This is a genomic window from Methylobacterium sp. WCS2018Hpa-22, assembly GCF_031843785.1.
Taxonomy (GTDB): Bacteria; Pseudomonadota; Alphaproteobacteria; order Rhizobiales; family Beijerinckiaceae; genus Methylobacterium.
Map to the genome: position 1 here is coordinate 56,224 of NZ_JAVTJA010000008.1, position 112,568 is coordinate 168,791.

At 65.6% G+C, this 112,568-nt stretch carries 111 protein-coding genes (2 of these 111 only partly in view); 57 read left to right on the forward strand and 54 right to left on the reverse strand.

Annotated features, from left to right (window positions below; translation table 11 throughout):
* Window positions 1-483, reverse strand: the start of a protein-coding gene (locus RQI43_RS12245) for a CHAD domain-containing protein (RefSeq protein WP_311275327.1). It extends 1,065 nt beyond the left edge of the window; the window shows 483 of its 1,548 coding nt (coding positions 1-483); the start codon lies at window positions 481-483; the stop codon falls past the left edge of the window.
* 209 nt (window positions 484-692) lie between these two features.
* On the opposite strand from RQI43_RS12245, the gene RQI43_RS12250 reads away from it, so the two are divergent.
* The 3 genes from RQI43_RS12250 to RQI43_RS12260 all read left to right on the forward strand — a co-directional run bounded on the left by RQI43_RS12250 (window position 693) and on the right by RQI43_RS12260 (window position 3,045).
* On the forward strand, window positions 693-1,439 hold the full coding sequence (locus tag RQI43_RS12250; protein ID WP_056430183.1) for a TlyA family RNA methyltransferase: 747 nt from the start codon (window positions 693-695) through the stop codon (window positions 1,437-1,439).
* Between the two features lie 11 nt (window positions 1,440-1,450).
* The gene (locus RQI43_RS12255; RefSeq protein ID WP_311275328.1) at window positions 1,451-2,716 is read left to right on the forward strand and encodes an RNA methyltransferase; all 1,266 of its coding nucleotides are present in this window, start codon (window positions 1,451-1,453) and stop codon (window positions 2,714-2,716) included.
* A 173-nt stretch (window positions 2,717-2,889) separates the two neighbouring features.
* Window positions 2,890-3,045 (forward strand): hypothetical protein, encoded by a 156-nt coding sequence (locus RQI43_RS12260; protein WP_311275329.1) that lies wholly within the window; start codon window positions 2,890-2,892, stop codon window positions 3,043-3,045.
* 17 nt (window positions 3,046-3,062) lie between these two features.
* Here RQI43_RS12260 and RQI43_RS12265 read toward each other — a convergent pair whose 3' ends face one another.
* From RQI43_RS12265 to RQI43_RS12290, 6 genes are all read right to left on the reverse strand, one after another.
* Complete coding sequence (locus RQI43_RS12265; protein WP_311275330.1) at window positions 3,063-3,824, reverse strand: SOS response-associated peptidase; 762 nt, start codon at window positions 3,822-3,824, stop codon at window positions 3,063-3,065.
* A gap of 85 nt (window positions 3,825-3,909) precedes the next feature.
* On the reverse strand, window positions 3,910-4,914 hold the full coding sequence (locus tag RQI43_RS12270; protein ID WP_056430177.1) for a magnesium transporter CorA family protein: 1,005 nt from the start codon (window positions 4,912-4,914) through the stop codon (window positions 3,910-3,912).
* 10 nt (window positions 4,915-4,924) lie between these two features.
* Window positions 4,925-5,791: an NAD(P)-dependent oxidoreductase gene (locus RQI43_RS12275; RefSeq protein WP_311275331.1), complete on the reverse strand. Its 867-nt coding sequence runs from the start codon at window positions 5,789-5,791 to the stop codon at window positions 4,925-4,927.
* Between the two features lie 10 nt (window positions 5,792-5,801).
* A complete protein-coding gene (locus RQI43_RS12280) occupies window positions 5,802-6,611 on the reverse strand; it encodes an SDR family NAD(P)-dependent oxidoreductase (RefSeq protein ID WP_311275420.1) in 810 nt (269 codons plus the stop codon).
* A 38-nt stretch (window positions 6,612-6,649) separates the two neighbouring features.
* Entirely contained in the window at window positions 6,650-7,408 is a 759-nt protein-coding gene (locus tag RQI43_RS12285; RefSeq protein WP_311275332.1) for an enoyl-CoA hydratase-related protein, read from the reverse strand.
* Window positions 7,409-7,590: 182 nt separating this feature from the next.
* Entirely contained in the window at window positions 7,591-9,357 is a 1,767-nt protein-coding gene (locus RQI43_RS12290; protein ID WP_311275333.1) for an acyl-CoA dehydrogenase, read from the reverse strand.
* 187 nt (window positions 9,358-9,544) lie between these two features.
* Here RQI43_RS12290 and RQI43_RS12295 point away from each other — a divergent pair, with 187 nt between their 5' ends.
* Entirely contained in the window at window positions 9,545-10,537 is a 993-nt protein-coding gene (locus RQI43_RS12295) for an L-threonylcarbamoyladenylate synthase (RefSeq protein WP_311275334.1), read from the forward strand.
* 192 nt (window positions 10,538-10,729) lie between these two features.
* Here RQI43_RS12295 and wrbA read toward each other — a convergent pair whose 3' ends face one another.
* Window positions 10,730-11,329 carry an NAD(P)H:quinone oxidoreductase gene (gene wrbA / locus RQI43_RS12300; protein ID WP_311275421.1) on the reverse strand — a complete coding sequence of 200 codons (600 nt, stop codon included), beginning with the start codon at window positions 11,327-11,329 and terminating at the stop codon, window positions 10,730-10,732.
* A gap of 144 nt (window positions 11,330-11,473) precedes the next feature.
* On the opposite strand from wrbA, the gene RQI43_RS12305 reads away from it, so the two are divergent.
* A complete protein-coding gene (locus tag RQI43_RS12305) occupies window positions 11,474-12,346 on the forward strand; it encodes a LysR family transcriptional regulator (protein WP_082470395.1) in 873 nt (290 codons plus the stop codon).
* A 1-nt stretch (window position 12,347) separates the two neighbouring features.
* Here the strand turns inward: RQI43_RS12305 and greA are convergent, their stop codons facing one another.
* The 7 genes from greA to RQI43_RS12340 all read right to left on the reverse strand — a co-directional run bounded on the left by greA (window position 12,348) and on the right by RQI43_RS12340 (window position 20,136).
* The gene (gene greA / locus RQI43_RS12310; protein ID WP_056430530.1) at window positions 12,348-12,809 is read right to left on the reverse strand and encodes a transcription elongation factor GreA; all 462 of its coding nucleotides are present in this window, start codon (window positions 12,807-12,809) and stop codon (window positions 12,348-12,350) included.
* Window positions 12,810-12,851: 42 nt separating this feature from the next.
* A complete protein-coding gene (locus RQI43_RS12315; protein ID WP_311275335.1) occupies window positions 12,852-13,838 on the reverse strand; it encodes an MDR family oxidoreductase in 987 nt (328 codons plus the stop codon).
* Between the two features lie 112 nt (window positions 13,839-13,950).
* On the reverse strand, window positions 13,951-14,556 hold the full coding sequence (locus RQI43_RS12320) for a hypothetical protein (RefSeq protein ID WP_056430154.1): 606 nt from the start codon (window positions 14,554-14,556) through the stop codon (window positions 13,951-13,953).
* A 207-nt stretch (window positions 14,557-14,763) separates the two neighbouring features.
* Window positions 14,764-15,789, reverse strand: a complete 1,026-nt coding sequence (locus RQI43_RS12325) for a cell wall hydrolase (protein ID WP_405030606.1) — start codon at window positions 15,787-15,789, stop codon at window positions 14,764-14,766.
* 169 nt (window positions 15,790-15,958) lie between these two features.
* Complete coding sequence (locus tag RQI43_RS12330; protein ID WP_156467845.1) at window positions 15,959-16,216, reverse strand: hypothetical protein; 258 nt, start codon at window positions 16,214-16,216, stop codon at window positions 15,959-15,961.
* Between the two features lie 209 nt (window positions 16,217-16,425).
* On the reverse strand, window positions 16,426-19,104 hold the full coding sequence (ppdK, locus tag RQI43_RS12335; RefSeq protein ID WP_311275336.1) for a pyruvate, phosphate dikinase: 2,679 nt from the start codon (window positions 19,102-19,104) through the stop codon (window positions 16,426-16,428).
* Window positions 19,105-19,458: 354 nt separating this feature from the next.
* Entirely contained in the window at window positions 19,459-20,136 is a 678-nt protein-coding gene (locus tag RQI43_RS12340; RefSeq protein WP_056430145.1) for a L,D-transpeptidase, read from the reverse strand.
* A 638-nt stretch (window positions 20,137-20,774) separates the two neighbouring features.
* Between RQI43_RS12340 and RQI43_RS12345 the strand changes: the two genes are divergently transcribed.
* A complete protein-coding gene (locus RQI43_RS12345; RefSeq protein ID WP_056430142.1) occupies window positions 20,775-21,218 on the forward strand; it encodes a VOC family protein in 444 nt (147 codons plus the stop codon).
* A gap of 10 nt (window positions 21,219-21,228) precedes the next feature.
* Here RQI43_RS12345 and RQI43_RS12350 read toward each other — a convergent pair whose 3' ends face one another.
* Window positions 21,229-21,672, reverse strand: coding sequence for a cyclic nucleotide-binding domain-containing protein (locus RQI43_RS12350; RefSeq protein WP_207410685.1), 444 nt, complete (start codon window positions 21,670-21,672; stop codon window positions 21,229-21,231).
* Window positions 21,673-21,998: 326 nt separating this feature from the next.
* On the opposite strand from RQI43_RS12350, the gene RQI43_RS12355 reads away from it, so the two are divergent.
* Window positions 21,999-22,193 (forward strand): general stress protein, encoded by a 195-nt coding sequence (locus RQI43_RS12355; protein ID WP_082470393.1) that lies wholly within the window; start codon window positions 21,999-22,001, stop codon window positions 22,191-22,193.
* Window positions 22,194-23,157: 964 nt separating this feature from the next.
* Here RQI43_RS12355 and RQI43_RS12360 read toward each other — a convergent pair.
* Window positions 23,158-23,958: a response regulator gene (locus RQI43_RS12360; RefSeq protein ID WP_056430130.1), complete on the reverse strand. Its 801-nt coding sequence runs from the start codon at window positions 23,956-23,958 to the stop codon at window positions 23,158-23,160.
* Between the two features lie 180 nt (window positions 23,959-24,138).
* Here RQI43_RS12360 and RQI43_RS12365 point away from each other — a divergent pair, with 180 nt between their 5' ends.
* Window positions 24,139-24,375: a NepR family anti-sigma factor gene (locus RQI43_RS12365; protein WP_311275337.1), complete on the forward strand. Its 237-nt coding sequence runs from the start codon at window positions 24,139-24,141 to the stop codon at window positions 24,373-24,375.
* Between the two features lie 147 nt (window positions 24,376-24,522).
* Here the strand turns inward: RQI43_RS12365 and RQI43_RS12370 are convergent, their stop codons facing one another.
* The 3 genes from RQI43_RS12370 to RQI43_RS12380 all read right to left on the reverse strand — a co-directional run bounded on the left by RQI43_RS12370 (window position 24,523) and on the right by RQI43_RS12380 (window position 28,134).
* Window positions 24,523-24,699, reverse strand: coding sequence for a DUF1328 domain-containing protein (locus RQI43_RS12370; protein ID WP_003599466.1), 177 nt, complete (start codon window positions 24,697-24,699; stop codon window positions 24,523-24,525).
* A gap of 518 nt (window positions 24,700-25,217) precedes the next feature.
* Window positions 25,218-26,423 carry a carbohydrate porin gene (locus RQI43_RS12375; RefSeq protein WP_311275338.1) on the reverse strand — a complete coding sequence of 402 codons (1,206 nt, stop codon included), beginning with the start codon at window positions 26,421-26,423 and terminating at the stop codon, window positions 25,218-25,220.
* Window positions 26,424-26,787: 364 nt separating this feature from the next.
* Entirely contained in the window at window positions 26,788-28,134 is a 1,347-nt protein-coding gene (locus RQI43_RS12380) for an Nramp family divalent metal transporter (RefSeq protein ID WP_056430127.1), read from the reverse strand.
* 373 nt (window positions 28,135-28,507) lie between these two features.
* On the opposite strand from RQI43_RS12380, the gene RQI43_RS12385 reads away from it, so the two are divergent.
* Window positions 28,508-29,464, forward strand: coding sequence for a DUF2865 domain-containing protein (locus RQI43_RS12385; RefSeq protein WP_056430124.1), 957 nt, complete (start codon window positions 28,508-28,510; stop codon window positions 29,462-29,464).
* 89 nt (window positions 29,465-29,553) lie between these two features.
* A complete protein-coding gene (locus RQI43_RS12390) occupies window positions 29,554-30,489 on the forward strand; it encodes an MBL fold metallo-hydrolase (RefSeq protein WP_056430121.1) in 936 nt (311 codons plus the stop codon).
* 4 nt (window positions 30,490-30,493) lie between these two features.
* Here the strand turns inward: RQI43_RS12390 and RQI43_RS12395 are convergent, their stop codons facing one another.
* The gene (locus tag RQI43_RS12395) at window positions 30,494-31,273 is read right to left on the reverse strand and encodes a DUF1499 domain-containing protein (protein WP_056430118.1); all 780 of its coding nucleotides are present in this window, start codon (window positions 31,271-31,273) and stop codon (window positions 30,494-30,496) included.
* A 157-nt stretch (window positions 31,274-31,430) separates the two neighbouring features.
* On the opposite strand from RQI43_RS12395, the gene RQI43_RS12400 reads away from it, so the two are divergent.
* Complete coding sequence (locus RQI43_RS12400; RefSeq protein WP_311275423.1) at window positions 31,431-31,910, forward strand: MarR family transcriptional regulator; 480 nt, start codon at window positions 31,431-31,433, stop codon at window positions 31,908-31,910.
* A gap of 20 nt (window positions 31,911-31,930) precedes the next feature.
* Here the strand turns inward: RQI43_RS12400 and RQI43_RS12405 are convergent, their stop codons facing one another.
* From RQI43_RS12405 to RQI43_RS12415, 3 genes are all read right to left on the reverse strand, one after another.
* Complete coding sequence (locus RQI43_RS12405; RefSeq protein ID WP_311275339.1) at window positions 31,931-32,128, reverse strand: FAD-dependent oxidoreductase; 198 nt, start codon at window positions 32,126-32,128, stop codon at window positions 31,931-31,933.
* A 70-nt stretch (window positions 32,129-32,198) separates the two neighbouring features.
* Complete coding sequence (locus tag RQI43_RS12410; protein WP_311275340.1) at window positions 32,199-32,972, reverse strand: HAD family hydrolase; 774 nt, start codon at window positions 32,970-32,972, stop codon at window positions 32,199-32,201.
* Window positions 32,969-33,496, reverse strand: a complete 528-nt coding sequence (locus RQI43_RS12415; RefSeq protein WP_311275341.1) for a hypothetical protein — start codon at window positions 33,494-33,496, stop codon at window positions 32,969-32,971. Before RQI43_RS12415 ends, RQI43_RS12410 begins: the two co-directional genes overlap by 4 nt.
* Window positions 33,497-33,633: 137 nt before the next feature.
* Here RQI43_RS12415 and RQI43_RS12420 point away from each other — a divergent pair, with 137 nt between their 5' ends.
* The 3 genes from RQI43_RS12420 (at window position 33,634) to RQI43_RS12430 (ending at window position 36,658) form a co-directional block, all read left to right on the forward strand.
* Window positions 33,634-35,019 carry an aminotransferase gene (locus RQI43_RS12420; RefSeq protein WP_311275342.1) on the forward strand — a complete coding sequence of 462 codons (1,386 nt, stop codon included), beginning with the start codon at window positions 33,634-33,636 and terminating at the stop codon, window positions 35,017-35,019.
* A 321-nt stretch (window positions 35,020-35,340) separates the two neighbouring features.
* Window positions 35,341-35,556 carry a hypothetical protein gene (locus RQI43_RS12425; protein ID WP_311275343.1) on the forward strand — a complete coding sequence of 72 codons (216 nt, stop codon included), beginning with the start codon at window positions 35,341-35,343 and terminating at the stop codon, window positions 35,554-35,556.
* Window positions 35,557-35,716: 160 nt separating this feature from the next.
* Complete coding sequence (locus tag RQI43_RS12430) at window positions 35,717-36,658, forward strand: metallophosphoesterase (protein WP_311275344.1); 942 nt, start codon at window positions 35,717-35,719, stop codon at window positions 36,656-36,658.
* Window positions 36,659-36,681: 23 nt separating this feature from the next.
* Here the strand turns inward: RQI43_RS12430 and RQI43_RS12435 are convergent, their stop codons facing one another.
* Both RQI43_RS12435 and sfsA read right to left on the reverse strand, forming a co-directional pair.
* On the reverse strand, window positions 36,682-36,804 hold the full coding sequence (locus RQI43_RS12435; RefSeq protein ID WP_280136565.1) for a hypothetical protein: 123 nt from the start codon (window positions 36,802-36,804) through the stop codon (window positions 36,682-36,684).
* 88 nt (window positions 36,805-36,892) lie between these two features.
* On the reverse strand, window positions 36,893-37,618 hold the full coding sequence (sfsA, locus tag RQI43_RS12440) for a DNA/RNA nuclease SfsA (protein ID WP_311275345.1): 726 nt from the start codon (window positions 37,616-37,618) through the stop codon (window positions 36,893-36,895).
* A 156-nt stretch (window positions 37,619-37,774) separates the two neighbouring features.
* Between sfsA and RQI43_RS12445 the strand changes: the two genes are divergently transcribed.
* Window positions 37,775-38,530, forward strand: a complete 756-nt coding sequence (locus RQI43_RS12445; protein WP_311275346.1) for a molybdopterin-binding protein — start codon at window positions 37,775-37,777, stop codon at window positions 38,528-38,530.
* Between the two features lie 57 nt (window positions 38,531-38,587).
* Window positions 38,588-39,445 carry a formate/nitrite transporter family protein gene (locus RQI43_RS12450; protein WP_311275347.1) on the forward strand — a complete coding sequence of 286 codons (858 nt, stop codon included), beginning with the start codon at window positions 38,588-38,590 and terminating at the stop codon, window positions 39,443-39,445.
* Window positions 39,446-40,143: 698 nt separating this feature from the next.
* Here the strand turns inward: RQI43_RS12450 and RQI43_RS12455 are convergent.
* From RQI43_RS12455 to RQI43_RS12505, 11 genes are all read right to left on the reverse strand, one after another.
* Window positions 40,144-40,323, reverse strand: coding sequence for a hypothetical protein (locus RQI43_RS12455; RefSeq protein WP_056430086.1), 180 nt, complete (start codon window positions 40,321-40,323; stop codon window positions 40,144-40,146).
* 111 nt (window positions 40,324-40,434) lie between these two features.
* On the reverse strand, window positions 40,435-40,869 hold the full coding sequence (locus RQI43_RS12460; RefSeq protein WP_018042404.1) for a heme-binding protein: 435 nt from the start codon (window positions 40,867-40,869) through the stop codon (window positions 40,435-40,437).
* Window positions 40,870-41,060: 191 nt separating this feature from the next.
* Entirely contained in the window at window positions 41,061-42,035 is a 975-nt protein-coding gene (locus RQI43_RS12465) for a CoA ester lyase (protein ID WP_018042403.1), read from the reverse strand.
* 135 nt (window positions 42,036-42,170) lie between these two features.
* On the reverse strand, window positions 42,171-44,930 hold the full coding sequence (locus RQI43_RS12470) for a phosphoenolpyruvate carboxylase (RefSeq protein WP_056430083.1): 2,760 nt from the start codon (window positions 44,928-44,930) through the stop codon (window positions 42,171-42,173).
* A 227-nt stretch (window positions 44,931-45,157) separates the two neighbouring features.
* Window positions 45,158-46,051 (reverse strand): succinate--CoA ligase subunit alpha, encoded by an 894-nt coding sequence (gene sucD / locus RQI43_RS12475; RefSeq protein ID WP_056430080.1) that lies wholly within the window; start codon window positions 46,049-46,051, stop codon window positions 45,158-45,160.
* Window positions 46,052-46,070: 19 nt separating this feature from the next.
* Window positions 46,071-47,249 (reverse strand): malate--CoA ligase subunit beta, encoded by a 1,179-nt coding sequence (locus RQI43_RS12480; protein ID WP_056430078.1) that lies wholly within the window; start codon window positions 47,247-47,249, stop codon window positions 46,071-46,073.
* 180 nt (window positions 47,250-47,429) lie between these two features.
* Window positions 47,430-48,071 (reverse strand): methenyltetrahydrofolate cyclohydrolase, encoded by a 642-nt coding sequence (gene fchA / locus RQI43_RS12485; protein WP_056430075.1) that lies wholly within the window; start codon window positions 48,069-48,071, stop codon window positions 47,430-47,432.
* A 3-nt stretch (window positions 48,072-48,074) separates the two neighbouring features.
* Window positions 48,075-48,938 carry an NADP-dependent methylenetetrahydromethanopterin/methylenetetrahydrofolate dehydrogenase gene (locus RQI43_RS12490; protein ID WP_056430072.1) on the reverse strand — a complete coding sequence of 288 codons (864 nt, stop codon included), beginning with the start codon at window positions 48,936-48,938 and terminating at the stop codon, window positions 48,075-48,077.
* Window positions 48,939-49,168: 230 nt separating this feature from the next.
* Complete coding sequence (locus RQI43_RS12495) at window positions 49,169-50,113, reverse strand: D-2-hydroxyacid dehydrogenase (protein WP_311275348.1); 945 nt, start codon at window positions 50,111-50,113, stop codon at window positions 49,169-49,171.
* Between the two features lie 108 nt (window positions 50,114-50,221).
* A complete protein-coding gene (locus tag RQI43_RS12500; RefSeq protein WP_056430067.1) occupies window positions 50,222-51,430 on the reverse strand; it encodes an aminotransferase class V-fold PLP-dependent enzyme in 1,209 nt (402 codons plus the stop codon).
* Between the two features lie 109 nt (window positions 51,431-51,539).
* The gene (locus tag RQI43_RS12505) at window positions 51,540-51,713 is read right to left on the reverse strand and encodes a hypothetical protein (protein ID WP_156467843.1); all 174 of its coding nucleotides are present in this window, start codon (window positions 51,711-51,713) and stop codon (window positions 51,540-51,542) included.
* 339 nt (window positions 51,714-52,052) lie between these two features.
* On the opposite strand from RQI43_RS12505, the gene RQI43_RS12510 reads away from it, so the two are divergent.
* From RQI43_RS12510 to RQI43_RS12520, 3 genes are all read left to right on the forward strand, one after another.
* A complete protein-coding gene (locus RQI43_RS12510) occupies window positions 52,053-52,880 on the forward strand; it encodes a UDP-2,3-diacylglucosamine diphosphatase (RefSeq protein ID WP_056430064.1) in 828 nt (275 codons plus the stop codon).
* Window positions 52,877-53,947: a glycosyltransferase family 1 protein gene (locus RQI43_RS12515; RefSeq protein WP_311275349.1), complete on the forward strand. Its 1,071-nt coding sequence runs from the start codon at window positions 52,877-52,879 to the stop codon at window positions 53,945-53,947. Before RQI43_RS12510 ends, RQI43_RS12515 begins: the two co-directional genes overlap by 4 nt.
* 115 nt (window positions 53,948-54,062) lie before the next feature.
* Complete coding sequence (locus RQI43_RS12520) at window positions 54,063-54,689, forward strand: ribonuclease HII (protein ID WP_311275350.1); 627 nt, start codon at window positions 54,063-54,065, stop codon at window positions 54,687-54,689.
* Here RQI43_RS12520 and RQI43_RS12525 read toward each other — a convergent pair.
* Together RQI43_RS12525 and RQI43_RS12530 are read right to left on the reverse strand one after the other, a co-directional pair.
* Window positions 54,676-55,809, reverse strand: a complete 1,134-nt coding sequence (locus tag RQI43_RS12525) for a PA0069 family radical SAM protein (protein WP_405030615.1) — start codon at window positions 55,807-55,809, stop codon at window positions 54,676-54,678. The two genes, RQI43_RS12520 and RQI43_RS12525, sit on opposite strands and share 14 nt — an antisense overlap.
* The gene (locus RQI43_RS12530) at window positions 55,806-56,141 is read right to left on the reverse strand and encodes a VOC family protein (RefSeq protein WP_207410713.1); all 336 of its coding nucleotides are present in this window, start codon (window positions 56,139-56,141) and stop codon (window positions 55,806-55,808) included. The genes RQI43_RS12525 and RQI43_RS12530 overlap by 4 nt, the downstream gene beginning before the upstream one ends.
* A 216-nt stretch (window positions 56,142-56,357) precedes the next feature.
* Between RQI43_RS12530 and RQI43_RS12535 the strand changes: the two genes are divergently transcribed.
* Entirely contained in the window at window positions 56,358-56,879 is a 522-nt protein-coding gene (locus RQI43_RS12535) for a hypothetical protein (protein ID WP_207410715.1), read from the forward strand.
* On the opposite strand, the gene moaB is transcribed toward RQI43_RS12535, so the two are convergent.
* The 3 genes from moaB to RQI43_RS12550 form a co-directional block, all read right to left on the reverse strand.
* Window positions 56,880-57,437: a molybdenum cofactor biosynthesis protein B gene (gene moaB, locus RQI43_RS12540; protein ID WP_056430048.1), complete on the reverse strand. Its 558-nt coding sequence runs from the start codon at window positions 57,435-57,437 to the stop codon at window positions 56,880-56,882.
* A gap of 140 nt (window positions 57,438-57,577) precedes the next feature.
* Window positions 57,578-58,486, reverse strand: a complete 909-nt coding sequence (locus RQI43_RS12545) for a neutral zinc metallopeptidase (protein ID WP_056430046.1) — start codon at window positions 58,484-58,486, stop codon at window positions 57,578-57,580.
* A gap of 130 nt (window positions 58,487-58,616) precedes the next feature.
* The gene (locus RQI43_RS12550; RefSeq protein ID WP_311275352.1) at window positions 58,617-59,531 is read right to left on the reverse strand and encodes a uracil-DNA glycosylase; all 915 of its coding nucleotides are present in this window, start codon (window positions 59,529-59,531) and stop codon (window positions 58,617-58,619) included.
* A gap of 220 nt (window positions 59,532-59,751) precedes the next feature.
* Here RQI43_RS12550 and RQI43_RS12555 point away from each other — a divergent pair, with 220 nt between their 5' ends.
* The 3 genes from RQI43_RS12555 (at window position 59,752) to RQI43_RS12565 (ending at window position 64,353) form a co-directional block, all read left to right on the forward strand.
* Entirely contained in the window at window positions 59,752-61,404 is a 1,653-nt protein-coding gene (locus tag RQI43_RS12555) for an electron transfer flavoprotein-ubiquinone oxidoreductase (protein WP_311275353.1), read from the forward strand.
* A 126-nt stretch (window positions 61,405-61,530) separates the two neighbouring features.
* A complete protein-coding gene (locus RQI43_RS12560) occupies window positions 61,531-63,387 on the forward strand; it encodes a tetratricopeptide repeat protein (RefSeq protein ID WP_311275354.1) in 1,857 nt (618 codons plus the stop codon).
* A 90-nt stretch (window positions 63,388-63,477) separates the two neighbouring features.
* Window positions 63,478-64,353 (forward strand): 4-(cytidine 5'-diphospho)-2-C-methyl-D-erythritol kinase, encoded by an 876-nt coding sequence (locus tag RQI43_RS12565; protein ID WP_311275355.1) that lies wholly within the window; start codon window positions 63,478-63,480, stop codon window positions 64,351-64,353.
* Window positions 64,354-64,409: 56 nt separating this feature from the next.
* Here RQI43_RS12565 and RQI43_RS12570 read toward each other — a convergent pair whose 3' ends face one another.
* On the reverse strand, window positions 64,410-65,432 hold the full coding sequence (locus RQI43_RS12570) for a polyprenyl synthetase family protein (RefSeq protein WP_056430030.1): 1,023 nt from the start codon (window positions 65,430-65,432) through the stop codon (window positions 64,410-64,412).
* 206 nt (window positions 65,433-65,638) lie between these two features.
* Here RQI43_RS12570 and RQI43_RS12575 point away from each other — a divergent pair, with 206 nt between their 5' ends.
* A complete protein-coding gene (locus tag RQI43_RS12575; protein ID WP_207410779.1) occupies window positions 65,639-65,863 on the forward strand; it encodes a DUF2007 domain-containing protein in 225 nt (74 codons plus the stop codon).
* Window positions 65,856-66,626 (forward strand): methyltransferase, encoded by a 771-nt coding sequence (locus RQI43_RS12580; protein WP_311275356.1) that lies wholly within the window; start codon window positions 65,856-65,858, stop codon window positions 66,624-66,626. Before RQI43_RS12575 ends, RQI43_RS12580 begins: the two co-directional genes overlap by 8 nt.
* Before the next feature lie 62 nt (window positions 66,627-66,688).
* Here RQI43_RS12580 and RQI43_RS12585 read toward each other — a convergent pair whose 3' ends face one another.
* Window positions 66,689-67,072, reverse strand: coding sequence for a hypothetical protein (locus tag RQI43_RS12585; RefSeq protein ID WP_311275357.1), 384 nt, complete (start codon window positions 67,070-67,072; stop codon window positions 66,689-66,691).
* 200 nt (window positions 67,073-67,272) lie between these two features.
* Between RQI43_RS12585 and RQI43_RS12590 the strand changes: the two genes are divergently transcribed.
* Window positions 67,273-68,139, forward strand: coding sequence for a S49 family peptidase (locus RQI43_RS12590; RefSeq protein WP_056430016.1), 867 nt, complete (start codon window positions 67,273-67,275; stop codon window positions 68,137-68,139).
* A 4-nt stretch (window positions 68,140-68,143) separates the two neighbouring features.
* On the opposite strand, the gene RQI43_RS12595 is transcribed toward RQI43_RS12590, so the two are convergent.
* A complete protein-coding gene (locus RQI43_RS12595) occupies window positions 68,144-68,398 on the reverse strand; it encodes a hypothetical protein (protein ID WP_056430013.1) in 255 nt (84 codons plus the stop codon).
* Between the two features lie 215 nt (window positions 68,399-68,613).
* Here RQI43_RS12595 and RQI43_RS12600 point away from each other — a divergent pair, with 215 nt between their 5' ends.
* The 3 genes from RQI43_RS12600 (at window position 68,614) to RQI43_RS12610 (ending at window position 72,233) form a co-directional block, all read left to right on the forward strand.
* On the forward strand, window positions 68,614-69,561 hold the full coding sequence (locus RQI43_RS12600) for a glycine--tRNA ligase subunit alpha (RefSeq protein ID WP_056430009.1): 948 nt from the start codon (window positions 68,614-68,616) through the stop codon (window positions 69,559-69,561).
* Between the two features lie 150 nt (window positions 69,562-69,711).
* Window positions 69,712-71,889: a glycine--tRNA ligase subunit beta gene (gene glyS, locus RQI43_RS12605; protein ID WP_311275358.1), complete on the forward strand. Its 2,178-nt coding sequence runs from the start codon at window positions 69,712-69,714 to the stop codon at window positions 71,887-71,889.
* A 104-nt stretch (window positions 71,890-71,993) separates the two neighbouring features.
* Window positions 71,994-72,233, forward strand: coding sequence for a hypothetical protein (locus RQI43_RS12610; protein ID WP_207410726.1), 240 nt, complete (start codon window positions 71,994-71,996; stop codon window positions 72,231-72,233).
* Window positions 72,234-72,275: 42 nt separating this feature from the next.
* Here the strand turns inward: RQI43_RS12610 and RQI43_RS12615 are convergent, their stop codons facing one another.
* Together RQI43_RS12615 and RQI43_RS12620 are read right to left on the reverse strand one after the other, a co-directional pair.
* On the reverse strand, window positions 72,276-72,764 hold the full coding sequence (locus tag RQI43_RS12615; RefSeq protein ID WP_311275359.1) for an N-acetyltransferase: 489 nt from the start codon (window positions 72,762-72,764) through the stop codon (window positions 72,276-72,278).
* On the reverse strand, window positions 72,761-74,329 hold the full coding sequence (locus RQI43_RS12620) for a glucan biosynthesis protein G (protein ID WP_311275360.1): 1,569 nt from the start codon (window positions 74,327-74,329) through the stop codon (window positions 72,761-72,763). Before RQI43_RS12620 ends, RQI43_RS12615 begins: the two co-directional genes overlap by 4 nt.
* Window positions 74,330-75,175: 846 nt before the next feature.
* Here RQI43_RS12620 and RQI43_RS12625 point away from each other — a divergent pair.
* Window positions 75,176-76,342 carry a type III PLP-dependent enzyme gene (locus RQI43_RS12625; protein ID WP_311275361.1) on the forward strand — a complete coding sequence of 389 codons (1,167 nt, stop codon included), beginning with the start codon at window positions 75,176-75,178 and terminating at the stop codon, window positions 76,340-76,342.
* Between the two features lie 139 nt (window positions 76,343-76,481).
* Window positions 76,482-77,027 (forward strand): N-acetyltransferase, encoded by a 546-nt coding sequence (locus RQI43_RS12630; protein WP_311275362.1) that lies wholly within the window; start codon window positions 76,482-76,484, stop codon window positions 77,025-77,027.
* Between the two features lie 3 nt (window positions 77,028-77,030).
* On the opposite strand, the gene RQI43_RS12635 is transcribed toward RQI43_RS12630, so the two are convergent.
* Entirely contained in the window at window positions 77,031-77,354 is a 324-nt protein-coding gene (locus tag RQI43_RS12635; RefSeq protein WP_311275363.1) for a hypothetical protein, read from the reverse strand.
* Window positions 77,355-77,526: 172 nt separating this feature from the next.
* On the opposite strand from RQI43_RS12635, the gene RQI43_RS12640 reads away from it, so the two are divergent.
* The 5 genes from RQI43_RS12640 to RQI43_RS12660 all read left to right on the forward strand — a co-directional run bounded on the left by RQI43_RS12640 (window position 77,527) and on the right by RQI43_RS12660 (window position 82,973).
* Entirely contained in the window at window positions 77,527-78,972 is a 1,446-nt protein-coding gene (locus RQI43_RS12640; protein ID WP_311275364.1) for a saccharopine dehydrogenase NADP-binding domain-containing protein, read from the forward strand.
* 225 nt (window positions 78,973-79,197) lie between these two features.
* Complete coding sequence (locus RQI43_RS12645; RefSeq protein ID WP_311275365.1) at window positions 79,198-79,578, forward strand: Uma2 family endonuclease; 381 nt, start codon at window positions 79,198-79,200, stop codon at window positions 79,576-79,578.
* A 35-nt stretch (window positions 79,579-79,613) separates the two neighbouring features.
* A complete protein-coding gene (locus tag RQI43_RS12650; protein WP_056429987.1) occupies window positions 79,614-79,955 on the forward strand; it encodes a hypothetical protein in 342 nt (113 codons plus the stop codon).
* Between the two features lie 134 nt (window positions 79,956-80,089).
* A complete protein-coding gene (locus RQI43_RS12655) occupies window positions 80,090-80,929 on the forward strand; it encodes a DUF1206 domain-containing protein (protein ID WP_311275424.1) in 840 nt (279 codons plus the stop codon).
* Between the two features lie 76 nt (window positions 80,930-81,005).
* The gene (locus tag RQI43_RS12660) at window positions 81,006-82,973 is read left to right on the forward strand and encodes an SDR family NAD(P)-dependent oxidoreductase (protein WP_311275366.1); all 1,968 of its coding nucleotides are present in this window, start codon (window positions 81,006-81,008) and stop codon (window positions 82,971-82,973) included.
* Here RQI43_RS12660 and RQI43_RS12665 read toward each other — a convergent pair.
* From RQI43_RS12665 to RQI43_RS12675, 3 genes are all read right to left on the reverse strand, one after another.
* On the reverse strand, window positions 82,970-83,899 hold the full coding sequence (locus tag RQI43_RS12665; protein ID WP_311275367.1) for an NAD-dependent epimerase/dehydratase family protein: 930 nt from the start codon (window positions 83,897-83,899) through the stop codon (window positions 82,970-82,972). The two genes, RQI43_RS12660 and RQI43_RS12665, sit on opposite strands and share 4 nt — an antisense overlap.
* On the reverse strand, window positions 83,896-84,906 hold the full coding sequence (locus RQI43_RS12670; protein ID WP_311275368.1) for a glycosyltransferase family 4 protein: 1,011 nt from the start codon (window positions 84,904-84,906) through the stop codon (window positions 83,896-83,898). Before RQI43_RS12670 ends, RQI43_RS12665 begins: the two co-directional genes overlap by 4 nt.
* 154 nt (window positions 84,907-85,060) lie before the next feature.
* Entirely contained in the window at window positions 85,061-87,124 is a 2,064-nt protein-coding gene (locus RQI43_RS12675; RefSeq protein ID WP_311275369.1) for a protein meaA, read from the reverse strand.
* A gap of 394 nt (window positions 87,125-87,518) precedes the next feature.
* On the opposite strand from RQI43_RS12675, the gene ccrA reads away from it, so the two are divergent.
* A complete protein-coding gene (gene ccrA / locus RQI43_RS12680) occupies window positions 87,519-88,799 on the forward strand; it encodes a crotonyl-CoA carboxylase/reductase (protein ID WP_027172596.1) in 1,281 nt (426 codons plus the stop codon).
* 15 nt (window positions 88,800-88,814) lie between these two features.
* Here the strand turns inward: ccrA and RQI43_RS12685 are convergent, their stop codons facing one another.
* Window positions 88,815-88,988 (reverse strand): hypothetical protein, encoded by a 174-nt coding sequence (locus RQI43_RS12685; protein WP_311275370.1) that lies wholly within the window; start codon window positions 88,986-88,988, stop codon window positions 88,815-88,817.
* 192 nt (window positions 88,989-89,180) lie between these two features.
* On the opposite strand from RQI43_RS12685, the gene leuD reads away from it, so the two are divergent.
* The 3 genes from leuD (at window position 89,181) to RQI43_RS12700 (ending at window position 91,808) form a co-directional block, all read left to right on the forward strand.
* A complete protein-coding gene (gene leuD / locus RQI43_RS12690) occupies window positions 89,181-89,783 on the forward strand; it encodes a 3-isopropylmalate dehydratase small subunit (protein ID WP_311275371.1) in 603 nt (200 codons plus the stop codon).
* Between the two features lie 80 nt (window positions 89,784-89,863).
* Complete coding sequence (locus RQI43_RS12695) at window positions 89,864-91,054, forward strand: lytic murein transglycosylase (RefSeq protein WP_311275372.1); 1,191 nt, start codon at window positions 89,864-89,866, stop codon at window positions 91,052-91,054.
* A 499-nt stretch (window positions 91,055-91,553) separates the two neighbouring features.
* Complete coding sequence (locus RQI43_RS12700; RefSeq protein ID WP_311275373.1) at window positions 91,554-91,808, forward strand: hypothetical protein; 255 nt, start codon at window positions 91,554-91,556, stop codon at window positions 91,806-91,808.
* 147 nt (window positions 91,809-91,955) lie between these two features.
* On the opposite strand, the gene rplS is transcribed toward RQI43_RS12700, so the two are convergent.
* A complete protein-coding gene (gene rplS / locus RQI43_RS12705; protein WP_018042354.1) occupies window positions 91,956-92,411 on the reverse strand; it encodes a 50S ribosomal protein L19 in 456 nt (151 codons plus the stop codon).
* A 277-nt stretch (window positions 92,412-92,688) separates the two neighbouring features.
* Here rplS and RQI43_RS12710 point away from each other — a divergent pair, with 277 nt between their 5' ends.
* The 10 genes from RQI43_RS12710 to RQI43_RS12755 all read left to right on the forward strand — a co-directional run bounded on the left by RQI43_RS12710 (window position 92,689) and on the right by RQI43_RS12755 (window position 102,809).
* Window positions 92,689-93,255 (forward strand): NifU family protein, encoded by a 567-nt coding sequence (locus RQI43_RS12710; RefSeq protein ID WP_056429959.1) that lies wholly within the window; start codon window positions 92,689-92,691, stop codon window positions 93,253-93,255.
* A gap of 124 nt (window positions 93,256-93,379) precedes the next feature.
* Window positions 93,380-94,060, forward strand: coding sequence for a tRNA (adenosine(37)-N6)-threonylcarbamoyltransferase complex dimerization subunit type 1 TsaB (gene tsaB, locus RQI43_RS12715; RefSeq protein ID WP_207410780.1), 681 nt, complete (start codon window positions 93,380-93,382; stop codon window positions 94,058-94,060).
* A complete protein-coding gene (locus tag RQI43_RS12720) occupies window positions 94,057-94,578 on the forward strand; it encodes a GNAT family N-acetyltransferase (RefSeq protein ID WP_056429952.1) in 522 nt (173 codons plus the stop codon). The genes tsaB and RQI43_RS12720 overlap by 4 nt, the downstream gene beginning before the upstream one ends.
* A 27-nt stretch (window positions 94,579-94,605) precedes the next feature.
* Complete coding sequence (locus RQI43_RS12725) at window positions 94,606-95,478, forward strand: lysophospholipid acyltransferase family protein (protein WP_311275374.1); 873 nt, start codon at window positions 94,606-94,608, stop codon at window positions 95,476-95,478.
* Window positions 95,479-95,602: 124 nt separating this feature from the next.
* Window positions 95,603-96,943 (forward strand): tRNA (N6-isopentenyl adenosine(37)-C2)-methylthiotransferase MiaB, encoded by a 1,341-nt coding sequence (gene miaB / locus RQI43_RS12730; protein WP_311275375.1) that lies wholly within the window; start codon window positions 95,603-95,605, stop codon window positions 96,941-96,943.
* 112 nt (window positions 96,944-97,055) lie between these two features.
* The gene (locus tag RQI43_RS12735; RefSeq protein ID WP_405030608.1) at window positions 97,056-98,165 is read left to right on the forward strand and encodes a PhoH family protein; all 1,110 of its coding nucleotides are present in this window, start codon (window positions 97,056-97,058) and stop codon (window positions 98,163-98,165) included.
* Window positions 98,165-98,662 carry an rRNA maturation RNase YbeY gene (gene ybeY, locus RQI43_RS12740; protein ID WP_056429944.1) on the forward strand — a complete coding sequence of 166 codons (498 nt, stop codon included), beginning with the start codon at window positions 98,165-98,167 and terminating at the stop codon, window positions 98,660-98,662. The genes RQI43_RS12735 and ybeY overlap by 1 nt, the downstream gene beginning before the upstream one ends.
* Before the next feature lie 36 nt (window positions 98,663-98,698).
* On the forward strand, window positions 98,699-99,823 hold the full coding sequence (locus tag RQI43_RS12745; protein WP_056429940.1) for a hemolysin family protein: 1,125 nt from the start codon (window positions 98,699-98,701) through the stop codon (window positions 99,821-99,823).
* 110 nt (window positions 99,824-99,933) lie between these two features.
* Window positions 99,934-101,625 carry an apolipoprotein N-acyltransferase gene (gene lnt / locus RQI43_RS12750; RefSeq protein WP_311275377.1) on the forward strand — a complete coding sequence of 564 codons (1,692 nt, stop codon included), beginning with the start codon at window positions 99,934-99,936 and terminating at the stop codon, window positions 101,623-101,625.
* Window positions 101,622-102,809, forward strand: coding sequence for an MFS transporter (locus RQI43_RS12755; protein ID WP_311275378.1), 1,188 nt, complete (start codon window positions 101,622-101,624; stop codon window positions 102,807-102,809). Before lnt ends, RQI43_RS12755 begins: the two co-directional genes overlap by 4 nt.
* A 68-nt stretch (window positions 102,810-102,877) precedes the next feature.
* Here the strand turns inward: RQI43_RS12755 and RQI43_RS12760 are convergent, their stop codons facing one another.
* Window positions 102,878-104,467 (reverse strand): catalase, encoded by a 1,590-nt coding sequence (locus RQI43_RS12760; RefSeq protein ID WP_056429937.1) that lies wholly within the window; start codon window positions 104,465-104,467, stop codon window positions 102,878-102,880.
* A gap of 148 nt (window positions 104,468-104,615) precedes the next feature.
* Here RQI43_RS12760 and RQI43_RS12765 point away from each other — a divergent pair, with 148 nt between their 5' ends.
* From RQI43_RS12765 to RQI43_RS12795, 7 genes are all read left to right on the forward strand, one after another.
* Complete coding sequence (locus tag RQI43_RS12765; protein ID WP_056429935.1) at window positions 104,616-105,575, forward strand: LysR substrate-binding domain-containing protein; 960 nt, start codon at window positions 104,616-104,618, stop codon at window positions 105,573-105,575.
* 30 nt (window positions 105,576-105,605) lie between these two features.
* On the forward strand, window positions 105,606-106,655 hold the full coding sequence (locus tag RQI43_RS12770) for an AbrB family transcriptional regulator (RefSeq protein WP_311275379.1): 1,050 nt from the start codon (window positions 105,606-105,608) through the stop codon (window positions 106,653-106,655).
* 4 nt (window positions 106,656-106,659) lie between these two features.
* Complete coding sequence (locus tag RQI43_RS12775; RefSeq protein WP_056429931.1) at window positions 106,660-107,007, forward strand: diacylglycerol kinase; 348 nt, start codon at window positions 106,660-106,662, stop codon at window positions 107,005-107,007.
* 145 nt (window positions 107,008-107,152) lie between these two features.
* Complete coding sequence (gene ilvA / locus RQI43_RS12780) at window positions 107,153-108,715, forward strand: threonine ammonia-lyase, biosynthetic (protein WP_311275380.1); 1,563 nt, start codon at window positions 107,153-107,155, stop codon at window positions 108,713-108,715.
* A gap of 273 nt (window positions 108,716-108,988) precedes the next feature.
* On the forward strand, window positions 108,989-111,139 hold the full coding sequence (locus tag RQI43_RS12785; protein ID WP_311275381.1) for a methyl-accepting chemotaxis protein: 2,151 nt from the start codon (window positions 108,989-108,991) through the stop codon (window positions 111,137-111,139).
* A gap of 86 nt (window positions 111,140-111,225) precedes the next feature.
* Window positions 111,226-112,110, forward strand: coding sequence for a prolipoprotein diacylglyceryl transferase (lgt, locus tag RQI43_RS12790; RefSeq protein WP_311275382.1), 885 nt, complete (start codon window positions 111,226-111,228; stop codon window positions 112,108-112,110).
* A protein-coding gene (locus RQI43_RS12795) for an SAM-dependent methyltransferase (RefSeq protein ID WP_311275383.1) crosses the window boundary here: on the forward strand, window positions 112,107-112,568 show its 5' end (the start). It continues 615 nt past the right edge of the window; 462 of the gene's 1,077 nt are visible here — the first part of the coding sequence; it begins with the start codon at window positions 112,107-112,109; the stop codon falls past the right edge of the window. Before lgt ends, RQI43_RS12795 begins: the two co-directional genes overlap by 4 nt.

Below are 112,568 nucleotides of genomic sequence, written 5' to 3' on the forward strand. Positions count from 1 at the left end.
GAGTTCGAGCTCCCAGATGGGAGCGTCCCCGTCCGGCGTCTCGACCCTGCCTTGGTCGAGGGTCGCCGAGATGCGCGAGGTTCCATGGGCCACGGCGCGGGTGCTGCGCTCGATCACGGTGGTGACGACGGCATTGAGGTCGGGCGAGGACGCGCTGCCGAGCACGTCCGGGACCGGTGTATCGTCGATGAGCGACAGGTCTGGGGTCGGGCCGTCCACGGCCCATTCCCATTCCGACCGGTCGAACAGGCCGGCCGCCGACGAGGCGGCCTTCACCGTCTGGACATGGCGCTCCCCGTGCCGGCGCACCCGCAGGGTTATTCCCTGGCGGTGGAGCGCCCGCTCGGCCGTGTCGTAATAGGTGGCGGAGAGGAATTCCGGGTCGGTCGGCCCCTCGACGGCGAGGAGCGGGTGGCGCGCCAGTTCCAGCAATTCGGCGGCGCCGCCATCCAACTTCAGCTCGATTTCCCTCGGGGTAACCATCGGTCGTCCTGTTCTCTGGTCCGGTGTGACGAGTGCCAACGCCCGAGGACCGGTTGTGGATCATCCCCGTGCTTCCCGGGCCGCGCAAGCGCGCTATGCCGCTGCCGGATGGACAAACGTGAGAAATCCCGTAGCTGAGGCGGGATGGCCCGATGAATCGGGCTTCGGTCCGGCGCGTAGGATCATAGGCACGGGATCGTAAGGGTTCGATGACGGTAGACCGGGTAAGGGCCGATCGGCTCCTGGTCGAGAATGGCCATTTCGAGAGTCGGGCGAAGGCCCAGGCGGCGATTGAGGCGGGTCTCGTCACCGCAGACGACCGTCCCGTCACCCGTGCCTCGGACAGGATCGACCGGCGTGCGCGTATCGTGGCGAGCGCTCCCCATCCCTTCGTCTCGCGCGGCGGGCTGAAGCTGCAGGCTGCGCTGGACGCGTTCGGGTTCGATCCGGCGGACCTTATCTGTCTCGATGTCGGCGCTTCCACGGGAGGATTCACCGATGCGCTGCTGCGGGCCGGCGCCCGGCACGTCTATGCGGTCGATGTCGGCCGGGATCAGCTCCACGCCTCCCTCCGCGGCGATCCGCGCGTGACCAGTCTCGAGGGCCAGGACGTGCGCGGTCTCGATGCGATGACGATTCCGCTTGCGCCGTCCCTCGTGGCGATCGATGTGAGCTTCATCGCCCTTCGCCTTGTCCTGCCCGCAATCGTGCCGCTCATGGCACCGGGCGCGGCATTGGCCGCCTTGATCAAACCTCAATTCGAGGCGGGGCGCGACCGGGTCGGGCGTGGCGGCATCGTGCGCGACGAGGCCGTCCACCAGGCGGTCTGCGAGGAGGTGACGAACCTCGTCGCCGATCTCGGCCTGTCGGTCCTCGGCCTCATCCCCTCCCCCGTCGCCGGTGGCGACGGCAATCGCGAGTTCCTCATCGGGGCACGCTCTCAGGTGCGCCCATGACGGATAGGACCATGACCGAACAATCGAACCTTTCCACCCTCGAGATCGCGCGTCTCGGACAACGCGGGGATGGCATGGCGACGGATGGCACCATCGTGCCCTATGCCCTGCTCGGCGAGCGCGTCTCGGTTCGCCGCGATGGGACGCGGGTCTCGCTCGTCGCAGTCGAGACTCCCTCCCCGGACCGGATCGACCCGTTCTGCGGCTATTTCGGAACCTGCGGCGGTTGCGCGGTCCAGCATCTCGCGCCCGAGCCCTACGCCGCCTGGAAGCGGGGAAACCTCGCGCAGGGCCTGGCTCAGGCCGGGATCGAGGTTCCGTGCGAGCCGACCCGCGATGCGCATGGATCGGGCCGCCGCCGGCTCACCCTCCATGTGCGCGAGATCGACGGCAAGGGCGTCGCCGGGTTGATGGAGGCGCGCAGCCACGCCCTCGTGGCGATCGATCATTGCCCGATCACGGTCGAGCAGCTGCACCGTGCGCCCGCCGTCGCGCGGGCACTGAGTGCTCCCCTCGGTCATGGGCGCAAACCCCTCGACGTCGCCTTCACGGCCACCGAAGCCGGCCTCGATGTCGACTTGCGCGGACATGGCCCGGTGAGTGAAGGCCTGCGCGCCACGCTGGTGCGGCTGGCGGGCGAACTCGACCTCGCGCGCCTGTCCCTTCACGGCGATATCGTGGTGGAGCGTCGCGCGCCCGCGATCACGACCAGCGGGGCCCGCCTCGTGCCTCCGCCGGGAGGATTCCTGCAGGCGACGGAGGCCGGCGAGGCCATGCTCGCCGAACTCGTGGTCGCGGCCCTGGACAAGCGTGTGAAGCGCGTCGTCGATCTGTTCGCCGGGGCCGGCCCGTTCACTCTCGCCATGGCCCGTACACGGGATGTCCATGCTGTAGAGGGTGAGGCCGCGGCGATCGCCAGCCTCGACCGGGCGTTTCGGTCGACACCCGGTCTGCGCCGGATCACGAGCGAAACGCGCGACCTTTTCCGCCGGCCACTTCTCCCTATCGAACTCGAAACCTACGACGCCGTGGTGTTCGATCCGCCGCGCGCCGGAGCACAGGCCCAGGCCAAACGCATCGCGGAGGCGAAAATCCCTCTCGTCATCGGGGTCGCCTGCGACATCGGCTCGTTCGCGCGCGATGCCGCGACCCTGATCGAGGGGGGCTATCGACTCGAACGGGTCGTTCCTGTCGACCAGTTCAAATATTCGAGCCATCTCGAAATGGTGGGCGTGTTCCGGAAGGATGTCGCCAAGCGCAGGCCCTCGCTGAGGTAAGAACCGGTCACCGATGGGCGGTCGGCCACCTCGATCCCAGGGCGCAGTGCGCTGCGGCACATGGCAGGGGGCCGTAAGGTCATGGCAGCCTCGCTCAGAATCCCATGGTCGGCGGGGGCTCTCATCGCCACGTTAGCGGGAGCCAAACCTCACCCCATTCAGGATTCTTCGTCGTGGACGTCTTCACCGCAAAGATGCTGGTTTCCGCAGCCCTCGTCACGGCCATTGCCGGTTTCTCCCTCCTGACCGCTGGTTGGGCCCTGCTCGATGTCTATAGCGACTACCGCAATGGTGCCGAAGAGCGCGCCTCTTCCGCTCCCCGGAACTGAGCATTCTCGGGTCCCGATCAGAACAGGGTTCCTTGAGCATCCTCATCACTCGATCGCGGGCGGTCTTTCGGTGGAATGTTCGCGATTTGGGCCGGTCCGGCACGACCGACCGGGACGGCAAGGTCCGCGCCCTCATTGCGGGCGTCATTGACCCGCGCACTGACCGGATCGAGGGTTAGCCACTCGTCGGGGCATGGCCGACACAGCGCGGCCGCCTCTTCCGGTCCTGTGCCGAGATGGTCGAGCCAGGGCTCGATGGCATCGGGCGACAAGATGGCGGGCATACGGTCATGGACCGCCGCCATGGTGCCGTTGGCGCCCGTGGTGACGATGGCGGCGGTGTCGATCTCGGACCCGTCGGCACCGAGCCAGTTCTCCCACACGCCCGCGAAAGCCATCGGCGCCGCGTCCGCCCGACGGATCATGTAGGGCGTCCGCGTCATGGTCTTGCCGGTTCCCTCCCGGCGCCATTCGTAGAATCCATCGGAGAGGAAGACGCAGCGGCGGTGGCGGATAGCCCCGCGGAACGTCGCTTTCTCCAGCACCGTCTCGACGCGCGCGTTGATGATGAGCGGAAAGCCCTTCGGGTCTTTCAGCCAGCTCGGCAGGAAGCCCCAGCGCACAAGCCGGAAGTGCCGCTCGCCGCGTTCCGCCAGCACGATCGGCACCGGCTGTGTCGGCGCCACGTTGTAGCGCGGCGGGAAGTTCGGCTGCTCGGCATAGCCGTAGAACGCCCGGAAGACGTTCGGATCCTGTTGGATGAGGAAGCGGCCGCACATGTGCTTACCTTCGCCAGCCGTCCAGTGCAGGACGAGCCCGATGAGCGGTGCCGACGCTCCAGGGACGCATGAGATCCATCCTGCCCTACAGCCACTTCTTCCAGCGGAAGAACACATACGGCAGCACGGCAGCAACCACCATCATCACCACGGCCATGGGATAGCCGAAGTTCCAGTCGAGCTCCGGCATCGCCTTGAAGTTCATGCCGTAGATCGAGGCGATCAGCGTCGGCGGCATGAACACCACCGCCATCACCGAAAACAGCTTGATGATGTTGTTCTGCTCGAGATTGACGAGGCCCAGCGTCGCGTCCAGCAGGAACTGGATTTTGGACGAGAGGAAGGTCGCGTGCTCCTCCAGCGACTGCAGATCGCGCAGGGTCGAGCGGACGTCTTCGCGCAACTCGCGCGGCGCCTTGGTGGTGCGGTAGGTCGCCGAAAGCGACAGCAGAATGCGCTCCATGGAGACCAGGCTCTCGCGCTGCTTCGAGATCAGGTCTCCCAGGCGCCCGAGTGCCCGGAGCGTGTCCTGCAGGGCGGTGTTGCGGGCCGATGGGTCCTCTTTCTCCTCGAAGATCTTGCCCGAGAGCCGGTCGATCCGCTCACCCTGGAGCTGAAGCACGTCGGCCGCTCGGTCGATCACGGTCTCGATCAGCCCGGCGAGGATTGTCTCGCCCGACGGAGCGGCGGAGGGCCCGTTGCCGGTCGAGCGGCCGGCCCGTTGTGTGTACATGCGGAAGGCCTGCGGCTCCTCGTAGCGCACCGTGACGAGACGGTTGCCGCGCAGGATGAAGGTGATGCCGGCCAGCCCCGGTTCGTCAGCGTCGCTGACCTTGCTCAGCACGCGCCCCGTCATGTAGCGCGCCCCGTCCTCCACATAGAGGAGTTCGGAGGGCTCGATGTCCTTCATCTCCTCGCGGGTCGGCACCGAGATGCCCATGAAGGCCTCGACCTTGAGGTCTTCCTCCCGCGTCGGGCGGATCATGTCGAGCCAGACGGTCTCGTCGGGAATGGGGTCCTGCAGTTCGAGGGGACGACGATCGAGCAGGATGTGCCCAGGGCCGGCGATCGGCTGATGGATGAAAATCACGCGTTACGTCTCAGGCGAGGGCCCCGGAAGGCGGTGTGTTCGCATCCGGCACGAAGAAGTCCGGCGCAAGGGGTATACCGGGTGTGACGCGGTATTGTGTGAAGTCCGTGACACCTTGCTCGGCGAGGAAGCTGTCGTCGATGAGGAAGCGGCCGGTGACCTCGCGGGAAGGCTTGAGAAACAGCGCATGGGCGGCATCCGCCATGATCTCCGGTTTGCGGCTCGCCTGGATCAGCGCCTCGCCGCCGAGGAGATTCCGTACGGCAGCCGTCGCGATGGTTGTGCGCGGCCAAAGGGCATTCACGGCGATGCCCTGGCGACGCAATTCGCCGGCGAGGCCGAGTACGCAGAGCGACATGCCGAACTTGGCCATCGTGTAGGCGAGATGCGGCGCGAACCATTTCTCCGCCATGTCGAGGGGCGGCGACAGCATCAGGATATGCGGGTTCTCTGCCTTTTCCAGGTGGGGGATCGCGTATTTCGAGACCATGTAGGTGCCGCGGGTGTTGATCTGGTGCATCAGATCGAAGCGCTTCATCTCCGTCTGCGGCGTACGGGTGAGCGAAATCGCGCTCGCATTGTTCACGACGATATCGATCCCCCCGAAGGTTTCCGCCGTCTGGGCGATCGCTGCGGCGACGCTGGCCTCGTCGCGCACGTCGACGAGGAGCGGCAGGGCCCGCCCGCCCGCCGCCTCGATGGCCGCCGCCGCCGTATGGATGGTGCCTTCGAGCTTGGGATGCGGCGTCTCGGTCTTCGCGGCGATGGCGACGTTGGCGCCGTCGCGCGCGGCGCGCAGACCGATGGCGAGGCCGATGCCGCGCGAGGCCCCGGTGATGAACAGGGTCTTTCCCGCCAGGGAGTTCAAATCCGTCATGCCCGTTTCCTCATGGTCCAATTTGAAAGCGCGGCGGCTGCGTGCCGTCTAGATCGGTGAAGCCGTATTCCGCGGCGAGATCGCCCGCATGGAGGATGTGCCCGGTACGGGCATGGACGATGGGATCGGCGGCCAGGGCCGCCAGGGCACGGCCGGCATAGAGCGGGCTTTCGGTTGCCCGGTCGGCATGGCCGTTGTCGCGGGCTCGCTCGGTGCCGACGAAACCCGGCGAGAGCCCGAGCACCGTCACGCGATGGGGTGCGAGGTCCTGGGCGCAGGCATAAGCGAGACGGTTCGTCGTCGCCTTGGCGAGGTCGTAGAACACGTCACCCAGATAGTCGGGCTGCGTATCGAACGAGGCGAACGCGATCAGTCCCCGTTTCGCAGAGACCATGGCGGGGGCGACCGCACGCGCCAGGAGCAAGGCCGGTAATGGGCCGGTTTCGAAGAAGGACGAGAACGGCTCCACGGAGCGTCGCCAGAACGGGGTGCCCCATTCTACTCCATCGGCGTAGCGCTCGCCGTCGAAACCCTCATTGCCGCCCCAGACGCTGGAGACCGCGACATCGATCCGCCCGAAGCGGCGCAGGGCCCATTGGACGAGGCGATCCACATCCCGCTCGCTGGTATGGTCGCAGATGTAATGATGGCCGTGACCGCCTGCGGCATCGACCGCACGGGCCGTATCCTCGATCGTCTCCGGCCTACCCTCGGTGCGAGGCCCCGTCTCGCTCGATCGTGCCGTGACGATCACCGTGGCGCCGGCTTCGCCCAATCCACGCGCAAGGCCCCGCCCGACGCCGCGCGAAGCCCCGGCCACGAGGCAGATCGCGTTGCTCAGGTCGGGCGCATTCCTGCTCACGGTGCTTTCGTTTTCCCGAGGAAGCGCGCGAAGGCTTCCTGCGCCTCGGGCGCTCGCAAGCGTTCTTCGAAGGCCACGGCCTCGGCTTCCAACGCAGCCTCGACGTCGGCTTGGTCACCCCGGATGAGCTTGCGGGTCGCCGCGACCGCCCCCCGTGGCAATCCGGCGAGGCGGGCGGCCTGGGCCATGGCGTGATCCTCCAGAAGGTCGGATGCGACGACATCGTTGACGAGACCCAGCCTCCGAGCCTCGTCGGCATCGAGCGGCTGTGACAATAGGAGGAGTTCGGTGGCCTTCAGGAGCCCGACCCGTCGCGGAAGCAGATAGGACGAGGCCGCCTCCGGCACGAGGCCGAGTTCCACGAACGGCATCCGGAACCGCGCCGCCGGGCTCGCATAGACGAGGTCGCAATGCAGCGTCAGCGTCGTGCCGATCCCCACCGCGATCCCGTCCACCGCCGCAACCATCGGCGTGGCGGTCCGGGCGAGCCGCCGGATGAAATGCAGGGCGGGTGCTTCCGTGAAAGGCCGTCGCGCACCCGCGACGAAATCGGCGAGGTCGTTGCCGGCGCTGAACGCGCCCGGCGCCCCGGCGAAAACGATGGCGCCGATGCTCTCCGATAAATCCGCCTGCGCGAGCGCGTCCCGCATGGCGTCGTACATCGCGCAGGTGAGCGCGTTCTTCTTGTCCGGCCGGTCGAGACGGATCAGGCGGACGCCGTCCGGTGTGTCGTGGATCGCGATGTGCTCGGTCATGTGTGTCCTCGCTTTCCGGCGATCCCTCTCCCGTCTGGCCGCTAGACCCTCTCCCCTCTGCGGGAGAGGGTGGCCCGCGAATGCGGGTCGGGAGAGGGGAGCGCGCCGTCCGGAGAGGTCGTCCCCTCTCCCGCCTGCTCCACAGGCACCCTCCCCCCGCAGAGGGTGGAGGGTCTTCGTACTCATCCCGCCAAAGCCAGCATACCGTCCTGCGTGAACCCACCGCCATCGACGACGCTCTGTTCCAATCCGCCCGCCGCCGGGAGCAGGTTCTCGGCGAAGAACCGCGCCAGGGCGATGCGGGCGCCGTGGGCGGGATCGGTCTCGCCAGTCTTGAGGGCGGTATTCGAGGCGAGCGCCGCAAGGGCGAGGCAGGTCGCGCCTTGCGCGAGGCCGAACAGGCGCAGATACGGCGTCGCTCCCGCCTGCGCTTCCTCGGGACGGTTCGAGGCCAGGGCCTTCAGCAGGAAACTCGTCGCCCGGTCGAGGCTTTCGATCCCGGCACGCAGGCGCGGGCCGAGATGGCCGAAAGCGGGTGTCGCATCCTTCTGGACCGCCTCGGCCACGCGACGCATGGAGGCCAGCTGCGCCCTCACGGTGGCCCCGCCATTCAGCGGCAGCTTGCGCGCCACGAGGTCGATGGCCTGGATGCCGTTGGTGCCCTCGTAGATCGCCAGGATGCGTGCGTCGCGCATGTGCTGGGCCGCGCCCGTCTCCTCGACGAAGCCCATGCCGCCATGGACCTGGACGCCCAGAGACGTGACCTCGTTGGCGATGTCGGTGGAGAACGCCTTGGCTACGGGGGTCAGCAACGACGCCCGGTCGTTCGCTTGCTTGCCTTCGGGGCCGCGCGCGGCATCGAGGGCTTCGGCCGTGAGGTAGCAGATGCCGCGGGCGGCCGCCGTATAGGCTTTCATCGTCAGCAGCATCCGCTGCACGTCGGGATGCTCGACGATGGGGCTGACGGGATCGGACGAGCCCGCCGCCTTGCCCTGGCGACGGTCGCGGGCATAGGTCAGCGCCTGCTGGTAGGACCGTTCGGCGACGCCCACCCCCTGCAGCCCGACATTGAGCCGGGCCGAATTCATCATCGTGAACATGCAGGCGAGGCCACGGTTCTCCTCGCCGATCAGCCAGCCCGTGGCGCCGCCGTTATCGCCGAAAGCCATCGAGCAGGTCGGCGAGCCATGGATGCCGAGCTTATGTTCCAGCCCCGAGCAGCGCAGGTCGTTGTGGCTGCCGTCGGGAAGGATCTTCGGCACCAGGAACAGGGAGATACCGCGCGTTCCGGCCGGGGCGTCCTTCAGCCGGGCGAGGACGAGATGGACGATGTTGTCCGCCATGTCGTGCTCGCCATAGGTGATGTAGATCTTCGACCCGACGATGCGGTAGCTCCCGTCCCCCGCCGGCTCGGCGCGGCTGCGCAGGAGGGACAGGTCCGAACCCGCCTGGGGCTCGGTGAGGTTCATCGTGGCGGTCCACTCGCCGGAGACGAGTTTTTCGAGATAGCGCCCCTTCAGGTCCACGGAACCGTGTTTCGACAGCGCTTCGATCCCGCCGGCCGTCAGGAGCGGGCACAGCGCGAAGCTGATGCTGCCGGCATTCCACATCTCGCTGCAGGCGGCGTTGAGGAGCAGTGGAAGCCCTTGACCGCCATATTCGGGTTCGGCGCTCAGGCCGTTCCAACCGCCCTCGATCCAGGTGCGATACGCGTCGGGCCAGCCCTGCGACGTGGTCACGGCACCGTCCTCGAGGCGCGCGCCCTGACGATCCCCGATGGGGTTGAGGGGCGCGATTACGGCGTCGGCCACCCGGCCGGCCTCGTGCAGGATCGCGTCAGCGTCCTCCAACGTCAGGTCGCCATGGGCGCCCGAGGCGATGGCGGCATCGAGCCGAGCGACATGGCGCAAGGCAAAGCTGATCTCGGCAACCGGCGTGCGATAGCTCATGGACGTATCTCCCGCGTCGTCTCGAGCGACGCTTCACCCTGTGTTTGGCGCGCGAGCCGACCCGGCGACAGGTCGGTCACGTCGTTCGCCGATAGGCATAGGCAAGACCGCATCGCGGGGATAGGCAGTCGCTGGAGCGGGACACCGCACGACGCCGCACGTCATCCAGGCAGGAGATAGTTTAGATATGAACGATCTCGCGTCAATCCCCGGCCAGACCTTGATGCTCGGTATCGACGAGGCTGGAATTGAGCGATCCGCGAATCTCCTTCGCGGGGGCGCTCTGGTCGCCTTTCCCACGGAGACCGTCTACGGGCTCGGCGCCGACGCCACCGACTCCGATGCCGTCGCGCGGATCTACACGGCGAAGAATCGCCCGAGCTTCAACCCCCTGATTGCCCATGTGCCAGGTCTCGACGCGGCCCGGCGCGAAGGCGTCTTCGACGAGCTCGCCCTGCGTCTCGCGGCCGCGTTCTGGCCGGGACCGCTGACCCTCGTCGTTCCGGTCGCCCCGGGGGGGACGGTTAGCGACCTCGGCCGCGCCGGTCTTCCCAGCGTCGCCCTGCGCGTCCCGGCCAGTCCCGTCGCCCTCACCCTTCTGGAGAAGGTCGGGCGACCGGTGGTGGCGCCCTCTGCCAACCGGTCGGGACGTGTGAGCCCGACGCGAGCCGAGCATGTCCTCGCCGATCTCGACGGTCGCATCGCCGCGATCCTCGATGGCGGGCGCACCTCGGTCGGCCTGGAATCCACCGTCATCGCTTGTCTCGACGGTCGGGCACGCCTGCTCCGCCCCGGCGGTGTGACGCGGGAGGTGGCGGAAGCCGTGTTGGGCTTTGCCCTCGATACCGGAGACCATCCTGGCGAGGCACCGATCGGCCCCGGTCTCCTCGCTTCGCATTACGCCCCTCGGGCGGCCGTGCGACTTGACGCGTTGCGGATCGAGCCGGATGAGGCGGTTCTGCTGTTCGGGCGAGATGCACCGCCCGGTACGGACGCAGCGAAAGCGCGCCTCAACCTCAGTGAGACCGGCAGCCTCGAAGAGGCAGCGTCCACGCTTTTCTCCGCTCTACGCCATCTGGACGCCGCCGGCACCGGGACCATTGCGGTCGCTCCGATCCCCCGGACGGGCCTCGGCGAGGCGATCAACGACAGGCTACGCCGGGCGGCGGCGCCGCGCTGAAATTATTTCTCGGTTTCAGGGAACCGAGTCGGCGCGAAGGCGTTCAACGATCACGAAGGTCAGTTCAGCCCCCAAATGACCTTCTCCCTTTCAAGGCTCGGATTCGTCCGAGCCTTTTTTCTTGCGTGCAATTGGTGAACGACCAAACGAGCCTCGCACCATGTGCGAGGCTCGTTCTTGACCCGACGTCGTTCAGACGGCGAGCTTGGCGGCGATGCCGGCGACATGCTTGCCTTGGTACCGGGCACCATCGAGTTCGACACCGCTCGGCTGACGGCTTCCGTCGCCATCGGCGATCGTCGAGGCACCATAGGGCGTGCCCCCCTTCACCTGCTCAACACCGTTCTGGCCGGGGAAAGAATAGGGCAATCCCACGATGACCATGCCGTGGTGCAGGAGCACGGTGTGGAAGCTGGTGAGTGTCGTCTCCTGGCCACCATGCTGCGACGCCGTGGATGTGAAGACCGAGCCGACCTTTCCGACCAGCTTACCCTGCGCCCAGAGGCCGCCGGTCTGGTCGATGAACTGCTTCATCTGGGCAGCCATGTTGCCGTAGCGTGTGGGCGTACCGAAGACGATCGCATCATAATCGGCCAGTTCGTCCACGGTGGCGATGGGGGCCTGCTGGTCGAGCTTGTAGTGGAACTGCTTGGCGACCTCGTCGGGAACGAGTTCCGGGACACGCTTCACGCTGACATTAGCCCCGGCTTCGCGGGCACCCTCAGCGACGGCGTTCGCCATCTGCTCCACATGTCCCCAGGACGAGTAATAGAGGACCAGAACCTTCGCCATCATTCTCACTCCAGATCGAAAAACGCCGCAACGCAGCTTTGTGCAGTGGCCGATATCGGTGAGGACGGGCCTTGCGGAAATGCCCTACTCTGCAAAATTCGTCTTGCGTCAATGCAAGGTCGCAACGGTTCGATGGGGTGCTGCGTGGCCGATTGGGACGATTTCCGCCTCGTGCGCGCGATCGCCGAGCAGGGTGGCCTGACCCGTGCCGCCGATCATCTCGGCATCAATCATTCGACCGCGTTCCGCCGCCTTTCTGCCATCGAGTCGTCGATCCAGGCACGGCTCTTCGAGCGGCACCGGTCGGGCTATGCTCCCACTGAGGCGGGTCGCGCCATGATCCTCGCCGCCTGTCGGATGGATGACACTGTCGCGCAGTTCAACCGTGAACTTGCGGGCCAATCGTCGGAGCCTGCCGGTGATGTGCGCATCACCGCACCGGCGGGCCTCGCAACCGGAGTCCTGATGCCGATCTTCGCGGGGTTTCGACGACGCTACCCGCGTATCCGCCTCGAACTCGTTCTGGCCGAGGGATCGCTCAATCTCTGCAAGGATGCCGATGTGGCGATCCGAGCCAGTGATCGACCGCCGCCCAACCTCGTCGGACGACGCTTAGCGACCAGCAACTGGGCCATCTACGGGACACAGGATTACGTGGGTCGCGCTATGGCCGACAGTCCATGGGTCTATCCGAGCGCTACCGTGGCAGGCGGACGCTTCGCCGCCTTCGCGAAGTCCCGCATCGCGGCGGGAAACGTCGCCATTTCGATCAACACGGTGCTGGGCCTGCGTGAGGCGATCGAGGCCGGGTGCGGTATCGGACCGCTACCGCGCTGGGAGGCGGATACTCGTCCGACCCTGTTCCGCCTTTCAGAGAACGAACCCGAACTCGCGACCTCGCTCTGGGTTCTGACCCACGCCGAACTGCGTCATGCTCCACGGGTCAGAGCGCTCATGGATGTCATCGCCACCGAAATCGCGGCGATGCGGCCATTGATCGAAGGGATCGGTTCCTAATTCACCCGATGGCTTCGATTTCGATTTCGTGGCCGTTCACCTCGACGGTATCGCCCACGCTTTTCCCCGTCAGAGCCTTCGCCATCGGTGAAACGTAGGAAATCGAGCCCTTGGTCGGATCCGCCTCGTCTTCGCCAACGATGCGGAATTTCTGCTTGGCACCGTCCTCTTTCAGGATCGAGACCGTCGACCCGAAATGGACCGTCTCACCATCCATCGGCTCGACGAGTTCGGCCGAGCCGAGACGCGCGGTCCAATAGGCCAGTTCACGGGTGACGCGGGCCTCATCGGCCTTGGCGCCAGGCGTCAGCGCGGAAAATTCCGACTGCAGCCGAGCGACTTCGGCTTCCAGCTGGGCGAGACCCTGGGGGGTGACGAAATTGGTGTGGGGCGAGATGGGGCGATCGGGAAGATCCTCAAACGCTTCTCCGCCTTCACGCTCTTTGACAAATGCACTGCTCATGAAGACGGCAATGCTCCGCAAGCATAACGGTTCCGCTCCGGGTCACCCAATGGTGACGACGGTGCGGCCACGCGTCCGCCCCTCGAGGATTTCCTCGGCGAGCGTCCCCACCTTCGAAAGTGGCACTGTGCTCGTCATTTTGGCGAGGAGGCTTCGGTCGAGGTCTCGCGCGATCCGCGCCCAGGCTTCCCTGCGCTTTGGCAACGGGGTGGTGACACTGTTGATGCCGAACAGCGTCACGCCGCGCAGGATGAAGGGGGCCACCGAGGTCGGCAGGTCCATGCCTCCGGCGAGGCCGCAGGCCGCGATAGCACCGTCGGCCTTGGTGGATGCGAGGAGATTGGCGAGCGTCGTCGAGCCGACGGCATCGATGCCCGCTGCCCAGCGCTCTTTCGCCAGAGGCTTGCCGGGATTCGCGAGCTCTTTCCGGTCCATGATCTCGGCAGCGCCCAGCGACGTGAGGTAATCCGCCTCGCCCGAACGACCAGTCACGGCGATGACATGCCATCCAGCCTTGGCTAGCAGCGCCACGGCGACTGATCCGACACCGCCGGACGCACCCGTAACGATGGCGGGGCCGTCGGCAGGGGTGAGGCCGTGGGAATCGAGGGCCATGACGCAGAGCATGGCGGTATAGCCGGCGGTCCCCACCGCCATCGCCTCTTCGGGCTTCAGCCCATCCGGCAACGGCACGAGCCAGTCGCCCTTCACCCGCGCTCGCTCGGCATAGGCGCCGAGATGGCTCTCGCCGACGCCCCAGCCGGTGAGCACCACGGCGTCGCCGGACTTGTAGTCGGGATGGTCCGAAGTCTCCACGATGCCGGAAAAGTCGATGCCGGGGATCATCGGGAAACGTCGCACGACGGGCGAACGGCCGGTCATGGCCAATCCGTCCTTGTAGTTGAGGGTCGAATGCGTGACCCGCACGGTGACGTCGCCGTCCATGAGATCTGCTTCGTCGAAATCCGTGAAGCGGAGATTCTGTCCCGCTTCGCTCTTTTCGATCACCCACGCCTTGAACGTCGCCATATCCGCCGTTCTCCTCTCGCCTCGAAGGTGACCTGTGTCGAGGGCGCCCTGAATCAAGACGGCCCCGGGCGGTGAGACGCCCGAGGCCGAGACGATGTCGCCTCGGATCAGATCAATATCCGTCGTAAATGCTGCCGGTGGAGAAGCCGAGGCCGACACCGACATCGGCCGAACTCGCACCGGTGATGCCGAACGCATCGGGAATGGAGCCGATCAGAGGAGCGCGGGGGGAGCCGGCATAGCCGCTCCGATAGCCACCTCCATGAGCGGGCACCCAGCCCGACCGTCCGCGCGAGACCAGAACGGTGCGCTGCACGCTGGCATATTCCGCAGGGATCGTCTCGGGGATCGTCTGGCCGGGCTGGGCCAGAATCCGGCGATGGCGCGTTGCGAAGCGCGGCGGAACGTCGACCCAGCAGCCGATCATCTGGCCGTAGGCGTCCCTGCGTGTCTGCCAGACTCGGCCGCCGGGGGAGAGCTGGACCTGTTCGGCGACAGTCTCGAACACCGGGGGAATGGAGCGGTAGACGGTCCGCGCCGGGCGAACGAGCACGCGCTCGGAGACGGTGTCGTAGACGGGCGGCGTAGTGACGTGACGGTAGCATTCGGCGCCGCCACAGCCTCCGGCCTGGGCCGATGTCGCGAGAATCGAGGTACCGAGCAAGGCGCCGGCAAGGGCGAAGGCGGACAGCGTGAAATGGGCGACCGGCGCGGTCATGATGAAATCCTCGACTCTAAAACGCGATGTGATTGGCGTGCGGCCCATGACGGCACACACCCCTCGACGCATTAGAGGCGGTCAAGTTGCGCTCGGAGCAAGCTGTATTGCAGATCAGGGTAAAATTAACCCTGGCTTAAGACTACGCAATTTTCACCCTGCTTAAGTAAAGCGTGCGATGTCGATTCACGGGGCATTAAACCGGATTCAGGTCTGACCGCGCTTGAGCTGGTAGAAGATGTGGCGGCCGATCACGTCCATCTTTTTCAGGCGCCTCGACCAGCCCGGCTTTACGTAATCGGCGTGATAATGCGTGGCGCCACCGACCTCGCTGAGATAGGTCCGCCCCTCGATGACCGCGCTGGCGATGCGGCTGGCGCTCTGCCAGGAAGGGCCGTCGGTGATGCGCAGCGATTTGCCTTCGCAGGCGAAGGAGAACTGGCAGCCCATATAGCGATGCCGGTTCTGGTAGACGACACCGCAGACATTCGACGGGTAGAGGCCGCTCTTGACGCGGTTCAGAACCACCTGGGCCACGGCGGCCTGACCGTCCTCGGGCTCGCTCCGGGCTTCGAAATAGACAGCCTCGGCGAGGCAGCGCTGTTCCCGATCGATGGAATCGGGGCCGATCAGGTCGGCATAGCGATGCCGGGCGTCCTCGGGGGTGGCGTCGGCGATGCCCGGTGCAACGTCTTTCCTTGGCGAGAAGCCGGGGATCATCAGGCTCGCCGCCGCGACTTCGATGGGCGTGGCATCAGCCGGGGCCGGTGTCGTCGACGACAGGGCGACGGCGCGCGGGATGGCGGGTGTAGCACCGTCCGAGGGCTCATCGCCTTCGTCGTCGCTGGCCGCTTCCTGCGGGAGGGTGAAGCCGGAATTCGGCTCCAGGTCTGGCGACCAGATCGCGGAGCCGGGAACCAGCATTCCCGCATCGCTACCCGAAAGGTTGACGTTGACGACGGGCACTCTCCCAATCTGGCCGGCGCCTGCCTCGTGGTTCGGGTAGAGCCGCTCCGTCGCCTTCGCATCGACACGGCGGCGGATTCCCGGCGTATCGTGGGGGAGCCGCAGGGCGATCCTGGCCACGCCCTGTCCCGTCAGACCGAAGGCGGAAGGGTCGGTTCCAGCGCTTGCCGTGAAGGAGACGACGAAGCCGAGGGCGAGGGTCCAGGGCACCATCGAGGCGCGAAACCAGGGCCGTTGGCTAGGGCGGCGAACGCGTTTCGTACTCACGACCAAACAACCCGGTTAAGGACCTGACCTCACTGTCGCCGCGCATGCGGGAGCAGAAGGTACGATCCAAACTATCGGGCGTTATGGTTGCGAGTGTCTTAAGATGACGCGCGGGATCACGTGCCGCGAAGACCTTGATCGGCCCCCACGAAAACCTGCAGCACGTCTCTTAAAGGCTTCCGGGCCGGCCGTGTGTGACCGCTAGGGCGCCTACGAGAGCATTGATGCTGGAGCGTCCCTTGGTTTCGGCGATGCGCTCTGCATCAGTATTGCTTTGGGTCGCGACCGCGAAGACGAGAAGGGCGATGGTCGCAAGGCCGCCGAGCGCCGAGACGACCCAGAAATAGGCCTGCTGGACGACCCGCGGTACCGGCACGGCATGCGAGGTTTCAGAGAGAAAAACAGGGGGTTGGCTCGAGTCGCTCATGGTCGGCGTTCCCGCGCGTTCAAAGCCATCCCACCCAGCCGGGAGCGTCGTCGCGCTTTGGTCTGGCACTAGCACTCAACGTGCCGAAGCGACATCGGTTCAAGGGGTATTCGGAGATTTATTCAACGACATTTCTTCTGGCGCAGCGCGACGAAAAAGGGCGGCCATCGGCCGCCCTTTCAGGTCTTCCTGTCATGAAGGACCGGCACTCAGCCGCGAGTCTTGTCCCGCGTCGCGAGGGCTGCCTGGGCCGCAGCGAGGCGCGCGATCGGCACGCGATAGGGCGAACAGGAAACGTAATCGAGCCCGACCTCCTGGCAGAAATGGATCGAGGCCGGATCGCCGCCATGCTCGCCGCAGATGCCGAGCTTGATGTCGGGACGGACCGCCCTGCCCCGCTCGACGCCAATGCGAACGAGTTCGCCCACGCCTTCCTGATCGATCGAGATGAAGGGATCGGCGGACAGGATGCCCTTCTGGGTATAGGCCCCGAGGAACGTCGCGGCGTCGTCGCGCGAGATGCCGAGCGCGGTCTGCGTCAGGTCGTTGGTGCCGAAGGAGAAGAACTCGGCGGTCTTGGCGATGTCCCCGGCGCGAAGGGCCGCACGCGGCAACTCGATCATGGTGCCGACCTGATAGGACAGCGTCGCGCCAGTCTCGTCGGTGACGGCCTTCGCCATGGCGTCGATGCGCGCCTTGACGATGTCGAACTCCATCTGGGTGAAGACCAGCGGAACCATGATCTCGGCGGTGACGGGGGCATCCGTCTCCTTGGCGGCCTGGACGGCGGCTTCGAAGATGGCGCGGGCCTGCATCTCCGCGATCTCCGGGAAGGCGATGGCGAGGCGGCAGCCGCGGAAGCCGAGCATCGGGTTGAACTCGTGCAGCTCGGTCATCCGGCGGCGGAGCTTCTCCTCGGACACGCCGGTGCTCTTGGCGACGTCCTGCACTTCCGCATCGGTATGCGGCAGGAACTCGTGCAGCGGCGGATCGAGCAGGCGGATCGTCACCGGCAGGCCAGACATGATCGTGAACAGCTCGACGAAATCCTGGCGCTGATAGGGAAGGATCTTTGCCAGGGCCGAACGGCGGCCTTCGACGTCGTCGGCGAGGATCATCTCGCGAACGGCGACGATGCGGTCCCCTTCGAAGAACATGTGCTCGGTACGGCACAGGCCGATACCCTCGGCCCCGAAGTTGCGGGCGGCGCGGGCATCGGTGGGCGTGTCGGCATTGGTGCGCACCTTCATGGTGCGGACCTTGTCGGCCCAGCCCATCAGGGTCGCGAATTCACCGGAAAGCGACGGCTCCAGCATCTTCACTTCGCCGAGGAGGACCTGGCCGGTGGAGCCGTCGATGGTGATCTTGTCGCCGGCCTTCAGCGTCGTGCCCGCCACCGTGAGGGTGCCGGCCTTGTAATCGACGCGGATCGTGCCGACGCCCGAGACGCAGGGCTTGCCCATGCCGCGGGCGACCACGGCGGCGTGCGAGGTCATGCCGCCGCGCGTGGTGAGGATACCCTCGGAGGCGTGCATCCCGTGGATGTCCTCGGGGCTCGTCTCGATCCGCACGAGAATACACTTGCGCTCGGCCTTGCGGGCGGCCTCGGCATCCTCGGAGTTGAACACGATCTCGCCGGTGGCCGCGCCGGGCGATGCCGGCAGGCCGGACGCGATGATCTTGCGCTCGGCTTTCGGGTCGATGGTGGGGTGGAGCAGCTGGTCGAGGGCGGCGGGCTCTACCCGGCCGATCGCCTCCTCCTCGGTGATCAAGCCTTCGGCGGCGAGATCCACGGCGATGCGCAGAGCCGCCTTGGCGGTGCGCTTGCCGTTGCGGGTCTGGAGCATCCAGAGCTTTCCGCTCTCGATGGTGAACTCCATGTCCTGCATGTCGCGGTAATGGGTCTCGAGCAGCCCATAGATCCGTACCAGCTCGGCATAGGATTCGGGCATCGCCCGCTCCATTGACGGCTTGTCGGACTTGGCCTCGATCCGTGCCTTCTCAGTGATGTCCTGCGGGGTGCGGATACCCGCCACCACGTCTTCGCCCTGGGCGTTGATGAGGAACTCGCCGTAGAGCGCGCGCTCGCCGGTGGAGGGGTTGCGGGTGAAGGCGACGCCCGTGGCCGAGGTGTCGCCCATATTGCCGAACACCATGGCCTGGACGTTGACCGCCGTGCCCCAACTCTCGGGTATGCCGTTGAGCTCACGGTACTTCTTGGCGCGCGGGATCATCCACGAGCTGAACACGGCGCCGATGGCGCCCCAGAGCTGGTCTTCGGCACCCTGCGGGAAGTCGGCGCCGTGCTCGTCGCGGACAATCTTCTTGTAGAGACCGATCATGTGCTTCCAGTCCTCGGCACCGAGTTCGGTATCGAGGCTGAAGCCCTTGGTCTCCTTGTAATGCTCCAGCGCCTCTTCGAAGGCGTGGTGCTCCACATCGAGCACCACGTTCGAGTACATGGTGATGAAGCGGCGGTAGGAATCGTAGGCGAAGCGCGGATCGCCGGAGCCTTCGGCCAGCGCCTCGACGGTGGTGTCGTTCAGGCCGAGATTCAGCACCGTGTCCATCATGCCCGGCATGGAAGCGCGAGCACCGGAGCGGACCGAGACGAGAAGCGGGTTCTTCGGGTCACCGAAGCCGCGGCCGGTAAGAGCTCCGACAGCATCGAGCGCGGCCTGGACCTCGGCCTTCAGTTCCGCAGGGTACTGACGATCGTTGTCGTAATACCAGGTGCAGACTTCAGTCGTGATGGTGAAACCCGGAGGCACTGGGAGACCGAGATTGGACATCTCGGCGAGGTTTGCGCCCTTGCCTCCGAGGAGGTTGCGCATGGAGGATTGACCCTCCGCCTTGCCGTCGCCGAACGAGTAGACCCACTTCGCCATCGCCAATGATCCGCTTGCAACAATCGGGGATGTCATACCCCTAGATGCCCCGTTGAACCATTGCATGCTGCAATGCAAGATGAACGGCCCTTACGCGGTCATCACGCGTAACGGGCAGCCGGATTTGTCATGCGATCATGACACAGGGTTAAGACATCTTCCTGCCTATGCTCGACGAGCGGGAAGCTGATTCGCCGATTTGTCGGCTCTTGGCTGCTCGCTGACGCAACCCGAAGGGATCGGTTGGCATCATCGAATGACCCGGTGAACATCACCCGTCATTCGCACGAAACCGCATTCCAAAACTCCAGGAACGCGGGTCGAACCCGCCATGCCGACGGCTTGGCTTGGCATTCAGGCGCGATATTTTCCGTTGCGCTTGACCAGCACCCGCGTGCCGACGGGGACGCGCTCGAACAGATCAACGATGTCCTCGTTCAGCATGCGGACGCAGCCGGAAGACATCTGCTCACCGATGCTCCAGGGTTCGTTGGTGCCATGGATGCGGAACAGGATGTCCCGATTGTTCTGGTAGAGATAGAGGGCGCGGGCCCCCAGCGGATTGTCCACCCCGCCCTTGCGGGTCCTCGGCAGGTCGGGGTTGAGGGAGACCATCGTGGTGGTGGGGCTCCAATCCGGCCACACGCCCTTTCGTCCGACCTTCGCTTCGCCTTTCCAGGAGAAGCCGAGCTTGCCGACGCCGATGCCGTATTGCTGGGCCGTACCGTCCTCCTGCACCAGCGCAAGCTGGCGGTTGTCGATATCGACCACGATGGTGCCCGGCTTTTCCGCCCCGGTATAGCGAACCACCTGCCGACGATATTTCGGATCGAGCCGCGACGTATCAACCAGCGGCACGTCGTAGGGCTTATCCGGCATCGAACCCGTATACCAGGCGGCCTCATCATCCTGCGCCACGGTCATGGGCCCACGAGAATTGCATGCGGCCAATGGAGCGATGACGAGCAGGCTGAGAAGGACACGGCGGATATGCATCGAGGGCTCCACGAAAGTGGTCGTCGGGCGGATCATTGCCCTCATGACTACCGTCCGATGGCCGACGATGTTGTGTCTTTCACGTCGCAGCAGGAGGGAACATGCCCGCCATCTCCGCTTTACGAGAGGCAGTGCTCGCGGATTCATCTCGTCTGGCTCGGCTGATCTTGATCGTTCGGCGCGCTGACGCCGAGCCGTTTTCCGTCCCGCTCGCTCGTCTCAAGCTGTGTGCCGGCAGGAAGGCCTGTCCACTGGGAATGTCGTTCCGAGCTCGGCCCGCAGGTTCGGGTCTTTCGCGACATCGACCGTCAGGCTGATCCCATCGCTATCGGCCCGGCACCGAAGGTGAGGCTGCGGAACTACGGAATGTCGAAGGCTGGGCCGCTGTCCCATCTTCACCTTGCGCTGATACCGTGACGAACGATGATCTCCTGGGCGCCGTACATGCGGACGTGAAGCATCGCGATCTTGAGTGCGCCCTGAAACCGAACTTTCGGTTAGGGCTCCCATCCCATCGAGTGGTGTTCCCGGTTGAGTTGCCCTTCTCGAGCTCGATAACTTTATCTCAGGTTGAGTCTGGTCGATGCGGTGAGGCAAGCTGCGTTGCTCCGCCGGGCCGGGCGGGGCATGCTCGACCCCGATGCGGCAGGGCCGCCGGAAACCGAGACGACGCGATGGCCGATACGCAAACCTTCACCACGACCGAGGTCGACGAGCCCCTCGCCGACCTCGCGCCGGCGATTCATCTCGACCATTGCGTCATCCACGTCTCCGATTGGGAGCGCTCGACTGCCTTCTATCGCGACGTGCTGGGCGCGGAGGTGATCGCTCGCGGGAAGGGCTTCGCCTATCGGTTCGGCGGCGTTCAATTGAACGTCCACGGCCCCGGCCTGTCGCCGACTCCGCTGGCCGAACGTCCGGTGATGCCGGGCGGCAGCGATCTTTGCTTTCGGTGGTCGGGGTCCATCGACGACGCGCTCACGCATCTCGCGGCGAAGGGCGTCCCCGTCGAACTCGGTCCTGTCGAGCGCAATGGCGCCGCCGGTACGGGGATCAGCGTTTATTTTCGCGACCCCGATGGTTCGTTGATGGAATTCATCACCTATCCGACGGATTGACGGTGCTGCCTCAGCTGCGCCGTTCCGCCAGCTGCTGGTTCGTATGTTCGAGACGCAGGGCGAGTTCACGCATCACCGCGATGCTGATTTGCGGAAACTGAGCCAGCAATTCGAGGAACACCGTCCTGTCGATCCGCAAGGCGGTGATCGCTGTGTCGGCCTGCACGGTGGCAGAGCGCGGCTGGTCGGCCAGGATGCCCATTTCGCCGACCAACGCGTTCGACCCGAGAAGGGCGAGCCGGAATGGGCCGAACGGCCCGTCGATGGTGACGGCGGCTGAACCGTCGAGAATGAGATACGCGGCATCCGCCACATCGCCGCGGGCGAAGAGCTGTTGCCCCGCTTCGAAATGCACCCGCTCACTGGTGAAGGCCAGGAGCTTCAGGCGGGACGGTTCTACTCCGCGAAAGAGCGGCACCTGTCGGAGTGACGAGACCTCGGTGTCGAGGGTCATGATGGGACGACCATTCTGAGCGCTCCGGCGGAAGACGCCGACCGATGGGCGCCTTCATCCCGCGCATCCATGCGGTTTGCCCAGGCATTGTCCAGCCCCGTGTATTCTCACGGCGAAGAGGGGCGGCCTCGCGCGCTGACATACGTCACCGTCGATGATTCGTTGCATCTGAGGCGGGTTGTCGCGGTATCCAGGCGCTTTCTCGCAATGACCAGCCGGCATGGATTAAATGGCGGCAGGCATTTGTCTTCAGCAAGGTTGGCCGAGGAACCATCGATATTGGCGAAGGTTGTCATCTTCGAGAACCACATGCTGAGGAGGCGCTGATGGCATCAGGAAATTCTACCTCAAAGCGAGGTTTTGCATCGATGGATCTGGAGCGGCAACGCGAGATCGCGAGCAAAGGTGGACGGAGTGTTCCGGCGGAAAAGCGATCGTTTTCTCAGGATCGCGAGCTTGCTTCGTCCGCGGGACGCAAGGGCGGTCAGTCGACCACACCCGGCCGGTCCGGCGAAGACTAAACTCCATTTGTTGGAAGAGACAAGGCGCGTACCGAGATCCGGTGCGCGCCTTTCTTGTTTGAGGCGACCGAATATCTAATTCGTCCGCCGTTTTAGGCGCAACAGTAAAAAGCCCTCCGTCATCAACGAAGGGCTTGCGGGTCTCGACGTTCAGTGTCGGTCTGTTGCTTACGCGATGCAGCGGCCTGGGATCATGCGGCGTGCTTCCGGGCCGGCCAAAGAGCTGATTGCTCCCTCACAGCCATCCCTCATGGTTCTGCGAGGCTTCAGCACGGGCTTTTCCGTTGAAACGGTATCCTGGTCCGACGAGAACGCCGGTGCCCTGCGCTCATTCGAGACCGCCGTCGTCACACGGAGCACGGCGATGTCGCTTCCACCGATCTGCGCCGGTGAGTGAATGATGGCCGGCGTCAAGCTCGCGGGAGCCTGCTGGCTCGTCGCAACGGGATGCAACCAGCGGTCTGCTTCGCGCTGAACGACCGGCAAGACAAGCATCGTCAGGAGGGCAGCCGGTCCACCGACACTCAGGATCAATCCAGACCGAAGCATTGTCGTAATCTCCAAGCGGAGCTTGACAGGATGCTGGACAACGCGACCTGATCGTCGCGAGTTCCTTGACTGATCTAAAAACTTTACGGCCAGTAAACGACGGGCTCGTTGTTGCAAACATTTTTTCGGGACCAGGGTACCTCCCGTTAAGGCGCGTGGCGTGAAAACCACGCGCGTGACAAAAATGGCCGAAGTCGCATTTTTTGGAACCCTGTTGCATCACGTTCGTTACCAAATCACCCGGCCGCCTGGTCCTCCCCCCGCATTCCCCTTGTGCATTGGCCGGAAACTTTTCACGGGTCGGACATTCGTCCGGCCCGTTTTTATTGATCGGCTGACCGAGCGAAAACGGAAAAGCCCCGATCGAGGATCGGGGCTTTCTGATTCACCGGTGATGTCTGTGACTGTCGGACGATCAGGCGGTCTTCTCGCGGCGACGGGCGCTCTGCTGGAAGAACAGGGCTTGGCTGATCACCGCCGAAACGTTGGCGGGCTGGAACGGCTTGGCGATCAGGAAGGCGGGCTCGGGCCGCTCGCCGGTGAGGAAGCGCTCGGGATAGGCGGTGATGAAGATCACCGGCACCTCGAACGTCTTCAACAGATCGTTCACCGCGTCGAGCCCCGAAGAGCCATCGGCAAGCTGAATGTCCGCGAGGATCAAACCAGGACGCGATCCCTCGGATGCGATCTTGATCGCTTCGGTCCGTGTCCGGGCGACGCCGATGACGTTGTGGCCGAGCCCTTCGACCAGGGCTTCCAGGTCCATGGCAATGAGCGGCTCGTCCTCGATGATGAGGATTTCCGTGGCCATGTCGGCCGCCAGTTCGCGTCCCGCTTCGTCGACGAGGTCACGCACCTGCGTCACGTCGACTTCGAGGATCACCGCAGCGTCCTCTTCGGAGAAGCCTTCGAGGCACGACAGCAGGAACGCCTGACGCGGCAGCGGGGTGATCTGCCCCAGCCGAACTTCGGCCGGTAGATCATGCTGAACCTGATCGCTCTGGCCGTTGACCGATAGGGAATTCCAGATGCGGGTGTAGACCCGGAAAAGGTCCGCCTTGACGTTGGTGCTGCGTCCGAGCGTGTCCGGCTCGTTGACGAGCGTTTCCAGCGTGGCGGCCACATATGCATCGCCGGCGACTTGGCTGCCGGTCAGTGCCCGCGCGTAGCGGCGCAGATACGGCAGATGTTGCACGACGAGTTGAGCTGTCGACATTAGATCCCCTTGGCACTGCCGTTCTTTATGGTCGCCACCGCCATAACGCGGTTCGATGGGCTGTGTTCCGCGAGCCCGGAACCGTTTGTATCGCGCTGCGTTGCAGGTGCAGCCATGACTTATGTCAAGCCGCAAAACAATCGCGGCGATGCCACCGCGTGGCATCAAGGGGATAACCGAATGGACGAGGACGAAACGGTCCGCATCTCCCTGGCGGAGACGCGATTGGAGCTGGAACGTGAGCCGAAACTACATAGCCCCGAAAATCACAGCCTGAGTGACCTCACCCAGAAACGGATCGGCATGCATCTGCGTGCCATGTACGACACGATTGTCCAGCAACCCGTTCCGGATCGCTTTCGAGATCTCATCGCCCGGATGGACGATGCCTCCGGTCAGCCCTTCGATGAAAAATAATCTAACTCACCTGCCTCAGCGCTAAAGTGTGCACCGGCACGGGTGGAGTGTGTGATGGTCTTCGCTTCGTAGAAAAGCCGCCGAAGCGATCCGGCGGCTTTCTTGGTGTCTGGGTTGTCGGTCTGACTGCACCGACACGTCCAATCGTCAGAGTGTCGGCGAGCGGCCGCGCATCAGGCCAATGACGGCCGAGATGGCGAACAGAACGATGGCGACAAAGAAGACGAGCTTTGCGGCTTCCATCGCGGTGCCGGCAATACCACCAAAACCAAGCAGAGCGGCCACGAGGGCCACGACGAGAAATGTTACAGCCCAACCAAGCATGGTCTCGATCCTTGTGAAGCTGGTGCGACCTGTGCCGCGACCTCATGACATCAATAACGCCAAGTTATCCGACCGGTTCCTGACTTTGACACAAAGCGGTCACGATTGGTTACCGAGGCGAAACCAGCGGGTCGCGGAAGCGCAGACAGACACGCCGACGCACCCTGGAAAAGATCCGAACATCGTCCTGGCCCGGATTGCGCCGAGACGATCCGTTGCCCAGCGCAGTGCTCACATGCGTCATATCGGCGAGACTCTTGTCGGTTTCGGGAGTGACGACCCACATAGTGGTTGACGCTGATGTGGAACCCGGTGTCCGATGTAGCGTTCGTCACCTGTTCCCGAACACGGATACATTCTGATGAGAGAGTCGCTGGCCGCATCCCTTGCACGACGCCTTCTCGATGCGGTCGCTGCGGCCGCTCGCGGAGTCGTAGAGGCGATCGAAAATGGGTCGCCTGCTCCCCAGCCCGTACCGGTCCGCGTCCGTCGCAACGATCGGCGCTGATACAGTGCGCTCAATAGGTGAGTGTGGAGCGTAGTCCGAGCACCACGCCACCTTTGACCCGTTGGTTCGGGCGCGTGGGGTCTGCGATACCCCCGCCGGGATTGATGACGACCTGGATATCCGGTTGGATCGTCCAACCGGGCACCACTACTGCTTGATATGTCAGTTCGATAGAGGCTTCGTAGCTGCGGACCGGGTGGAAGTCAGTGTCGAAAGACAATCGGTCCCGGTCGTAGCGCTGGGCATGGTTGCCGATACGCGCGTAGATGAAGCTGAGGCCGAAGGTGTCTTCCGGCCGGCCGGGCACCATCCCCGAGAAAACGATGCCGCCATCCGCCCAAAGGCCGATGAGGTTCCGGTCCGACGGGCTGCCGGATAGGCGGGCATAAACGGCCACGCCGTCGGCCTGATCAGCGCCCTCCGGTCGGTAGAGTTGCGCGTCGATCACCGCATAGGCGCCGCTCGTTCCACCATGTCGGCGCGGTGATCCGCTGCTATGGATGCTCGCCAGGGAAAGCCCACTCCGGTCGTAGCGGTAATCGTCGAAACGCCCGAAATGCTCATATCCTCCGAGTTTCACACTTCGAGTGAGCCCGCTCGGGCCGGGTACTGCACGAAGCTGGATCTCGCCCATCAGCAGCGGCGGATCGTTCAGGCGAAAATTCAATCCGGTCCGGTTGACGCTGGCCTGATCGCCGGGGTCGCCGTTGAACACCGCAATAAGCCCGCTCATTGAGGCGTTGGGCGTCCAGCGCATCCGAAGTCCGGGAGTCGATAGGGGATAGGCAGGGCCGCCACTTGGTAGGTTCGCTCCGGTGATGGTCGGCCAATCGTTGCTCAGGAAGATTTTTCCGGTTTCGGAGGCGAAGAACTCGCCATCCGCCACGAGTTGCCCAATCCGAAAGTTGAAGCGCTGGTCCTCCGAGGCATGCTCCAGCCAGAGTTCTGAAAGGCGTGTCGAGGGATAGGCTTCGATATTGCTCACCGTGATCAGGCGATGAAAGCTGCGATCACGCAGGCCGCCCGTGTCGTGGATCTGGAAGACGTTGGCGAACGCGCTCCAGCCCCTCCAACCGGCAAACCGGTCGAGATCGACGCTGATCGCCGCCTCGAACTTGCCGGCATGGATCGGCCCTTGCCTCACCCCGCCGCTGACGTTGCCCAGAACCTCGTTCGTATAAAGCAGGTTGTAGGTGATGCCGCGCGGCGCCAGCATTCGGCGGAATCCGCCGGGATCGCCGAATGTACCGAGTGAGGGTTGGATCGAGGGCGGTCGGTCGTCGTCCAGAGCGGCGGACTGCGCCGGGCGATCGTCTAGGGCTCCTGTCGCCGAGGGTTCCGACCAAGCGGGCGAGGCGATCGGGTAAGCGAGGTTCACGGCGAAAGTGCCCACCAATCCCACCCGCCACCTCCGAAAAGCCCTTCTGCTGATCATCGACGCCTGACCTCGATAGTATAGCCTATGCTATGTTTTTAGATAAAGTTTTTGCGTCCGGGCCCGCTGGGCAGCCCGGTCGGTAACGGTCGGAAACGCTGTACTCCGCCCTTCCCTCAAGAAGACCGGCGATGACTGACTTGGTTCAGGCGCCGCTGACGGTATCCACCAGAAGCTTGACGTTGAGGCCCACGATGATCGCGGCGATCACCCAGGCGAGGATTTTCAGCCAAGCGGGAATGACGAGCGCACCCATCTTCTGCTTGTCCGATACGAAGCGGACCAGGGGGATGACGGCGAAGGGCAATTGCATCGACAGAACGACTTGGCTCAGCACCAGCAATCGGGCCGTGCCCTCTTCCCCGTAGAGTCCCGTCACGATCACGACCGGCACGATGGCGATGCCGCGCGTGATCAGGCGCCGAGCCCAGTCGGGAATACGCAGGCGCAGGAAGCCTTCCATGATGATCTGGCCGGCCAGCGTCGCGGTGACGGTGGAGTTGAGTCCCGAAGCGAGCAGCGCCACGGCGAACAAGGTGGAGGCGATGCCGGCCCCCAGCAACGGCGACAGCAGCTCATAAGCCTGCTCGATCTCCTGCACGTCCGTTCGCCCGGTGGCATGAAACACCGAGGCGGCCATGATCAGGATCGCGGCATTGACGAAGAGCGCCAGCATCAGCGCGATGGTCGAATCCGTGACCGCGAACCGCAGGGCGCCGCGACGCCCCTCCTCGGTACGTGGATAGGCTCGCGTCTGTACGATGGACGAGTGCAGGTAGAGATTATGCGGCATCACGGTCGCGCCGATGATGCCGATGGCGATGTAGAGCGCGGCCGGATTGGTGACGATCTGCGACGAGGGGATGAAGCCCGCGAGCACGGCCTGGACCGGAGGCGCGGCCAGGGCGATCTGTATGCCGAAGCATACGAAGATCACCAGCAGCAGCGCGATGACGAACGCTTCGAGCGCGCGAAACCCGCGGCGCATGAGGAGCAGGATCAGAAAGACGTCCAGGGCGGTGATGATCGCGCCGATGACGAGAGGGATGCCGAACAGCAGCTTGAGGGCGATGGCAGTGCCGATGACCTCGGCCAGGTCGCAGGCGACGATGGCGGCTTCGCAGGCGATCCATAGGACGAAGCTGACGGGCCGTGGATAATGATCACGGCAGGCCTGGGCGAGGTCGCGGCCGGTGGCGATGCCGAGACGGGCCGAGAGGGCCTGCAGCACGATCGCCATCAAGTTGGAAAGCAGGATGACGGCCAAAAGCGTGTAGCCGAACTGCGAACCGCCCGCGATGTCGGTGGCCCAATTTCCCGGATCCATGTAGCCGACGGAGATCATGTAGCCGGGGCCCAGGAAGGCCAGCAGGCGTCGCAGCCAGCTCCCGTTCGCGAGAACCGGTACGCTGCCGTTCATGCGACCGAGGCTCGGCTGTTCCTGCGTGTCGCGGCTGAAGCGCCACGCCCGATCCTCGTTGAGCCTGTCCATACCGCGTTTTCCGACGAGCCGAATCACGAATGCCGCACTGCACCCTGCGAGCCATATAGCATCGGCTATAATGGAAAACAAAGGCTAAGATAGCGGGGGCGTCTCCGTCTCCACCGGTGTGGCAGCGTGTGTTCATGGCGTGCTCAAAACGCCGTGCCGCGGGACGTCTTCTCGCGACCTGGGAGGCGTCAACTCAACCAAAGGTTTCATGCGGCTCGGTGGTCTGCCCCGTTGCGAAGCCCTTCTCCTCCAGCCTAGGCAGGACGCACGTCCTACCGGATGGTTACTGAAGGATGAGGAAGCGATGCGGGTCGCATACCCACATGTCGCGAGGACGGCCATTGCGCCGCGTCAGCGAGTCGTCGGCCCTCTTATGGCGGGCGTGATCCTCGGCATCGGCGGTGTCGTCGCCGGATCGAGCCTCGTTCGGGCCTCCGAGCAGGGGGGTATCTTCAGCTTCTTCGAGGACATCTTCCGCGGACCGGCCGTAAGGATCCGGCCGGAACCCGTTCCCGTGCCGCGCCCGGCGCGTCCGCGCTATGCGTCCCTGCCCGATACCAACGGTATCACGAGGCCCGCCCCGCCTCGTCACACGCCTCGCATGATGCGCCTCGACCGGCCATCCGCTGATCGGAAGAGCCGCTCGTCATCGGCTGGCCTGGTCGCCTCGGCGCTCGGGGCCCGTACGGTCTGCGTCCGGGCTTGCGACGGCTACCTGTTTCCGCTCGGGCGGCTGGCCTCGCGCGCCGACATTCCTCTTCACGAGGCAGCCTGTGCGGCGGCCTGCCCCAACGCGGCAACCAGCCTCTACACGCTCGGCGCCCGGCAGAACGAACTGGACCGGGCCGTCAGCCTCGACGGGCAGCCCTACCGAGTTCTCAAGGTCGCCCTTCTCTACCGCAGGAAGCTCGTCGACCAATGCTCCTGCCAGCTCGAAGGCGTGGCGGCGACGCCGCTGCCGATCGAACGCGATCTGACTGCGCGGGTGGGCGACGTGGTCGCAACCCCATCGAGTGCCCGTGTCGTGGTCTCCACGCGGCCTGGTGGCTTCACGATGGTGGATTTCCGCGAGACGGGCATCCTGTCCCGCCATGAGCGTCGCCTGATCGGCCGCAAGATCGACGTCGTCCGGCGAGAGGCGGATGCCCGCGCCTCCGGTGGGGATACTCGGCAGGCCGGGCGGGCGTTTGACGGCGCGCCGCGCGTCCGGCTGGCCCAGGTGGGTACCACGGCGGGGACAGGCGGCTTCGGTGAAGTCCAGCGAGGACAGGACCGTGCGGCGGGCTTCGCCGACGTCCGCGTCGTGGTGTCCTCGCCTTTCACGCGCTGAGACCGGTCTCAGGGACAGCTCGGGGTGCGTTGTGGCTCGGTCCGCTATGGCGTAGGGCCGGACGAGAGTGTGATCGTTCCGGGTGCCGCATGACCAAGACCAGTGACGACGGCGAGGCACGAACGGATCCGCATTTCGACGGCGCCGCGCCGGCAAACGGCGAGACGGTGAGCCTCTCGCCGTTGGTACGCCGGCGGATCTGTCCCAATGCCAGCCCGTTCACGTCCAGCGGCACCTGCAGCTACATCGTCGGACGGGGCGAGGTCGCGATCATCGATCCGGGTCCGGCCGATTCCGGTCACGTAGCGGCTCTGATCGCCTCCATCGCCGGGGAGCGGCTCACTGCCATCGTCGTCACCCATACCCATCGCGACCACTCCCCCGGCGCGCGCCTGCTGCAAGCGGAGACGGGTGCGCCCATCATCGGTTGCGGGCCGCATCGCGCCGCGAGGGATCTGGCGGAGGGCGAGTTTCCGCATCTCGACGCCAGCGCCGACCGGGACCACCGACCCGACCGTCAGATGGGAGAGGGCGACACGCTCGAGGGGCCGGGCTGGACGCTTCAGGCGGTCGAAACGCCCGGCCACACCATGAACCATCTCGCCTTCGCCCTGCCGGAGGAGGCGACCTTGTTCTCGGGCGACCACGTCATGGCGTGGTCCACCACCATCGTAGCGCCACCCGATGGATCGATGCGTGCCTACATGGCGTCGCTCGAGGCTTTGCGCGGACGTGACGAGACAATCTATTGGCCCGGCCATGGCGGCCCGGTCCGCGATCCGCGGCGCTTCGTCCGGGGCCTCGCCGCCCATCGGCGCCAGCGCGAAAATGCTATCCGCAGCCGGATCGAGGCGGGCGACCGCGACATCCGCTCCATCGTCGGCACGATCTATCAGGGCCTGAGCCCGGCCCTGCAGGGCGCTGCGGCTTTATCCGTCTTCGCCCATCTGGAAGACCTGGTGGAGCGCGGGCTCATCGTGACCGATGGTCCGGCCAGGCTGGAAGGTGTCTACGCGCCGGCCTGACCACTCACTTGACGGCGATGGCGAGGTTCGCGACCTCGTCGAGATAGGCCCGGATGGTGTCGGCATTGGCGCCGAAATCGCGGTCGCCGATGCGGGACGCCGAACGCACGTCGATCCGGGCTCCGTCCGCCCGCGGTCGCACTCTCACCGTGATGTCGCTGGCGAGGTTGAGGATGAGGCCGCGCGTCACAGCCTCGATCCGGCCATTGCCGATCCTGCCACCGGGGCGGATCGCCTCGACGATCTGCCATTTACGGTTCACCGCTGCTTTGCGAGCCAGCTCGAACGCGGCGTTGGCGTCGAGGTCGAGGGTAAGTGGGGCGACCTGCAGATAGGTGGCGCGCTGTGCCGTTCGCGCTTCCGGCCCGGGATCGGGAGGATAATGCCCTTCGCGGGCGGCGAAGGCGGCATGCGAGCGCGAGAAGGCCGGTGGGTTCTCGGTATCAGTGGTGACGTCGGTGATGGCGGGAAGGCGCAGGCTGCGCAGCCCGACGAAGCCCGGATATCCGAGGAGTATCACCGCGAGGAAGAGACCCGCGATCGCTCCGCCCAAACCGCGCGCACCCTCGCGCCACACCCGGACGAAGGCGAAGAGGGCAAAGCCGATCGCCAGGACCGCCAGGAATAGGCCGGACCCGAGCGTGACCAGCGCGGGCCCTTCTTCCGCCCGCGGATCACGCACCAGAACGAGGGCGAACAGGGTGACGAGGACCGACAGGATCGCCGTTCCGCGCGAGAGCGGACCGGCGCGGGTGATGGGCTCCTCGATAAGCGAACGACGCATGATACGGATGAAATCGCTGTCCGGGAGATCGCCGCGCCGCAGGGAGGTCGTGCCCGCGCGCCTGAGCGATGAGCTTTACCGGGCCTCGCATGGCGACGCCACCCGCGAGTTACGTCGTGCTTTCGATGCCGCCTGCTTCTGCTATAGCGGCGTCGACATGAGCTTTACCGCAGCGACCGGAAATCCCGTGACCGATGCTCGATCGGACGACCCGCTGCGGGTCTGGTTCCGCTTCATCCGCCTCAACCGGAGGGTGACCGCCGCGATGGCGACCGAGCTGCGCGGCCTCGGGCTCTCCATTCCGCAATTCGACGTCCTCTCGACCCTCACCGAACGCGAGGGGCTGACACAGCAGGATCTCGCCGCGCGGCTCTACGTCACCAAGGGCAATGTCTCAGGCCTGATCGACCGCCTCGTCCAGGCCGGTTTCGTCGAGCGCCACGCCATCCCGGGTGACCGGCGCTCGCATGCGCTCCACCTTACCCCGGCGGGTACGGAGATCGCAGCCCGTGGGATTTCCGCGCAGAAAGCCTATGTCGCCCGTACCCTCGGGACGCTGCCTCCGGACGATATCGCGGCTTTCGAGCAGCTTGTGTTGAAATGGCGCGACGTTGCCCGCGCCGATTCCAGCGGCTGAGTTACTTCGGTGTCCCTCCGTCAGAGCCTCTGACGGATCACCGGGCGGCCTTCCGCCTGGACCAGCGGGTCGATCTGCCGGGCCGCTCGCAGGCCCGCTTCGATCGCCCCCTCGACCCAGCCGGCCTTCAGGCTGGTGAAATCGCCGGCGAAAGACAGCGTCCTGCCGCCTTCGCCGAAGTGGCCGGATAGGCCGGGCCTGTCGTCGGGAAGCGACATGGGCAGATGTGACGTTTCCGGGTAAATATTCCCCTTCCATCCGGGGCGACCGGATCGGTGAAGGCCTCACTTACCGTCTAGGTTGCGACCCGGCTTCGCTCGCTCGTGCCTGATCGGCGATCCTAGCGAGCAAATCGGCGAGATCGCCGATCGAGGCGACCACATGATCGGCGAGCGGCGTCATGATCTCGCGGGCTGCATCCCCCATGGGTCCGCTCAGAACGGCGACGGTCACGGCACCGGCCGCGCGTCCGGCGACGAGGTCGTAAGGCGAATCGCCGATCATGGCGATGCGGCACGGGGCGACGCCGAGTTGCGCGGCGAAGGCGCTGACCATGCCGGGTTCCGGCTTGGACCCATGCCCGGAATCGTAGCCCGCGACGTAGGAGAGATGGGGTGTCAGGCCGAGGGCATCAGCCTGCGCCCGCGCCGAGGCTTCGGCATCGTTGGTGGCGATGCCGAGCGCGTAGCCGGCACCGACGAGATAGCGTGCCATCCCGGCCGGATCACCGATCGGGCATAGATGCGCCAGCCCTTCGCGGCGAAACAGCCGGTCCATCTCTCCATAGAGATCAGGTCCGGCAGGCCGGCCGAGAACTTTCGCCCAAAGCGGCCCATAGGCGGCGGACGAGCCGGCGATGAGGGGCGAGGTCGGCAGGAAGCGTCGCTCCTCCTCGATGTAATGGCTCACCGCCATCAGGTCTTCCAAGCGGGTACGGTCGCCCCCGGACAGGCAATTCATGACCGCATGGGCCGCTGGCCCCCAGGTCCGGTCGAAATCGATGAGCGTGCCGTCCTTGTCGAACAGGATGCCGGCGAGACGGCGGGGACGCGTCGCGCTCACGCGCTGGCTCCCACCTTCTCGACGTCGAAGGTTCCAGCGCGAGCCCGCCGCACGATCCTGTCGCCAGGCTCGAACACGCCGAGGGGGACGTCACGATCCGGCAGGATGACGGTGGTGGATTTGTTGAGATGGACGAGGACGAGGCGGTCCTGCGCCAGCGATGCGGCGGCCCAGCGCCGCAACTGTGCGTAATACGGCTCGCGCCGCCACGCGTTCGGTTGGCCGGGATCGACCTGGACGTTCATGTTCTTCGTCACCGGATCGAGCGCCAGCACCATCTTGGCCTTCTCCGGCTTCCACTCGGCGCCGAGCCAGGCTTCGGTCATCCAGAGACAATGGAAGGCGCGGCAATGGTCCGGCCGCGTCGGATGGATGGCGCAGCCCCTGCCCTGCTTGGTGTGCCGGCACCATTGGCCGGCGACGCTCTCCACGGCGGGAACATCGTAGACCTTGCAGCACAGGGTGCAGGTTCCGCAAAAGCGGCCTGGCGCCGGATGGGCCACGAAAGTAGCGGGATCGAGCATGCGCGGGACAATCGGTGCAAAAGACGGGGCGGCGATGCGTTGTGCGGACGGGTTTCTACCGACGGTCCGGGTCGCTAGTGTGGCATCGCATGAACACGGGGCCGAACCGGCCCGCTTCCACAGGTAACGGCAGGCCCATGCTCTCGAACCTCGCGACCCGCGACGTCGAAACGCTGATCCATCCCTACACCAACCTCTCCACCTTCCGCGAGACCGGCCCCCTGGTGCTGGAGCGTGGCCACGGGGTCTGGGTCTATGACAGCGACGGCCGGCCCTATCTCGAAGGCATGGCCGGCCTTTGGTGCACGGCTTTGGGCTACTCCAACGAGGAACTGGTGGAAGCGGCGAGCGAGCAGTTGTCGCGCCTGCCCTTCACTCACCTGTTCTCGGGCCGCAGCCACGATCCGGCGATCGAGCTCGCCGAGACCCTCAAAGAGCTGATGCCGATCCCGACATCGAAGATCTTCTTCACCTCGTCGGGCTCTGAGGCCAACGACACCCAGGTGAAGCTGACCTGGTATCTCAACAACGCTCTCGGCCGCCCGGCGAAGAAGAAGATCATCTCGCGGATCAAGGGCTACCACGGCGTCACGGTCGCCACCGCCTCCATGACCGGCCTCACGGCCAACCATGCCGATTGGGACCTGCCGCTGCCGGGCTTCCTGCATGTGGGCTGCCCGCATCATTACCGCTTCGCCGAGGCCGGTGAGACGGAGGAGGCCTTCTCGCAGCGCCTCGCCGACGAACTCGAGACCCTGATCCTGCGCGAGGGGCCGGATACCGTCGCGGCCTTCGTGGCCGAGCCGGTCATGGGAGCGGGGGGCGCCATCGCCCCGCCCGCCGGTTATTTCACCAAGATCCAGGCCGTTCTCGACCGCTACGACGTGCGCTTCATCGCCGACGAGGTGATCTGCGGCTTCGGTCGGCTCGGCACTTGGTTCGGTTCCGAAGCCCTGGGAATGCGGCCCGACAGCCTGTCCTTCGCCAAGGCCGTGACATCGGGCTACATGCCGCTGGGTGGCATCAGCATCGACGAGCCGCTCTACAAGGCTCTGGTGACGCAGAGCGCCAAGCTTGGCACGTTCGGCCACGGCACCACCTATTCCGGTCATCCCGTCGCCTGCGCGGTCGCACTGAAGACCATCGAGATCTACAAGCGCGACCGCATCGTCGAAGGCGTCGCGGAGAAGGCTCCTCATTTCCAGGCCCGGCTCTCGGCCTTGGCCGACCACCCCATTGTCGGAGAAGCGCGAGGGATCGGTCTCATCGGTGGGCTGGAGATCGTCGCCGACAAGGCATCCAAGCGTCAGTACGAGCCGAAGGCCGGCGTCGCGGCCCGCTGCGTCGCGTTCGCGCAGGCCGAGGGCCTGATCGTGCGATTCCTCGCCGGTGACCGGGTCGCGGTCTGCCCTCCCCTGGTCATCTCGCACGAGGAGATCGACACGTTGTTCGACCGCCTCGCCCGTGCCCTGGATCGAACCGAGGCCTGGATCGCGTCGGAAGGTCTGAGGGCCGTGGTTTAGGGCGGCTTCGCCACAGAAAAGTCTAGATCTTTCGCAGTGCGAGCGAGATTAGATTGCACTGCAGAATTGAATTTTTTATATTTCCACTATTCCTTGACTGTGTCGAAAGTCACTCAGCAACGATGTTGGACAACTCTATCCTGCTCATCTCTGGCTAGCCTTAAGCTCCCGTTCATGATCCTTCGCCGCATATGGATCTCGTGCCGCACAGCGTCGGTCCGGGTCGAACCTCTTGAGGGTGCCCGAGAGACCGGCGTGATCGCCAACCAGACAAACGAGGATCTGGTGGCGTTCCGACACCGCGAAACAGGACCCGTTCCCATGTCCCGCCCCGACCAGAACCAGCGCGCAGCCATTTCGTCGACGCCCCGTGCGTCCGGTCTGGTAACCGATCGCGAAGGTTTCCGCCCCGTGGCACTACCCGCCCTCGCCGCAGCGGTTCACGTCTCGGCATCCGCTGCCAAAGAGGCGGCCCGGAAGATTGCCGCTCGTCGGCAGCTCTCCCGCTTCCAGCACGAGGATGCGCCCCTCGTCTGAGGCCAATCCTTCTTAAGACGAACGCCGTCCGGCCAAACATTGCGACCAAGCCTTCACGGGCTTGGTCACCGACGTCGAACCATCGGAACTTGGCTGCGCCGGATGTGTAGACGCCCCGGGACGATGGATCCGCATCGACTCTGCCGCCGGGGACGATGACATGCTGATTCTGCCGACAAGACGGCAGCTCCTAACCGGGATCGGTGCGAGCACGGCCCTGGTGGCCTCGGCGGGCGCCTATGGCTTCGTGATCGAGCCGCGCCACCGTCTCGTCGTGACGCGATACGCTCCGGTTCTGCCTGGCTGGACGCATGGGTTGAGCCTGAAAGTCGCTGTCCTCGCCGATTTCCATGTCGGCGAGCCGACCATGCCGCTCGACCGGATCGCCGAGATCGTCGATGCGACGAACCGGCTCGAACCCGATCTCATCCTGCTGCTCGGCGATTATCCATCCGGTCCCAGCGTGACGACACGCAAGGTGCCGCTGGTCGAGTTCGCCCGCGTCGTGGACGGCCTGCGGGCGCCGCTCGGCGTTTACGCCATTCTTGGAAATCACGATTGGTGGGACGACACAATCGTCCAAACGACGCGGCGTGGGCCGGTCGAATCCCAGCGCGTGCTGGAAGCTCGCGGCATCCCGGTCATGGAGAACATCGCTCTGCGGCTGGAAAAGGATGGCTATCCGTTCTGGATCGCAGGGCTTGGGGACCAAGAGCCGTTCCTACTGCGCGGCGATCGCCGAGGACGGGACGATCTCCCCGGCACGCTGGCTCAGGTCACGGACGATGCGCCGGTCATCCTGATGGCGCACGAGCCCTACATCTTCCCCCGTGTGCCCGAGCGTGTCTCCCTGACCCTGGCCGGCCATACCCATGGCGGCCAGATCCGGTTTTTCGGTGCCTCGCCGCTCGTACCCTTCGTGCGTGGCAAGGACCTTTCCTACGGCCATGTGGTCGATGAGGGACGGCACATGATCGTGTCCGGCGGGTTCGGCGTGAGCCGCGTCCCGATCCGTATCGGGGTGCCGCCGGAAATCGTACTTCTCGAACTTGGCCGAACCTTGCCAGATCCCGGCCCGAAAGCCACGCCAGGCGGCGTATAGCCGGCCTGACGGGGCTGTGGGTCTTACTTCTTGGCGCCGATGCTTACGGTGCCCTTGGTGGAGGGGGCAGCGGCGATCGTCTTGACGACGGGCTTCTTCGGCTTCTTCGCTTCGCGGCCACCGCGTGGTTTCTCAGTCGCCATCATCGTCTCCTTGGGTCGTAGGGCTGGGAGCATGGCACGAAATCCGCCGATGGCCCCATGAAATCGCGCGACCCACCGACGCGCCGATCGATCACCCGCCGGATAGCCGCGAAACCACGAGAATCGCTTCCGCTATGGTGACCTCGGTCGGGTCGATCCGGCAGCGATAGGCATGGATTTCGACTCCGCCCGCCATGGCGGCGGTGAAGGCACGGTCGAAGGCCGGATCGAGATCGCGGGCCACATCGAACCGGTCTGCCTGCATCTGCACCACGACGATCAGCATCGCGCGCCCGCCCTGAGCGACGACCTCCGTGAGATCGTCCATATGCCGCGCGCTGCGGGCGGCCACGCAGTCGGGAAATTCGGCGAGGCCCGGCTGGCGCAGAAGGTGGCAGTTCTTCACCTCCACATGACAGGGTGGCACGCCCTCCCCGGTCGCCAGGAAATCGACCCGGCTGGCGCGTCCGTAACGCACCTCGGGGCGCAGGAAAGCGTATTCCGAAAGTGGTGCGAGGCGACCTTCGGCGAAGGCCTCCGCGACCAGCGCGTTCGGACGCATCGTATTGATGCCGACCCATTGCAGGCCGCCGGGCAAGTCGGCTTCCACCAGTTCCCACGAAAAGCCGAGCTTACGCGCCGGGTTTGTCGAAGCGGAAAGGAGGACGCGCGAACCGGGTTGGTTGAGGCCGAGCATCGCGCCGGGATTGGCGCAATGCGCCGTGACGAGGCTGCCATCCGCCACTTCGATATCGGCGAGAAAACGCTTGTAACGTCGGACCAGCCGGCCCTCGATCAGCGGACCGGGGAATCTCATCGGCAGGACCTCCTGACGGGAATGGCACGCGAAACGGCTACGACGCCGTGCGCCTATCAGCTGGCGCCGACGCAGGCCAGGGAGCCCGCCATGGTCAGTTCGGCATCGTCGCGCTAGGTCAGGGGTATCACCGCCTCGCGCTCGCCACGGACCACGATGACTTCCCCCACTTCCCCTACCATCACCGCCGCCATTCTGGTGATCGGCGACGAGATCCTGTCCGGCCGCACCAAAGACCGGAATATCGGCACCATTGCCGATTATTGTACGGCCGTCGGCATCGACCTGCGGCAGGTCCGTATCGTCCCGGACGAGGCGGAAGAGATCGTCGACGCGGTCAATACCCTTCGGACCCGCTACACCTACCTCTTCACCACCGGCGGGATCGGCCCGACCCATGACGACATCACCGCCGATTGCGTGGCCGCCGCCTTCGGCGTGACCATCGATGTCGATCCGCGCGCGAAGGCAATGCTGCTTGAGCGCCACAAGCCGGAAGATCTCAACGAGGCCCGGCTGCGCATGGCGCGCATTCCGGCGGGTGCCGATCTCATCGCCAACCCGATTTCGAAGGCGCCGGGCTTTCGCATCGGCAACGTGTTCGTCATGGCCGGCGTGCCGGCGATCATGCAGGCCATGCTCGACGAGATCGGCCCTACCCTCGAGACCGGCGCGCGCGTGCTGTCGGAGACGATCGAGGCCGGCAACCTGCCCGAAGGCAATTACGCTTCGGCCCTGGCCGAGATCGCCAAGGTCCATGACGGCGTATCCATCGGCTCCTATCCGTCGATGACGCAGCAGGGATTCGCCAATCGCATCGTAGTGCGCGGAAAAGATGCCGAAGCGGTGGCGAGGGCGAAGGCAGATGTCCATTCCCTCGTCGCCCGGCTCAAGGACGGAACCGTCGCCTGAGTCCATGGCTTCCTTGTCGAAGGCGGGAATAGAGCCCGTTTTCAGGAGGTCCCTCGAATGGGGCAGCGAGACGAAGGCTCCACGCGGGATGAGGCGGTCGAGCGGGAGGAATCCGTAGCGGAAGGCCTGCGGCCCGACGCCTTCATCCTACACGAGGTGATCCGCCGGGAGGGTGACGAGGAGCTTCGGCGCACGGGCGGGGCGCTGTTCCTCTCGGCTTTCGCCGCAGGATTGACCATGGGCTTCTCGCTCATCGTCCCCGGCGTGCTGAAGGCTCATCTCCCGGAGGCTCAATGGGCCGGACTCATCACCAGCTTGGGATACGCGACCGGTTTCCTCATCGTCGTCCTCGGCCGCCAGCAACTCTTCACCGAAAACACGCTGACGCCGATTCTGCCTCTGCTTCATGACCGGAGCGTCGCCACCCTCATGCGCGTCCTGCGCCTGTGGGGCATCGTTCTGGCCGGCAACATGGTCGCCACCGCTGCCATCGCCGCGGTCCTAGCCTATTCGGATGCGTTCGCATCCGAGATCCACACCGCCTTTGCCGCGATCAGCCACCATACGATCGAGTCGGCGTTCTGGACGACTCTGATAAAGGCTGTGTTCGCGGGCTGGCTCATCGCCCTGATGGTGTGGATGCTGCCTGCCACCGGCTCGGCGGCGCCGTTCATCGTCATCCTGATGACCTGGCTCGTGTCGATGTGCGGCCTCGCCCATATCGTGGCCGGATCCGTCGACACGTTCTATCTCGTCTTCAGCGGCCATGCCTCGATGGGCGATTACGTCTCGCGCTTCTTCATTCCGACTCTTCTCGGCAACGTGTTCGGCGGGACCGCCCTGGTCGCCGTCCTCAACTTCGGGCAGGTCGCGCCCGAGGTGGAGAAGCAGAAAGCCGCCGACGGCGAAAGTTGAGCGTCGAGGCAAGCCGGTCGTTGGCGCCATCGCGGCGCGCGTCCAGATGAATACTTTCCGAGTGGTGGCGTCTGCTCTGGTTCAGCGGCTCGGCTGCAGGATGATCCTGTGCCGCATACCCATGGCGGGGGCGGTCATCTCTCCGGAGACGTTCCGTGGCTGCAAACCCGTTCCTGTCCGTCGCTACGCGCCGTAGGCCGCCTATCTTCAGCGGCCTCCTAGCCCTGGCGCTCTGCAGCGTCCCTGCGCTCGCCGCCGATTTCCCAGAGCCCTATGGATCGCCTCGAGAGTTCTCCAGAGAACGGCTACCCCCTCCCCCTGTCGAGGATTACCGCCCCGGGCGCGAACCGTCTCGCCTCGCGGAGCCGTGCCGGACCGTCATCCGACGCCGGATCACGCCGGAGAGAGAGGAAATCATCAAGCGGGTGAGGATCTGCGAGGAGCATCCGGACCGCTTCAGATCCGAGCGCGTGCCGGAGGGTGGATACGGTGAGCCGAGGCCTTACCGGCGGCCTCCGATTCCACCTCGGGAAGTTCCCTTTGCTGACGAGGCTCGTCCGGATCAGCGTGGTTACGTCGGCGGCGAGCCCCCTGCGGAGGGTCTCGCCGGCGAGGAGCGACTGTCCGAAGAGCCGCCCTTGGAGGGACGTGGACGCGATCCGCGCTACTGAAGCGGTCTCGCGTCCGACGCCATCGTGTCAGGCCCGTACGACGGGCCGGGCCTTCACGGCTGCGGCCAAGGCCTTCAACTGGCGGTTCAGATCCGCCAGTTCGTTGAGGGCGATGGTCCGGTGGCCGTCCTTGACCGCACGCTCGATGTCGGCGACCTGCGCATTGGCCATGCGCTTCAGTTCGGCGGCGAGTTGGTCCCGGGTCATCGGCGCTCCTGTCACGGCTCGGGGTGATGCGACCGTGATAGGGCGCGCATGCTTAACCGACGGTATTCATCGCGTGCGGTGCACCCGATGCGCGTCGTCGGTTTCGCCGGTTCAGGTCCGCCAGGGGTGGGCGGGCAGCTCGGTCGCGCCGACGGCGCTGGCGCCGGCCAGAGCCACCGCGTGGTCGTTTTCGACGCTCGAACCGCTGACGCCGATGGCGCCGGACATCTCGCCGTCCTTGTCGACGATCGGGATGCCGCCGGGGAAGGTGATCAGGCCTTCATTGGAATGCTCGATGCCGAAGAGCGGGCCGCCGGGCTGTGACAACTGGCCGATCTGACCGGTCATCATGCCGAAGAAAACCGAGGTCTTGGCCTTCTTCTGGGCGATGTCGATGGAGCCGACCCAGGCCCCGTCCATCCGGTAGAACGCCTTCAGGTTCCCGCCGGAATCGACGACCGCGATACACATCTGGGTGTCGAGCTCGACAGCCTTGGCGCGGGCGGCCTCGATGGCCTTGTGAGCGTCTTCGATGGTCACATGCATGGTGGTTTCTCCCTTTCGATCGACGAGATCGGAGCCGTTTGGCTGTCCTGCCCTAGGGGGAAGACGTAGCCCCGGCGCCTGTTCTCCCGGCGATACGCTGCGGACGATAGGACATTTCAGGCCTAAAGCGAGGACGGCCGCCCCTTTCGGAAGCGGCCGTCCTGCTTAGCGATGTCTACGAAGCGACCCGATCAGCTGGCCGACATCGCGTTGGCCTTCTCGATCAGCGCCTCGGCCATGCGGATCGAGGCGATGTCGATGAGGCGGCCGTCCAGCGACACGGCGCCCTTGCCGGCCTTGGCGGCCTCTTCCATGGCTTCGAGGATGCGGCGGGCCTTGGTGACTTCGGCTTCCGAGGGGGTGAACACCTCGTTGGCGAGATCGATCTGCGAGGGGTGGATCGCCCACTTGCCTTCGAAGCCGAGAGCGGCGCAGCGGCGCGCAGCGGAGGTGTAGCCGTCCGGATCGGAGAAGTCGCCGAACGGGCCGTCGATCGGGCGCAGGCCGTAGGCGCGGCAGGCGATCAGCATGCGGTTCTGGGCGAACAGCCAGGGATCCTGCCAATGGGTCTCGCGATTGCCGGCCTCGTCCTTGTCGGTGAGCACCGAGAAGTCCTTGTTGACGCCGCCGATGACGGTGGAGCGGGCGCGGGTCGAGGCGGCGTAGTCGGCGACACCGAAGGACATGGCTTCCAGGCGCTTCGACGACGTGGCGATCGCCTCCACGTTGGCCATGCCCAGAGCGGTCTCGATCAGCACCTCGAAGCCGATCTTCTTCTCGCGCTTCTTGGCCTGCTCGATCTGGGTCGTCAGCACGTCGATGGCGTAGACGTCGGCCGGCACGCCGACTTTGGGGATCAGGATCATGTCGAGGCGCGGACAGGCTTCGACGATGTCGACCACGTCGCGGTACATGTAGTGGGTGTCGAGACCGTTGATGCGGATCATCATGGTCTTGGTGCCCCAATCCAGGTCGTTGAGCGCCTGGATAATGTTCTTGCGGGCCTGCTCCTTGTCATCGGGGGCGACGGCGTCTTCGAGGTCGAGGAAGATCACGTCGGCCTTGGAGGAAGCGGACTTCTCCATGAAGGTCGGGTTGGAGCCGGGAACGGCGAGTTCCGAGCGGTGCAGGCGCGGGGTGGCCTGCTGGATCAGGGTAAAGCTCATTGGGGAATCCTTCCTTTGGGTTCGTGTTCTGGTCGTTGGTGAGAGACCGCAAAACGCGGTCCACCATACCGGTCGGGATACGCTTTCGCGCCTGTCCCAGGGCCGTGCCCGGCCCTCGGTATCCTTACAAAACCGTCAGCCCGTCGCACCGAAGCCGACGGCGATGCAGTTGATCGAGAGCAGCAGGGCGGATTTCACCGCCTCGCGCTTGTCCTCATCCTCTTCCGCGCGGAAGCGGCGAAGCAGCTCCACCTGTTCGCGGCTGACCTGGTTGATCGTGGGCAGGCGGCCGTTGAGGCGATCTCGGAAGAGGGGAAAGCGTTCCGCGAGTTCGGTGCCGCCGCTGACGCGAAGCGCCATCTCGCGGGTCAACTCATACTCGGCCTGGATCAGCGGGAAGATGCTGGCGCGAGCCTTCTCGTCGGCTACGAGACCAGCATAGTCGCGGGCGATCTCGAGATCGACCATCAGCAGCGTCTTCTCGACCTCGTCGAGGATGAGGCGGAACGGCTTCGATTCGGCGAAAAGCCGCTTCAGCTGTTCCTCGCCCTGCGCGCCACGCACGTCGAGGAAGCTCTTCAGGCCGGACCCGACACCGTACCATCCGGTGATGACGTGCCGGTTCTGCGACCATGCGAAGACCCATGGGATCGCGCGCAGGTCCGCCAGGGACCGGGCGCCGAACCGCCGCGCCGGGCGTGAGCCGATATTGAGGAGCGCGATCTCGTCCAGCGGGCTCGCGGCCTGGAAATAGGTCACGAGGTCGGGATGCTGGATCAGGTTGACATAGGCCGCGCGCGACGCGCCGGACAAGGCTTCCAGCGAGTCGTCGAACTCGTTGCGCGGGACCTTGATGGCTTCCCGCTCGGATTTCAGCGCGTGGTCGAACACCGACGACGCGAGAAGCTCCATCTGGTAGGCCGCCGTGCCCCGGTTGGCGTATTTGAACGAGACGACTTCGCCCTGTTCCGTGGTGCGGAAACGCCCGTTGATCGAGCCCGGCGGCTGGGCCGCGATGGCTCGCGCCGTCGGCGCACCGCCTCGGCTCACGGAACCGCCGCGGCCGTGAAAGAAAGCGATCGGCACGCCGGACGACTTGCCGAGTTGGGTCAGCTTGTCCTGCGCCTTGTAGAGCTCCCAATTCGAGGCGACGAAGCCGCCATCCTTGTTCGAATCCGAGTAGCCGATCATCACCTCTTGCACGCCGCCCTGCCAGCGGGTGGAGCGGCGGACCACCGGGATCGAGAACAGCTCTTTCATGATCGCGGGCGCGGCGCGGAGATCGTCGATGGTCTCGAACAGCGGCACGATCGGCAGGCAGCAGATTTCGGTGCCGGTGGCATCGAGGAAGTTGCCGGCTTCCTTGGCGAGGAGATACGCACCGAGGATGTCGGGGACCGAACGGGTCATCGACAGGATGAAGGAGCCGAAGGCCTCGCGGTCGAGCTGCTCGCGCATCTCGCCGACGAGGGCGAAAGTCTCCAGCGTCTCGCGGGCGTCGTCGGGCAGGCTCTCGAACGAGCGCTCGCCGTGCATAGGCCTCGCCAGTTCGGCCAGCAGCCAGTTCTTCCACTCCGCCGAATCGAGAGCGGGCGGCGTCTTGTTCTGGCCGTTGGCCTGGTGCCAGAGCGCATGCAGGGTCTTCGTGGTGCGCGTGGTGTTCTCACGCAGGTCGAGGCGCACCGTGGAGAATCGGAAGATTTCCACCATGCGGCGCACCGGGCGCACGAGGTCTGTGGCCAGCGACGGGCAATTGGCGTCGGCGAGCCCGGCCTCGAGGTGGCGCAGGTCGTTGATGAGCCCATCGGCGCTGGGATAGTCCGGGCCGGTCGAGCGTAAGCCTTTGTTGCGCGCGATCGTCGCCTCGATCTTGCGCAGGATGCAGGTGAGGAACTGGCGATAGGCCTCGCCGGGATTGCGGCTGGCGATGGCGCGCCCGTCGCCGCTTTCGGTGAGCAACTGGGCCAGTTCCGACTTGAACGATGCCGGCACGGGGAGCGAGCGCTCGGTGAGGGAGAGCGTGCGGCCGAGTGCGGTGACGCCATCGCGATAGCGCCGAAGGGAGGCGAGCGCGTTGCGTTGAAGTGTGGCGCGCGTCACCGACGAGGTGACGTAGGGGTTGCCGTCGCGGTCGCCGCCGATCCACGAGCCGAACTGGAAGAAGGCCGGCACCTCGAACTTCTCGTCCGGGTAATATTCGGCCAGCGATTCCTCCAGCGAGTAGAGGACTTCCGGCAGCATCTCGAACAGGGTCTCGTCGAAGAAGTGCAGGCCCCAGGCCACCTCGCGCTCGACGGTGGCCTTCTCCAAATGGAGTTCGCCGGTCATCCAGACGAGCTCGATCTGGTCCCGAAGCTCGTTCATCAGGCCGTTGCGCTCACGCTCGGTCCAGCGCGGCAGTTCGAGCTCGCGCAGGACGAGATAGATGCGGCGGAACTTCTCCAGCACCGTCACGCGCTTTCCCTCGGTGGGATGCGCCGTGATGGTCGGCCGAATGCGCAGGTCCTTCAGAAGGGCGTGGATCTCAGGCGCCTTGATGCCGTTCTTGACCGCATCCGCCAGGACCGCGCTGAAGCTGCCGGAGAGTTCCGCCCGCCCCTTGCTGCGCTCCACATGACGACGCCGGCGCATGGCGGCATTCTGCTCGGCGATGGAGAGGAGTTGGAACCAGATGCCCTGGACCTGAAGCGCGCGGGCAAGAAGCTCCGGCGAGAAATCCGAGATGTTGGCCGTGCCGAGGAGGACGGCTTCGAGTTCCGGCTCGTGGCGGCGGGCGACTTCGAGCAGGGCGTGGAAGAGTATGTCGAGCGCTTCCTTCGACGAGGTGCCGGTGATGACCGGCGGCGCGAAGGGGTGGTCGAGCGATCCGACCGGGGCGTGGAGAGTATCGGTCATCGGATGGCCACCTCGAACAGAGTTGAGCCGATGGCCGCCGACATCGTGCGGGCAACGGTGAAGAGCAGCCGCTTCGGCAGCATGGAACGCAGCGCCGGAGCGATCAAGGGGGTGGTCTGGCGGGTTGGGCGAGGCGAGCAACGCTTTACCGGAAGTGGCGGCGCTGCCCCTCACTTCCGCTCGCTCAGTGACCACCCTCCCCCGCTGAGGGGGGAGGGTTCGTCGGCTCACGCCGCGATCTTGCGCATCACCTGTTCGACCGTCGAACCGAAATCGCCGGGGCTCGGGGCGACGGTCAGGCCGTAGGAGCGCATGATCTCGGCCTTTTCGGCAGCGCTGTCGCCGGTGGCGGAGATGATCGCGCCGGCATGGCCCATGCGGCGACCCTTCGGGGCGGTGAGGCCGGCGACGAAGCCGATGACGGGCTTCGTCATGTTCTCCTTGATCCAGGCCGAGGCCTCGGCCTCCTGCGGACCGCCGATCTCGCCGATCATCAGCACGGCCTTGGTCTCGGGGTCCTGCTCGAACAGGGCGAGATGGTCGAGGAAGGACGAGCCGTTGATCGGGTCACCGCCGATACCCACCGAGGTCGTGATGCCGATGCCCCGCTCCTTCATCTGAGCGGCGGCCTCGTAGCCGAGGGTGCCGGAGCGCGAGATCACGCCGACATTGCCCTTGAGGTAGATGTGGCCGGGCATGATGCCGAGCATCGACTTGCCGGGCGAGATGATGCCGGCGCAGTTCGGGCCCACAACCATGGTGCGCTTGTCCTTGGGGTAGCGGCGCAGATACCGCTTCACCCGCATCATGTCCTGGGCCGGGATGCCGTCGGTGATCGAGCAGATCAGCGCGAGGCCGGCATCGGCCCCTTCCATGATCGCATCGGCCGCGAAGGGCGGGGCGACGAAGGTGATCGAGGTCGTGGCTCCGGTGGCCTCCACGGCCTCCTTGACGGTGTTGAACACCGGCACGCCGAGATGGGTCTTGCCGCCCTTGCCCGGGGTGACGCCACCGACGACGTTGGAACCGTAATCCAACATCTCCTTGGCGTGGAACGTACCCTTATCGCCGGTGATGCCCTGGACGATGATCGGGGTCTTCTCGTCGATCAGAATGCTCATGACGTATCCTCCCCTCGTCTCAGTGGCTGCGCTTGGCGGCGTCGCAGGCGGCGACGGCCTTGGTGGCGGCGTCCGACAGGCTGTCGGCGGTAATGAGGTCGAGACCGCTCTCGGCCAGGATCTTCTTGCCCGCCTCGACATTCGTGCCGGCGAGCCGGACGATGAGCGGCACGTCGATCTTCACTTCCTTCGCCGCCTGGATCACGCCCTGGGCGACCCAGTCGCAGCGGTTGATGCCGGCGAAGATGTTCACCAGGATCGCCTTGACGTTGCGGTCCGAGAGAACGAGGCGGAAGGCCGTGGCCACGCGGTCGGGGCTGGCGCCGCCGCCGACATCGAGGAAGTTGGCCGGCTCGCCGCCCGCATGCTTGATCATGTCCATGGTCGCCATGGCGAGGCCGGCGCCGTTGACAATGCAGCCGATTTCGCCCTCGAGGCCGATATAGCTGAGGTTGTGCTCGGCGGCCTGGGCCTCACGCGGATCGCCCTGCGAGGGATCGTGCATGTCGGCGATGTTGCGCCGGCGGAACATGGCGTTGTCGTCGAAGGACATTTTGGCGTCGAGCGCCAGGACGCGGTCGTCCTTGGTGACGACGAGAGGGTTGATCTCCAGCATGGTGCCGTCGCAATCGCGGAACGCCCGGTAGGCGTTCATGATCGTCTTCACGGCCGCCGAGACCTGCTTGATGTTCAGGCCGAGCTGGAACGCGATCTCGCGGGCCTGGAACTGCTGCAGACCGACGGCCGGCTCGACCACGACCTGGATCAGGGCTTCGGGCTCGTTGGCGGCGATCTCTTCGATATCCATGCCGCCGCGCTGCGAGGCGATGACGCGGACGCGCTCGGCCTTACGGTCGAGGACGTATCCGAGATAAAGTTCGCGCTCGAACGGATCGGCGGTCTCGATATAGACGCGCTGAACCGGCTTACCCTCGGGGCCGGTCTGGAGCGTCACGAGGCGCTTGCCGAGGAGGTCCTTGGCGGCGTCGCGGACCTCGTTGTAGGTCCGGCACAACTTGATGCCGCCGGCCTTGCCGCGCGCACCGGCATGGATCTGTGCCTTCACCGCCCAGAACGAGCCACCGAGTTCGGTGGCGGCGTAAACTGCCTGGTCGGGGCTGAAGGCCACCGCGCCCTTCGGAACCGCAACGCCGAATCCGGCGAGCAGCTCCTTGGCTTGATACTCATGCACGTCCATGTGCGTTCTCCTCGGCGTTTTTCCCTGGGACAGACACTCTCGTAAATTTCACTTCACGGAAAGAGCTTCTGCTGTAATATTTTTTTACATTCTCTTTCACTCCGCCTTTAATGGCGGCTGGAATGTATTTTGTAGACAAAAAGGCCGGCTGAGTTTGTTCTCGCCGGCCTGTCGTTGATCTTAGTTCACCTTGGCCTTTACGACCTCGTAGATCTTTTCGTTCAGTGGTCCTGCCGGCCCGAGCAATTCTTCGAGTTGCTTCAGGCGCTCATCGGCAAATCCGCGATCGTCCAGGCCCTTGGCGTTGACATAGACGTTGAGCGCGGCGCTGCGCAGGCCGGCATGAGCGGAGAGAACTGCGACCCCGGCATCGGAGATGACGTTGAGATTGCCTTTCTCAGCCACGGCCTCGGCTAGGTCGATGACCTCGCGGCAGGCGCGGCAGCAGGCGAGCGGCACGTCGGTGGCGACCTTGAGGGCCTCTTGGATCCTTGCGGCGCGAGCCGCCTTCTCCTCGTCGGTGCCCTTGGGCAAGCCGTAGGCCCCCATCACGGCATCGAAAGCCTCGACGTCATCGGCGATCATGCCGGTGAGTTCGGCCCGGAGCGCCTCCGATTTGCCGAGGATCTCCTTCAGCTCGCCTTCGACCTCGACGTATTTCTTCTTCCCGATGGTGAGGTTGCACACCATGCTGAGAAGCGCGGCACCCATGGCACCGGAGATGGCGGCGGCTCCGCCGCCTCCCGGGGTCGGGGCAGAGCTTGCGAGCCCGTCGAGGAAGCTCTGGATGGTTTCGTTGGCAGGTGAGGTCTTCTCGCTCATGGGTCAGGCCATCGTCTTGGCGAGGGCGTAGATCTCCTCGGCGTCGAAGACCTTCTCGGCGCTGTCGAAGAGCTGGCCGACGCAGGCGCGGTGAAGCTTCAGCTTCAGGCCGCCGATGCCGAGGGCGCCGAACACCTTCTTGCCGTGGCGCTCCTTGCCCTTGTCCATGGCGTCGATGCCGCCGAAACCGAGGGGCGGCTGGGCGTTGTAATCGGCGATGAACTCGATGCTGGCCTCGTCCTTCCAGTCGGCTTCGGCCAGAAGTTCGAGCCCGATGGCGCCGGCGGAGAAGACCAGGTTCTGGCCCTTGACGATGGCGGCGCGAGACGCGGCGTCCGGCGTGGCGGCGGCGCTGATCTGGACCTTGAAGCGCTTGTTGATGGAATCGGCGGCAGCCTGAGCCTTATCGAGAGAGCGACCGCACAGAACCACGGTGGCGCCTTCCTGAGCGAGGAGTGCGGCCGAGCGCATGCCCACCGGACCGGTGCCGGCCAGAACGACGGCCTTCTTCCCCTGAAGCGAGCCGGCAGCCTTCTGAACCAGAGCGACGCCTGCGGCGGCCGTGGTGTTCGAGCCGTTCGAATCGAGCATGATCGAAACGCGGAAGGGGCCGAAGAAGCGCTTCTTCACCGCCTCGAACACGGCCTCGCCAGCCGCCATGCTGCCGCCGCCCACGAAGATCGCCGTGGACTTCTTCTCGGAACCGCCGCGGGTGTAGATGGTCCCGTCCACCAAGGCGCCGACATTGTCGGGCGTCACGTTGCCGTAACCGGTGATGCGATCGGCGCCACCATCGTAGCCGACGACCACGTCGAACACGCTCGGAACGGTATCGGTATCGAATTGGAACAGCAGCTTCTTGGTCATGTCGTTTCCTCTGCCCGCGTCGCTGCGCGGCTGACGTATCGTTGTCATTGGCGCGTCTCGTCAGATCGCGCGATGGACCGTCCCCATTATCGTGGAGCGCCGCCGGCGAGACCGTAATTCCGGCTCGCCCTCGGTGCGGACTCGATCGGCGTCCGCATTCATGGTGTCCGGAGTACCGCCTTGTGGCCCCCGAATGATTACGGCTCCGGGGAGCCGACCCGTCGTCGCGTTCAGCCTTCGACCACGTTCTGCGGTTTGCCCGCAACATAGGCCTCGACATTATCCACGAGCTGGTCAGCCAGGATCTGCATCGCTTCCTTGCTCGCCCAGGCCACGTGCGGCGTGACGATGAGGTTCGGCAGGTCGAGCTCGCACAGGATGTTGCCGTTCTTGGGCGGCTCGGTCATCACCACGTCGAATCCGGCGCCACCGATCGTTCCGGCCTTGAGCGCCTCGGCGAGAGCTTCCTCGTCGACGAGGCCGCCACGCGCCGTGTTGATCAGGATGGCGTGCTTCTTCATCTTGGCCAGCTGCTCGGCGCCGATCATGTTCCGGGTCTCCGGCGTCAGCGGCGCATGCAGGGTGATGACGTCGGATTCGGTCAGGATCGTCTCGAAATCCACGAGGCCTTCCTGCGGGAACACATCGTAGGCAATGACCTTCATGCCGAGCGCTTCCGCACGCTTGGCGATGGACTTGCCCAGAGCCCCGTAGCCGACGATGCCCAGCGTCGAGCCGGCGATGTCGTGGATAGGATAATCGAAGTAGCAGAACTGGGTGGACTTCGCCCAATCGCCCCGGCGCACTGAATTCGCATAGGGCACGATGGCGCGCCGCAGGGCGAACATCAGGCCGATCACGTGCTCGGGGACGGTGTTGAAAGCGTAATTACGGATGTTGACGACAGTGATGCCGAGTTCTTTGGCGGCCTTCTTGTCGACGACGTCGGTACCAGTGGCGGCGACAGCGATGAGCTTGAGATCGGGCAGCTGCTTCAACGTGTCGGCGCGCATCGGCACCTTGTTGATCAGTGCGATCTCGGCACCGTTCAGGCGCTCGACGATCTCTTCCGGCGTCCAGGTCGACTCGTATTCGGTATATTCATGCGGGAAATTGAATTCACGCACCTTGGCATCGAGGGATTCACGGTCGAGGAAGACGATTTTGTGCGCCATTGGAACCCTCAAGCGACGTTCCGCGCCAAGCGCGACGTTACGCGATACACACTTCTATAGACGATGCCCCGGGGCCGGCGAGAGGCCGGCCCCGGGAAATCACGGTGATCAGGACTTCGCGAGCGGGTTTTCGCGCAGGTAGCTGGAGGCGGCGGCGACGCCGGAGCCCGGCTGCACCTTCACGCCGTTGTCGAGCATGGCCATTTCCGCGCCCGCGATGGCGCCGAGGAGCGAGAGCTCGTTCAGGTCACCCACGTGGCCGATACGGAACACCTTGCCGGCCACCTGGCTCAGACCAGCGCCGAGGGCGAGGTTGTAGCGCACGAAGGCGTGCTTGATGATCGCGGCGGCATCGACGCCTTCGGGAACGAGGATCGCGGTCACCGTGTCGGAGTTCCACTTGGCTTCCTTGGCGCAGGTCTTGAGACCCCAGGCCGCCACGGCCTGACGGGTCGCCTCGGCGAGCACGGCATGGCGGTGGTAGACGTTCTCGAGACCTTCTTCCCGCAGGCAGGCGAGTGCCTCGCGCAGGCCGTAGAGAAGCGGCAAAGCGGGGGTGTAGGGGAAGTAGCCGGCGCCGTTCTGCTTCTGGTGGTCGGCCCAGTCGAAGTAGACATGCGCGAGGCGATCGTTCGGACCCGACGACGACTCGGCAGCCTTCAAAGCCTTCTGGCTGACGCAGATCACGCCGAGGCCGGCGGGGAGCATCAGGCCCTTCTGCGAGCCCGCGATGGCGCAATCGACCTTCCACTCGTCCGCGTAGAACGGCAGCGAGCCGATCGAGGACACGCCATCGACGAAGAGAAGCGCCGGGTGGCCGGCCGCGTCGATCGCCTTACGCACGGCACCGATGTCGCTGGTGACGCCGGTGGCGGTCTCGTTATGGACCGTCATGACGGCCTTGATCTCGTGGTTCGTGTCGGCGCGCAGCGCCTCCTCGATCCGCTGCGGGTTCGCACCCGTGCCCCACTCTTCTTCCTGAACGATCACGTTCAGGCCGAGGCGCTGGGCCATGTCGATCCAGAGGTGGCTGAACTGGCCGAAGCGCGAGGTCAGAACCTTGTCGCCACGGTGCAGCGTGTTCGTCAGCGCGGATTCCCAGATGCCGGTGCCGGACGCGGGGAACAGGAAGATGGTGCCTTCGGTGGAGCCGAAGACCGCCTTGGTCTCTTCGAACAGGGGCTTGGTCAGCGTCGGGAAGTCGACCGAACGGTGATCTTCCGAGGGGACGATCATCGCCCGCTGAACGCGGTCAGGAATGTTCGTCGGGCCCGGAACGAACAGATGATTCCGACCCGGTCGTCTCGTTGCCGCCATGTTGTGTCTCCGGTTCTTCTTTGGTTCGCGTGCACGCAGCGCACGACGCTGGGTTCGAATACGGTGGTCTAAGGTCGCGATCCGGCTTGGGTCGACGCCAGTGCGGTTCCTAAGCTTTGGATGAGGATACGACAACGTTGCCGAACGCCCGGCTCACGTTTTTCCGGCCGGATGCGATGGCATGGTCCGCGTCAATCGACGGGTGGCGTGAGGCCAGCCCCGAGGCATCTTCGATGCCCGCGAGATCCGGAATGCTCGACGCAACCGCCTTCGACTGAATCAAGCCTCTCTCCGTTGGCCGGGGCGCGCGGTATTCGCACACTCCCATGGCCGTGGACGTCGTTTCTCACCTCGTCGGCGGCCTTGATTTTGCCTCGTGCGGGCTCCGGACACACGCTTTCCAGCGCGATCCGGTGGGTCACCTTGGACCTGACTATGCCGAGGTTCGCGGTCGAAGGAAAATGCAAAAAACTTCGTCGCCACTCAAAAAATTTGTGGCGCAATGCAGCATCTCTGCGCCTTGCTTGAAAGGGGTCCGCTGCGAAGCGAGCAGAGGTCGCGTCATCAAACTGATACGGGAATCCGGTTTGGCTCAACGCACCGAAGCCATTCGGAGTGGGTCGTGGGCGAAGATACAGAGAAGACGATCCGCGTGAGGACGCTCTTCCTGTCCGATATGCATCTGGGCACGAAGGGCTGTCAGGCAGGGTTACTGCTGGAATTCCTGCGGGATTACGACGCCGATGAGATCTACCTCGTCGGCGATATTGTCGACGGCTGGCAGCTCAAATCGGGCTGGTTCTGGCCGCAGAGCCACAACGACGTGGTGCAGAAGCTGTTGCGCAAAGTGCGCAAGGGCTCGACGTTGATCTACATCCCCGGCAACCACGACGAATTCCTGAGAGATTATCTCGGCATGACGTTCGGTGGGATCGAGGTGGTGGACGACCGGATCCACGTCGCGGCAGACGGCAAGCGCTACCTCGTCATCCACGGCGACCAGTTCGACATGGTCGTTCGGCATGCCAAATGGATCGCCTTCCTGGGTGACGGGGCTTACACGTTCGCGCTCTTCATCAACACGCATCTGAATACGATCCGGCGCCGCCTCGGCCTCGCCTACTGGTCACTCTCGGCCTGGGCGAAGCTGAAGGTGAAGAACGCCGTCAATTTTATCGGAAAGTTCGAGGAGCTTTTGAGCGCCGAGGCGAAGCGCGTGGGCGCCGACGGCGTCATCTGCGGACATATCCACCATGCCGCTCACCGCCAGATCGCCGGGCTGACCTATCTGAACACCGGGGATTGGGTGGAATCCTGCACCGCCATCGTCGAGCATTACGATGGCACCATGGAGGTGCTGCATTACCCGAGCGTGCTGCGGGCACGCGCTGCCGCCGAAGAGGCGGAACGAGGCGCGGTCCTCTCGAATCCGGCAAGGGCGGTCGCGTGAGGCTGCTGATCGCCACCGATGCTTGGCACCCGCAGGTCAACGGTGTGGTCCGTTCGCTCGAGAACATGGCCAGCGCCGGCCGCGAGCTCGGGTTCGAGACGGTGTTCCTGACCCATCAGGATTTCGCTTCGGTGCCGCTTCCGGGATATCCCGAGATACGGCTTTCCTATGCCACGAAAGGTAAGGTCGCACGCCTCTGGGCCGATCTTGCGCCGACCCATGTGCATGTGGCGACCGAGGGGACCGTCGGTTACGCGACCCGCCGCTATTGCCTCTCGCATGGCCGCCCGTTCACCACGAGCTACCACACGCGCTTTCCCGAATATCTCGCCGCCCGCGCGCCCGTTCCGGAGAGTTGGAGCTACGCATGGCTGCGGCGTTTCCACGGCGCGGCGAGCGGTACGATGGTATCGACCCCATCCCTCGAGCGTGACCTCGCCTCCCGTGGGTTCGGTAACCTGATGCGCTGGACGCGGGGAGTCGATACCAACCTCTTTCGCCCCGCTGGGCCGGATGACGTCCTGCCGGATACCCTGGTCGGGTTGCCCGGACCGTTCTTTCTTTTCGTCGGCCGGCTGGCGGTGGAGAAGAACGTCGCGGCCTTCCTCGATCTCGACCTGCCGGGCACGAAGGTTGTGGTGGGAGACGGACCGGACAGGGCGCGTCTCGCCGGCCTGTATCCGCAGGCGTGCTTCCTCGGCACCCTCACCGGGGCGGCGCTCGCCCGGATCTATGCGGCGGCGGACGTCTTCGTGTTTCCGAGCCTGACCGACACGTTCGGCATCGTGCTGCTCGAAGCCCTGGCCTGTGGCGTACCGGTGGCGGCCTACCCGGTGACCGGACCACTCGACGTCATCGGTGGCACCGGCGCCGGAATTCTCGGGCCCGACCTGCGCGAGGCCGCGCTTGCCGCCCTGTCGATTCCTCGTGAACGCTGTCGCGCGGAAGCCCTGCGCTATACCTGGAGCGAGAGCGCGCGCCAGTTCTTCACCAACATCTCGTTGGCGCACGGCACCGGCCTTCCCGTCCCCCGGCGCCGATCGTTCCGGGCCGCACCGGCCGTGTGACCAGGCGACGAGGGATGGCTCCGTGATCCCGCTGGTAGAAGAGATCGGCCTCCCACACGTTTCTGCCCGTCCATCCCGTGACCGTCGGACGGGACGGGTGTAGGCAGACGGCCTGATGCCCAGACCGTTCACCGATTCCGTCGCCCGCACCCTCCCCGCTCTCATCGGTTGCGACGAGGTCGGGCGGGGCGCTCTATCCGGCCCCGTGGTCGTGGCGGCGGTGTGGTTCGATCCGGCCGTGTTCCCGGCCTCAGTGCTCGCCTGCCTCGATGATAGCAAGAAGCTCGATCGGGCGACGCGGGAGCGCCTGACTCCTTTGATCAGGGAACATGCCGAGGTTGCGGTTGCCGCCGGCTCGCGTGCTCTCGTAGACCGGATCAATGTCCGCGCCGCGACCCTCGCCGCCATGAAGAGAGCCGTCGAGAAACTCGGGCTCGATGCGCCCGTGGCCGTCGATGGCCGCGACAGCATTCCCGGCCTTGCTCTTCCGTGCCGGGCGGTGATCGGTGGCGACCGGCTCGTACCGCAGATCGCCGCGGCGTCCATCGTCGCCAAGACCTTGCGGGACGATCTCATGCGGGTCCTGGCCACCCGTCATCCGGCCTATGCCTGGGATCGCAATGTCGGATACGGGACCGCTTCCCACCTTGCCGGCCTGGAGAGAATGGGCCGTTCGGCGCATCACCGGGTGAGCTTCACCAAGCGTTTTGCTTCATCGCCCGCGGCAGTCACAACAGGCTGAGCTGAGCCCCGATGGCGGCCGTGCGGTCGAAGAGATCCGTGCGCAGGGTGATGCGTGCATCTACATAGCCGAGACGCTGCTTTGCGAGCCGCATGCGTTGGGCGATGAGGTCGGCATAGGCGCCGCTGCCGGTCATCCGCCGGCCGAAAGTCGCATCATAGGCTTTGCCGCCGCGGGCCTCTCGCACGAGCGACATCACATGGCGCTGGCGTCCAGGATAATGTTCGGCGAACCAGTCGTTCACGAGGTCGTCGAGTTCGAGAGGCAGCCGCAGAAGGACATGCCGCGCCTCGACGGCACCGCATTCCCGCGCCCGCTCCAACACCGCCTCGATCTCATGGTCGTTCAGCGACGGAATGACCGGTGCCATCATCACCATGACCGGGATGCCGGCGCGGCTCAGCTGGCGGATCGCATCGAGGCGCCGAGCCGGATGGGGGGCGCGTGGCTCCATGCGCCGGGCGAGGACCGGGTCGAGAGTGGTCACCGACATCGCCACTTTGACGAGTCCGAGTTCGGCCATCGGCGCCAGAATATCGATATCGCGGGCGACGAGATTCGATTTGGTGACGATACCGACGGGATGGCGGAAACGCGCCAGCACGCCGAGCACGGCGCGGGTGATGCCGTGGTCGCGTTCGATGGGCTGGTACGGGTCCGTTGCCGTCCCGAGGGCGATCGTCTCCGGCACGTAGCCCTGCACCGAGAGCTCCCGCTCCAGCAACTCGGCCGCGTTCGCCTTGTGGAACAGCTTCGTCTCGAAATCGATGCCCGGCGAAAGGCCCACATAGGCATGGTTGGGCCGGGCGAAGCAGTAGACGCAACCATGCTCGCAGCCGCGATAGGGATTGATCGAGCGATCGAACGGCAGGTCCGGCGAAGTATTCCGTGTCAGGATGCTGCGTGCGCGCTCGGGAAGATCTTCCGTCGGCAGGCGCCGGACCGCGTCATCCGAAGCCCAGCCGTCGTCGAACGTCTCGCGCTGCGCCGGCTCGTAGCGACCGCTGGGGTTGGCCGTCGCCCCACGTCCCTTGCGTGCGCTTGTGGGGAAGGTGCTTCCCGCGAGCCGCCGAGCGGGGACGGCGAATGGGTCGTCGCATTCGCCGCCACCATCCTTCACCGCTCGGACCACGCTGCGAGTTCCGTCCCGGCCGGGTCCGTGAAATGAAAGCGACGGCCGCCGGGAAAGGTGAAGATCGGCGCTACGATCGTGCCACCTGCCGCCTCGATGCGGGCCTGCATGGCTTCGAGATCCTCGGCGTAGAGCACGGGCAACGGCATCGCTCTCGGTGCATCGGCATCGAAACCGCCATCGAGGCCCTGTTCGAAGGCGGCGTAGCGAGGGCCGTAATCGACGAATCTCCACCCGAAAGCCGTCCCGTAGAACGCTTTCACCCGGTCGAGATCGCCGCCCGGCAATTCGAGATAATCGATCTTACCATCCTGTCGCATCCGTGACCCCCAATTCGCCCTGACGCCAAAACCATACGGCGACTTTAGCCTTCGCTTTCGCCACCCGTCCTTACGATCCGAACATATCAGGAACACGACGGCTGGCGCTGCCCTTATTTCGAGCAATCGCCGGCTTATGACGCCCCGGAACGGTTTCTTGCGGAGCTTTCGCGGCCACCTGGCTTTTCCCACGCTGAAAATACGCTATGCGCGCGCATGATTTCGGCTCTGATCCATGTGGCGAGGCCGGCCGACCCCTTGGCGGTCGACCAGCTCGCCGACACCCTGGGGGCTCTCGTCGAGGGCGTTGCTGCCGGGCTCGTCGGCGATGCGGTGATCATCGCCCCAACCCATAACGCAGCGATCGATGCCGTCGCCGAGGCAACCGGCGCGACCTTCGTGGTCCGTTCGGGTGGTACGCCCCCTTGGTCGGCTGGCGCGAAGGCCGCGCGGCGGGAGTGGGTCCTCTGCCTCGAAGCAGGCGACGTTCCGGCCGAGGGCTGGATCCGCACGATCGATCGGTTCATCGGCACGGCGCGGCCGGAAATGGTCCTCGGGCGATTGCGCCGGCCGCATGCCGGGCTGCCGTCGCGTCTTGCGGCGCAGGGTGAGTCCGTGATCGGTGTCCGTGCGCCCCGCGCCGGGGACCTCGTGCGCCGCGACCGCCTGATCGCAAGCGGCGTCTTCTCGACCCGCCTGCATCCGCGACGGGTGAATGTGCGGCTCAACCGAGGGTGATCAGACCGGGATCGAAGCGCCGCGTCGAAGGTGTTCGTCCAGGCGTGGCATGATCTCGACGAAGTTGCAGGGCCGGTGCCGATAATCGAGCTGAGCCGAGAGAATGCCGTCCCAAGCGTCGCGGCAGGCACCCGGCGATCCCGGCAGGACAAAGACGAATGTCGCGTTCGCGAGTCCTGCCGTGGCCCGCGACTGGAGGGTGGACGTCCCGATCTTGTCGTAGGAGATGCGATGGAAGACCGCCGAGAAGCCGTCCATCCGTTTCTCGAATAGCGGCTCGATCGCTTCCGGCGTCACGTCGCGTCCAGTAAAGCCGGTGCCGCCGGTGGTGATCACGACGTCGACCGACGAATCCCTGGTCCACGATTCCACCTGAGCGCGGATCGCCGCCACCTCATCGGGCACGATGGCCCTGCCGGCGAGACTGTGCCCTGCCGCCACGAGCCGCTCACACAGCGTGTCGCCGGAACGATCATCTTCGGCGACACGAGTATCGGAGACGGTCAGCACCGCGATAGAAAGCGGGATAAAGCTACGGGTCTTGTCTGCGGCGACCATGGCTGGCTGCTCTCGGCTCGGCGATAACGCTTCGTTCTACCCGTGAATGGGCCCGATGGTCGATCCCGACATATGAGCGTCCTCGGCCGCTCCCCGGGGCGGACACGATACCGTGCCCGGCTCTTGTCGCAGCTGCCGCCTCAGTTCCGCGCCGCGCGGAACGTATCGCAGGACTTGGTCTGGCCGCTCTTGTAGCCTGTCATGAACCACCGCATCCGCTGGTCCGACGAGCCGTGCGTGAAGGAATCCGGCACGGCGTAGCCCTGCGACTGCTTCTGAAGCTTATCGTCACCGATGGCACTGGCTGCCTGCATGGCTTCCTCGATGTCACCGGGCTCCAACGAGTTGTACTTGTCGTTTGAGTTCTTGGCCCAGACGCCGGCGAGGCAATCGGCCATCAACTCCACGCGTACCGACAACTGGTTAGACTCGACCTTGCTGGATGCCGCCTGCTGGCGACCCTGGACCTTGCCCAGAATGCCCAGTTCGTCCTGCACGTGGTGGCCGACTTCGTGAGCGATCACATAAGCATAGGCGAAATCGCCTTTGACCCCGAACTTCTGCTCCATTTCCTTGAAGAACGACGTGTCGAGGTAGACCTTCTTATCGAGCGGACAATAGAACGGCCCCATCGCTGCCTGCGCCGATCCACAGCCGCTGCGCGTGCCTCCGGTGTAAAGCACCATGCCGGTCGGGCGGTACTGCTTGCCGGTCTGGTTCGGGAGAATTTCCTTCCAGACGTCCTCGGTATTACCGAGGATCGCAGCCGCGAAACGTCCGCTCTCGTCCGCCGGCTTTGTCTTGCGCTGGGCCTGGGTCTGCGGATCGACACGCTCCTGGCGCGGTTGTCCGCCGCCGCTCATCTGCTCGGCGCCACCGATCAGGATCGCGGGATTGATGCCTGTGACCCAGCCGATGATGCAGAGGATGACGATGGTGCCGATGCCGAGCCCGCCGGCACCGCCACCCGGAAAGCCTCCGCCGCCTCCACCGCCCTCGCCACGGCGGTCCTCGACGTTGTCCGAAGAGCGGAAATCTTCCCAGCGCATGATCTCGTCACCCTTCGTGGCGTAGCCCTACCGGAACCCGGTCGCCACGCGCATCACTGTCTTCGGTCCCGTGTGCCCGAACTAATCCCGCGGTGAAAGATACGGTTCCGCTTCCACCCCGGCTTTCGCCCTACGCTTTGCCGTCGAGGGTTGCCCTCAGCAGGCGGAAATCCCGCCACGCGAGACGTTTTTGAAGTGGCTGGCGTAGGAGATAGGCCGGGTGGAGGGTCGCCAGAGCCTTCACCTCCCGGTCACCCACCCGATAGGGATAGAACCGTCCTCGCGCCTTCAGGATACCGTCTTTCGTGCCGGTGATCGCCTGTGTGGCCGGACTGCCGAGGCAGACGATGATGTCCGGGTCAGCGAGTTCGATCTGGCGTTCGATGAAGGGTTTGCAGATCGACACCTCTTGTGGTGTCGGGTTGCGGTTTCCCGGTGGTCGCCATGGCACGATGTTGGTGACGTAGGCTTTTGTCCGGTCGAGACCGATCGCCGCCATCATCCGGTCGAGCAGTTGACCCGAGCGGCCCATGAACGGCTTGCCGACGCGGTCCTCGTCCGCTCCCGGTGCCTCACCGATGAACATGAGTTTCGACGCCGGGTTTCCGTCGGCGAAGACGAGATTCTTGGCGGTGAACTTGAGGGGGCAACCATCGAATGTGGCGAGCAGTGCCTCAAGCTCTTCGAGGGAGGCGACGTCGCGAGCCCGCGCCCGAGCGTCGCCCGCAGCCTCTCCGGGTTTCGCTGCCGCGGATTGTCCATAGGTCCGCGCCGGCGGGGCCGACGGCGCCTGCCCTCGCGCCGGCAACTCGCGGCGAGGCGGCACCGGATCGGCCTGCGGCCCCTCGCGAGACAGCTCGGCCCGCTGCGACGATACGGGGGATGGCGATCCGCGCTGTATCGTCGCCGGGCGCCAGGGCGCGGGATCGTCGGTTTCGGAGAAGCGATCGTGCGGGCGTTCGTCGAGACAAAGATCGACGCCGGATTCCACATGGAAGTCCAGTTCGGCGATCACGTCGCGCTGGTGGTCGGGGCCTTGGCTCATGGTTCTCGATGTGGCTCTTGCGGAGCCTGTGGACAACACTTCGCGGGGCGGGATCTACCATCGTCTGCATGGCTGCGGGACGGCCAGAACAAAGCTGAGACCATCCGCAGGCTTGCGTTCCCAGCTTGGAATGGGTTGAGAGTGTTCGCAATCATAACATCGCGCATTCGACGGCTGGTCTCGATCGGTTTCGGGTCGCGCGGCAGGAGGAGTTTATAGGATGGCGTTGCCCGAGCGCGAGGGTATGGATTTCGACGTGGTGATCGTCGGTGCGGGGCCCGCTGGCCTTGCCGCCGCGATCCGCCTCAAGCAGATCGCCGCCGATCTCACCGTCGTCGTGGTCGAGAAGGGGTCCGAGGTCGGCGCGCATATCCTGTCCGGCGCCGTGATCGATCCGCTCGGGCTCGACCGCCTGCTCCCCGATTGGCGTCAGGACGAGGCCCGGCCGCTCAAGACCGAGGTCGAGCGCGACGAGTTCCTGTTCCTGACCAAGAACAGCGGCATCGCGCTGCCGAACTTCGCTTTCCCGAAATTCATGTCGAACCACGGTAATTTCGTCGGCTCGCTCTCGAACATGACGAAGTATCTCGGCGCCAAGGCCGAGGAACTCGGCGTCGAGATCTATCCAGGTTTCCCGGCCTCGGAAGTACTCTACGACGATGCCGGTACCGTCATCGGCGTGGCCACCGGGGATCTCGGCATCGGCAGGTCCGGCGAACCGCGGGACGACTACACCCGCGGCATGGAACTGCGCGGCAAGTACACGATCTTCGGTGAGGGCGCGCGCGGCTCGCTCACCAAGACGCTGATCGACCGTTTCCAGCTCAACCGCAACAGCGATCACCAGAAGTATGGCCTCGGCGTCAAGGAACTCTGGCAGCTGAGGCCGGAGACGTTCGAGCCCGGTCTCGTGCGCCACACGATGGGCTGGCCGCTCTCGAACAAGACCGGCGGCGGCTCCTGGCTCTATCATTTCGACGATCACCTGCTCTCGGTCGGCTTCGTCACGCATCTGAACTACGAGAACCCGACCCTGTCGCCGTTCGAGGAGTTCCAGCGCTTCAAGACCCACCCGATGATCCGCGACGTGTTCGAGGGCGCCAAGCGCATCGGATACGGTGCCCGCGCGATCATGGAAGGCGGCTGGCAATCGGTGCCGAAACTCGTCTTCCCCGGCGGCTGCCTCGTCGGCTGCTCGGCCGGCTTCGTCAACGTCCCGCGCATCAAGGGTTCGCACAACGCCGTGCTTTCCGGGATGCAGGCGGCCGAGGCCATCGCGGCCGCCCTCACCGCCGGCCGGCAAGGCGACGAACTCACCGATTACGAGACGGGCTGGCGCGATAGCGACATCGGCCGCGACCTCAAGCGCGTTCGCAACGTCAAGCCGCTCTGGTCGAAATACGGCACGCTCGTCGGCGTAGGCCTCGGCGGCCTCGACATGTGGTCGCAGACGATCCTCGACGCCTCGCCCTTCGGCACGCTCAAACACGGCAAGCCCGATCACCTCGCCACGAAGCCGATCTCGGAGGTGACGCCGATCGTCTATCCGAAGCCCGACGGTAAATTGACCTTCGACCGGCTCTCCTCGGTCTATCTTTCGAACACCAATCACGAAGAGGACCAGCCGCCGCATCTCAACGTCAAGGACGCGGCGCTCCAGAAGTCCTCGGAGCACGACGTCTATGGCGGCCCCTCGGCGCGCTACTGCCCGGCGGGCGTCTACGAATGGGTGCAGGAGGGCAATGGCGTGCGCTACCAGATCAACGCGCAGAACTGCGTCCACTGCAAGACCTGCGATATCAAGGACCCCAACCAGAACATCAATTGGGTGACCCCGGAGGGGCCGGGCGGGCCGAACTATCCCAACATGTGAGGACGCACCGGACCCTAAGTGCCCGCCATCCTTTCGCCTTGCGAGGATGGCGGGAAGAGTTCAGTGTCCCCGCCCGATCGGCATCGGTCCCTGACGGACGATGCGCTACAAACGCGACTGGTGCCCATGAACGGAAACGCCGCGACCCGCCGGACCCTCTCGGCTCTCGCCCTGTGCCTCGCCGCCTCCGTGGCGACGTCGGTCACGGCCCTGGCCGCCCAGCCCCGGGAATCGGCTCCGGTGACGGAGTACGAGCCGGCGGAGTCGCTGGAGGGCAACTTCCTGTCCGCCTATATCGCCGGCGCGTCCAAGGACACCTCCGCCGCCGCCAGCTTCTACCGCGAGGCCGTGAAAGCGGACCCGCGCAATGCGGAACTGCTCGAGCGCGCCTTCGTGTCGCTTCTCGCGGACGGAGCACTGCCAGACGCATTCCGCGCGGCCGAGCGCCTCACCGCCCGCGATGGATCGAACGGCCTCGCCCAGCTCAGCCTTGGGGTTCGCCAGATCAAGGCCGGCCAGTTCGCGCAGGCCCGCCAGAACTTCGCCCGCAGCGGACGGGGTGCTGCAGCCGATCTCACCAGCACTCTCCTGACCGCTTGGGCCTATGCCGGTGCCAATGACGGAAAGCGCGCCCTCGAAGTGGTGAACAAGCTGAAGGGTGAGCGCTCTTACAATACCTTCCGCGACTTCCACGCCGGGTTGATCGCCAACCTCGTCGGCGATCAGGCGGAGGCGGAGCGCCGGCTCAAGGCCGCCTACGACGCCGACCAGAATACCCTGCGCATCGTCGATGCCTATGCCCGGTTCGAAGCGCAGGCCGGCCGCACGGACCTCGCCATCCAGGCCTATACCGCCTTCGATCAACTGCTGCCGCGCCACCCGATCGTGCGCGACGCCCTCGACAAGCTGAAGGCCGGCAAGCCCCTGACCCGCCTCGTCAACACCGCTCAGGAGGGCGCCGGCGAGGTACTCTACGGGCTCGGCTCGGCCGGATCGACCCAAGGCGACGAGTTGCCCGCCGTGGTCTATCTGCGCCTCGCCCTCTATCTCGCCCCCGATCACGCCCTCGCCCGCCTGACCCTCGCCGACACGCTCGACCGGATGAAGCAGACCGAGCGCGCCAACGATGCTTATGCGCAGATGCCGGCATCTTCGCCGCTGAAGCTCAACGCCGATATCCAGATCGGCCTCAATCTGGAGCAGATGGGCAAGGGCGAGGAGGCGACCCAACTCCTCGACGCCGCCATGAAGGAGCATCCCGACAGCATCGACGTCGTGACCGCCCTCGGCAACGTCCAGCGCTCGCGCAAGAAGTACGAAGAGGCGGCGGCCACCTACAGCCGCGCCATCGAGCTCATTGGCAAGCAGCCGGCCTCCAATTACTGGACGACCTTCTACTTCCGCGGCACCGCCTACGAGCGGGCCAAGCAATGGCCCAAGGCCGAGGCGGACCTCAAGAAGGCGCTGGAACTGGTTCCGCCGAACCAACCGGCGGCGCGGGCGCAGGTGCTCAACTACCTCGCCTATTCCTGGGTCGACCAGAACATGAATATCGATGAGGCCTTCACCATGCTGAAGCAGGCCGTCGATGCGAGCCCGCGCGACGGCATGATCATCGACAGCCTCGGCTGGGCTTATTTCCGCCTCGGGCGCTACGACGATGCCGTGCGCGAGCTGGAGAAGGCCATCGAACTCAAGCCCGGCGACCCCACGATCAACGACCATCTGGGCGATGCGTACTGGCGCTCGGGCCGGAGGCTCGAAGGCAAGTTCCAGTGGCAGCACGCCAAGGACCTGAACCCAGAGCCGGACGATCTCGTGAAGATCAACGCCAAGCTCAAGGACGGCCTGCCGGAACTCGAAAAGCCCGCCGCTACCGCCGAGAATCCTCCCGAGGCGGAGAAGGTGAATCCCGATCTGCCGAAGGGTGCTCCGGCTCCGAGCGAGCCCCCCGGCGCGGCCGACAAGAAGACCGGCGGCTGAGACCCGGCTTGACGGGTGGGGGATCGCGGGGCCAGACCGGCCGCGCATTCCCGCGGTCGAAAGACCCGCCCCTCTCCGACAGAGCAAGCCGTGCCAATCCTCGTCACCCGCGCTCCGGCGAAGATCAATCTCACCCTTCACGTCCTCGGCCGTCGTGAGGGGGATGGCTACCACGAGCTCGAAAGCTTCGTGGCCTTCACCGGTTCGGGGGATACGCTCAGCCTGACGCCGTGCGACGACCTCACCCTGGACGTGTCCGGGCCCACTGCCGGACCGGCCGGTCCCCTCGACGACAACCTCGTGATCCGTGCTGCCCGAGGACTGGCCAAGGCCATCCCCGGGCTTCGCATCGGCGGCTTCCACCTCATCAAGCGTCTGCCCGTGGCGGCCGGGATCGGTGGCGGATCGTCGGATGCCGCCGCCGCCCTGCGGTTGCTGGCACGACTCAACGACCTTCCCCTCGATCACCCCGCAATCGTCGAGGCCGCCCGCGCCACTGGGGCGGACGTTCCCGTCTGCCTCGATCCGCGCGGTCGGATGATGAGGGGTGCCGGAGAGGTTGTCGGACCGGCGCTGGGTTTCGCGCCGTTGCCGGCCGTGCTGATCAATCCCGGTGTGCCGGTCGCCACCGCGCCGGTCTTCAAGGCGCTGGGGCTGACGGCGGGGCAGCGCCACGCCGGCGACATCCACCCGATCCTCGCGCGAGGTCTCGGCTTCGACGAGATCCTGGCGGCGGTGACGCCGGCTCGCAACGATCTGGAAGCGCCGGCGCTCACGGTCGCTCCCGTCATCGCCGACACGCTTACGAGCCTGCGCGATCATGCGGGATGCCGGCTCGTCCGCATGTCCGGCTCGGGCGCGACGGTGTTCGGCCTGTTCTCGACCCGCTCCGATGCGGTTCGTGCCGCAGTCGCTATCCGGTCAGCACAGCCTTCCTGGTGGGTCCGGGCCGCCTTGCTGCGCTGATGGCCCATCCCTTCCCGGCTCGCGAGACGAACCGGGATGGGTGGAGCGCTCTCGGCTCAGTGAGCCCGGGCGATGCAGAAATCCACCACCTGAAGCAGGGCCGATTTCATCGGCCCGTTGGGGAACAACGCCAGGGCGTCACGGGCGATGGCGCCGTAATGCCGTGCGCGGTCGATCGTGTCTTCGAGAGCCCGGTGTTTCCGCAGGATGGCGAGCGCCGTGTCGAGATCGGACTCTTCGACCTGACCGTCCTGGAGTGTGCGACGCCAGAAGGTCCGCTCCTCCTCGCTGCCCCGTCGGAAGGCCAGGACGATCGGCAGGGTGATCTTCCCCTCGCGGAAATCGTCGCCGACATTCTTGCCCATCGAAGCACTGGTGCCGCCGTAATCGAGCACGTCGTCGATCAACTGGAAGGCGATCCCGAGATTCATGCCGTAGGAGCGGCACGCCGCCTGCTCCGCCCTTGGGCGGTCGGCGATCACCGGGCCGACCTCGCAGGCGGCGGCGAACAATTCCGCCGTCTTCGCGCGGATGACCGCGAGATACTCGTCCTCCGAGGTCTCGGTGTTTTTGGCGGCGGTGAGCTGCATCACCTCGCCCTCGGCGATGACGGTCGCGGCGGCCGAGAGGATATCGAGAGCCCGTAGAGAGCCGACTTCCACCATCATGCGGAAGGCCTGGCCGAGCAGGAAATCACCGACGAGCACGCTCGCCTCGTTTCCCCACTTGATCCGCGCCGCGACGCGGCCGCGCCGCATGTCGCTCTCGTCCACCACGTCGTCGTGGAGCAGGGTCGCCGTGTGCATGAACTCGACACTGGCCGCGAGCTTCACCGCCCCCTCACCGGCCCCGTAGCCGCAGAGATCGGCGGTGGCGAGGGTGAGGATAGGGCGAAGGCGCTTGCCCCCGGACGCGATGAGATGGTTGGCCACCTCCGGAATCATCGCGACATCGGATCCGGTTCGCGACAGGATGGTCGCGTTCACGCGCTCCATCCCCTTGGCGACCAGGGCCACAAGATCGTTCAGGCTCGACTCCGGATCGGAGCGGCCCTCATCGAAGGAAACGACGACACCCAAACTCGATGCCTCCCGAGCTTTTCACACCAGGCAGATCCCGGCGGCGCACCCGCCGCTCGGGCCGATCCGCTCGGCCGGGCTATCTCCCGTGACCAACATCCACGCGGGCACCCCTTCGCATGCGCGCCGAGGCGCTGCAACATCCCGCGTTTCTCGCTGTATACAAAGGGTGGCGGCAGGGAGCCGCCGATGGGGCGGGTGGACGCATGAGAGAACTCATCCGGAGCAACGACATCGTCCTGATGGGCTTTGCCGAGTCGCTCCTTCAGGGGGCGGAGATTCCGGTCCTCGTCGCCGACATCCACATGAGCCTGCTGGAAGGTTCGATCGGCGCTTTCGCACGAAGGCTTCTCGTGCCCGACGACCATGCGACCGAAGCGCGCCGTCTGCTGGAGGATGCCGGCCTCGCGCACGAACTGCGCGATGCGTGAACCGGGTGACGAGCAGGCGGAGCCTGGGCCGAATCTCTGGCTCGGCGGACGTCTTCGCCTGTATCAGCCGCCGCGAGGCGCCCACCGCGCGGGGACGGATGCGGCATTACTGAGCCGGTTGGTGCGACCGAAGTCGGATTGCACGATCGTCGATGTCGGTGCGGCAAGCGGAGCGGTGGGTCTCGCGGCGGCGCTAGAGGAACCGAGCGCCAGGATCGTCCTGGTCGAGAGAGACGCGGACCTCGTTCGTCTCGCCCGCAGGAATATCGAGGAGAACGGACTTCAGGGTCGGGCGGTCGTCATCGCCGCGGACGTCTTCTCAGTCGAAGCCCTCCGGGCGGCCGGGCTCGGACCCGAGATGGCCGACATCGTGCTCACCAACCCTCCCTTCTTCGAGGTGGAGCGTCACAGGCCATCGCCCGTCGCGGGGAAAGCCTCGGCCCATACCTTCGCGGAGGGCGGGCTCGAACCCTGGCTGAAGGCCTGCCTCGATGTGCTGAAGCCCGGAGGGACGCTTGGCCTGATCCATCGCGCCGATGCCCTCCCCGACTGCCTCGCCGCTATGAAGAGGCGCTTCGGAGGGATCATGGTTCGACCAGTCCATGCGCGAGCCGGGCGGCCCGCGATTCGTGTTCTGATCACGGGCATCAAGGGAAGCCGCGCGCCTTTTTCCCTGGGGCCGCCGCTCATCCTGCATGGCGAGGACGGCGTGATGACGCCGGAGGCCGACGCTATCCATCGCGGGCAGCCCTGGCCGGCTTGAACAAGGCGACGGCGAGGGCATAGGCCCCCGCCGCCAGACGATACGGCACGTTCGCTGAAGCGTCAGTAGAACCGGCGCCAATGGTGGTAGCGGTGGTGCCAATGCCGGCGGTGCCAGTGGTGACGATGCCAGTGATGACGGCGATGCCAGTAGGGCCGGCGCCATCCATAGGCGGGACGGTGGTAGCCGTAGACCGGGCGGTAAAAATGTGGCCGCCAATAATGCCGCCTGTAGCCGTAATGCGGCCGGTGCCAGACGTGACGACGATGCCAGTGATGGCGGCGATGCCAGCGGTGACGGTGCCAATGGGCCTGCGCCACAAGCGGCGTTGCGGCAGCTCCCTCGATGGCGGTGACGGGCAGTGGAGCGGCGCGCGCCTGGTTCAAGGAACCATAGGTCCCGCCCAATACCCCCATCAGAACGACGATCCACGTCGCGATACGCATGATGCTCTGTCTCCCTCCTCTTGTCCGGGCGTCGCCCGGTGGCCTCCGCGCTGCGGCACCGTGCTGCAACCCAGGCAGAGAAAAACGGCGAAGCCTGTAAATCGGTTCGGTCATCTCCATTTCGTGACTGTTGCCGGGTGGGGAGATGTCGCTCGTTCCCCGATCCAAGCGGCCCAGAACTTTCCAGCGAGACGAGACTGATGTCCCTTCCCCTGCCACGCTTCCTCCACCCAATCCTCCCTAAGGCGTGGCGTGGCCGCAAACCGACCGTGGCGGTCATCCGTCTCAGCGGCGTCATCGGTGCCGTCTCGCCGTTGCGGTCCGGCCTTTCCATGGCCACCGTGGCCTCGAGCCTCGAGAGCGGCTTTGGAATGACCGGCATCTCGGCGGTGGCGCTGGTCATCAACTCGCCCGGAGGATCACCGGCCCAGTCCCATCTCATCCACCGCCGCATCCGCGCGCTGTCGATCGAGAAGAAAGTGCCCGTCTACGCCTTCGTGGAGGATGTCGCTGCGTCCGGCGGCTACATGATCGCCTGCGCGGCGGACGAGATCATCGCCGATCCGACATCGTTGATCGGTTCGATCGGGGTGGTCTCGGCGGGGTTCGGCTTCGACAAGCTCATCGAACGGATCGGCATCGAACGCCGGGTCCATACTCAGGGCGAAGCCAAGGCGATGCTGGACCCGTTTCGCCCGGAGAACCCGGAGGACATCGTCCGCTTGAAGGCGATCCAGGCGGATGTGCAGGATCTGTTCACCACGCTCGTGTCCGAGAGGCGTCCGGCGGTTCGCGCTAGCGGCGACAACCTGTTCACCGGCGCGGTCTGGACGGGGCGGCAGGCGCTGCCGTTGGGCCTCATCGATGGCCTGGGTGATGCCCGCTCGACGTTGCGGGCGCGGTTTGGAGAAGAAGTGGTACTGAAAGTCGTGGCCGAGAAGCAGGGTTCGTTCGTGAGCAGGCTCCTGCGCCGGGCCGTTCCGGGCTCCACAATCGTCGACGGCCTTGCCGCCGACGCCCTCGCGGCGGTCGAAGAGCGGGCGGCCTGGGCTCGCTACGGGTTGTGAGGTCTCAGCGAGTCGCGATGGTGCAGGCCGAGGACGGAGCGCCGTAGCCGGAATACACCACGCGCACTTTGCGGGTGCAGGTCTCGGGCAAAGCAGGAGCCGGCACGCTAGCGACTTCGATCGGCGTCACCATAGCGGGCATGGCGACGAGATCGGTCTTGTCCGTGGTGGCCAGCGCATTCGATGCCCCCATGACGAAAGGCGTTGCGGTCAGGGAAGCTGCAATGAGAGCCGCGAAGACAGTGAACGACTTGCGCATGGTCCGGTTTCCGCAATGTTCGCCGGTCGGTTGCGACCGGGCTGATCCCTTGATTTGTGCTAAGAACTTAGATCAAGCGAGACAGTTCCGGACGTAATGGCAATCGTGGCGGAAATGTGTGCCGCCGCGCACCCGCGTGGGTGCGGGGCTTCGGCTTGACAGCGCGGGCACGCCTCTTAAACGCTGGCCGCTTTCCCGCTTACCGGAAGCTAGCCATGTCGAGCGCACAAGCCCTGCCGAGCGCTGTCGATCTCGCCCCCAAGACCTCCTTTCAAGGCTTGATTCTCACCCTGCAGAATTTCTGGGCGGCGCAGGGCTGCGTGATCCTCCAGCCTTACGACATGGAGGTGGGCGCCGGCACGTTTCATCCCGCGACGACCCTGCGCGCCCTCGGGCCGAAGCCCTGGAAGGCGGCCTATGTCCAGCCGTCCCGCCGGCCGAAGGACGGGCGCTACGGCGAGAACCCCAACCGGCTGCAGCATTATTACCAGTTCCAGGTCATCCTGAAGCCCAACCCGCCGAACCTGCAGGAGCTCTACCTCGCCTCCCTCGACGCCATTGGTGTCGACCTGAAGCTGCACGACATCCGCTTCGTCGAGGACGATTGGGAGAGCCCGACATTGGGCGCCTGGGGCCTCGGCTGGGAGTGCTGGTGCGACGGCATGGAGGTGAGCCAGTTCACCTATTTCCAGCAGGTCGCCGGTGTGGAATGCGCACCGGTGGCGGGCGAACTGACCTACGGGCTCGAGCGGCTGGCCATGTATGTGCAGGGCGTCGAGAACGTCTACGACCTCAATTTCAATGGCGGTACGGGCGACGAGAAGGTCACCTACGGTGATGTCTTCCTCCAGGCCGAGCAGGAATACTCGCGCCACAATTTCGAGGCGGCGGATACCGCGATGTTGTTCCGCCAGTTCACCGACGCGGAGAAGGCCTGCCGCACCTATCTGGATGCGGGCGCGCCGGCGGAAGATTCGGGAACCCACAGGATGGTCCAGCCTGCCTACGACCAGTGCATCAAAGCGAGCCACGTCTTCAATCTGCTCGACGCTCGCGGCGTCATCTCGGTGACCGAGCGCCAGAGCTACATCCTGCGCGTGCGCGAACTGGCCAAGGCCTGCGGGGCCGCCTGGCTGAAGACGGCGGGCGGCGGAGCGGGTTGAGTTGCGGCACTGTTGCCCTTGCACGACTTCAGGCGCCCGGCATCGTCTTCGTGACATGCCCGGTCATTCTCTTACCTTCGCATGATGATCGTCGGGCGCGCCCTTGGCGCCGACGACATCCCGAAACAACATCTCGGACGCCCGCCCCCCATGCCTGATCTTCTCCTCGAACTGCGCTCCGAAGAGATTCCTGCCCGCATGCAGCGGCGTGCCGCGGAGGATCTGAAGAAGCTCGTCACCGACGCATTGGTGGAGCGCGGCTTCCTCTACGAGGGAGCGAAGGCCTTCTCGACTCCGCGCCGTCTGGCATTGCACGTGGCAGGCCTCCCGCCACGCGGGAAGGACGTCCGCGAGGAACGCAAAGGGCCCCGCGTCGGCGCACCGGACGGAGCAATTCAGGGATTTCTCAAGAGCTCCGGTCTCGCGAGCCTCGATCAGGCGACCATCGTCACCGATCCGAAAAAGGGCGAGTTCTATGTCGCCGTGATCGAGCGGGCCGGCCGCGAGACGCTCGACGTGCTGGCCGAGATCCTGCCCGCCATCATCAAGAGCTTCCCCTGGCCGAAGTCCATGCGCTGGGGCGCAGCGTCTTCCCAGCCGGGGAGCCTGCGCTGGGTGCGGCCGCTGCAATCCATCGTGGCGACCTTCGGCCCCGAGACCGAGACGCCCGAGACCGTACCGTTCTCGGTGGACGGAATCACCGCCGGCACCACCACCTACGGACACCGGTTCCTCGCGCCCGAGGCCATCGAGGTGCGGCGGTTCGACGATTACATCCAGGCGCTGGAGCGCGCCAAGGTCGTGCTCGACCCAGATCGGCGCAAGGACATCATCCTGCACGATGCGCGTGACCTGGCCTTCGCGCGCGGTCTCGAACTCGTGGAAGACGAGGGCCTGCTCGACGAGGTCGCCGGCCTGGTCGAATGGCCCGTCGTGCTGCTCGGCACCTTCGATCCGAGCTTCCTCGACATCCCGGCCGAGGCGATCCGTGCCACCATCCGCGCCAACCAGAAGTGCTTCGTGCTGCGTGAAACGGGCACCGACACGCTGGCTCCCGCCTTCATCCTGGTCTCGAACCTGATCGCCAGCGATGGCGGCCTCGCGATCACCGGCGGCAACGAGCGCGTGGTGCGTGCCCGCCTCTCGGACGCGAAGTTCTTCTGGGAGACCGACAAGGCGATCAGTCTGGAAGACCGTCTGCCGAAGCTCGACAGCATCGTCTTCCACGAGAAGCTGGGGACTCAGGGTGAGCGGGTGGCGCGTATCGCGTCGCTGGCGCGCGGGATAGCACCCAATATCGGCGCGGATGTACAACTCGCAAGTCGCGGCGCTCAACTTGCGAAGGCCGATCTCGTGACCGAGATGGTTGGAGAGTTTCCCGAGCTTCAGGGCCTCATGGGCCGCAAGTATGCGGCGCTTCAAGGCGAACATCCGAGTGTCTGCGCGGCGGTGGAAGAGCATTACAAGCCCGTCGGTCCATCCGACCGAGTACCGACCGATCCTGTTTCGATCGCCGTGGCCCTGGCCGATAAGTTCGACACCCTTGCGGGTTTCTGGTCCATCGATGAAAGGCCCACCGGCAGCAAGGATCCCTACGCGCTCCGCAGGGCAGCTCTTGGCGTGGTCCGGCTGATTCTTGAGAATGGATTACGTCTGAACCTCCGAGAGGATGTGCTGGAGGACGCCTTTTATGTTCAGAAGAACCGTCACGTCGTCGTCATATCCCTTTCCGGGAATGACGAGCACGATATGGCCGCGCTGGAGAACCATGGCAGCCTCGACAACCCCATGCCTGGCGATCTCCTCAACTTCTTCGCCGACCGCCTGAAGGTCTATCTTCGCGACCAAGGCGCCCGCCACGACCTGATCGACGCCGTCTTCGCCCTGCCCGGCCAGGACGACCTCCTGATGGTCGTGCGTCGGGTCGAGGCGCTGGGCAAGTTCCTCGAGACCGATGACGGTAGGAACCTGCTCGCCGGCTACAAGCGCGCGGCCAACATCCTGCGGATCGAGGAGAAGAAGGACGGGCGCAGCTACGAGGCCGAGCCCGACCGCGTCGCCATCGCCGCCTCCGGCGAGCCGGAGGAGCAGGCTCTGTCCGAGGCGCTGGTGACCGCCCGGGAAGCCGCGTCTGCGGCCGTGGCGGCCGAGGATTTCTCCGGGGCCATGCGCGCTTTGTCGATCCTGCGCGCGCCCGTTGATGCTTTCTTCGAGAAGGTCATCGTCAATGCCGACGATTCGGCCCTGCGTGAGAATCGCCTCGCCTTGCTCAACGCCTTGCGGGCGGCGACCCGGGAAGTCGCAGACTTCTCGAAGATCGAAGGATAGTGCCCGACCCTACCTGCAATGGGAGAATTTGGCAGGTTGGGGTGCGAAATGGGAACGGTCTAGCTCGCATCGCCGTTGGGCGCATGGTTTTGAAGGAGATTGCCATGCGTCATTCCATGCTTGCCACTGCTGCCCTGCTGACGCTCTTCGGGGTTTCGGCGGTTCAGGCCCAGACCACGATCATCGAGCGCGAAGCGCCCGAGCGCGTCATCGTCGAGCGGCCGGAATCTGAGTCCCGTACCGTGGAGACGCGCGAGACCCGTGACGGCTGCCGCGTAAAGTCGGTCACCCGCGAGAACGAAGTCGGTGACCGCAAGACCGTCACCCGCGAGAACTGCGACTAAGCCCTTCCCGCTCCCTCCCCGATACCGGGGAGGGGCAACGGCCTACAGAGGCTTCTCGTAGCGCCAGGCTTCCATGCTGTCCTCGTAGTACTCTTCGAGGACAGCGAAGCGCACGTAGCCGTGGCGCTCGTAGAGTCGGATGCCGGCACCGTTATCGGCTCTCACTTCGAGTCGTAGCTTCGTGCATCCATGCGCTCGTGCGTCGTCTTCCGCGGCATCGAGCATGATGCCGCCAAGGCCCTGACCCGCGCGTCCGGGAGACACCGCGATGGAGGAGAGCCTACAACTGCGGCTTCCCTTGCGGCGCTCCAGTGTGGCCGCCGCCACCAGGATGGAGCAGTCTTCGGCATCCAGAGCGACCAGCAACGACATCGACGGAGAGCCGATGGCATGCCGGATCGCCCGCCGTTCCGCTCGGTCTCCCGAAAACGCCGCGTGTTCCAGGGCGACCAGGGCGTCGAGGTCGCCCAATGTCGCCGGACGGATGGTGACCGGAGCGACCGTCTGCCGTTTGTGGGCTTGGGCGCTCACGCTGTGGTCCAGGGATAGACCCAGGTTTCCGACAACGCTCGACCGCTGGCGCGCAGGAAGGCGCGGAGATCGGTGGATTGGTCCGCCGCGTCGAGGGTGATGTCGATTGCTGCCCGCAATCCTCCGATATGCGGGTTCGGAGTGAGCGATGTGGCGGTGATCCGCCCCTGTGAAGCGCCGGCTACCACCTCCACCTTACTCGGGTCCGACAGATAATAGGGCAGCTCGCCGCCGGCGAAATCGATGAGGAAGCGCCGGCTCAGCGTCCCTTTCGCCTCCTCCCTCTTGGCGGCACCGCTGGCGCTGGTGGCGGCAAGGAAAGTATTGGCCACATATCCGCCCGGATGTAGTCTGGTGTTCGAACTCCTGGCGCGTACGCGGTACGACATGCGGACCGGTTCGCCGGCCAGATAAGGCTGCCTCGGACGCCAATAGGCGACGATGTTATCGTTGACCTCGGTATCGGTCGGCAGTTCCATCAAGGTCACGGCGCCCTCGCCCCAGTCGCCCTCGGGTTCGACGAAGTAGCTCGGCCTCCGCCCATAGGATGCCTCGAGATCCTGGTAGGATTCGAAGGCGCGGTCCCGCTGCATCAGTCCGAACCCCTTCGGATCGCGATCGACGAAGGACGAGATGCGACGCACCTTCGGATTGTCCAGGGGGCGCCAGAGCCATTCGCCCGATCCGGCCGCGATCTGAAGACCATCGGAATCGTGGAGTTCGGGCCGGTAATCGTCCGAATGGTGCCGGTCGTTCTCGCCGATGAAGAACATCGAGGTCAGCGGCGCGACGCCCACCGATGGGAGCGCGACCCGCGGGAAGAGCGTCGAGCGAACGGCGACGCTGGTCTCGTCGCCGGGCTTCACCGTGAAGGCGAAGGCGCCGGTCACCGAGGGGCTATCGAGAAGGGCATGAATCAGCAGCGAATCGGCGTTGGTCTCCGGCATCGTCACCCAGAACTCGCGGAAGACCGGGAATTCCTCCGGAGCGCCCTCCCCCTCGACGTTGAGGGCGAGGCCCCGCGCCGAAAGGCCGTAGAGCTGATCGCGCCCGAGGAAGCGGTAATAGCTGGCGCCGAGAAACACGATGAGTTCGTCGAGCAGGTTCGGCTTGTTGAGGTAGCTGTGGAAGCGGAGGCCGGCAAAGCCGAGATCGACCGGCAGCGGCTTGTCCAGCTTCGTCCGTCCCATATCGAACAGGCTCGACTGGTAGGCGATCGGTGTCGCGATGCCGCGTCGCACGAGGTTCACCGTGACAGGGCGCGTGTAGAGAAAGCCGACATGGAAGAGCTGCAGGCGGAACGGGCTGTTCTCTCCGCCGAGAAAGGCCTTGTCGGGCTTGAAACGGATGTCACGCCAAGCGTCGTAATCGAGCTTTGCGATGGGAGCCGGAAGGGGTGGTACCCGCGCATCGTAGGCGACCTTGGCGAGCTCCTCGGCGCGACGCTCCACCTCCTCGAAATCGAAGGGTTTGGGTGCACGCCCCTCCTGCGCCGTCGGCGCTGTGCCGGCGACGGACAGGGCGGCGATACCGGTGAGAAGCGCGCGGCGGGTGGGCTCGGTCATGGTCCTGCGGCTCTGGTCGGTGGTGAGGGAGGATCGGGCTTCCCCGCACGGTCCCATCCAGCCCACCTCCCCCCGAGGTGCCCATCTGAGCGGGCCTCGCAGGAGCCTCCCAGAGTTCGCAATGCGTGATGGAGCCCTGCCTCGAGGCCTCCGCTACGCTCTGGCACCTCGGGATGAGGCGGTGGATCGGACTGGTTCGATCAGCATGAAAACCGTCTGCTCAATGACCCGTTCGTGACGCCTTGGAAAGGGCCTACCGACCCGGGTGCGCTTTTTGGGTCACATTGAGGCGGTAAGGTCGGGTTTCGGGTGAGAGAAAACCGGTTTTTCCTTGTCGCGGAGACGCATCGAACGTATATGCGCCTTGCCCAATTTCGCACGTGCCTGTGGCCGCGTGTCGGTTGGTGGGCATCCGGCCAACTGCCGGACAGCCGCCAGGGGTCTTAAAGGATCGATGGTCGACAGGGTGGATTCCCTCCGGCCGGCATCCAGGTGGCAACACCGGACCCCGACAACAACCGGCAGCCGGAGGCGAAACCGGCGAACCCCGCTCTCCACGGGGGACGCAGCTTAAAGCAACGACGAACGGGCTTTTTTGGTCTCGTCGGCCCTCCAAAGGCCGGCACCGAAGAGGCTTGTTTCTCTTTGCCCGGCGTGCGGTGGGGATCTCCCTTCCAATCCACGGCAGCTTCCGGGTGCTGATGCGCCCGCGGTCGACGACGTGTCTCCAAAGCACGTCGCGTATCGCGTCGCGTCGCCCCCAGACGCCGGACGGCTCATGGCCGTCCCGATTTCGATAGCGCGCCCCACGAACGGGCGCTCGCGAACCTGTGGGTTGGAACGACCATGACCGATCGTATCCGCGATTTTCTGCGCGCTCGCCGTGACATGGGCCAGGACGAAGGCCCGGTGATGGTGCTCGACCTCGATGTCGTGCGCGACAACTTCACGGCCTTCGCCCGCGCGCTGCCCGATACCCGCGTCTTCTATGCCGTAAAGGCGAATCCGGCGCCGGAAGTCTTGCGTCTGCTCGCCGAGATGGGCTCCTGCTTCGACACGGCCTCTGTGGTCGAGGTGGAGATGGCTCTGGCCAGCGGTGCCACCGCCGACCGGATCTCATTCGGCAACACCATCAAGAAAGAGCGCTGCATCACCCGTGCGCTCAAGCTCGGCGTTCGCCTGTTCGCTGTCGATTGTCAGGTCGAGGTCGAGAAGATCGCCCGTGCTGCCGAGGCTGCCGAGGTCGAACTCGGCTCGGTGCAGGTGTTCTGCCGCATTCTCTGCGACGGTGCCGGCGCCGAATGGCCCCTGTCACGCAAGTTCGGCTGCGTGCCGGAGATGGCCGTCGATGTTCTGGAGCACGCCTGCCGCCAGGGTCTGCATGCTTACGGCGTGTCGTTCCATGTGGGTTCGCAGCAGGGCAACACCGAAGCCTGGGACGGGGCGCTCGCTTCGGCCTCCACGATCTTCCGTGAATGCGCCGACCGGGGCATCACCCTGTCCATGGTCAATCTCGGCGGCGGCTTCCCCACCAAGTACCTGAAGGCGGTGCCTGGCGTGGAATCCTACGGCGATGCGATCTTCCGCGCACTCACCAAGCATTTCGGCAACCAGCTGCCGGAGACGATCATCGAGCCCGGTCGCGGCATGGTCGGCAATGCCGGCATGATCGAAGCCGAGGTGATCCTGGTCTCGAAGAAGTCCGATGCCGAGGACGAGATCCGCTGGGTCTATCTCGATATTGGAAAGTTCGGCGGCCTGGCCGAAACCATGGACGAGTCGATCCGTTACGCGATCCGCACCGAGCACGACGAGGACCGCATGGCCCCCTGCGTGCTCGCGGGACCGACCTGTGATTCAGCCGATGTCCTCTACGAGAAGGTGCCCTACCCGCTCCCCGTCTCGCTTTCCATCGGCGACAAGGTGCTGATCGAAGGGGCCGGAGCCTACACCACCACCTACGCGGCGGTGGCGTTCAACGGCTTCCCCCCCCTTCAGCAATACGTCATCTGACCGCCATATAATCGGGGCTCGGGGGGCTTAACCGCCGCCCGGCAGCGGGGGAGGACGGTTCCATCGCATGTGACTGGTGCGGGATCCGCGCCGTCACGTCAGATGGGTTGACCAGCCAGGACTGGGAAAGGGCACGGCCTTGATCGAGATTCGTGACGAACGGCCGACCGATGTTTCGGCTCGGGAGCAATTGCTCGATACTTGCTTCGGCCCAGCGCGATTCCTCAAGACGTCCGAGCGGCTGCGCGAGGGGCGCCTTCCCGCTCACGGATTGTCACTGACCGCGGAACTGAATGGCCGGATCGTCGGCACCGTCCGTCTCTGGCATGTGGAAGCGGGACGTGGACGGCCTGCCTTGCTTCTGGGGCCGCTCGCGGTCGATCCCTCGCTTCAGGGCCATGGCCTCGGCAGCACCTTGATGTGGGCCTCGATCGGTAAGGCCCGCGCCCTCGGTCACGGCGCCATCGTCCTCGTCGGCGATGCGCCGTATTACGCCCGCTTCGGTTTTTCCGGTGATCTCATGAGTGGGCTGTCGATGCCGGGCCCGTTCGAAAGGACGCGGTTGCTCGGTGTCAACCTGCGCAGGGGCGCGCTCGACGGCGCGACCGGCATCCTCTCCGCTTCAGGCATCCTGGATGAGGCTGCCTGTCCGGAGGGATTGGATTCACGACGACAGGCGGCGTGAGCGCTAGACGGCAGTCGTGGTCGTCGCCTGCTCGCAGCGGCGGCGGAAGGCTGCATCGTGCTGGCGGCGAACGGCACGGATCAGAGCCGCCGCGAGGGTGATGACGCCAGGATCGCGATCGATCGGCTCTTCGGCCGGCGCGGGGGTATTGGCGATAAACAAGGATAACATCGGAACTCCGTGATGTGGCGTTCTGGCGTTTCCCGTCCCGTAGGTGTGTCGATGTCGTGTTTGTTGCATTGCAATATCGGCGCGTCGCGGATCATTCGCAACGGTGCCGAGCGGGAAGGCGACCCGCGTCTGAATCATGCGTCGACGTAACTTCATGTTAATGATCTTCCCTCGTGGACCATTCGTGGTCCACGAGGCTGAAGCCGGCGATGTGGTTGACCACACGCCCTCAACCGGCCAGTAGCCCGTCGCCTGACCGTCATTTCCGCCGACTAAGGACGTGCCTCGCTCGTGAGTTCGAGCGGGGCCGAGAAGAAGGATTGCCCGCATGACCGAAGCCGCCACCTCCTGGCCCGTCCACGGCCGCATCAGCGGTCCCATCGTGATGATCGGCTTCGGCTCGATCGGCCGCGGGACCCTTCCGCTCATCGAGCGTCATTTCGAGTACGACAAGGCGCGCTTCACCGTCGTCGAGCCCTCCGATGCGCATAAGGCCCTGGCCGATCAGCATGGCCTCCGCTTCGAGCAGGTGGCGCTGACCAAGAACAATTACCGCGAGATCCTCACGCCCCTCCTCACCGAGGGCGGCGGCCAGGGCTTCTGCGTGAACGTGTCCGTGGACACCTATTCCCGCGCCATCATGGAATTGTGCCGTGAACTCGGCGCCTTCTACATCGACACCGTCGCCGAGCCCTGGCCCGGCTTCTATTTCGACAAGTCCAAGGGACAGGGCGACCGCACCAACTACGCCCTGCGCCAGGACATCCTCGACGCGCGCGCCGCGAACCCTGGTGGCACCACCGCCGTCTCGTGCTGTGGCGCCAATCCAGGCATGGTTTCCTGGTTCGTGAAGCAGGGGCTCCTCAACGTCGCTTCCGATCTCGGCCTGACCACGCCCGAGCCGAAGACCCGCAACGAGTGGGCCGCCCTCATGCGCGAGGTCGGCGTCAAGGGCATTCATATCGCCGAGCGCGACACCCAGCGCGCCAAGGGCCCGAAGCCCATGGGCGTCTTCGTCAACACCTGGTCGGTGGAAGGCTTCGTTTCCGAGGGCAACCAGCCGGCCGAACTCGGCTGGGGAACCCACGAGACCTGGCGCCCGGACAATGCCCGTGATCAGGAGAAAGGCTCGCGCTGCGCGATCTACCTTCTCCAGCCCGGTGCCGACACCCGCGTGCGGTCGTGGACGCCGACGGCCCAGAGCCAGTTCGGCTTCCTCGTGACGCATAACGAGGCGGTTTCGATCTCCGACTATTACACCGTGCTGGAGGGCGAGCGCGCTGCCTACCGGCCGACCTGTCACTACGCCTACCACCCCTGCAACGATGCGGTGCTCTCGCTGCACGAGATGTTCGGCAAGGCTGCCGAAGTGCAGGAGAAGCACCACATCCTCGACGAGAACGAGATCGTCGATGGAATCGATGAACTCGGCGTGCTCCTCTACGGCCACGAGAAGAACGCCTATTGGTTCGGCTCCCAGCTCTCCATCGAGGAGACCCGTCGCATCGCCCCCTATCAGAACGCCACCGGCCTTCAGGTCACCTCGGCGGTGCTCGCCGGCATGGTCTGGGCGCTTGAGAACCCCGAAGCCGGCATCGTCGAGGCCGACGAGATGGACTTCCGTCGTTGCCTCGAAGTCCAGATGCCGTATCTCGGTCCCGTCGTCGGCGTGTACACCGACTGGACCCCGCTGAGCGGGCGCCCCGGCCTGTTCCCCGAGAACATCGACGAGAGCGACCCCTGGCAGTTCCGGAACGTCCTCGTTCAGAGCTGAATGGACGAACGGAGCGCGGGATCGTACTCCCCGCGCTCCGTGCCCTCTGCTTGGCGCCAAGGGTCAGGCCATGATGGGCGAGGACCAACGCCACGTCTTTTCCCGGGCCGCGCTGTGGAGCCCGGGATCCCGCCCGAGCACGACTGCATAGCGGCTTCCTCTGCACGGATGTTGCAGGGTTTCGGCGGGATGCTACCATCCCGTATCCGATCGGGAGCCCCCGCCATGGCCGTCGCCGCGCGCCGCGATACCCGCATGACCGTCGCCGAGTTCCGCCTCTGGGCCGAGCCCCGGCCCGACGAGGAACGCTGGGAACTGATCGACGGCATAGCCCTGCTGATGTCGCCGCCCACCGGGCGCCACCAGCGCATCGTTTCCAACCTGATCCGACGCCTCGACGAGCTCGCGGAACGCCGGGGCCGCAACGCGCTTCCCGGCCTCGGCGTGCTCAGCGCGGCGATGGACGAGGTCAGGGTCGAGGCCTGGCGCCGGACCGAGGCGGGGAACTGGACGGTCGAGGCCCTTTACCGTGACGACAGCCTCGACCTTCCCGAACTCGGTGGCGCCGTGCCGGTCGGCGCCCTCTATACCGGACTGCCCCTCTGAGCCTCCCATCGCCCTCGCCGCGTCAGGTCCCGCCCTTGCCCCACTTTGAAGATTTCTACGCCGACAAGCTGCGCGGTTCTCTGGGAGTCACCGATGCGGAATCCGTTCTCGATCTGCGCGGGACGAACCGTCCGACGGCCGAAGCATCCTTGAACGACATGCTGGAGCGCAGTCGCTTCGGCAAAGGCAAGACCGTGGCGATCCGCTTCGATCCTCCGCCGGAAGGTGGTGGAGAGACCTTGTTCCAGCCCGTCGGCAGGCTGTTGCTGGACGCGAAGCGCAAGGGCATCGTCGATCGACTTCAGACGCTTCCGGCCGGCGATGGCCTCGGCTTCTACGTCGCGCTTGCCGGCAAGGCGACACGCGCCGGCGACTAGGAGGCTCCGGTCTCGCGCCGGCAAAGAAATGACGGCCATGCCGGAGCGGTCCGAGCCCGAACGGCGTTGGAGGGAACGCGGTCCGTCCGCTCGTCTCCGCCACAGGTCATCGTGAAAGTCTCCTCGTGAAGCGAATGGGCCGCAATACGATCGAGCGTCTCGCCCGCATGGGGTTCGGTGCGAGAGGCATCGTCTATTGCATCGTCGGCGGGCTGGCGCTTCTTGCCGCTCTTGGCCAGGGCGGTCGGGCGGGCGATAGCGAGAGTGCGATCCGGTGGGTCTTCCTCGGACCGTTCGGGGCCATCCTCGTCGGGCTCATAGCGCTGGGACTGTTTTGTTTCGCCGCCTGGAGGTTCGTCGAATCCGTCACCGACGCCGACCGCCACGGCACCTCGGCGAAGGGACTCGTCGTTCGGCTGGCGCATTTCGGCAGCGGCATCGTGGCTGTCGGCCTCGGCATCACGGCGGCCAGTCTCGCCCTCGGCCTCGGCAGACGCGCCAGCGGCGGCGGAGGATTGCAGGATTGGACCTCGTGGCTGCTGGCCAAGCCATTCGGCCCATGGCTTGTCGGCCTCATCGGCCTTGGCATCATCGGTGGAGGGATCGCCTTCCTGTTGAAGGCCGGGAAGGGCGATGTCACCGACCGGCTTTCTCTCGACGAGGCCCATTGCCGATGGGTCAAGCCGTTGGGTCAGTTCGGATACGCTGCGCGCGGGGTCGCGTTCGTGATCATCGGCGGCTTCGTGCTGGTCGCCGCGTGGTACCAAGCCTCCTCGGAGGTGAAGGGTTTGGCAGGCGCTTTCTCCGCCTTGCGAGCTCAGCCCTACGGTTCCGTCCTTCTTGGCATCGTCGCCGCCGGGCATCTCGCCTTTGGCGTGTATGGCCTGATCCAAGCCTGGTACCGCCACATCGACGCACCGGATCTCGACGAAACCGACGATGCCGTCCTGCGTGCCGTGCGCAATCTGAACTGATGTGTAGCCCCGTGGTTCGTGGGGTGCGTTGACAGAGGGGCGTTCCGTCGCCGATACCGCGCCCGGCCCGGAGCCCATGCAGCAGCGCATCTACAAGACAGCGGTGATGGTGGTCCACGATTGCGTGGCGACCGTCCTAGCCGTGACACTCACCTTTGTTTTCCGCTTCAACGGTGAGTTGCTCGCCGAACGCCTCGACGCGCTTCCACTTCTGCTGCCGCCGTTCGTGGCTTTCGCCGCGCTGGTCTACGGTCGATTCAAACTCTACCGGACAAAGTGGCGCTTCGCCTCGCTCCCCGACCTCGCCGGAATCGTCAAGGCGGCGAGCGTCCTCGCCCTCACGCTCCTCGTCGTCGACTACGTGCTCGTTTCGGCGGACATGTATGGATTCTACTTTTTCGGAAAGATCGCCATTGCCCTGTACTGGGTGCTGCAGATCTTCCTGTTGGGGGGCACCCGGCTCGCCTTCCGCTATCTGAAATACACGCGTTCGCGGCAGAGCCAAGCTCGTAGCGCCACGACCCCGACGCTGCTGCTCGGGCGTGGCAGGGATATCGAACTTCTGCTTCGCGCCATCGAAGCGGGCTCGGTGCGGCGCCTGTCCCCCAAGGGCATCCTTGCGCCACGCGCAAACGAGACCGGCCAGATCATGCGCGGCGTCCCCATCCTGGGGGCCTTCTCCGACCTTGAGCGAGTCGTCGCTAACCTAGCCAGTGAGGGTACCCCGGTACGCCGCCTCGTCGCCGTTCCAAATGCCCTGACACCGGAGGCGGAGCCCGACGACCTGATCGCCCGCGCCCGTCGACTCGGCCTTCCGCTGTCGCGGGTCACCAGTCTCGGCGAGGGCATGCGCGATGCCGAACTGGCGCCCCTGGAGATCGAGGATCTCCTCTTGCGACCCACCGTCTCCATCGACCGGCCGCGCCTCGAGCGTTTCCTCAATGGGACGCGCGTCATCGTCACGGGTGGCGGAGGTTCCATCGGCTCCGAGATCGTCGCCCGGGCCGTGGCGTTCGGCGCAGCATCCGTCCTTGTCGTGGAGAATTCAGAGCCTGCCCTGCATGGCATCCTGAGCCAGCCCGCCATCGCAGCGGCCGATGTCACCGGTGCACTCTGCGATATTCGCGACCGTGAACGTCTGCACGCGGTCTTCGCCGGTTTCCGGCCGGATTACGTGTTCCACGCCGCAGCCCTGAAGCAGGTGCCGTATCTGGAGCGGGACTGGTCGGAGGGCATCAAGACCAACGTCCTTGGTTCCATCAACGTCGCGGATGCGACGGTAGCGGCTCGTGCGCGCGCCATGGTGATGATTTCCACCGACAAGGCGATCGAGCCCGTCTCCCAACTCGGCGTCACCAAGCGCTTCGCCGAGATGGTGGCCCAGGCGCTCGATGCCGAGCAAGCGACCGCGTCGCAGGACAAGCCGACTCGTCTGATCGCGGTGCGGTTCGGCAACGTGCTCGGCTCGGTCGGTTCGGTGGTGCCAGTGTTCAAGGCGCAGATCGCCCGAGGCGGCCCGGTCACGGTCACCGATTCGGAAATGGTGCGCTACTTCATGACCGTGCGCGAGGCCGCCGACCTCGTTCTGACCGCAGCCTCGCATGGCGACCGCGAGGGACGCTGCCTGTCTCTGACCGCCCCCGAATCCGACCAGCGGGCTGCAGTCTACGTTCTGAAGATGGGTCAGCCCGTGCGCATTCTCGATCTCGCCGAGCGGATGATCCGGCTCGCTGGTTTCGAGCCCGGCGAAGACATCGAGGTGGTCTTCACCGGCTCGCGGCCGGGGGAGCGTTTGAACGAGATCCTGTTCGCCCGCGAGGAGCCGCGTGTCGCCCTCGACGGGATCGACGGTGTCATGGCGGCCAAGCCCGTCTTCGCCGACCGTACCGTGCTGGAGGGTTGGATCGCCGCGCTGAAACAGGCGGTCGCCACACATGACAGGGCTGCCGCCGATCTGGTGTTCGAAACTGCTGTCCCGGATTACCGCAACCGGCCGAAAGCGGTTCCCGTGTCACAACCTGCGCCAATGACCATCCCCGCCTAGGCTGCACCCTCCGTGCGGGCTAGGGCTGCAAGCCCCTGGAATGAGGTCGATTGCGGGGACCAACCCAACGTAGACAGCCCCTTGGATTGCGCCACGAGGTCGCCCGACAGGCGCTCGAAGATCTCCCGCCGACCCGTCATCCGGCAGGCGAGGCCGAACAGGCTCGGCGGACAGGGTACAAGACCGGCGCGGCGGTCGAGGCCGGCGCGTAAGGCCGCGATCATGCCGGGCAAGGTCAAGGCGTCCGGCTCTGCCGCCACCAGCGCCCGGCCAAGCGATCCTTCGTGACGAAGCACCGTGACGATGGCTGCGGAGAGGTTCTCCACCGAGATCAGGGACCGACGCCCCGTCAGGCTCGCGAGTGGGAGGGGATAGGGCGTTCGCGCGAGCCGCAGGAGCGCGGCCATGTTGCCTTTCACCCCTGCGCCGTAGACGAGGACAGGGCGCAGGGCGACCCAGTCGATCCCGATCTCGGCCAAGGCTTCCTCGGCGGCGAGTTTCGAGCGGCCATAGGCGTCGGTGGGATTTGGATGGTTGTCTTCGGTCACGGTTCCGGCCGCGCTGATGCCGGTCTGCGCCCTGATCGAGGAGAGGAAGACGAAGCGCCCGACCCGCGCCTTGGCCGCTGCTTCGGCGAGACGTCGCGTCGCCTCGATGTTCGAAGAGCGGTAATCGTCCTCCGGCGTGCCGGACATGGCATGGGCGAGGCCGGCGGAATGGACGATGGCGCCGACGCCGGAAAGGGCCGCCGCCATGTTCATGGGCCGGCTCAGGTCGCCCACCACGGCGCCGCTGGCGCCGGGCGGCAACTCCACTGGGCGTCGCAGCAGCACCCGGACCCGATAACCCTGATTCGCGAGCGAGCGCAGCAGGTGACGGCCGATAAAGCCGGTGGCACCGGTCAGCGCGATGACGTTTCTGCTCAAGCGGCGATTCCTTCTCGCAAGGTCGAGAACCGACGCAGCGTCGCGGCGACCAGGGCCGCGCCTGCAGCAAGTGCTGCGAGCGTGACAAGCCGGGACGGCCAAAACAAGGTGGCGCCCGCCAGAACCGCCAGCGCCGTGTTGAGGACGAAGACCCGCCCGACCACCTCCGTCACCGTGAAGCCGTTCGAGGTCGCGCGCTGGTAGTAATGGCTGCGATGCGCCTTCCAGACAGGCTCGCCCTTGGCCGCACGGCGCAGCAGCGTCAGCGTGGAATCGGCGATGTAGTAGAGCGGAAGAAGGACTGCTGCCGCCAGACCGTGCTGAAGGCCGAGGCGGTAGAGCAGCCACGCCACCAGAAGGCCGATCGGCAGGGACCCGACATCCCCCAGGAAAAGGCGGGCCACCGGGCGATTGAAGGGTGCAAAGCCGATCAGCGCACCGAGGAGGGACGCGGCCACGAGGGTCGGCAGCGGCGGTAATTCCCCGCCGAGTCCGGCGAGCATCAGCGCGGCCGAGACCGGCACCATGGCCGAGACCGTCATCCAGTCGAGCCCGTCCATGAAGTTCGTCAGATTCACGAACCAGACTCCGGCCAGGACAGCGAGGGAGCGCTCAGCAATGAGCGGAATCTCGGGTAGGAGCCGTCCCTCCACCGACAGGACGAGGCCGGTCACCGCAAGCGTCTGGAGACCGAGTCTCAGCGTGGCCGGCAGCGGCCTGATATCGTCGACAGCACCCACGATGGCGAGGAACACCGTCGCATGAGCGAGGACCAGCGCCTCCATCGTCGCTGGCATAGGCTGCATCAGGGATGCCAGGAGCCCACCGGTCGCCAGGATGGCGAGGACGATCGCGATGCCGGCCCCTTGGGGGGTCGGCACGCTGTGGCTCGACCGCGCGTTCGGCCGGGCGAGCGCATAGCGTTGAAGGATCGGTTTGAGCAGCACTATCAGGACCGCGCTGAGGCAGGCGGCCAGCGGTACGGCGACGAGCGGCGCGAAAGGCATTGTCGTGTGAGGGTCCGCTGATGTCGCGAGGTCGTGCGGAGTGCCTACCCGTTTTTGCCGCTGGCGGGGAGAGTGCACCTTTCGGAGAGGCAGCCTCTCCGAACCGGTTGCATAGGCACCTTCCCCCGAAGAGGGAGGAAGGTACGTAGACGCGTCAGAACACCTTTTCGCCGCCCTCCCTGACGGAGGATCCGCCGATGCCGGCCGCGGCATCCGCCTTCTCTGCGGCGCGCTTGTCGAGGGCGCGGCCCACCACCTTGGCGATGCCGATCATGATCGTGTCGAGGATGTAGTCCTTCGGCGTGTAGACCGCCGTGACGCCCATGTTCTTGAGGACGAGTTCGTCGTCCGGCGAGATGATCCCGCCGACGACGAGGGGGACGTGGTCGAGGCCCGCCTCCCGCATCTTCGCCTTTACGTCGCGCACCAGCGGTACGTGACTGCCGGACAGGATCGACAGTCCGACCACGTGGGCGCCGGTCTCCTTGGCTTTCGCCACGATCTCGGCCGGGGTCTGGCGGATGCCGTCATAGGTCACGTCGAATCCGACGTCGCGGGCGCGGAGCGCGATCTGCTCGGCGCCATTCGAATGGCCGTCGAGACCGGGCTTGCCGACGACGAGCTTGGGCGTCTCGCCCAGGCGCTCCCCGAGATCGGCGATGAGGAGCTTGGCGTCCTCGGCCGCACCCGAGGAGATCGTCTCGAGGCTGACGCCGGTGGGGGCTCGGTATTCACCGAAGACCTGGCGCAGGCGCGTGCCCCATTCGCCGGTTGTGACGCCGGCCTTCGCCGCCGCGATCGAGACCGGCATGATGTTGGCGCCCGAGCGCGCGGCGGCTTCGAGTTCGTCGAGGGCCTTCTCCACGGCCTTGCCGTCGCGCTTGGCCCGCCAGTCGCGGATGCGCTGCTCGGCTTCCATCTCCACCGTCTCGGAGACCGTGAAGATGGCGCCCTCCCCGGCAGTGAGCGGCGAGGGCTCGCCGGCCTGGAACTTGTTGACGCCGACGACGACCTGATCGCCCGCCTCGATGGCCGAGATGCGCTTGGCGTTGGATTCCACGAGGGCGCGCTTCAGCGCCCCGGTCTCGACCGCCGCCACCGCGCCGCCGATGCCGCCGATCTCTTCGAGGGCCTTGCGGGTCTCCGCCTTCAGAGCTTCGACCTTCGCGTCGATGACCTTCGAACCGTCGAAGATGTCCTCGTACTCGAGGAGGTCGGTCTCGAAGGCGAGGATCTGCTGCATCCGCATGGACCATTGCTGGTCCCAGGGGCGCGGCAGGCCCAGAGCCTCGTTCCAGGCCGGCAACTGCACCGCACGGGCGCGGGCGCGTTTCGACAGGGTGACGGCCAGCATCTCGATCAGGATGCGGTGGACGTTGTTCTCGGGCTGCTGTTCCGTCAGTCCGAGGCTGTTGACCTGAACGCCATAGCGAAAAATGCGCTTCTTCGGGTCGGTGATGCCGTAGCGCTCCTGGGCGATCTCGTCCCAGAGTTCGGAGAACGCCCGCATCTTGCAGATCTCGGTAACGAACCGCATGCCGGCATTCACGAAGAAGGAAATGCGGCTGAACACGTCGGCGAAGCTCGCCTCGTCGAAATCCGGGTCGTCGCGCACCGTGTCGAGCACCGCGATGGCGATGGCCAGCGCGTAGGAGAGCTCCTGCACCGGCGTCGCCCCGGCCTCCTGCAGGTGGTAGGAACACACGTTCATCGGGTTCCACTTCGGCACTTCCTTGGTCGTGAACAGGATCACGTCCTTGGTCAGGCGAAGGGATGGGGCCGGCGGGAACACGTAGGTGCCGCGCGACAGGTATTCCTTGATGATGTCGTTCTGCGTCGTGCCCTGGAGGCCGCTGAGCGGCGCGCCCTGCTCCTCGGCGACCGCGAGGTAAAGCGACAACAGCCACGGTGCCGTGGCGTTGATCGTCATCGAGGTGTTCATCTGCTGCAGCGGAATCTGATCGAACAGAGTCCGCATGTCGCCGAGATGTGCGATCGAGACACCGACCTTGCCGACCTCGCCGCGTGCCAATTCGTGGTCGGGATCGTAGCCGGTCTGCGTCGGCAGATCGAAGGCGACCGACAGTCCGGTCTGCCCCTTCGCCAGATTGCCCCGATAGAGTTCGTTCGATTCCTTGGCGTTGGAATGGCCGGCATACGTCCGGATGATCCATGGCTTGTCGCGCTTGACCTCGGCGACGGTCGCACTCGCGCTCATTCCACTGACTCCACTCGATTCCAAGGCTGCGCGATCTCACGCTTATTGTGCGGCACCCTAACCAAGCCTCGGCCATACGTCATCTGGCCGATGGTCCAACTTGGCGGTCGACAGCCCAGAATGCTTCGAAAAATTCTAGACGACTGGATCAAGCGAATTGAAGAGCGCTTTGTCCGGCAACTGAGGTGAGCTTCCTGTAAATCCTTGACCTCGATGCGGAATATCGAAAACGAGCCGTTCTGCATCAAAGACTTTATTATGAATACATCAATAGGCGGCGGGTCAGCGCACGCACTCGAGGACGCAGCACCCGATCCTGGCCTTTTAGGGGGCCTTGGAGCAGTCCAGGTTCGTGGATATAGGGTCGCACAGAAAGAATAATGGGAGAGCCAAGATGTCGGCGAGTGCTGCCTTGAATACGACCGAGGGCAAGGACCTCTACGAGCTGGGTGAAATTCCGCCCCTCGGCCATGTCCCAGCGAAGATGTATGCCTGGGCGATCCGACGCGAGCGCCATGGCCCGCCGGAGGAGTCGATGCAGGTCGAGGTGGTGCCGACCTGGGAGATCGGCGACGACGAAGTCCTGGTCTACGTCATGGCGGCTGGCATCAACTACAATGGTGTCTGGGCCGGCCTCGGCGAGCCGATCTCTCCCTTCGACGTGCACAAGGCCGACTACCATATCGCCGGTTCGGATGCCTCGGGCATCGTCTGGGCCGTGGGCGCCAAGGTGAAGCGCTGGAAGGTCGGCGACGAAGTCATCGTCCATTGTAACCGCGACGACGGCGACGACGAGGAGTGCAACGGCGGTGACCCGATGTTCTCGCCTTCACAGCGGATCTGGGGCTACGAGACGCCGGACGGCTCGTTCGCACAGTTCTGCCGGGTCCAGTCGCGCCAGCTGATGAAGCGGCCGCAGCACCTCACCTGGGAAGAAGGCGCCTGCTACACGCTGACCCTCGCCACCGCCTACCGGATGCTGTTCGGCCACGCTCCGCACACGGTGAAGCCGGGCCAGAACGTGCTGATCTGGGGCGCCTCGGGCGGTCTCGGCGTGTTCGGCGTCCAGCTCTGCGCCGCCTCCGGTGCGAACGCCATCGCGGTCATCTCGGACGAGTCGAAGCGCGACTACGTGATGAGCCTCGGCGCCAAGGGCGTCATCAACCGCAAGGACTTCGATTGCTGGGGCCAGCTGCCCAAGGTGAACTCGCCGGAATTCCACGCCTGGACCAAGGAAGCGCGCAAGTTCGGCAAGGCGATCTGGGACATCACCGGCAAGGGCAACGATGTCGACATCGTCTTCGAGCATCCCGGTGAGGCGACCTTCCCGGTCTCCGCGCTCGTCGTGAAGCGTGGCGGCATGGTGGTGTTCTGCGCCGGTACCACCGGCTTCAACATCACCTTCGATGCCCGTTACGTCTGGATGCGCCAGAAGCGTATTCAGGGTTCGCACTTCGCGCATCTGAAGCAGGCTTCGGCTGCCAACCAGTTCGTACTGGACCAGCGCATCGACCCCTGCATGAGCGAGGTGTTCCCGTGGGATAAGATCCCCCAGGCGCACACGAAGATGTGGAAGAACCAGCACCCGCCCGGCAACATGGCCTGTCTCGTCAACGCTCCCCGCGCTGGGCTCCGCACGCTGGAAGACGTGATCGAGGCCGGCCCGAAGCGCTGAGATCGAGGAAGGCGCTCAGCGCTTGCCGCCGCCCTCGGCCGGCAGGTGCTGGGCATAGGCCTCGCGTTCTTCGCGCTCCTTGATGAGATCGGCATAGGCCTGGCGCATTTCCGGTGACACGGAAACGCTCCGGGCCTTTTCCTTTTTGCGCTTGGGCGCCTTCTTGAACTGATTGCGCGTCTCGCTCATCGCGTCGCCCCGGTTGTCCGTCGACGATAAGCATAGCCAAGTTGCGTGACGGCTACGAGATGGCACCGCCTGCTTTCGAGATGCCAAGGCGACTGGTAAGGAGAGGAAACAGGATCATCCGGTGATTGCCCTTCCTTTCCCGAGCGCGGGAGAGGCGCGGGCGACGGGCCGGTTCACGAACGGCGAAGCATCATGGAAAAGTTCACCACCCTCACCGGCGTTGCCGCGCCGATGCGCATCACCAATGTCGATACCGACCGGATCATCCCGAAGCAGTATCTCAAGACGATCAAGCGCACCGGTCTCGGCAAGGGCCTGTTCTCCGAGATGCGCTACAACGACGATGGCTCCGAGAACCCGGATTTCGTGCTCAACCAGCCGGCTTACCGTAATGCCAAAGTGCTGGTGGCCGGCGACAATTTCGGCTGCGGCTCGTCGCGGGAGCACGCGCCGTGGGCGCTCGCCGATTTCGGTATCCGCTGCATAATCTCCACGAGCTTCGCCGATATCTTCTTCAACAACTGCGCCAAGAACGGCATCCTTGCCATCATCGTCCCGCCGGAGGATCTGGAGAAGCTGTTCGACGATGCCGAGCGCGGCTCCAACGCCACCCTGACGATCGATCTCGAGAGCCAGACCATCAAGGGGCCTGATGGCGGCACGCTGCATTTCGACATCGATGCCGGGCGCAAAGAAAGCCTGCTCAACGGGCTCGACGAGATCGGCCTGACCCTCATGCGCGCGCCGAAGATCGACGCCTACGAGGAGAAGCTCGCCGCGCGCGGATTTGCCTGAGCGCCGACATCATCACGGTTCGTTTACCATGCGCGCGGCTTAAAGGTCGGGAAACGCCGAAAACCGCCGGGAGACCGCCCATGACGTCGCGCGCGAAGCTGACCGCCCTCCTCTGCCTCGCGAGTGCGGCAGCGTCCGTTCCTGCCAAGGCCGACTTTCGCTCCTGCCTCGCCTCCCTCCAGGGCGAGGCGGCGGCGCAAGGGATCTCAGCGCAGACGTTCCGCGCGGCGACCGACGGGATCGCCTTCGACGACAAGGTCATCGAACTCTCCCAGGCGCAGCCCGAATTCAAGACGCCGATCTGGGACTACATGGCCGCCCTCGTCGACGAGGAGCGGGTGGACGACGGCAAGGCGGCGATGAAGCAGCACGCCCAGGCCCTCGCCAATGCCGAGGCACGCTACGGTGTCGACCGCTACACCATCGCCGCCGTCTGGGGGGTCGAATCGAATTTCGGCAAGAACCTCGGTAAGATGCCGCTGGTTCAGTCCTTTGCCACCCTGATCTGCTCGAATCACCGCCGCGCCGCCTTCTTCAAGGGCGAGTTGATGGCCACCCTCAAGATCATCGAGCGGGGCGACATCGACCCGTCTCGCTTGACGGGCTCGTGGGCCGGCGCCTTCGGCCAGACCCAGTTCATGCCCACCACCTACCAGCGCCTCGCCGTCGACGGCGACGGCGACGGGCGCCGTGATCTCGTTGATTCGGTGCCCGACGCGGTGGCCTCCACCGCCAACTTCCTGCGCGTGGCCAAATGGTCGAACGGTCAGCCCTGGGGCTACGAGGTTCGGGTGCCGAAGGGTTTCAATGCCGGGGCCGCCGGGCGCAAGAACAAGCACGCCGTGGCGCATTGGGCCTCCATGGGTGTCACCCGGATCGACGGACGACCGCTCTCCGGCGACGGCCCTGCCGGCATCCTGCTCCCGGCCGGTATCAACGGTCCGGCCTTCCTGGTGACCCGGAATTTCGACGCGCTCTATTCCTACAACGCCGCCGAATCCTACGGTCTGGCCATCGCGGTGCTGTCCGACCGCCTGCGCGGCCGCTCCGGTGTCCAGGCGGAATGGCCCACCGATGATCCGCCCCTGTCGCGCGCCGAGCGCCGCGATCTTCAGACCAGATTGGCGGCCCAGGGCTACGATGTCGGCGAGCCGGACGGTAAAGTCGGCGCAAAGACCCGCGACGCGATCAAGGCCATCGAGCGCAAGCTCGGCATGCCGCAGACCGGGCGGCCGGGCGGAAAGGTGCTCGAGGCCCTGCGTCGGGGATAGCGGTATGAAGGGGTCGGCACGTCTTCATTCGATCAGCCGCCCCGACCTCCAATCCGCCCTTTCCGGGACGCTGATGAAGCTGACCCATCCTCCGAGGCGGCGCCGGCCGCTGCCTCGGGCTATGTCGGCCGGGGCTCCGGCCTGAGGCAATGGTTCCGAAGATATCCTCTCATTACTTGGACCCAAGCGGCCTGGTCGCTTTTGTAAGATGATGCAGATATCGATCGATACTTATCGAGATCTATTTCAGAAGTAAAATCTCTATTTATTTTGCTATGTGCCGCCATCTTGCTGATGGTCTTCATCATATTGCCTTGGCGAGACCACGTTCGGATCGCGTCAGGAGGTTAATCCGCGCCTTCGAACACAATGTCAGGCCTTTCCTCTTGGCCCGTGTGACGCCGCACCTTGTTCACAGACTGGGCTGATTGGCGCAGGATTAGGCATTGTTGGCCGTCCGTTGACCCTTATGTTGCTGAAACATGCACTAAGGAAAATCATGCTGTATAAAAATGTAGCAATTGCTGCCGTGCTCATTCTCGCGACGGCTTCCTCGGCGGCGGTCGCCCAGATGGCGGGGAAGCGCGGCGTTCAACAGCGTCACCAAGATATCGATGCGACCCATGCGATCGACCAGCGCTACGAGCCGTCGCGGATGTTGAGCCCTGCGCCGAAGCAGGAAATGAAAATGATCCCCTTCCCCCGTGGTGGTCGGATGGAGATGATCCTCGTGCCGGCCAATCCGTCCTCGTAGATGTTGCAGTCGAGGATGGGGTGGGTCGAGTATGTCTCGGGTTGCGAGACTGCTTTGGGATGGATGCCGGTGCGGCGTCCATCCGCCAACGAAAAAGGCCGGGCAATGCCCGGCCTTTCGCAATTCTAACGAGGCTCGCCGTACAGCTTATTCGGCTGCGGTCTTGGCAGCGGACTTTGCGGCCTTCTCGGCCTTGCGGGCGTCCTTGTTGGCCTTCGAGGCATCGGCCTTGGCGGCCTTCTCGGCCGGGCGGTCGGCGCGCTCGACGATACGGGCCGACTTACCGCGACGGTCGCGCAGGTAGTACAGCTTGGCGCGACGCACCTTACCGCGGCGCACGACGGCGATCGAATCGATCATCGGCGAGTAGACCGGGAAGACGCGCTCGACGCCCTCGCCGTAGGAAATCTTGCGGACGGTGAAGCTCTCGTTGAGGCCGCCACCGGAGCGCGCGATGCATACGCCTTCATAGGCCTGCACGCGGGTACGCTCGCCTTCCTTCACCTTCACGTTCACGGTCACCGTGTCGCCGGGCTGGAAGTCGGGAATGGTCTTGCCGAGCGCAGCAATCTGCTCCTGCTCGAGCTGCTGGATGATGTTCATGGTCAAGTTCCTGCCGGTGCGCGCCCGCGATCCCAGGAGGGGAATGCGTGCGTCAGGATTTCGGCATCCTGTTTTGAGTTGCCGCGGGCCATACAGGAAGCATCGGCGCTTGTCGACATCCCCGTCGAAGAACACGAACGGGCCTGTCCACCGCCCGGTGCGTGCAGGTTGAGAAAATCCCGCATACGGTCCACATGGATAGGTAAGCGCGGGGCGTTCCTCGCGCCCTTCCCGGCCGGCCTTGAACCGGCGCAGCGGACGAGGATACGACACAGCCATGTTCATCCAGACCGAAGCCACTCCTAATCCCGCCACCCTGAAGTTTCTGCCGGGGCGCGTGGTACTTCCCGAATCGACCTTCGAGGCTCGGGATGCCGAAGCCGCTGCTCGCTCGCCGCTGGCCCAGCGCCTCTTCGACGTACCCGGCGTCGCCGGCGTCTATTTCGGCCACGACTTCATCTCCGTGACCAAGATCGAGAACGAGCACGGCTGGCCGCAGGTGAAGCCGGCGATCCTCGGCGCGATCATGGAGCATTTCCAGTCGGGCGCCCCGGTCCTGGCAGAGGGCGTCGTTCTCGGTAGCGACGATGCCGAGGAATTCTACGATGCGGCGGATCACGACACCGTCGTCACCATCAAGGACCTGCTCGAGACCCGGGTGCGCCCTGCGGTTGCCAGCGATGGCGGCGACATCACGTTCCGTGGCTTCAAGGAGGGCGTGGTCTATCTCGAAATGAAGGGTGCCTGTTCCGGCTGCCCTTCCTCCACCGCCACGCTCCGGCATGGGGTGCAGAACCTGTTCAAGCACTTCCTTCCCGAAGTGCGCGAGGTCCAGGCGGTCTGATTGCCGTCGCAAGCGCGCAACACCCTGCGTCCTTCGTTGCTTCCGAGGGCCGTCCCGCACTGACGGGGCGGCCTTTTTCATCCTAAACTCGTGCGCCCGACGGGCATCCCGATCTGGAGTGACGTTGCGTATCCTGGCTATCGACACGGCGCTGGACGCCTGCTCCGTCTGCATCGCGACGGATCTCTCCGACGATCTCCTCGCCGAAGAATCCATGACCTTGGCTCGTGGCCATGCCGAAGCGTTGCTCCCCATGCTGGAACGCGTGATGGCGCGTGTCGAAGGCGGGTTCGAGAGTCTCGACCGGGTCGCGGTCACCGTCGGTCCAGGGAGCTATACCGGCCTTCGCGTCGGCTTGTCGGCCGCTCGCGCCGTCGGCCTCGCGACGCAGGTTCCGGTGGTCGGCGTCACGACATTGTCCGCGCTCCTGGCGCCCTTGCTCGCCACCAACGGCCAGGGCCTGATCGCCGCGGCGATCGATGCCCGGCACGGCTCGGTGTATTTTCAGGCCATGAACATGGCGGAAGGCATCGTCGTACCCCCGAGCCTCCTGCGGATCGAGGAAGCGGCCGATCACGTCGGGCGTAGCCCCGTCACCCTGGTCGGATCCGGCGCGCCCGCACTGAGCAGCCTGCTGAGATCCCGTGGCGTCGCGGCATCTATCAGTGATGCTGGCCCGCCGCAGATTGCCTGGATCGCCTCCCTCGGCATGCTGGCCGACCCTGCCCAAGCCATGGCGCGTCCGCTCTACCTGCGTGGACCGGACGCCACTCCCCAGGATCACGCGAGGCTGGCCCGTCGATGATTCGTCCCGTCTCTCCGCTTTGGGCTCTCGATTGGTGGCTGGCCTGGTGGGACGCCTGGGGCGGCGAGCCCTACGTGACGCCTCTGCGCGATTCTTCCTCCGCCTCCACCCTTGCCCGCCTGCACGCCACCTCCTTCGCGCGGCCCTGGGATGCCCATGAATTCGAGCGGATGCTGTGCGAGCGCTCCACCGAGGCTCACGCGCTCTGGCGCGCCGGCACGATCCAGGGCTTCATTCTTTCGCGCCGCGTCGCCGACGAAGCCGAGATCCTCACCGTCGTCCTGGCACCTGCCGCACGGGGCGGTGGCCTGAGCCACAAGCTCGTACGTGAGCATCTCGGGCATCTCGCGCTGAACGGCGTGCGCCATGTCCATCTCGAAGTGGACGAGGGCAATGCCGCCGCACTGAAGCTCTACGCCAGGCACGGCTTCCAGCGCGTCGGCGAGCGCACCGGGTATTACACCCGCGCCGATGGCACTCGCGCCACCGCCTTCACCATGACGGCGACCCTGTCGTGATCCGCGCTTCTTGATCGACGTCGGACGATGACGCGTCTCGGCACCGCCCTTCGGCTTCTCGTCTGCGTCCTGGCCTTCGGGGTGCTGGTCGGTCCGCATCTCCTCAGCCTGAGATTCGGGCGCGGACGGATCGCTGCCCATGCTCCGACCTACTTCCACCGGATCTTCCTGGCGCTGTTCTCCGTGAGAGTGACCCAGAGCGGCACGCCCCCTGCCCTGGGGGAGCCGGCCCTCGTTCTGTCCAACCACATCTCCTGGCTCGATATCCTCGTCCTCGGATCCTTGCGGCCGCTCTCCTTCGTGGCGAAATCGGAGATTTCCGGGTGGCCCGTCGTGGGAACCCTGGCCCGGCTCCAGCGCACCGTCTTCATCGACAGAGCGCGCCGTGCCGCGACAGCCAGCGTCAACGCCACGGTGGCGAGCCGGTTGACCGATGGCGATCTCATCGTCCTCTTCGCTGAAGGTACGACGGGTGACGGGACACGTCTGCTGCCGTTCCGCTCGTCCCTCGTCGGAGCCGCCCGCGCTGCCATCGATTCCGAGGGCGGCACCCGCGACCGTGTTCGGCTCCAGCCCCTCGCCCTCACCTATCCGCGCCGCAACGGCCTGCCCGTGATCCGGTCCGAGCGGCCGGGCATCGCCTGGTACGGTGACATGGAGCTGGCGCCGCATCTTGCGGTCTTCCTTCGGGAGGGGCCGATCGACGTTCATGTCGTCTGGGGCGATCCCATCGCCTTCGAGGCCGGCACCGACCGCAAGCGCGCCACCGCCATGGCCGAAGCCTCGGTGCGCAGGGCGATGCAGGCATCCGTAACGGGCCGGTGGGAGGGCGTGGCGGTGGCACTGCCCGTCGCGGAGCCCCTCATCGCAACGCTCCCCTCCTCGAATGTCGTCGCCTGAACCCCTTCGGCCGTGTTCGTAATGTCGCAAGGAAGCGACGGGCCGGGTGAAACGTGCTAGCACCGCCGGCAGCAGGGGGCGTCCGAGCGACGCCCGAGGTCTATCCGGTGCTGGAACGGTCGCGTTGAAGAAAGCCTACATCAAATCCTACGGCTGTCAGATGAATGCCTACGATGCGGGTCGCATGTCCGACCTGCTCGGTAGCCAGGGCTATGCCGCCACGGAAAGCGTCGAGGAGGCGGATGTCGTCATCCTCAATACCTGCCACATTCGCGAGAAGGCCGCCGACAAGGTCTATTCCGAACTCGGCCGACTGCGCGTTCTGAAATCGGCTCGTGCCGAGGCTGGGCTGGACACACGGATCGTGGTCGCGGGCTGCGTCGCACAGGCTGAGGGTAAGGAAATCCTGGCGCGTTCACCCGCCGTCGACGTGGTCGTGGGTCCGCAGAACTACCATCGCCTGCCGGATCTTCTGGCTCGCTCCGGCTCGGCGCGCGTCGTCGACACGGAGTTTCCCGTCGAGGACAAGTTCGACCACCTGCCCATCAGGCGGACGGCTGCGGTCTCGTCGTTCCTCACCGTGCAGGAAGGCTGCGACAAGTTCTGCGCCTTCTGCGTCGTTCCCTATACGCGCGGGGCCGAGGTCTCGCGCTCGGTGGAGGCGATCCTGGATGAGGCGCAGAAACTCGTTCGGGGCGGTGCTCGCGAGATCACGCTGATTGGGCAGAACGTCAACGCCTATCACGGCGTCGGCGCCGATGGCGCATCGGTGACGCTTCCCGCGGTGATGCGCGCGCTCGAAGCGATACCGGGCCTCCTGCGCCTGCGCTACACCACGAGCCACCCCAACGACATGGCTGACGATCTGATCCGGGCGCATGGGGAAATCGCCGCGCTGATGCCTTACTTGCACCTGCCGGTTCAGTCGGGCTCCACCCGCGTGCTGCAGGCGATGAACCGGAAGCATACGGGCGATGCCTATCGCAGGCTCATCGAGCGCGTGCGCCGGGTGCGGCCGGATATCGCCCTGTCCTCCGACTTCATCGTCGGGTTCCCCGGCGAGACCGATGTGGAGTTCGAGGAGACGATGCGCCTCGTTTCCGAGATCGGCTTCGCGTCGGCCTATTCGTTCAAGTACAGCCCGCGCCCCGGTACGCCGGCCGCCGAGCGCGAGGACGCCGTGCCCGAGGCCGTGAAGTCCGAGCGCCTCGCAGCACTCCAGGCCTTGCTCGATGACCAGCGCCACGCCTTCAACGCGTCCGCCGTCGGCCATGTCGTCGAGGTGCTGGTGGAGAAGGCCGGACGTCATCCGGGGCAGGTCGCCGGCAAGACACCGCATCTCCTGCCCGTGCAGTTCGATGCCCCGCCTGCCACCATCGGCACGGTCGTGCCTGTGCGCGTGATCCGCGCCGGCTCGAACAGCCTGTTCGGCGAAGCCGTTACCGACGAGGCGGCGGCCGCTTGACGACGCTGACGCCACGCAACCGCATTTTCATCCTGGGAGACGGGATGGCCGCGTCATGCCGTCCCGACCCCTTTCGTGACGCTCAGCGATACTCACAGCAAGGAGCCTCTGCGTGCCGGCATCTGACGGTCTGAGTGGACGGGGAGCGCCCCTTCGTGGGCGTGGTCCAGCGGCGCGAGTGGGAGAGATCGTGGAGACGGTAGACGTCTCCCTGACCTTCGATGACAACCGGCTCGCCAGCCTCGTTTTCGGCCAGTACGACCAGAACGTCGCCCATATCGAACGGCGTCTGGCCGTCACCGCCACGGCTCTGGGCAACCACCTCGTTGTGAAGGGATTGCCGGATGCCGCCGAGAAGGCGCGCAAGGTGTTCGAACGGCTCTATGCGCGTGTGAAGGCCAGCGGCACCGCCCTGACCCTCGGCGATGTCGACGGCGCGATCCAGGAGACGACGCTTCAGGGCAACCTCTTCCCCTCCGCGGAGGTGAGCGCCGAGCCGGATCGCCCGCATTTCGACCAGATCGCCACGCGTAAGCGCGGCGCCGTGCGGGCCAGGAACGCTGCCCAGGACACCTATATCAAGCTTCTTCGCAACCATGAGCTCGTCTTCGCCGAAGGCCCCGCCGGCACCGGTAAGACCTGGCTCGCGGTGGGCTACGCGGTGTCCCTGCTGGAACAGGGCCATGTGGAGCGCCTGATCCTCTCACGGCCCGCCGTCGAGGCCGGCGAGCGTCTCGGCTTCCTGCCCGGCGACATGCGCGAGAAGGTCGATCCCTACCTGCGTCCGATCTACGACGCACTCTACGATTTCATGGAGGCGCGGCACGTGGACCGCAGCCTGCAGACCGGCGTCATCGAGATCGCGCCGCTGGCGTTCATGCGCGGGCGGACCCTGACCAACGCCGTGGTCCTGCTAGACGAGGCGCAGAACACCACCTCGATGCAGATGAAGATGTTTCTCACCCGTCTCGGCGAGAACTCGCGCATGATCATCACCGGAGACCCGAGTCAGGTCGATCTCCCGCCCGGCCAGAAATCCGGGCTCGTCGAGGCCGTGAACATCCTCGATGGTGTCGAGGGGATCGGCCGGGTGACCTTCCGGGACGTCGACGTGGTGCGCCATGACCTCGTTCGCCGCATCGTCACCGCCTACGAGACGGCTGCCCATGGCGAGGGCGATGCGGACCGTTCGCCCATGTCCCGCCGCAGGCCGCTTTCGTGATGCCGGGGTCTGAGATCGAATCCGAGATCGACGTCGCCGTGGAGGACCCACGTTGGGAAACCGTGGTGCCGGACCTCGAGGCTTTCGTCATCCGGGCGGTAGAGGCAGGACTTGCCATCGCGCCCGATACGCCGGCCCATCCGATCGAGGTGAGCGTGCTGCTGACCACGGATGAGGTGGTCCAAGACCTCAACCGGACCTGGCGTGGCAAAGACAAGCCCACCAATGTCCTGTCTTTTCCCGCTTCGCCGCAACCCGCCCATGCGGGTGTCGCGGTGCCGCTCGGCGATGTCGTTCTTGCGTATGACACGATGCTGCGCGAGAGTGCCGAGCAGGGAAAACCGCTTCAAGACCACCTCGCGCATCTTCTGATCCATGGCACGCTTCATCTTCTCGGCCAGGACCACGAGACCGGCGACGCGGACGCGACCGCCATGGAGGCCTTGGAGACCGAAGCCTTGCACGGCCTCGGCATCGCCGACCCCTATGCCGAGTGAGGGGCGATTCCGCCCGCAATTCCAGATCAGAGAGACATGACGAACGATCGAAGTCGCGGCGCGGCTCAGGCTGCGCCCAGTAGCGGTGACGGTGAGGCTCAGGCGCGCGAGCCCTGGTACGACCGTCTGCTGCACGCCTTCCATCTCCGGCCGCGCGATTCGTTGCGCGACGATATCGAGGATGCGCTGGCCGAACCCGATTCGGGTGAGAACCTGTTCTCCCCCCTCGAACGGGCCATGCTCAAGAACGTCCTCGGGCTGCACAAGGTGCGCGTGGACGACGTGATGATCCCGCGCGCCGACATCGTCGCCGTCTCCATGGAGACGAGTCTCGGCGATCTGTTGAAGCTGTTCCGCACCGCCGGCCATTCGCGCCTGCCGGTTTACGGCGAGACGCTCGACGATCCGCGCGGCATGGTCCACATCCGCGACTTCGTCGATCACATCGCCGCCAAGGCCGAAGCGACCACCCGCCGACCGAGCGCCGCGATCGCCACCGCACTTCCCGACACGGCGGGCGATGTCGCAGCCGTGGTACCTCCGCGCCCGCGCCGCGGCACTCGTGCCCTGAAGGCACTCAACCTCGGCAATGTCGATCTTTCGGCGACCCTGGCCTCGACCCGGATCCAGCGCCCGGTCCTGTTCGTGCCGCCGTCCATGCCGGCCATCGATCTCTTGGTACGGATGCAGGCGACGCGCACGCATATGGCCCTCGTCATCGACGAATATGGCGGGACCGACGGGCTCATCTCCATCGAAGACCTCATCGAGATGGTGGTCGGTGATATCGAGGATGAGCACGATGTGGCCGAAGGCCACCTGGTTCAGCGCGTAGAGGGCGATGCCGACATGTTCATCGCCGATGCCCGCGCCGGACTCGCCGAGGTATCCGAGGTGAGCGGCGTCGATCTCGTCGCCGCGGTGGGCGAGATGGCCGAGGAGATCGACACGATCGGCGGCCTCATCGTCACGCTCGCCGGACGCGTTCCCTCGCGCGGCGAACTCATCACCGGGCCGGGCGACCTCGAATTCGAGGTGCTCGATGCCGACCCGCGCCGGGTGAAACGGCTGCGGCTGCATCGCGGGCCGATGAAGATCGCCCCGCTCATACCTCTGGCCCTTCCGCCGCCGAGCAGCAGTCCGATCGCCGAAGCTTCCTAGCGCCTGACTGCGCGCTGCGGACCTTGCGCCAGGCTTTCGTCTCACATCAGCTTTTCCCAGGACGTGGCGGACACGCCTCGGGCTGATGCCTCAGCCGGGATGACCCGAAGATGAGCTACGCCTTCGACGGTGCCGGGTCGCGCCCTGCGCCCGTGCCCGGAAGCGCGACGGGGCCGCTCGCACACCTCGCGCAATGGATCATGCTGACCTCCGGCTGGCGTCGCCTGCTCGTGTCGATCGCCGCCGGCGCCGTCGGCGCATTGGCGATGCCGCCTTTCGGTGCCCTGCCCGCCCTCGTCGTTTCGCTGAGCATCGCCGTCTGGTTGATCGACGGGGCGGCAACGGGGCGGCGGGGAAACCGCGGTGCGGTCCTCGCCTGCGCGGTCATCGGCTGGGCCTGGGGCTTCGGCTACCTCACCGCCGGTCTGTGGTGGCTCGGCTCCGCGTTCCTGGTAGAGGCGGACGAGTTCTTATGGGCGTTGCCCCTCGGCGTGATCGGCCTGCCCGCGGTGCTCGCGCTGTTCTACGCCGCGGGTTTCGCGCTGGCGCGCGTGCTCTGGTCACAGGGTCCCGCACGTATCGCCGCTCTCGCGGTCGGCATCTCTGCTTCTGAGTGGCTACGCGGTCACCTCTTTACCGGGTTTCCCTGGAACACCCTCGGCATGGCGCTCGGCCAGAACCTTTGGCTGATGCAATCCGCCTCGGTGATCGGGCTCTACGGCCTTACGCTTCTCGCTGTCCTGATCGCGGCAGCGCCCGCCACCCTCGCGACCGGCACAACGGCACGAGGGCGTTACGCACCGGCCCTGGCGGCCTCCGCCGGACTCGCCGCGATGGCGCTGTTCGGGATCGTTCGTCTGCCGCCGACAGCCACGGCGACAGTGGAAGGGGTACGTCTGCGGCTGGTCCAGCCGAACCTCAACCAGGACGCCAAGTTCCGCCCGGAAAATCGGGCCGACATCATCGACTGGTACATCGGTCTCAGCGATCGTGCCGCCGCGCCGGACCGTACCGGCATCGCGGACGTCACCCACGTGATCTGGCCCGAATCGGCGTTCCCCTTCCTGATCCAGCGCGATCCGGACTCGCTCGCACGCATCGCCGCTGCTTTCCCCCCGGGGCGGCAGCTCATCACCGGCGCGGCCCGCGCCGAGGAGCCATTGTCGAATGAGCGCCCGCGCTTCTTCAATTCGATCCTGACGATCTCGTCCGGTCCGAAGCTCGGCGACATCTACGACAAGGTCCATCTCGTGCCGTTCGGCGAGTATCTGCCGGGGCCCCTCGACGCAGCGTTGAGGGCGGTGGGTCTACGCCAGTTCGTGTCGATTCCCGGCGGATTCACGCCCGGCGCCCGGTCCGGCCAGCGTCTGCTCGACATCGCGGGACTTCCCCCCGTTGTCGCGACGATCTGCTACGAGGCGATCTTTCCCGGCGAAATCCTGCCCGGACACGCGCCCGACGGGTCGTCTCCCGTTCCGGGGCTGATCCTGAACGTCACCAACGATGCCTGGTTCGGCGATACGCCTGGGCCGCGCCAGCACTTCGCCCAGGCCCGATTGCGGGCCGTGGAAGAAGGATTGCCCATGGTGCGCGACGCCAATACCGGCATCTCGGCGGTGGTCGACCCGTATGGACGCATTACTGCCAGCCTGCCCGTGGGGGTAGAAGGCATCCTCGATGCGGATCTCCCCGTTCGGTTGCCCGGCCGCACAGTCTACGCCGTCCTGCGTGACCTGCCCTTCGCCGCGATGCTTGCCGGCCTCGGCCTCATCGCACTCTTGGTAAGGCGCCGCATCGCGTGACCGACCCCACATTGCGGAACGCCCGCCCGGTCCTCGTCGGGCTTGGGATGATGCTGGTCGCGTTCAACATGCGCCCCGCCCTCACCTCTCTCGGTCCTCTACTCGATGCCATCCGCGCCGAGACTGGCCTGACCGCCGCGGGGGCGGCGTTCCTGACGACCCTGCCGGTCCTCTGCCTCGGCCTCGCCTGCGTGCTCGGCCCCGTCATGGTCCGGCGGACGGGGGCGGAGCGTGGTGTGCTGGTCGCGATCCTGGTCATCGCCCTCGGCTCGGCCCTGCGCGGGCTCGGAGGGCTCCCTCCCCTTTTCGCCGGGGCCTGTATCGCGGCCGTCGGGATCGGCCTTGCGGGCGTCCTGTTGCCCGGATTGGTGAAGCGAGACTTCTCCGGGCAGGCCGGTTTGATGACCGGACTCTACACGATGGTTCTCTGCCTCGGCGCGGCGACGGGCGCCGGATCGGCGGTGCCCCTGGCCGATGCCTTCGGAGGCTGGACGCGTGCGATGGCGGTCTGGGCCGTGCCGGCCGTGGCGGCGGCCATCGCCTGGATCGTCTTCGTGCCCCATCGCGAGAAGGGGCCACCGCCCGCCCGCCGCCGCCCGCTCTGGCGCGATTCCCTGGCCTGGCAGGTCACCGGGTTCATGGGCCTGCAATCGTCCCTCGCCTACATCACCTTCGGCTGGCTCCCGGTCGTGCTGCAGAGCCGTGGCCTGTCGGCGGTGGAGGCCGGGTTCGTCACCTCCATCATGAGCATCGGACAGGCGCCGAGCGCCCTCCTCGTGCCGGCTTTCGCCGCGCGGCTGCGGGACCAGCGCGGTATCGCGTTCGCCCTTCTCATCCTGTCGGCGGCGAGTTTCCTGGCGCTGGTCGATGGACCGGTCGCACTCGTACTCCCGTTCGGCATCGGGCTCGGTCTCGGAATCGGCGGTTTGTTCGGACTCGCCCTCACCATCGTGGTGCTGCGCGCCCGCGATGCGGTCGGCGCGGCCGACCTCTCGGCGATGTCCCAGGCGGTGGGCTATTCCATCGCCGCTCTCGGCCCGCTGGGGTTCGGCCTGGCGCACGACCTGTTCGGGGGCTGGCGCGTCTCGGCCGGTCTGTTCTGTGCCATCGCCCTGGCGTCCGGAATCTTCGCCCTCGGCGCGGGCCGCGACCGGAAAGTCGGCGCGGCTTCCGCCGCGGAATGACCGCATAAAAACTCCCCGCGATCACGAGGATCGCGGGGAGTTCATGGTTCAGTCCGAACGACCGGAGCTTACTCGGCGGCGACGCGATGCGCCTGGCTGCCATCCGTGTAGGTCTCGGCCTGGAGGCGCTTGCCCGGAGCCGCGCGGCCCGGCAGCGGCGGCAGGGCCTTGGCCTTCTCCAGATCGATGCCGGCACCTTCGGCAACGCGACGGCCGTAATCCTCGTCGGCATGCCAGAAGTGCCAGACCATCCGCAGTTGGATGGCTTCCGGGCACTGCTTCATGTCGCCGACGAGATTGGCGATCAGGTCGTCACGCTCCCAATCCTGGAACGAGCGGTAGCGGACGCCGGCCTGGGTGTAGTCGTCCTCGGTGCGCGAGGTCTGGTAGCGGCCGAGCTGGCCCTGGACCGGCTGGTGATAGTCCTTGGCGGGCTTCGGAGCCTCGCGCAGGCCCTCGGCCAGCGTCGACGGCTCGTAGTTGATGTGCCGGTTCGGACCGGTGCCGTCGACCGAGTAGGTCATCTGGCCATCACGCTGGTTCGAATAGACCTTCACGCCGGGCTGCGGCGCATTGATCGGCAACTGCAGGTAATTGGCGCCGACGCGGTAACGCTGCGTGTCCGAATAGGACAGCGTCCGGCCCTGGAGCATCTTGTCGTCCGAGAAATCGATGCCGTCCACGAGCACGCCGGTACCGAAGGCCGACTGCTCGACTTCCGCGAAGAAGTTGTCCGGCACGCGGTCGAGCACCATGCGACCCACAGGCAGAAGCGGGAAGTCCTCGACCGGCCACAGCTTGGTGTCGTCGAGGGGATCGAACGACAGGTGGTCGTTCGGGCCGTCCGGCATGATCTGCACGCAGAATTCCCACTCGGGGAAGTTGCCCTTTGAGATGTTGTCGTAGAGGTCACGCGTGGCGTGGCCGACATCCTTGGCCTGGATTTCGGACGCCTGGGCCGAAGTCAGGTTGCGGACGCCCTGCTTTGGCTCCCAGTGGAACTTGCAGAGCACGGCTTCGCCCTGGTCGTTGACCAGCTTGTAGGTGTTGACGCCCGAGCCCTCCATCTCGCGATAGTTGGCGGGAATGCCCCAGGGCGACTTCAAGTGAGTCACCATGTGGATGGCTTCAGGGTGCTGGGACACGAAGTCGAAGAAGCGCCACGCCTCCTGACGGTTCGTCACCGGGTCCGGCTTGAACGCGTGGATCATGTCGGGGAACTTGATCGCGTCGCGGATGAAGAAGACCTTGAGGTTGTTGCCCACGAGGTCCCAATTGCCGTCGACGGTCTTGAACTTCACCGCGAAGCCGCGCGGGTCGCGCTCGGTCTCCGGGCTCTCCTTGGCACCGGCCACGGTGGAAAAGCGCACGAACATCGGCGTCTTCACCCCGGTCTCGTTCAGGACGCGGGCGCGGGTGTACTTGGAGGCAGGCTCGTTGCCGATCTTGCCATAGGCTTCGAAATACCCATGGGCGCCGGCGCCGCGGGCATGGACGACGCGCTCGGGAATGCGCTCGCGGTCGAAATGAGTGATCTTCTCGATGAACTGGTAGTTCTCGAGGGTCGCCGGTCCCCGCTCGCCGACCGTGCGCGTGCTCTGGTTGTCACGGACCGGATGGCCCTGGCGGGTGGTCAGTATCGGGCGTTGATCGCTCATGCGGAACTCTCTCCTAGAATGTCGGGACGATCCGTATCGGGCGTGCGGTCTCGCGTCGCCATCCTGGAATCGTTCTGAGACACCCTTATGAACCGTGCCCGATCGTTTGGCTAATGCATCGTCGCAAAGGCTGCGATAGACAGAGCCTATGAATGTATCGGGTCTGTCCCTCCGGGATCTGGAATATGCCGTCGCCGTCGCCGAGGAGAATCATTTCGGACGGGCGGCCGAACGCTGCAATGTGAGCCAGCCCACACTCAGCGTGCAGGTCCGCAAGCTCGAAGAGGCCTTGGGCCTCGTTCTCTTCGAACGCGGCAACCGACGGGTGATGCTGACTCCGGCGGGTCAGAGCATCGTCCGCCAGGCCCGCACGGTGCTGGCCGAGGCGCAGCGGCTGCTGGCTCTGGCGAGCGAAGGGCGCGGCGCGCCCCTTACCGGACGCCTGGTCCTGGCCGCCATCCAGACCCTGGGGCCGTATCTGTTTCCCCTCGTGCTGAGAACATTGCGGCAGGAATTTCCTATCCTGTCCCTGGCATTGAGCGAGGCGAAGACGGCCGAAATCCTGGAGGGGCTGCGCGACGGCAGGGTCGACGCCGCCTTGATCTCCCTGCCGATCCCCACGTCCGGTCTCACCGTCTCGCCGCTCTTCATCGAGCCGTTCCTGCTCGCTTGTCCCGCCGATCATGCCCTCGCCCAGGGCGGGGCGTTGCGGGCGACGGACATTGCCGGGCCGGACCTCCTTCTCCTCGACGAGGGTAATTGCCTTCGCGATCAGGCCGTCGCCGCGTGCGGGGCCGGCTCCGCGGCGGGCCGCCATGCCACCTCGCTCGAAACCCTGCGCTCGATGGTGGCGGCCGGCGCCGGCTACACCCTGCTCCCCGCGCTCGCCGTGCCGGCTGGAGCCGATGCCAGCGGCCTCACCGTGACGCGTGGCTTCGATCTCGACGGGCCGGGCCGGACCATCGCTCTCGCCTGGCGCTCCAGCGACCCGCGCGCCAGCGGCCTTGCGCATCTGGCGAGCTTCTTCAGGGCGCACGCGCCCGCCGGGACAACGGCGTTTCGCGACGATGCCCCGGCGGGTCGTGACAGCGTCGCCGAACCGGTGTAGCGCCGGCTGCCTTCCCAAGAATGGTCTCCCGTGATCAGCCCGCGCTCCCTCGGCCTCTGGACGGCGCTCGTCGCCGCCTCGGCGGTCATCGCCTACAGCCTTACGCTCGCGCAGTTCCCGGCGGCGCTCCTCCTGGGGCCGATGCTCGTCGCCATCGCTTTCGGGGTCGGCGGTGCGAGCCTGTCGTTGGCGAAACCGGGTTTCCAGGCGGCGCAGGCCATCATCGGCTGCCTTGTCGCCAAATCCGTGACCGCCGACATCGTCGGGACACTTCTCGATGACGGGCTGCTGATCCTCGCCGTGGTGCTGGTCACCGTCATGGCCGGCGCCCTTGTCGGCTGGGCGCTGACCCGCCTGCGAATCCTCCCGGGTAGTACCGCCGCCTGGGGCTCGTCCCCTGGCGGAGCCGCCGCCATGACGGCCATGGCGGAAGAATACGGCGCGGATCCGCGCCTCGTCGCCTTCATGCAATATGTCCGCGTCGCTGCCGTGGTCCTGTCGGCCTCGGTGGTCGCCCGCATCCTCACCGATACATCGATCCCGGCAAAGGCCGCATCGCTGGAGGAGGCCGGTATCCTCCCTGTGCTGGTGACGCTCTCAGTCGCCGGGATCGGCGCCGTGCTGGCCCGCTTTCTGCGCCTGCCGGCGAGTGCCCTCGTCGGGCCGATGATCCTGGGTGCCGTGCTCCACGCCATGGGCCTCGTCTCGATGGCCCTGCCGGAGCCGCTCCTCGATCTCGCCTATGCTTGTATCGGCTGGTATGTCGGCCTGCGTTTCACCGCGCAGACGTTGCGCGAGACCGTCGCGGCCCTGCCGGGCATCCTCACCGCCACCCTTGCGGTCATCGCCCTTTGCGGCGGCTGGGCCTTCGGCTTGACCTTCCTGCTTCCGGTGGACTTCCTCACGGCGTTTCTCGCGACGAGCCCCGGTGGGCTCGATTCCGTGGCGATCATCGCCGTCGGCTCGAAGGCCGACGTCTCCTTCGTCCTGGCGGTGCAGACCCTGCGCCTGTTCGTCGTCCTGATCACCGGACCGCTTCTGGCCAAGTGGATCGCACGCGGCGCTCCGGCGGATCGCTGAAAGCATGCGCGCGCTCTACTTCGCCTTCCTCAATTCCTGGCGCGGGCTCGTCTTCGGCGCCCGGACGGAACGGGCCCTGCGCCTGGAGCTCGTCCTGTTGGTGGTCGGCGTTCCGGCGGCCCTGCTGCTCGGCGGAACGCTCTGGATCCGCGTGGCACTCCTGGCCGGCCTGCTCCTCATGCTGGCGGCCGAATTCCTGAACACGGCGATCGAGAAACTCTGCGACCACCTCCACCCGGACCACCATGCGCGGATCGGCGTGGTGAAGGATCTCGCCTCCGCCGGGGCCTTTATGGCGCAGGCCGTGGCGGCCCTGGTGTGGCTGGCAGCCCTGGTCGACAGGTTCTTTTAAAGTCGACCCTCGTTCGCCATCTCCGCTACGGGCGGCGCCTTGTCCCACCGGGCCGGTGGATCGCCCCTCGCTTCTTTGTCGCCTCGGGCGTATCCCGAGGCACACCCGACATCGATTCTGAACCCCCGACGGAGCACGCGTCTCCTTGACCGACTATATCCGCAAGATCCTCACCGCCCGCGTCTACGACGTCGCCATCGAGAGTCCGCTCGATCCGATGCCGCGCATGTCCGCGCGCCTGGGGCGCCCGATTCTGCTCAAGCGCGAGGATCTGCAGCCGGTCTTCTCGTTCAAGCTGCGCGGTGCTTACAACAAGATGTCCGGCCTCTCCTCCGAAGTCCTGGCGCGCGGGGTCGTCTGCGCTTCGGCCGGAAACCACGCGCAGGGCGTCGCCCTGGCGGCGGCCCGTCTCACCGTGCGCGCCGTCATCGTGATGCCGCGCACGACCCCCGCCATCAAGGTCGATGCCTGCCGCGCGCGCGGAGCCGAGGTCGTGCTGTTCGGCGATACGTTCGATGAGGCGCTCGGCCATGCCCGCCAATTGGAAGGCGAGCAGGGTCTCACGTTCCTTCACCCGTTCGACGATCCCGATGTGATCGCCGGACAGGGCACCATCGGCATGGAGATCCTGACCCAGCATTCCGGGCCGATCGAGGCGATCTTCGTGCCGGTCGGCGGCGGCGGTCTCGCCGCCGGCATCGCGACTTTCGTGAAGTACTTGCGGCCGGAGACGAAGGTCATCGGTGTCGAGCCGGACGATGCCGCCTGCATGGCGGCGGCCCTGGCCGCCGATGAGCGTGTCGTTCTGCCGACCGTGGGATTGTTCGCCGACGGTGTCGCCGTGCGCCAGGCCGGCGAGGAAACCTTCCGCCTCTGCCGCGAGCATCTCGACGGGGTCATCACCGTCGATACCGACGCCATGTGCGCGGCAGTGAAGGACATTTTCGACGATACCCGCGCGGTCTCCGAGCCGTCCGGAGCCCTGGCTCTGGCCGGTGCCAAGGTCTATGCGGCGCGCGAGGGCAGCTCGGCGGGGACGCTGGTGGCGATCTCCTCCGGGGCCAACCTCAACTTCGATCGCTTGCGCCACATCGCCGAGCGTGCCGAGATCGGCGAACAGCGCGAGGCGCTCCTCGGCGTGACGATCCCCGAAGAGGCGGGTTCCTATCGCGCCTTCATCCGCCATCTCGGCCCGCGTGCGATCACCGAGTTCAACTACCGTTACGCGCCCTCCGCCGAGGCGCAGATCTTCGTGGGCATCAACTTGCCCGGCGGAATCCCCGAGAAGCGCGACCTCATCGCCGGCCTCAGGGCCGACGGCTACAGCGTGGTCGATCTCAGCGACAACGAGATGGCCAAAGTGCATATCCGCTACATGGTCGGCGGTCGCTCGACCGAACTCACCGACGAGCGCATCTACCGCTTCCAGTTCCCGGAGCGTCCGGGTGCCCTCCTGCGATTCCTCGACGGTTTGGCGGACGGGTTCAACATCACCCTGTTCCACTATCGTAACCACGGCGCCGATTACGGCCGGGTGCTCGCTGGAATCAGCGTTCCCCGAGAAGAGCGCCAGCGCTTCGATACCGCCCTGGACGATCTCGGATACCCGTATGTGGATGAAACGGACAATCTCGCCTACCGCATGTTCCTGGCAACGGGAGAGATTGCCCGGTCGGAGCTCGAAGTTTCCGATCGTACTTCTGGCTAATGAAGGCGCTGCAAGTTTCGGTTGAAGCGCGGTCGCGCGGGCACGCTTCAAGAAGCGCGGTCGCGCGGGCACGCTTCAATGAGGGAAAGGCGTCGAGGCCTCGGATGAAACATTTTTTTGATGTTTGCCTTGGCGTCCTTCCACGTAAGCCAAGGGCATGCCGAAACAGCATTCCTCGGCCGTGAAAATTACGCAGTCCCCACTCTAAGGAACACTTTCTAAATTTGTCATAGGATAATTTGCGCCATAGTTTTCCCAGGGGCCTACTTCCTTATGTCCATAGCCAGCAGTCTCAACGTCCGCCTTCCCGTAATGATCGTCGGTCTGGCAATGGTCAGTACTGCCCTCATGGGCAGCCTGAGCTGGTATTCGGCTAGGTCCGGATTGACATCCGCCGTGCAGGAGCGACTGGAATTCGCCGCTACGGCTCGTAAGACCGGGCTGGAACTGATCGCCGACCGCGCCCGCGGCGATCTGATCGCGACCGCCGGCAACAATCAGGTCTCCAGCAATGTCGGCGATCTGGTCGAAGCCCTCGATCCCAATAAGGCCGATTATGCCAGCCTCGTTCAGGCCTTCACCAGCCCGACGACCGTGCAGGAACGCATGGCCGCCGAGGGTACGGGCACGATGTATGGCCGACGCCACGCCAAGGTTCAGGAAGTCGCCCGCAAACTCCTGGAGCGTCCCGGCTATGCCGACCTTCTCTTCGTCGATGAGGAGGGGCGCATTGTCTACACCACGACGAAGGGCGCGGATTTCACCCATAGCCTCTCGGAGCCGGACCTGCAGAAATCCGGTCTTGCCAAGCTGATCGAGCGCCTGAAGACCGCCGAGCCCGACAGTGTTCTATCGCAGGACTTCGCCGCATATCCCACGGATTCCGGTCCCTCCGCCTTCCTGGGCCGTGGCATCTACCGTCGCGCCAACGTCGCCATGGGAACCGGCCAGGCCGCCTCGCGGATCGGCTTCCTCGTGCTGCGCGTGACGCCCGCCCTCTTCGACGCTTCGCTGTCCGAACGGAACGGCCTGGGTGATACGGGACAGGTCATGGCAGTCGGTTCCGATGGGCTGCTGCGTGGTAACCCACCCCTGAACTCTGCCGTGAAGGCGGGCATGCCCGTCACGATGGCCGGGCTTGACGCCGAGAGCCTGAAATCCGGCAAGCCCTTCGTCTACGGCAGCGGCGACAAAGCTCGCCTTGCCGCCACCGCCTCGATCTCGATGCTGGGTTCACCCTGGACGATCGTCGCCGAGCAGGCCCAGAGCGAGGCGCTGCATTCCGTGAACAGCCTGACGAAATCGCTGCTCATGTCGGCTCTCGCGGTTCTCGCCGCCACGGCTCTTCTCGGCCTGCTCTTCGCCCGCAGCATCGTCCGGCCTCTCGGTGCCCTGGCGCGTGCCCTCCAGGCCTTGGCCCGTCGCGAGACCCTCGACGAGGTCCCCGGCAGCCGTCGTGCCGACGAGATCGGCGAGATCGCCCGCGCCGTCGTCACCATCCGCGACATTTCGCTGGAAGACGCTGCCCAGCAGCTTCAAACCACCGAGGCCTCCCGCATGCGCGCCGAGATCGAGCGCCGCGCCCTGCTCAACGAACTCGCCGACAATTTCGAGCGCTCCGTCGGCCGCATCGTCGATGGCGTGTCGTCCGCCTCGGCGAGCCTGCATGATGCGTCGAACAGCATGACCATGACCGTGGACGGCACGGTCAGCCGTTCGACCTCTGTCGCTGCTACCGCCCACCAGACTGCCGGCAACGTCAACGCGGTGGCCGCGGCCGCCGAGGAACTCGGCGCCACGGTGCAGGAGATCGGCCGTCAGGTCGAGCAGGCCGCCGACATGTCGCGCTCCGCCGTCGAGGAGGCGAGCCGTACCGCGGAGACCATGCGCACGCTGTCGGTTGCCGCGACGCGCATCGGTGACGTGGTCGGCATGGTCCAGCAGATCGCTTCGCAGACCAACCTGTTGGCCCTCAACGCGACCATCGAAGCCGCGCGTGCGGGCGAAGCCGGACGCGGGTTCGCCGTCGTGGCGGCCGAGGTGAAGAGCCTCGCCGAGCAGACCTCCCGTGCCACGGCCGAGATCCACCAGCAGGTGGAGGCGATCCAGGGCGCGACCAACGGCGCATCGGGCGCGATCCAGGGCATCGTCTCGCGGATCGAGAGCATGAGCATGGTGACCAGCAGCATCGCTGCGGCGGTCGAGGAGCAGAGCCTCACCACCCAGGAGATCGTCCGCAACATGGGGCAGGCTTCGGCCGGGACCGGCGCGATGACCACGGACATCGAGGAGGTCGCCCGCTCGGCGGCCGAGGCCGGCACCTCCGCCGGCCGGGTCCTGGTGGCCTCGGAAGACCTGTCGACACAGTCCGACAGCCTGCGTTCGGAAGTCGGTCAATTCCTCGCGACGGTGCGGGCCGCCTGACCCGTCATGGGCCTCCCGCGTCGACCGAGGGTTGACGCGGGAGGCCCGGAACGTCCACAGCCGGCCCCATTCCTGGAGGCCAGCCGATGCCGCCGTTGCTCGCCCTGCCCTTTCCCGCCATCGATCCGGTGGCGGTGGCGATCGGCCCGATCACGATCAAGTGGTACGCCCTGTCCTATATCGCAGGCCTCGTCGGCGGCTGGTTCTATGCCCGCCGGCTGGTGGCGGCGGACCGGTTCTGGGGTGTCGTGCGGCGGCCGAGCCTCAACGACATCGACGACCTCATCGTCTGGGTCGCCCTCGGCGTCGTCCTCGGCGGCCGCATCGGCTACGTCCTGTTCTACAATTTGCCGCTTTATCTCGACGATCCCCTCGAGATCCTGGCGATCCGCAACGGTGGCATGTCGTTCCACGGCGGCTTTCTCGGCGCGGTGCTGGCGATGGTGCTGTTCGCCCGATCGCGAAAACTGTCGCCCTATACCCTTCTCGATCTCACCGCCGTCGTCGTTCCCATCGGCCTGTTCTTCGGCCGCATCGCCAATTTCGTGAATGGCGAATTGTGGGGGCGGATCGCGCCGGATTTTGCCTACGCGGTCGTGTTTCCCTCCGGCGGCCCGCTGGCGCGGCATCCGAGCCAACTCTACGAGGCGGCTACGGAAGGCGCCCTCCTCTTCGTGGTGATGGCGTTGGCCGTCCGTCGCTTCGGTTTCCGTAAGCCAGGTCTCCTCGGCGGGATCTTCGTCCTCGGCTACGCCCTCGCCCGCACGTTCTGCGAATTCTTTCGCGAACCCGACCGGCAACTCGGATACCTGTTCGGGACGGGGGACTGGCGCTATGGCGGCATCACCATGGGGATGCTGCTCTGCGTGCCCATGGCGCTGATCGGCCTCACCTACATCGCCCTCGCGCTCCGCGGCGTGACGCGGCCGCGCCGGCCCGTCGAGGAGACGGTGCGGGCTGATACGGCATGACCACGCCGCTCTTCGTCGAGATTCGCGACGAGATCGTCGAGGCGGGGCCGATGAGCCTCGCCCGCTACATGGCCCTCTGCCTCGGCCACCCGATCCATGGCTATTACCGCACCCGCGATCCCCTCGGCGCGCGCGGCGATTTCGTGACGGCCCCCGAGATCAGTCAGATGTTCGGCGAGCTGATCGGGATCTGGATCGCCGTCACCTGGGCCTCCATGGGAGGGCCGAGCGATCTCGTCCTGACTGAACTCGGCCCCGGGCGCGGTACGTTGATGGCCGATGCCCTGCGGGCGCTGGGCCGGGCGGCGCCGGATTTCCAGCCCGCCGTCCATCTCGTGGAGACGAGCCCCCTGCTTCGGGCGGCACAGGCCTCCCGCCTCGGAGCCGTGTCTCCGACCTGGCACGATGGGATCGAGACCCTGCCCGAAGGGCCGATGATCGTGGTTGCCAACGAATTC

Bases quoted from the DNA above. Each gene is read 5' to 3' on its own strand.
- RQI43_RS12250 (WP_056430183.1), top strand. From the start codon at position 693: ATGACGGTAGACCGGGTAAGGGCCGATCGGCTCCTGGTCGAGAATGGC.
- RQI43_RS12255 (WP_311275328.1), top strand. From the start codon at position 1,451: ATGACCGAACAATCGAACCTTTCCACCCTCGAGATCGCGCGTCTCGGA.
- RQI43_RS12265 (WP_311275330.1), bottom strand. From the start codon at position 3,824: ATGTGCGGCCGCTTCCTCATCCAACAGGATCCGAACGTCTTCCGGGCG.
- RQI43_RS12275 (WP_311275331.1), bottom strand. From the start codon at position 5,791: ATGACGGATTTGAACTCCCTGGCGGGAAAGACCCTGTTCATCACCGGG.
- RQI43_RS12285 (WP_311275332.1), bottom strand. From the start codon at position 7,408: ATGACCGAGCACATCGCGATCCACGACACACCGGACGGCGTCCGCCTG.
- RQI43_RS12290 (WP_311275333.1), bottom strand. From the start codon at position 9,357: ATGAGCTATCGCACGCCGGTTGCCGAGATCAGCTTTGCCTTGCGCCAT.
- RQI43_RS12295 (WP_311275334.1), top strand. From the start codon at position 9,545: ATGAACGATCTCGCGTCAATCCCCGGCCAGACCTTGATGCTCGGTATC.
- wrbA (WP_311275421.1), bottom strand. From the start codon at position 11,329: ATGGCGAAGGTTCTGGTCCTCTATTACTCGTCCTGGGGACATGTGGAG.
- greA (WP_056430530.1), bottom strand. From the start codon at position 12,809: ATGAGCAGTGCATTTGTCAAAGAGCGTGAAGGCGGAGAAGCGTTTGAG.
- RQI43_RS12315 (WP_311275335.1), bottom strand. From the start codon at position 13,838: ATGGCGACGTTCAAGGCGTGGGTGATCGAAAAGAGCGAAGCGGGACAG.
- RQI43_RS12320 (WP_056430154.1), bottom strand. From the start codon at position 14,556: ATGACCGCGCCGGTCGCCCATTTCACGCTGTCCGCCTTCGCCCTTGCC.
- RQI43_RS12330 (WP_156467845.1), bottom strand. From the start codon at position 16,216: ATGAGCGACTCGAGCCAACCCCCTGTTTTTCTCTCTGAAACCTCGCAT.
- ppdK (WP_311275336.1), bottom strand. From the start codon at position 19,104: ATGGCGAAGTGGGTCTACTCGTTCGGCGACGGCAAGGCGGAGGGTCAA.
- RQI43_RS12340 (WP_056430145.1), bottom strand. From the start codon at position 20,136: ATGATCCGCCCGACGACCACTTTCGTGGAGCCCTCGATGCATATCCGC.
- RQI43_RS12345 (WP_056430142.1), top strand. From the start codon at position 20,775: ATGGCCGATACGCAAACCTTCACCACGACCGAGGTCGACGAGCCCCTC.
- RQI43_RS12350 (WP_207410685.1), bottom strand. From the start codon at position 21,672: ATGACCCTCGACACCGAGGTCTCGTCACTCCGACAGGTGCCGCTCTTT.
- RQI43_RS12355 (WP_082470393.1), top strand. From the start codon at position 21,999: ATGGCATCAGGAAATTCTACCTCAAAGCGAGGTTTTGCATCGATGGAT.
- RQI43_RS12360 (WP_056430130.1), bottom strand. From the start codon at position 23,958: ATGTCGACAGCTCAACTCGTCGTGCAACATCTGCCGTATCTGCGCCGC.
- RQI43_RS12365 (WP_311275337.1), top strand. From the start codon at position 24,139: ATGGACGAGGACGAAACGGTCCGCATCTCCCTGGCGGAGACGCGATTG.
- RQI43_RS12370 (WP_003599466.1), bottom strand. From the start codon at position 24,699: ATGCTTGGTTGGGCTGTAACATTTCTCGTCGTGGCCCTCGTGGCCGCT.
- RQI43_RS12375 (WP_311275338.1), bottom strand. From the start codon at position 26,423: ATGCTGGCGCCGCGCGGCATCACCTACAACCTGCTTTATACGAACGAG.
- RQI43_RS12380 (WP_056430127.1), bottom strand. From the start codon at position 28,134: ATGGACAGGCTCAACGAGGATCGGGCGTGGCGCTTCAGCCGCGACACG.
- RQI43_RS12385 (WP_056430124.1), top strand. From the start codon at position 28,508: ATGGCGGGCGTGATCCTCGGCATCGGCGGTGTCGTCGCCGGATCGAGC.
- RQI43_RS12390 (WP_056430121.1), top strand. From the start codon at position 29,554: ATGACCAAGACCAGTGACGACGGCGAGGCACGAACGGATCCGCATTTC.
- RQI43_RS12395 (WP_056430118.1), bottom strand. From the start codon at position 31,273: ATGCGTCGTTCGCTTATCGAGGAGCCCATCACCCGCGCCGGTCCGCTC.
- RQI43_RS12400 (WP_311275423.1), top strand. From the start codon at position 31,431: ATGAGCTTTACCGCAGCGACCGGAAATCCCGTGACCGATGCTCGATCG.
- RQI43_RS12405 (WP_311275339.1), bottom strand. From the start codon at position 32,128: ATGTCGCTTCCCGACGACAGGCCCGGCCTATCCGGCCACTTCGGCGAA.
- RQI43_RS12415 (WP_311275341.1), bottom strand. From the start codon at position 33,496: ATGCTCGATCCCGCTACTTTCGTGGCCCATCCGGCGCCAGGCCGCTTT.
- RQI43_RS12420 (WP_311275342.1), top strand. From the start codon at position 33,634: ATGCTCTCGAACCTCGCGACCCGCGACGTCGAAACGCTGATCCATCCC.
- RQI43_RS12425 (WP_311275343.1), top strand. From the start codon at position 35,341: ATGTCCCGCCCCGACCAGAACCAGCGCGCAGCCATTTCGTCGACGCCC.
- RQI43_RS12430 (WP_311275344.1), top strand. From the start codon at position 35,717: ATGCTGATTCTGCCGACAAGACGGCAGCTCCTAACCGGGATCGGTGCG.
- RQI43_RS12435 (WP_280136565.1), bottom strand. From the start codon at position 36,804: ATGATGGCGACTGAGAAACCACGCGGTGGCCGCGAAGCGAAGAAGCCG.
- sfsA (WP_311275345.1), bottom strand. From the start codon at position 37,618: ATGAGATTCCCCGGTCCGCTGATCGAGGGCCGGCTGGTCCGACGTTAC.
- RQI43_RS12445 (WP_311275346.1), top strand. From the start codon at position 37,775: ATGACTTCCCCCACTTCCCCTACCATCACCGCCGCCATTCTGGTGATC.
- RQI43_RS12450 (WP_311275347.1), top strand. From the start codon at position 38,588: ATGGGGCAGCGAGACGAAGGCTCCACGCGGGATGAGGCGGTCGAGCGG.
- RQI43_RS12455 (WP_056430086.1), bottom strand. From the start codon at position 40,323: ATGACCCGGGACCAACTCGCCGCCGAACTGAAGCGCATGGCCAATGCG.
- RQI43_RS12460 (WP_018042404.1), bottom strand. From the start codon at position 40,869: ATGCATGTGACCATCGAAGACGCTCACAAGGCCATCGAGGCCGCCCGC.
- RQI43_RS12465 (WP_018042403.1), bottom strand. From the start codon at position 42,035: ATGAGCTTTACCCTGATCCAGCAGGCCACCCCGCGCCTGCACCGCTCG.
- RQI43_RS12470 (WP_056430083.1), bottom strand. From the start codon at position 44,930: ATGACCGATACTCTCCACGCCCCGGTCGGATCGCTCGACCACCCCTTC.
- sucD (WP_056430080.1), bottom strand. From the start codon at position 46,051: ATGAGCATTCTGATCGACGAGAAGACCCCGATCATCGTCCAGGGCATC.
- RQI43_RS12480 (WP_056430078.1), bottom strand. From the start codon at position 47,249: ATGGACGTGCATGAGTATCAAGCCAAGGAGCTGCTCGCCGGATTCGGC.
- fchA (WP_056430075.1), bottom strand. From the start codon at position 48,071: ATGAGCGAGAAGACCTCACCTGCCAACGAAACCATCCAGAGCTTCCTC.
- RQI43_RS12490 (WP_056430072.1), bottom strand. From the start codon at position 48,938: ATGACCAAGAAGCTGCTGTTCCAATTCGATACCGATACCGTTCCGAGC.
- RQI43_RS12495 (WP_311275348.1), bottom strand. From the start codon at position 50,113: ATGGCGCACAAAATCGTCTTCCTCGACCGTGAATCCCTCGATGCCAAG.
- RQI43_RS12500 (WP_056430067.1), bottom strand. From the start codon at position 51,430: ATGGCGGCAACGAGACGACCGGGTCGGAATCATCTGTTCGTTCCGGGC.
- RQI43_RS12520 (WP_311275350.1), top strand. From the start codon at position 54,063: ATGCCCAGACCGTTCACCGATTCCGTCGCCCGCACCCTCCCCGCTCTC.
- RQI43_RS12530 (WP_207410713.1), bottom strand. From the start codon at position 56,141: ATGCGACAGGATGGTAAGATCGATTATCTCGAATTGCCGGGCGGCGAT.
- RQI43_RS12535 (WP_207410715.1), top strand. From the start codon at position 56,358: ATGATTTCGGCTCTGATCCATGTGGCGAGGCCGGCCGACCCCTTGGCG.
- moaB (WP_056430048.1), bottom strand. From the start codon at position 57,437: ATGGTCGCCGCAGACAAGACCCGTAGCTTTATCCCGCTTTCTATCGCG.
- RQI43_RS12545 (WP_056430046.1), bottom strand. From the start codon at position 58,486: ATGCGCTGGGAAGATTTCCGCTCTTCGGACAACGTCGAGGACCGCCGT.
- RQI43_RS12550 (WP_311275352.1), bottom strand. From the start codon at position 59,531: ATGAGCCAAGGCCCCGACCACCAGCGCGACGTGATCGCCGAACTGGAC.
- RQI43_RS12555 (WP_311275353.1), top strand. From the start codon at position 59,752: ATGGCGTTGCCCGAGCGCGAGGGTATGGATTTCGACGTGGTGATCGTC.
- RQI43_RS12560 (WP_311275354.1), top strand. From the start codon at position 61,531: ATGAACGGAAACGCCGCGACCCGCCGGACCCTCTCGGCTCTCGCCCTG.
- RQI43_RS12575 (WP_207410779.1), top strand. From the start codon at position 65,639: ATGAGAGAACTCATCCGGAGCAACGACATCGTCCTGATGGGCTTTGCC.
- RQI43_RS12580 (WP_311275356.1), top strand. From the start codon at position 65,856: ATGCGTGAACCGGGTGACGAGCAGGCGGAGCCTGGGCCGAATCTCTGG.
- RQI43_RS12585 (WP_311275357.1), bottom strand. From the start codon at position 67,072: ATGCGTATCGCGACGTGGATCGTCGTTCTGATGGGGGTATTGGGCGGG.
- RQI43_RS12590 (WP_056430016.1), top strand. From the start codon at position 67,273: ATGTCCCTTCCCCTGCCACGCTTCCTCCACCCAATCCTCCCTAAGGCG.
- RQI43_RS12595 (WP_056430013.1), bottom strand. From the start codon at position 68,398: ATGCGCAAGTCGTTCACTGTCTTCGCGGCTCTCATTGCAGCTTCCCTG.
- RQI43_RS12600 (WP_056430009.1), top strand. From the start codon at position 68,614: ATGTCGAGCGCACAAGCCCTGCCGAGCGCTGTCGATCTCGCCCCCAAG.
- glyS (WP_311275358.1), top strand. From the start codon at position 69,712: ATGCCTGATCTTCTCCTCGAACTGCGCTCCGAAGAGATTCCTGCCCGC.
- RQI43_RS12610 (WP_207410726.1), top strand. From the start codon at position 71,994: ATGCGTCATTCCATGCTTGCCACTGCTGCCCTGCTGACGCTCTTCGGG.
- RQI43_RS12620 (WP_311275360.1), bottom strand. From the start codon at position 74,329: ATGACCGAGCCCACCCGCCGCGCGCTTCTCACCGGTATCGCCGCCCTG.
- RQI43_RS12625 (WP_311275361.1), top strand. From the start codon at position 75,176: ATGACCGATCGTATCCGCGATTTTCTGCGCGCTCGCCGTGACATGGGC.
- RQI43_RS12635 (WP_311275363.1), bottom strand. From the start codon at position 77,354: ATGAAGTTACGTCGACGCATGATTCAGACGCGGGTCGCCTTCCCGCTC.
- RQI43_RS12640 (WP_311275364.1), top strand. From the start codon at position 77,527: ATGACCGAAGCCGCCACCTCCTGGCCCGTCCACGGCCGCATCAGCGGT.
- RQI43_RS12645 (WP_311275365.1), top strand. From the start codon at position 79,198: ATGGCCGTCGCCGCGCGCCGCGATACCCGCATGACCGTCGCCGAGTTC.
- RQI43_RS12655 (WP_311275424.1), top strand. From the start codon at position 80,090: ATGGGCCGCAATACGATCGAGCGTCTCGCCCGCATGGGGTTCGGTGCG.
- RQI43_RS12660 (WP_311275366.1), top strand. From the start codon at position 81,006: ATGCAGCAGCGCATCTACAAGACAGCGGTGATGGTGGTCCACGATTGC.
- RQI43_RS12670 (WP_311275368.1), bottom strand. From the start codon at position 84,906: ATGCCTTTCGCGCCGCTCGTCGCCGTACCGCTGGCCGCCTGCCTCAGC.
- RQI43_RS12675 (WP_311275369.1), bottom strand. From the start codon at position 87,124: ATGAGCGCGAGTGCGACCGTCGCCGAGGTCAAGCGCGACAAGCCATGG.
- ccrA (WP_027172596.1), top strand. From the start codon at position 87,519: ATGTCGGCGAGTGCTGCCTTGAATACGACCGAGGGCAAGGACCTCTAC.
- RQI43_RS12685 (WP_311275370.1), bottom strand. From the start codon at position 88,988: ATGAGCGAGACGCGCAATCAGTTCAAGAAGGCGCCCAAGCGCAAAAAG.
- leuD (WP_311275371.1), top strand. From the start codon at position 89,181: ATGGAAAAGTTCACCACCCTCACCGGCGTTGCCGCGCCGATGCGCATC.
- RQI43_RS12695 (WP_311275372.1), top strand. From the start codon at position 89,864: ATGACGTCGCGCGCGAAGCTGACCGCCCTCCTCTGCCTCGCGAGTGCG.
- RQI43_RS12700 (WP_311275373.1), top strand. From the start codon at position 91,554: ATGCTGTATAAAAATGTAGCAATTGCTGCCGTGCTCATTCTCGCGACG.
- rplS (WP_018042354.1), bottom strand. From the start codon at position 92,411: ATGAACATCATCCAGCAGCTCGAGCAGGAGCAGATTGCTGCGCTCGGC.
- RQI43_RS12710 (WP_056429959.1), top strand. From the start codon at position 92,689: ATGTTCATCCAGACCGAAGCCACTCCTAATCCCGCCACCCTGAAGTTT.
- RQI43_RS12720 (WP_056429952.1), top strand. From the start codon at position 94,057: ATGATTCGTCCCGTCTCTCCGCTTTGGGCTCTCGATTGGTGGCTGGCC.
- RQI43_RS12725 (WP_311275374.1), top strand. From the start codon at position 94,606: ATGACGCGTCTCGGCACCGCCCTTCGGCTTCTCGTCTGCGTCCTGGCC.
- ybeY (WP_056429944.1), top strand. From the start codon at position 98,165: ATGCCGGGGTCTGAGATCGAATCCGAGATCGACGTCGCCGTGGAGGAC.
- RQI43_RS12745 (WP_056429940.1), top strand. From the start codon at position 98,699: ATGACGAACGATCGAAGTCGCGGCGCGGCTCAGGCTGCGCCCAGTAGC.
- lnt (WP_311275377.1), top strand. From the start codon at position 99,934: ATGAGCTACGCCTTCGACGGTGCCGGGTCGCGCCCTGCGCCCGTGCCC.
- RQI43_RS12760 (WP_056429937.1), bottom strand. From the start codon at position 104,467: ATGAGCGATCAACGCCCGATACTGACCACCCGCCAGGGCCATCCGGTC.
- RQI43_RS12765 (WP_056429935.1), top strand. From the start codon at position 104,616: ATGAATGTATCGGGTCTGTCCCTCCGGGATCTGGAATATGCCGTCGCC.
- RQI43_RS12775 (WP_056429931.1), top strand. From the start codon at position 106,660: ATGCGCGCGCTCTACTTCGCCTTCCTCAATTCCTGGCGCGGGCTCGTC.
- RQI43_RS12785 (WP_311275381.1), top strand. From the start codon at position 108,989: ATGTCCATAGCCAGCAGTCTCAACGTCCGCCTTCCCGTAATGATCGTC.
- lgt (WP_311275382.1), top strand. From the start codon at position 111,226: ATGCCGCCGTTGCTCGCCCTGCCCTTTCCCGCCATCGATCCGGTGGCG.